Source organism: Christiangramia portivictoriae DSM 23547, assembly GCF_000423045.1.
GTDB classification, from domain to species: domain Bacteria; phylum Bacteroidota; class Bacteroidia; order Flavobacteriales; family Flavobacteriaceae; genus Christiangramia; species Christiangramia portivictoriae.
Map to the genome: position 1 here is coordinate 413,426 of NZ_KE383971.1, position 115,343 is coordinate 528,768.

Annotated in this window: 108 protein-coding genes and 1 other RNA gene (2 of these 109 running past the window's edge); 60 read left to right on the forward strand and 49 right to left on the reverse strand. The window is 40.6% G+C overall.

The genetic code is table 11. The features are described from left to right. Window positions 1–1,004, reverse strand: partial view of an ATP-dependent DNA helicase RecG gene (gene recG, locus G529_RS0110345; protein WP_026915452.1) — the 5' portion only. The gene continues 1,096 nt to the left of window position 1, outside the view; the window shows 1,004 of its 2,100 coding nt (coding positions 1–1,004); the start codon lies at window positions 1,002–1,004; its stop codon lies beyond the left edge, outside the window. A gap of 126 nt (window positions 1,005–1,130) precedes the next feature. On the opposite strand from recG, the gene G529_RS0110350 reads away from it, so the two are divergent. From G529_RS0110350 to G529_RS0110360, 3 genes are read left to right on the forward strand one after another with little or no spacing between them, the layout of a single operon-like run. Continuing rightward, the gene (locus tag G529_RS0110350; protein WP_026915453.1) at window positions 1,131–3,245 is read left to right on the forward strand and encodes a M1 family metallopeptidase; all 2,115 of its coding nucleotides are present in this window, start codon (window positions 1,131–1,133) and stop codon (window positions 3,243–3,245) included. Window position 3,246: 1 nt separating this feature from the next. After that, window positions 3,247–4,149, forward strand: a complete 903-nt coding sequence (locus tag G529_RS0110355; RefSeq protein WP_026915454.1) for a patatin-like phospholipase family protein — start codon at window positions 3,247–3,249, stop codon at window positions 4,147–4,149. Further along, entirely contained in the window at window positions 4,149–5,072 is a 924-nt protein-coding gene (locus tag G529_RS0110360) for a patatin-like phospholipase family protein (RefSeq protein WP_026915455.1), read from the forward strand. Before G529_RS0110355 ends, G529_RS0110360 begins: the two co-directional genes overlap by 1 nt. On the opposite strand, the gene G529_RS0110365 is transcribed toward G529_RS0110360, so the two are convergent. Genes G529_RS0110365 through G529_RS0110380 form a run of 4 tightly spaced genes read right to left on the reverse strand, consistent with a single transcriptional unit; the run spans window position 5,056 to window position 8,999 of the window. Next, complete coding sequence (locus tag G529_RS0110365) at window positions 5,056–5,577, reverse strand: DUF7935 family protein (protein ID WP_026915456.1); 522 nt, start codon at window positions 5,575–5,577, stop codon at window positions 5,056–5,058. The genes G529_RS0110360 and G529_RS0110365 overlap by 17 nt on opposite strands. Window positions 5,578–5,582: 5 nt before the next feature. Beyond that, window positions 5,583–7,178: an FMN-binding glutamate synthase family protein gene (locus tag G529_RS0110370; RefSeq protein ID WP_026915457.1), complete on the reverse strand. Its 1,596-nt coding sequence runs from the start codon at window positions 7,176–7,178 to the stop codon at window positions 5,583–5,585. Then, window positions 7,178–8,452: an amidohydrolase gene (locus tag G529_RS0110375; RefSeq protein ID WP_026915458.1), complete on the reverse strand. Its 1,275-nt coding sequence runs from the start codon at window positions 8,450–8,452 to the stop codon at window positions 7,178–7,180. Before G529_RS0110375 ends, G529_RS0110370 begins: the two co-directional genes overlap by 1 nt. A gap of 10 nt (window positions 8,453–8,462) precedes the next feature. Continuing rightward, window positions 8,463–8,999, reverse strand: coding sequence for a DsrE family protein (locus G529_RS0110380; protein WP_026915459.1), 537 nt, complete (start codon window positions 8,997–8,999; stop codon window positions 8,463–8,465). 153 nt (window positions 9,000–9,152) lie between these two features. Between G529_RS0110380 and G529_RS0110385 the strand changes: the two genes are divergently transcribed. From G529_RS0110385 to G529_RS0110400, 4 genes are all read left to right on the forward strand, one after another. Next, the gene (locus tag G529_RS0110385) at window positions 9,153–11,474 is read left to right on the forward strand and encodes an ATP-dependent helicase (RefSeq protein ID WP_026915460.1); all 2,322 of its coding nucleotides are present in this window, start codon (window positions 9,153–9,155) and stop codon (window positions 11,472–11,474) included. 235 nt (window positions 11,475–11,709) lie between these two features. Continuing rightward, window positions 11,710–11,922 (forward strand): hypervirulence associated TUDOR domain-containing protein, encoded by a 213-nt coding sequence (locus tag G529_RS0110390; RefSeq protein WP_026915461.1) that lies wholly within the window; start codon window positions 11,710–11,712, stop codon window positions 11,920–11,922. 54 nt (window positions 11,923–11,976) lie between these two features. Next, window positions 11,977–12,597: an L-threonylcarbamoyladenylate synthase gene (locus tag G529_RS0110395; protein ID WP_026915462.1), complete on the forward strand. Its 621-nt coding sequence runs from the start codon at window positions 11,977–11,979 to the stop codon at window positions 12,595–12,597. 99 nt (window positions 12,598–12,696) lie between these two features. Beyond that, entirely contained in the window at window positions 12,697–13,533 is an 837-nt protein-coding gene (locus tag G529_RS0110400) for an alpha/beta fold hydrolase (RefSeq protein ID WP_026915463.1), read from the forward strand. A gap of 42 nt (window positions 13,534–13,575) precedes the next feature. On the opposite strand, the gene G529_RS0110405 is transcribed toward G529_RS0110400, so the two are convergent. The 4 genes from G529_RS0110405 to G529_RS0110420 all read right to left on the reverse strand — a co-directional run bounded on the left by G529_RS0110405 (window position 13,576) and on the right by G529_RS0110420 (window position 17,135). Beyond that, entirely contained in the window at window positions 13,576–14,628 is a 1,053-nt protein-coding gene (locus G529_RS0110405) for a hypothetical protein (RefSeq protein WP_157514608.1), read from the reverse strand. 126 nt (window positions 14,629–14,754) lie between these two features. Then, window positions 14,755–15,600, reverse strand: a complete 846-nt coding sequence (locus G529_RS0110410; RefSeq protein WP_026915465.1) for an OmpA/MotB family protein — start codon at window positions 15,598–15,600, stop codon at window positions 14,755–14,757. Window positions 15,601–15,690: 90 nt separating this feature from the next. Beyond that, complete coding sequence (locus G529_RS0110415; protein WP_026915466.1) at window positions 15,691–16,689, reverse strand: glycosyltransferase family 2 protein; 999 nt, start codon at window positions 16,687–16,689, stop codon at window positions 15,691–15,693. Further along, entirely contained in the window at window positions 16,686–17,135 is a 450-nt protein-coding gene (locus G529_RS0110420; RefSeq protein ID WP_026915467.1) for a type I restriction enzyme HsdR N-terminal domain-containing protein, read from the reverse strand. Before G529_RS0110420 ends, G529_RS0110415 begins: the two co-directional genes overlap by 4 nt. Window positions 17,136–17,218: 83 nt before the next feature. Here G529_RS0110420 and holA point away from each other — a divergent pair, with 83 nt between their 5' ends. The 8 genes from holA to G529_RS0110465 all read left to right on the forward strand — a co-directional run bounded on the left by holA (window position 17,219) and on the right by G529_RS0110465 (window position 24,892). Beyond that, window positions 17,219–18,223 (forward strand): DNA polymerase III subunit delta, encoded by a 1,005-nt coding sequence (gene holA / locus G529_RS0110430; protein WP_026915468.1) that lies wholly within the window; start codon window positions 17,219–17,221, stop codon window positions 18,221–18,223. Next, window positions 18,224–19,126, forward strand: a complete 903-nt coding sequence (menA, locus tag G529_RS0110435; protein ID WP_026915469.1) for a 1,4-dihydroxy-2-naphthoate octaprenyltransferase — start codon at window positions 18,224–18,226, stop codon at window positions 19,124–19,126. An 87-nt stretch (window positions 19,127–19,213) separates the two neighbouring features. Then, a complete protein-coding gene (locus G529_RS0110440) occupies window positions 19,214–19,894 on the forward strand; it encodes a metal-dependent hydrolase (protein ID WP_026915470.1) in 681 nt (226 codons plus the stop codon). Between the two features lie 2 nt (window positions 19,895–19,896). Continuing rightward, window positions 19,897–20,931 carry an o-succinylbenzoate synthase gene (locus G529_RS0110445; protein ID WP_026915471.1) on the forward strand — a complete coding sequence of 345 codons (1,035 nt, stop codon included), beginning with the start codon at window positions 19,897–19,899 and terminating at the stop codon, window positions 20,929–20,931. A gap of 7 nt (window positions 20,932–20,938) precedes the next feature. After that, on the forward strand, window positions 20,939–21,853 hold the full coding sequence (locus tag G529_RS0110450; RefSeq protein WP_026915472.1) for a CPBP family intramembrane glutamic endopeptidase: 915 nt from the start codon (window positions 20,939–20,941) through the stop codon (window positions 21,851–21,853). 69 nt (window positions 21,854–21,922) lie between these two features. Beyond that, a complete protein-coding gene (locus tag G529_RS0110455) occupies window positions 21,923–23,017 on the forward strand; it encodes an AMP-binding protein (RefSeq protein WP_026915473.1) in 1,095 nt (364 codons plus the stop codon). Beyond that, window positions 23,018–23,548, forward strand: a complete 531-nt coding sequence (locus tag G529_RS0110460; RefSeq protein WP_051201412.1) for a CIA30 family protein — start codon at window positions 23,018–23,020, stop codon at window positions 23,546–23,548. A gap of 24 nt (window positions 23,549–23,572) precedes the next feature. After that, complete coding sequence (locus tag G529_RS0110465; RefSeq protein WP_026915475.1) at window positions 23,573–24,892, forward strand: M24 family metallopeptidase; 1,320 nt, start codon at window positions 23,573–23,575, stop codon at window positions 24,890–24,892. A gap of 27 nt (window positions 24,893–24,919) precedes the next feature. Here G529_RS0110465 and G529_RS0110470 read toward each other — a convergent pair whose 3' ends face one another. From G529_RS0110470 to G529_RS0110480, 3 genes are read right to left on the reverse strand one after another with little or no spacing between them, the layout of a single operon-like run. Then, complete coding sequence (locus G529_RS0110470) at window positions 24,920–26,569, reverse strand: M1 family metallopeptidase (protein WP_026915476.1); 1,650 nt, start codon at window positions 26,567–26,569, stop codon at window positions 24,920–24,922. Then, window positions 26,559–27,431 (reverse strand): hypothetical protein, encoded by an 873-nt coding sequence (locus tag G529_RS0110475; protein ID WP_026915477.1) that lies wholly within the window; start codon window positions 27,429–27,431, stop codon window positions 26,559–26,561. The genes G529_RS0110470 and G529_RS0110475 overlap by 11 nt, the downstream gene beginning before the upstream one ends. A gap of 5 nt (window positions 27,432–27,436) precedes the next feature. Next, a complete protein-coding gene (locus tag G529_RS0110480; protein WP_026915478.1) occupies window positions 27,437–29,065 on the reverse strand; it encodes an acyl-CoA carboxylase subunit beta in 1,629 nt (542 codons plus the stop codon). A gap of 181 nt (window positions 29,066–29,246) precedes the next feature. Here G529_RS0110480 and G529_RS16710 point away from each other — a divergent pair, with 181 nt between their 5' ends. The 3 genes from G529_RS16710 to ettA all read left to right on the forward strand — a co-directional run bounded on the left by G529_RS16710 (window position 29,247) and on the right by ettA (window position 31,658). Then, entirely contained in the window at window positions 29,247–29,426 is a 180-nt protein-coding gene (locus G529_RS16710) for a CAL67264 family membrane protein (protein ID WP_084509772.1), read from the forward strand. A gap of 1 nt (window position 29,427) precedes the next feature. Continuing rightward, on the forward strand, window positions 29,428–29,904 hold the full coding sequence (locus tag G529_RS0110490) for a DinB family protein (RefSeq protein ID WP_026915479.1): 477 nt from the start codon (window positions 29,428–29,430) through the stop codon (window positions 29,902–29,904). A gap of 62 nt (window positions 29,905–29,966) precedes the next feature. Then, a complete protein-coding gene (gene ettA, locus G529_RS0110495) occupies window positions 29,967–31,658 on the forward strand; it encodes an energy-dependent translational throttle protein EttA (RefSeq protein WP_026915480.1) in 1,692 nt (563 codons plus the stop codon). Window positions 31,659–31,735: 77 nt separating this feature from the next. Here ettA and G529_RS0110500 read toward each other — a convergent pair whose 3' ends face one another. Together G529_RS0110500 and G529_RS0110505 are read right to left on the reverse strand one after the other, a co-directional pair. Further along, on the reverse strand, window positions 31,736–31,972 hold the full coding sequence (locus G529_RS0110500) for a DUF1456 family protein (RefSeq protein WP_026915481.1): 237 nt from the start codon (window positions 31,970–31,972) through the stop codon (window positions 31,736–31,738). Window positions 31,973–31,974: 2 nt separating this feature from the next. Continuing rightward, window positions 31,975–33,267, reverse strand: coding sequence for a DUF2254 domain-containing protein (locus G529_RS0110505; protein ID WP_026915482.1), 1,293 nt, complete (start codon window positions 33,265–33,267; stop codon window positions 31,975–31,977). Between the two features lie 195 nt (window positions 33,268–33,462). Between G529_RS0110505 and G529_RS0110510 the strand changes: the two genes are divergently transcribed. Then, on the forward strand, window positions 33,463–33,906 hold the full coding sequence (locus tag G529_RS0110510; RefSeq protein WP_026915483.1) for an Hsp20/alpha crystallin family protein: 444 nt from the start codon (window positions 33,463–33,465) through the stop codon (window positions 33,904–33,906). 53 nt (window positions 33,907–33,959) lie between these two features. Here G529_RS0110510 and G529_RS0110515 read toward each other — a convergent pair whose 3' ends face one another. From G529_RS0110515 to G529_RS0110540, 6 genes are all read right to left on the reverse strand, one after another. After that, window positions 33,960–35,180 (reverse strand): hypothetical protein, encoded by a 1,221-nt coding sequence (locus tag G529_RS0110515; RefSeq protein WP_026915484.1) that lies wholly within the window; start codon window positions 35,178–35,180, stop codon window positions 33,960–33,962. A 91-nt stretch (window positions 35,181–35,271) separates the two neighbouring features. Next, complete coding sequence (gene uvrB, locus G529_RS0110520) at window positions 35,272–37,275, reverse strand: excinuclease ABC subunit UvrB (RefSeq protein WP_026915485.1); 2,004 nt, start codon at window positions 37,273–37,275, stop codon at window positions 35,272–35,274. A 70-nt stretch (window positions 37,276–37,345) separates the two neighbouring features. Beyond that, complete coding sequence (locus G529_RS0110525) at window positions 37,346–38,950, reverse strand: T9SS type B sorting domain-containing protein (RefSeq protein WP_026915486.1); 1,605 nt, start codon at window positions 38,948–38,950, stop codon at window positions 37,346–37,348. Between the two features lies 1 nt (window position 38,951). Next, complete coding sequence (locus G529_RS0110530; protein ID WP_026915487.1) at window positions 38,952–41,708, reverse strand: T9SS type B sorting domain-containing protein; 2,757 nt, start codon at window positions 41,706–41,708, stop codon at window positions 38,952–38,954. Window positions 41,709–41,733: 25 nt separating this feature from the next. Further along, window positions 41,734–42,570 carry an ABC transporter permease gene (locus G529_RS0110535; RefSeq protein ID WP_026915488.1) on the reverse strand — a complete coding sequence of 279 codons (837 nt, stop codon included), beginning with the start codon at window positions 42,568–42,570 and terminating at the stop codon, window positions 41,734–41,736. Next, window positions 42,570–43,475, reverse strand: a complete 906-nt coding sequence (locus G529_RS0110540; protein WP_026915489.1) for an ABC transporter ATP-binding protein — start codon at window positions 43,473–43,475, stop codon at window positions 42,570–42,572. Before G529_RS0110540 ends, G529_RS0110535 begins: the two co-directional genes overlap by 1 nt. A gap of 94 nt (window positions 43,476–43,569) precedes the next feature. Here G529_RS0110540 and G529_RS0110545 point away from each other — a divergent pair, with 94 nt between their 5' ends. Continuing rightward, window positions 43,570–44,634, forward strand: coding sequence for a hypothetical protein (locus G529_RS0110545; RefSeq protein WP_026915490.1), 1,065 nt, complete (start codon window positions 43,570–43,572; stop codon window positions 44,632–44,634). A 42-nt stretch (window positions 44,635–44,676) separates the two neighbouring features. On the opposite strand, the gene G529_RS0110550 is transcribed toward G529_RS0110545, so the two are convergent. Genes G529_RS0110550 through G529_RS0110575 form a run of 6 tightly spaced genes read right to left on the reverse strand, consistent with a single transcriptional unit; the run spans window position 44,677 to window position 50,484 of the window. Then, window positions 44,677–45,735 (reverse strand): nucleoid-associated protein, encoded by a 1,059-nt coding sequence (locus G529_RS0110550; RefSeq protein WP_026915491.1) that lies wholly within the window; start codon window positions 45,733–45,735, stop codon window positions 44,677–44,679. Window positions 45,736–45,787: 52 nt separating this feature from the next. Then, the gene (locus G529_RS0110555; RefSeq protein ID WP_026915492.1) at window positions 45,788–46,306 is read right to left on the reverse strand and encodes an IS1096 element passenger TnpR family protein; all 519 of its coding nucleotides are present in this window, start codon (window positions 46,304–46,306) and stop codon (window positions 45,788–45,790) included. Window positions 46,307–46,331: 25 nt separating this feature from the next. Then, entirely contained in the window at window positions 46,332–47,357 is a 1,026-nt protein-coding gene (locus tag G529_RS0110560) for a COX15/CtaA family protein (protein ID WP_026915493.1), read from the reverse strand. Window positions 47,358–47,376: 19 nt separating this feature from the next. Further along, window positions 47,377–48,813 carry a CCA tRNA nucleotidyltransferase gene (locus G529_RS0110565; protein WP_026915494.1) on the reverse strand — a complete coding sequence of 479 codons (1,437 nt, stop codon included), beginning with the start codon at window positions 48,811–48,813 and terminating at the stop codon, window positions 47,377–47,379. A 2-nt stretch (window positions 48,814–48,815) separates the two neighbouring features. Continuing rightward, complete coding sequence (locus tag G529_RS0110570) at window positions 48,816–49,385, reverse strand: L-threonylcarbamoyladenylate synthase (protein WP_026915495.1); 570 nt, start codon at window positions 49,383–49,385, stop codon at window positions 48,816–48,818. Then, on the reverse strand, window positions 49,360–50,484 hold the full coding sequence (locus tag G529_RS0110575; protein ID WP_026915496.1) for a glycosyltransferase family 4 protein: 1,125 nt from the start codon (window positions 50,482–50,484) through the stop codon (window positions 49,360–49,362). The genes G529_RS0110570 and G529_RS0110575 overlap by 26 nt, the downstream gene beginning before the upstream one ends. Window positions 50,485–50,575: 91 nt before the next feature. Here G529_RS0110575 and G529_RS0110580 point away from each other — a divergent pair, with 91 nt between their 5' ends. From G529_RS0110580 to G529_RS0110595, 4 genes are read left to right on the forward strand one after another with little or no spacing between them, the layout of a single operon-like run. Continuing rightward, window positions 50,576–51,697 carry a glycosyltransferase family 4 protein gene (locus tag G529_RS0110580; protein ID WP_026915497.1) on the forward strand — a complete coding sequence of 374 codons (1,122 nt, stop codon included), beginning with the start codon at window positions 50,576–50,578 and terminating at the stop codon, window positions 51,695–51,697. Further along, window positions 51,694–52,491, forward strand: coding sequence for a glycosyltransferase family 2 protein (locus tag G529_RS0110585; RefSeq protein WP_026915498.1), 798 nt, complete (start codon window positions 51,694–51,696; stop codon window positions 52,489–52,491). Before G529_RS0110580 ends, G529_RS0110585 begins: the two co-directional genes overlap by 4 nt. After that, on the forward strand, window positions 52,488–53,243 hold the full coding sequence (locus G529_RS0110590) for a lipopolysaccharide kinase InaA family protein (RefSeq protein WP_026915499.1): 756 nt from the start codon (window positions 52,488–52,490) through the stop codon (window positions 53,241–53,243). Before G529_RS0110585 ends, G529_RS0110590 begins: the two co-directional genes overlap by 4 nt. Then, window positions 53,240–54,067 carry a glycosyltransferase family 2 protein gene (locus G529_RS0110595; protein WP_026915500.1) on the forward strand — a complete coding sequence of 276 codons (828 nt, stop codon included), beginning with the start codon at window positions 53,240–53,242 and terminating at the stop codon, window positions 54,065–54,067. The genes G529_RS0110590 and G529_RS0110595 overlap by 4 nt, the downstream gene beginning before the upstream one ends. On the opposite strand, the gene G529_RS0110600 is transcribed toward G529_RS0110595, so the two are convergent. Further along, the gene (locus tag G529_RS0110600; protein WP_026915501.1) at window positions 54,058–55,074 is read right to left on the reverse strand and encodes a glycosyltransferase family 9 protein; all 1,017 of its coding nucleotides are present in this window, start codon (window positions 55,072–55,074) and stop codon (window positions 54,058–54,060) included. The two genes, G529_RS0110595 and G529_RS0110600, sit on opposite strands and share 10 nt — an antisense overlap. Before the next feature lie 8 nt (window positions 55,075–55,082). Continuing rightward, entirely contained in the window at window positions 55,083–55,898 is an 816-nt protein-coding gene (locus G529_RS0110605) for a 2,3,4,5-tetrahydropyridine-2,6-dicarboxylate N-succinyltransferase (RefSeq protein ID WP_026915502.1), read from the reverse strand. 86 nt (window positions 55,899–55,984) lie between these two features. On the opposite strand from G529_RS0110605, the gene ruvX reads away from it, so the two are divergent. From ruvX to G529_RS0110620, 3 genes are read left to right on the forward strand one after another with little or no spacing between them, the layout of a single operon-like run. After that, window positions 55,985–56,392 carry a Holliday junction resolvase RuvX gene (ruvX, locus tag G529_RS0110610; RefSeq protein ID WP_026915503.1) on the forward strand — a complete coding sequence of 136 codons (408 nt, stop codon included), beginning with the start codon at window positions 55,985–55,987 and terminating at the stop codon, window positions 56,390–56,392. Window positions 56,393–56,435: 43 nt separating this feature from the next. Beyond that, window positions 56,436–57,026: a peptide deformylase gene (gene def, locus G529_RS0110615; RefSeq protein WP_026915504.1), complete on the forward strand. Its 591-nt coding sequence runs from the start codon at window positions 56,436–56,438 to the stop codon at window positions 57,024–57,026. A gap of 57 nt (window positions 57,027–57,083) precedes the next feature. Continuing rightward, the gene (locus G529_RS0110620; protein WP_026915505.1) at window positions 57,084–57,509 is read left to right on the forward strand and encodes a DUF5606 family protein; all 426 of its coding nucleotides are present in this window, start codon (window positions 57,084–57,086) and stop codon (window positions 57,507–57,509) included. 94 nt (window positions 57,510–57,603) lie between these two features. Here the strand turns inward: G529_RS0110620 and G529_RS0110625 are convergent, their stop codons facing one another. Both G529_RS0110625 and smpB read right to left on the reverse strand, forming a co-directional pair. Then, the gene (locus tag G529_RS0110625) at window positions 57,604–60,069 is read right to left on the reverse strand and encodes a DUF5686 and carboxypeptidase regulatory-like domain-containing protein (protein WP_026915506.1); all 2,466 of its coding nucleotides are present in this window, start codon (window positions 60,067–60,069) and stop codon (window positions 57,604–57,606) included. A gap of 45 nt (window positions 60,070–60,114) precedes the next feature. Then, complete coding sequence (gene smpB, locus G529_RS0110630) at window positions 60,115–60,570, reverse strand: SsrA-binding protein SmpB (RefSeq protein WP_026915507.1); 456 nt, start codon at window positions 60,568–60,570, stop codon at window positions 60,115–60,117. Window positions 60,571–60,679: 109 nt separating this feature from the next. Between smpB and G529_RS0110635 the strand changes: the two genes are divergently transcribed. Continuing rightward, window positions 60,680–61,432, forward strand: a complete 753-nt coding sequence (locus tag G529_RS0110635) for a DUF6503 family protein (RefSeq protein WP_026915508.1) — start codon at window positions 60,680–60,682, stop codon at window positions 61,430–61,432. Here G529_RS0110635 and G529_RS0110640 read toward each other — a convergent pair. Continuing rightward, a complete protein-coding gene (locus G529_RS0110640) occupies window positions 61,425–61,943 on the reverse strand; it encodes a SixA phosphatase family protein (RefSeq protein ID WP_026915509.1) in 519 nt (172 codons plus the stop codon). The genes G529_RS0110635 and G529_RS0110640 overlap by 8 nt on opposite strands. Before the next feature lie 24 nt (window positions 61,944–61,967). Then, window positions 61,968–63,065 carry an esterase-like activity of phytase family protein gene (locus tag G529_RS0110645; RefSeq protein ID WP_035695920.1) on the reverse strand — a complete coding sequence of 366 codons (1,098 nt, stop codon included), beginning with the start codon at window positions 63,063–63,065 and terminating at the stop codon, window positions 61,968–61,970. A gap of 114 nt (window positions 63,066–63,179) precedes the next feature. On the opposite strand from G529_RS0110645, the gene G529_RS0110650 reads away from it, so the two are divergent. Further along, complete coding sequence (locus G529_RS0110650; RefSeq protein ID WP_026915511.1) at window positions 63,180–63,365, forward strand: CsbD family protein; 186 nt, start codon at window positions 63,180–63,182, stop codon at window positions 63,363–63,365. A 48-nt stretch (window positions 63,366–63,413) separates the two neighbouring features. On the opposite strand, the gene clpB is transcribed toward G529_RS0110650, so the two are convergent. Then, a complete protein-coding gene (gene clpB, locus G529_RS0110655; RefSeq protein ID WP_026915512.1) occupies window positions 63,414–66,020 on the reverse strand; it encodes an ATP-dependent chaperone ClpB in 2,607 nt (868 codons plus the stop codon). Window positions 66,021–66,189: 169 nt separating this feature from the next. On the opposite strand from clpB, the gene ytxJ reads away from it, so the two are divergent. Then, window positions 66,190–66,585 (forward strand): bacillithiol system redox-active protein YtxJ, encoded by a 396-nt coding sequence (gene ytxJ, locus G529_RS0110660; RefSeq protein ID WP_026915513.1) that lies wholly within the window; start codon window positions 66,190–66,192, stop codon window positions 66,583–66,585. A gap of 74 nt (window positions 66,586–66,659) precedes the next feature. Here ytxJ and fahA read toward each other — a convergent pair whose 3' ends face one another. Continuing rightward, a complete protein-coding gene (gene fahA, locus G529_RS0110665) occupies window positions 66,660–67,949 on the reverse strand; it encodes a fumarylacetoacetase (RefSeq protein WP_026915514.1) in 1,290 nt (429 codons plus the stop codon). A gap of 110 nt (window positions 67,950–68,059) precedes the next feature. Between fahA and glyA the strand changes: the two genes are divergently transcribed. Beyond that, complete coding sequence (gene glyA / locus G529_RS0110670; RefSeq protein ID WP_026915515.1) at window positions 68,060–69,334, forward strand: serine hydroxymethyltransferase; 1,275 nt, start codon at window positions 68,060–68,062, stop codon at window positions 69,332–69,334. A 52-nt stretch (window positions 69,335–69,386) separates the two neighbouring features. Here the strand turns inward: glyA and G529_RS0110675 are convergent, their stop codons facing one another. The 3 genes from G529_RS0110675 to G529_RS0110685 all read right to left on the reverse strand — a co-directional run bounded on the left by G529_RS0110675 (window position 69,387) and on the right by G529_RS0110685 (window position 71,325). Next, window positions 69,387–69,749 (reverse strand): DoxX family protein, encoded by a 363-nt coding sequence (locus tag G529_RS0110675; RefSeq protein ID WP_026915516.1) that lies wholly within the window; start codon window positions 69,747–69,749, stop codon window positions 69,387–69,389. 110 nt (window positions 69,750–69,859) lie between these two features. Beyond that, window positions 69,860–70,261: an acyl-CoA thioesterase gene (locus G529_RS0110680; protein ID WP_026915517.1), complete on the reverse strand. Its 402-nt coding sequence runs from the start codon at window positions 70,259–70,261 to the stop codon at window positions 69,860–69,862. Further along, entirely contained in the window at window positions 70,261–71,325 is a 1,065-nt protein-coding gene (locus tag G529_RS0110685) for a glutaminyl-peptide cyclotransferase (RefSeq protein WP_026915518.1), read from the reverse strand. Before G529_RS0110685 ends, G529_RS0110680 begins: the two co-directional genes overlap by 1 nt. An 87-nt stretch (window positions 71,326–71,412) precedes the next feature. Between G529_RS0110685 and ffs the strand changes: the two genes are divergently transcribed. The 3 genes from ffs to fsa all read left to right on the forward strand — a co-directional run bounded on the left by ffs (window position 71,413) and on the right by fsa (window position 73,082). Further along, window positions 71,413–71,511, forward strand: an RNA gene (gene ffs / locus G529_RS16420) — signal recognition particle sRNA small type. A 44-nt stretch (window positions 71,512–71,555) separates the two neighbouring features. Then, window positions 71,556–72,377, forward strand: coding sequence for an SDR family oxidoreductase (locus G529_RS0110690; protein WP_026915519.1), 822 nt, complete (start codon window positions 71,556–71,558; stop codon window positions 72,375–72,377). Between the two features lie 48 nt (window positions 72,378–72,425). Further along, on the forward strand, window positions 72,426–73,082 hold the full coding sequence (fsa, locus tag G529_RS0110695; RefSeq protein ID WP_026915520.1) for a fructose-6-phosphate aldolase: 657 nt from the start codon (window positions 72,426–72,428) through the stop codon (window positions 73,080–73,082). A gap of 44 nt (window positions 73,083–73,126) precedes the next feature. Here fsa and G529_RS0110700 read toward each other — a convergent pair whose 3' ends face one another. Beyond that, window positions 73,127–74,539 carry a hypothetical protein gene (locus tag G529_RS0110700; protein ID WP_026915521.1) on the reverse strand — a complete coding sequence of 471 codons (1,413 nt, stop codon included), beginning with the start codon at window positions 74,537–74,539 and terminating at the stop codon, window positions 73,127–73,129. 167 nt (window positions 74,540–74,706) lie between these two features. On the opposite strand from G529_RS0110700, the gene G529_RS0110705 reads away from it, so the two are divergent. Further along, window positions 74,707–76,332 carry an ABC-F family ATP-binding cassette domain-containing protein gene (locus G529_RS0110705; protein ID WP_026915522.1) on the forward strand — a complete coding sequence of 542 codons (1,626 nt, stop codon included), beginning with the start codon at window positions 74,707–74,709 and terminating at the stop codon, window positions 76,330–76,332. A gap of 70 nt (window positions 76,333–76,402) precedes the next feature. On the opposite strand, the gene G529_RS0110710 is transcribed toward G529_RS0110705, so the two are convergent. Further along, on the reverse strand, window positions 76,403–78,760 hold the full coding sequence (locus tag G529_RS0110710) for a TonB-dependent receptor (RefSeq protein WP_026915523.1): 2,358 nt from the start codon (window positions 78,758–78,760) through the stop codon (window positions 76,403–76,405). 293 nt (window positions 78,761–79,053) lie between these two features. On the opposite strand from G529_RS0110710, the gene G529_RS0110715 reads away from it, so the two are divergent. After that, window positions 79,054–79,416, forward strand: a complete 363-nt coding sequence (locus G529_RS0110715) for a CoA-binding protein (RefSeq protein ID WP_026915524.1) — start codon at window positions 79,054–79,056, stop codon at window positions 79,414–79,416. On the opposite strand, the gene G529_RS0110720 is transcribed toward G529_RS0110715, so the two are convergent. Then, a complete protein-coding gene (locus G529_RS0110720; protein ID WP_026915525.1) occupies window positions 79,393–80,832 on the reverse strand; it encodes a sodium:solute symporter in 1,440 nt (479 codons plus the stop codon). The two genes, G529_RS0110715 and G529_RS0110720, sit on opposite strands and share 24 nt — an antisense overlap. A gap of 77 nt (window positions 80,833–80,909) precedes the next feature. Here G529_RS0110720 and recR point away from each other — a divergent pair, with 77 nt between their 5' ends. Beyond that, the gene (recR, locus tag G529_RS0110725; protein WP_026915526.1) at window positions 80,910–81,527 is read left to right on the forward strand and encodes a recombination mediator RecR; all 618 of its coding nucleotides are present in this window, start codon (window positions 80,910–80,912) and stop codon (window positions 81,525–81,527) included. Between the two features lie 216 nt (window positions 81,528–81,743). Continuing rightward, a complete protein-coding gene (locus G529_RS0110730) occupies window positions 81,744–83,069 on the forward strand; it encodes a dihydrolipoamide acetyltransferase family protein (RefSeq protein WP_026915527.1) in 1,326 nt (441 codons plus the stop codon). A 140-nt stretch (window positions 83,070–83,209) separates the two neighbouring features. Here the strand turns inward: G529_RS0110730 and G529_RS15750 are convergent, their stop codons facing one another. Next, window positions 83,210–83,536 (reverse strand): BLUF domain-containing protein, encoded by a 327-nt coding sequence (locus tag G529_RS15750; protein WP_051201413.1) that lies wholly within the window; start codon window positions 83,534–83,536, stop codon window positions 83,210–83,212. Between the two features lie 170 nt (window positions 83,537–83,706). Here G529_RS15750 and G529_RS0110740 point away from each other — a divergent pair, with 170 nt between their 5' ends. The 15 genes from G529_RS0110740 to G529_RS0110810 all read left to right on the forward strand — a co-directional run bounded on the left by G529_RS0110740 (window position 83,707) and on the right by G529_RS0110810 (window position 94,771). Beyond that, window positions 83,707–84,483 (forward strand): 3'-5' exonuclease, encoded by a 777-nt coding sequence (locus G529_RS0110740; protein ID WP_026915528.1) that lies wholly within the window; start codon window positions 83,707–83,709, stop codon window positions 84,481–84,483. Further along, window positions 84,484–85,434, forward strand: a complete 951-nt coding sequence (locus tag G529_RS0110745) for a carboxypeptidase-like regulatory domain-containing protein (RefSeq protein WP_026915529.1) — start codon at window positions 84,484–84,486, stop codon at window positions 85,432–85,434. 1 nt (window position 85,435) lies between these two features. Next, a complete protein-coding gene (locus G529_RS0110750) occupies window positions 85,436–86,317 on the forward strand; it encodes a carboxypeptidase-like regulatory domain-containing protein (RefSeq protein WP_026915530.1) in 882 nt (293 codons plus the stop codon). A 1-nt stretch (window position 86,318) separates the two neighbouring features. Further along, a complete protein-coding gene (locus tag G529_RS0110755; RefSeq protein WP_026915531.1) occupies window positions 86,319–86,933 on the forward strand; it encodes a fumarylacetoacetate hydrolase family protein in 615 nt (204 codons plus the stop codon). Window positions 86,934–86,938: 5 nt separating this feature from the next. After that, window positions 86,939–87,280, forward strand: coding sequence for an Hpt domain-containing protein (locus tag G529_RS0110760; protein WP_026915532.1), 342 nt, complete (start codon window positions 86,939–86,941; stop codon window positions 87,278–87,280). Next, a complete protein-coding gene (locus tag G529_RS0110765) occupies window positions 87,277–88,536 on the forward strand; it encodes a competence/damage-inducible protein A (protein WP_026915533.1) in 1,260 nt (419 codons plus the stop codon). The genes G529_RS0110760 and G529_RS0110765 overlap by 4 nt, the downstream gene beginning before the upstream one ends. Before the next feature lie 228 nt (window positions 88,537–88,764). Next, on the forward strand, window positions 88,765–89,004 hold the full coding sequence (gene rpmB, locus G529_RS0110770) for a 50S ribosomal protein L28 (protein ID WP_026915534.1): 240 nt from the start codon (window positions 88,765–88,767) through the stop codon (window positions 89,002–89,004). A gap of 29 nt (window positions 89,005–89,033) precedes the next feature. Next, window positions 89,034–89,216 carry a 50S ribosomal protein L33 gene (gene rpmG, locus G529_RS0110775; protein WP_013070733.1) on the forward strand — a complete coding sequence of 61 codons (183 nt, stop codon included), beginning with the start codon at window positions 89,034–89,036 and terminating at the stop codon, window positions 89,214–89,216. Between the two features lie 7 nt (window positions 89,217–89,223). Next, window positions 89,224–89,373 (forward strand): DUF4295 domain-containing protein, encoded by a 150-nt coding sequence (locus G529_RS16425; RefSeq protein WP_084509775.1) that lies wholly within the window; start codon window positions 89,224–89,226, stop codon window positions 89,371–89,373. Between the two features lie 138 nt (window positions 89,374–89,511). Beyond that, a complete protein-coding gene (gene ftsY, locus G529_RS0110785) occupies window positions 89,512–90,465 on the forward strand; it encodes a signal recognition particle-docking protein FtsY (protein ID WP_026915535.1) in 954 nt (317 codons plus the stop codon). Further along, the gene (locus G529_RS0110790; RefSeq protein WP_026915536.1) at window positions 90,465–92,099 is read left to right on the forward strand and encodes an amidase family protein; all 1,635 of its coding nucleotides are present in this window, start codon (window positions 90,465–90,467) and stop codon (window positions 92,097–92,099) included. The genes ftsY and G529_RS0110790 overlap by 1 nt, the downstream gene beginning before the upstream one ends. Further along, window positions 92,092–92,379: a hypothetical protein gene (locus tag G529_RS15755; protein ID WP_051201414.1), complete on the forward strand. Its 288-nt coding sequence runs from the start codon at window positions 92,092–92,094 to the stop codon at window positions 92,377–92,379. Before G529_RS0110790 ends, G529_RS15755 begins: the two co-directional genes overlap by 8 nt. 190 nt (window positions 92,380–92,569) lie before the next feature. Continuing rightward, window positions 92,570–93,922 carry a 30S ribosomal protein S12 methylthiotransferase RimO gene (gene rimO, locus G529_RS0110800; protein ID WP_026915537.1) on the forward strand — a complete coding sequence of 451 codons (1,353 nt, stop codon included), beginning with the start codon at window positions 92,570–92,572 and terminating at the stop codon, window positions 93,920–93,922. A gap of 16 nt (window positions 93,923–93,938) precedes the next feature. Next, window positions 93,939–94,352 (forward strand): hypothetical protein, encoded by a 414-nt coding sequence (locus G529_RS0110805; RefSeq protein WP_157514615.1) that lies wholly within the window; start codon window positions 93,939–93,941, stop codon window positions 94,350–94,352. Continuing rightward, the gene (locus G529_RS0110810; protein WP_026915539.1) at window positions 94,352–94,771 is read left to right on the forward strand and encodes a hypothetical protein; all 420 of its coding nucleotides are present in this window, start codon (window positions 94,352–94,354) and stop codon (window positions 94,769–94,771) included. The genes G529_RS0110805 and G529_RS0110810 overlap by 1 nt, the downstream gene beginning before the upstream one ends. 251 nt (window positions 94,772–95,022) lie before the next feature. Here the strand turns inward: G529_RS0110810 and G529_RS0110815 are convergent, their stop codons facing one another. Both G529_RS0110815 and G529_RS0110820 read right to left on the reverse strand, forming a co-directional pair. Beyond that, entirely contained in the window at window positions 95,023–97,845 is a 2,823-nt protein-coding gene (locus G529_RS0110815) for a M16 family metallopeptidase (RefSeq protein WP_035696046.1), read from the reverse strand. Between the two features lies 1 nt (window position 97,846). Next, complete coding sequence (locus G529_RS0110820; RefSeq protein WP_422678729.1) at window positions 97,847–100,333, reverse strand: M14 family metallopeptidase; 2,487 nt, start codon at window positions 100,331–100,333, stop codon at window positions 97,847–97,849. Window positions 100,334–100,535: 202 nt separating this feature from the next. Between G529_RS0110820 and bshC the strand changes: the two genes are divergently transcribed. After that, on the forward strand, window positions 100,536–102,152 hold the full coding sequence (gene bshC, locus G529_RS0110825) for a bacillithiol biosynthesis cysteine-adding enzyme BshC (protein WP_026915542.1): 1,617 nt from the start codon (window positions 100,536–100,538) through the stop codon (window positions 102,150–102,152). Between the two features lies 1 nt (window position 102,153). Next, a complete protein-coding gene (locus G529_RS0110830; RefSeq protein WP_026915543.1) occupies window positions 102,154–103,518 on the forward strand; it encodes a pyridoxal phosphate-dependent decarboxylase family protein in 1,365 nt (454 codons plus the stop codon). Between the two features lie 3 nt (window positions 103,519–103,521). Here G529_RS0110830 and G529_RS0110835 read toward each other — a convergent pair whose 3' ends face one another. After that, a complete protein-coding gene (locus G529_RS0110835) occupies window positions 103,522–104,247 on the reverse strand; it encodes an SIMPL domain-containing protein (protein WP_035695925.1) in 726 nt (241 codons plus the stop codon). Window positions 104,248–104,333: 86 nt separating this feature from the next. Between G529_RS0110835 and guaA the strand changes: the two genes are divergently transcribed. From guaA to G529_RS0110855, 4 genes are read left to right on the forward strand one after another with little or no spacing between them, the layout of a single operon-like run. Continuing rightward, window positions 104,334–105,863 carry a glutamine-hydrolyzing GMP synthase gene (gene guaA / locus G529_RS0110840; protein ID WP_026915545.1) on the forward strand — a complete coding sequence of 510 codons (1,530 nt, stop codon included), beginning with the start codon at window positions 104,334–104,336 and terminating at the stop codon, window positions 105,861–105,863. A 21-nt stretch (window positions 105,864–105,884) separates the two neighbouring features. After that, complete coding sequence (locus tag G529_RS0110845; protein WP_026915546.1) at window positions 105,885–107,900, forward strand: LysM peptidoglycan-binding domain-containing protein; 2,016 nt, start codon at window positions 105,885–105,887, stop codon at window positions 107,898–107,900. Beyond that, window positions 107,890–108,291, forward strand: a complete 402-nt coding sequence (locus G529_RS0110850; RefSeq protein WP_026915547.1) for an OsmC family protein — start codon at window positions 107,890–107,892, stop codon at window positions 108,289–108,291. Before G529_RS0110845 ends, G529_RS0110850 begins: the two co-directional genes overlap by 11 nt. Then, window positions 108,288–108,830 (forward strand): DUF922 domain-containing protein, encoded by a 543-nt coding sequence (locus G529_RS0110855; RefSeq protein WP_026915548.1) that lies wholly within the window; start codon window positions 108,288–108,290, stop codon window positions 108,828–108,830. Before G529_RS0110850 ends, G529_RS0110855 begins: the two co-directional genes overlap by 4 nt. On the opposite strand, the gene G529_RS0110860 is transcribed toward G529_RS0110855, so the two are convergent. From G529_RS0110860 to G529_RS0110875, 4 genes are all read right to left on the reverse strand, one after another. Then, window positions 108,827–109,777, reverse strand: a complete 951-nt coding sequence (locus tag G529_RS0110860) for an NAD(P)H-dependent flavin oxidoreductase (RefSeq protein ID WP_035695929.1) — start codon at window positions 109,775–109,777, stop codon at window positions 108,827–108,829. The genes G529_RS0110855 and G529_RS0110860 overlap by 4 nt on opposite strands. Then, window positions 109,777–111,354 carry a S8 family serine peptidase gene (locus G529_RS0110865; RefSeq protein ID WP_026915550.1) on the reverse strand — a complete coding sequence of 526 codons (1,578 nt, stop codon included), beginning with the start codon at window positions 111,352–111,354 and terminating at the stop codon, window positions 109,777–109,779. Before G529_RS0110865 ends, G529_RS0110860 begins: the two co-directional genes overlap by 1 nt. A gap of 24 nt (window positions 111,355–111,378) precedes the next feature. Then, on the reverse strand, window positions 111,379–112,566 hold the full coding sequence (gene mnmA, locus G529_RS0110870) for a tRNA 2-thiouridine(34) synthase MnmA (RefSeq protein ID WP_026915551.1): 1,188 nt from the start codon (window positions 112,564–112,566) through the stop codon (window positions 111,379–111,381). 111 nt (window positions 112,567–112,677) lie between these two features. Beyond that, the gene (locus tag G529_RS0110875; RefSeq protein ID WP_035695933.1) at window positions 112,678–113,070 is read right to left on the reverse strand and encodes a lipocalin family protein; all 393 of its coding nucleotides are present in this window, start codon (window positions 113,068–113,070) and stop codon (window positions 112,678–112,680) included. Between the two features lie 187 nt (window positions 113,071–113,257). Between G529_RS0110875 and G529_RS0110880 the strand changes: the two genes are divergently transcribed. Further along, window positions 113,258–114,268 carry a fasciclin domain-containing protein gene (locus tag G529_RS0110880; protein ID WP_026915553.1) on the forward strand — a complete coding sequence of 337 codons (1,011 nt, stop codon included), beginning with the start codon at window positions 113,258–113,260 and terminating at the stop codon, window positions 114,266–114,268. 59 nt (window positions 114,269–114,327) lie between these two features. On the opposite strand, the gene yidC is transcribed toward G529_RS0110880, so the two are convergent. Then, on the reverse strand, window positions 114,328–115,343 hold the 3' portion of the coding sequence (yidC, locus tag G529_RS0110885; RefSeq protein ID WP_026915554.1) for a membrane protein insertase YidC. The gene runs 838 nt beyond the window's last position; only the last 1,016 of its 1,854 coding nucleotides appear in the window; the start codon falls outside the window, past its right edge — the gene reads right to left on this strand; it ends in the stop codon at window positions 114,328–114,330.

Consider the following 115,343-nt stretch of genomic DNA (forward strand, 5'->3'; position numbering starts at 1 on the left):
TGCTGAATGGAAAGAATTTCTGTAGGAGCCATCAAACATGCCTGGAATCCATTATCGAGAGCAAGCAGCATGGACATGAGGGCGACAATGGTTTTACCCGATCCTACATCACCCTGTAAGAGTCTGTTCATCTGGGCACCGCTACCCATATCACTACGAATTTCCTTAACCACACGTTTTTGTGCATTGGTAAGTTCGAAAGGCAAATGATTGCTGTAAAAATCGTTGAAAATGTGACCTACTTTGTCAAAATTGAAACCTTTGATTTTTTGCTTATGCATAAGGTTTCTGCGAAGCAATTGCAGTTGCACATAAAAAAGCTCTTCAAACTTCAGTCTGAACTGCGCTTTTGCCAGCAATTCCTGGTTCTTCGGAAAATGAATATTGAAGAGTGATTCTGCTTTTCCCAGAAGTTTTAGTTCTTCCAGTAATCCTGGATTCAGACTTTCAGAAAATTTCATCCCGGTTTGCTGCAGAACCTCCTGCATCAATTTCATGATCACTCTGTTGGTAACACCTTTCTTCTGAAGCAATTCCGTAGAAGGATATACCGGTTGCATAGCTACTCTTAAATTCCGTTTATAATCTGATACCAGTTCAAGTTCAGGGTGTGGCATGCTGAACATGCCGCTGTAAAAATTCGTTTTTCCGAAGATAACGTAAGGCGTATTCAATTTGATATTTTCCCTTATCCATTTGTGCCCTCTGAACCAGACCAGCTCCATTCTCCCGGTATCATCAACAAAATCGGCTACCAGTCGCTTACCTTTCTTCTGTTCGACCATTTTAAGATGGACAATCTTGCCAACGATCTGTACTTCCGAAGAATTTTGCTGCAATTGTGCGACCTTATAGAAACCTGTCTTATCGATATAGCGATTGGGGAAAAAATTGATAAGGTCTCGATAGGTGCTGATATTGAGTTCCTTCTTGAGAAGATCGGCCCGATTGGGGCCAACTCCTTTAAGATACTCAATGGGCGTTTGCAGCAGGTTCTGGATCATAAAAACGAAGATATTAAATAGGTTTGATTTACATGGGCGAGGGTATGGAAACTCGTTTTAATCTTTAGAAATATCTGATAACAGCGTCAATTTTTCGTAATTTGCAATCGATATTTTTTATTCTGAATGCGATATTTAGCTGCTCTTTTTTTCATCCTGAATCTTTCCATCATCCACGCTCAGAAGATTCGCGATCATCAGATCGAACGATTTGATTTCCATAAAGTGGACGCCCATCTTAAAATTGATCCAACTCAAAAAAAGGTGGAGGGAAGCGTAGTTTATTCCCTGGAGGTCCTTTATCCTGATGACAGCCTGTTTATAAACGGGAAAAACATGCAATTCAGGAATGTTCGAATAGATGGCAAAAACCCTGAATTTTCAGTAGATGTGGAAGGAATTTATATTTTACATGACTTTAAGGTCGATGATCGTATAACCTTGTCCCTTGACTATGAAGTAACTCCAGGCAAAGCTGTTTATTTCATCAATTGGGACGAATCTGTTGCGAGCGAAGAAATAAAGCAGGTCTGGACGCAGGGCCAGGGAAAATACACATCCAGCTGGCTGCCAAGTGTGGATGATATGAATGAGAAAGCAGAATTCGATCTTAGTTTCGAATTTCCTGCCGGTTATGAACTTATCGCCAATGGAGAACAGATTGGAAATGAAATTATAAACGATTCCGTTAGACTCTGGAAATTCAATATGGAAAAACCTATGAGTTCTTACTTGGTTGGCTTCGCGGCGGGTAAGTATCGATCTGTGAACAGTACAACGAATACCGGAGTAGAGATCAGGAATTATTATCTGCCCGAGGATTCTTTGCGCGTAGAGCCTAGCTTCAGACATTCCAAAAGGATCATGGAATTTTTAGAGAAAGAGATTGGTGTCGATTATCCATGGCGAAATTATAAGCAGATTCCCGTTAAAGATTTTCTGTATGCAGGAATGGAGAATACAGGAACCACCATTTTTTCTGAATCTCTTATGGTGGACTCTATTGGCTACCATGATCAAAATTATGTGAATGTAAATGCGCACGAGCTGGCTCATCAATGGTTTGGTAACCTGGTAACCGAGAAAAGCGGAAAGCATCACTGGCTTCATGAAGGTTTCGCGACTTATTATGCCTTGTTAGCTGAAAAAGATATTTTTGGTGAGGACTATTTTTACTGGAAGCTATACCAGTCGGCTGAGGTTTTAAAGGAGTTAAGCGATTCCGGAAAAGGACAGAAATTATTATCGTCAACCGGAAGTTCCAGTACTTATTATCAAAAAGGAGCCTGGGCATTACATATTCTAAGACAGAAAGTTGGTGAGGAAGCATTTAGAAAGGGATTGAAAAATTACCTGGAGACTTATGCTTTCCAGAACGTTGAAACCGATAACTTTCTTGCTGAAATGGAATTGGCTTCCGGCATGGACCTTACTCAATATAAAGCAGACTGGCTGGAACAATCTGCTTTCAAGGCCAACCAATCACTAAACGCTTTAAAGGAATCTGAATTTATAAAATCGTATCTCGAACTTGCAGCATTGCGGGAAACTCCGCTTCAAACAAAGCATGAATATCTGGATAAAATCCTGGACTTCCCTGTAAATGATTATTTAGGGCAGGAGGTAGTGTATCAACTCGCGGGAGAAAATTCAGAAGAAGCCATAAACCTGTACAAAAAAGCATTTGCATCGAACAATCTGTACGTGAGACAGGCAGTCGCTACCAGCATGCAAACAATTCTGCCGCAATTGCAAGCAAGTTTCGAAAGCCTGCTGCAAGATGAATCTTATCTCACCGTCGAAAAGGCCTTGTTTAAGCTATGGGAAAGATTTCCGAAGAAAAAAGCAGATTATCTTAAGAAAACCAGGAATATTGACGGATTTTATAATAAGAACGTTCGTATGCTCTGGCTAACCTTAAGCCTGGTCAGCGCCGAATTTGAGCCGGAAAAAACCTCTGAATATTTTGAGGAATTATCAGGTTACACCAACCCCTCAAATCCTTTTGAAGTGCGGGAAAATGCTTTTGGATATTTATACCAATTAGGAGCTTTTAATGAAGCAAGTTTAGAGAGTCTTTTGATGGCAACAGCTCATCATGCTTACCGGTTCAGGGATTTCGCGAGACAATTGCTGGATGAATTGATCGCCAATGAGGAATATCGGGAAAAGTTGATGTCATTGGCTTCAAACCTTGATGAGCAGTACACTAGATATTTAAATTCTAAAACTTCCAGTTAAGATGAGAGCACTCGTAATTTCAGGAGGAGGAAGCAAAGGAGCTTTTGCCGGTGGAGTTGCGCAATATCTAATCCAGGAGCTGGGACGCGATTACGAGCTATTCATAGGCACTTCTACGGGAAGCTTGCTTCTTTCCCATATGGCACTGCATAAGGCAGATAAGGTGAAAAAGGCTTTTACAAGCGTGAATCAATCCAGCATTTTCAGTAGCAGGCCTTTCCTGATCAAAAAAAAGCACGGGCAGGAAACCATCACGATCAATCACTTCAATGTTATTCTGAATTTTTTAAAAGGAAGGAAGACGTTCGGCGATAGTCTGAATCTTAAAACCCTGCTTCAGAAGACATTTACAAAGGAAGAATTCAGGCAACTGAAGGATAGCAACAAAGAAATTGTAGTAACGGTCTCCAATCTTTCTCTGAATGAGGTGGAGTATAAAAGCATTAGGGACTATGACTACGAGGCGTTCATAGACTGGATCTGGATTTCCTGCAATTACACGCCTTTTATGAGCCTGGTTACCAAAAATGGTTGTGAATATGCCGATGGTGGTCTGGGAAGTATGGTGCCCATAGAAGAAGCGATCAAGCGTGGTGCTACAGAAGTGGATGCGATCATCCTGCAAACGGAAGTGACTTATTTTAACAGGATGCCATCAAAGAATGTGTTTTCGCTCATTACCAATCTGTTCGCTTTTATGCTGGACAGGATCGAAACTCAAAATATACGGATCGGGAAATTTTCTGCGGCGAATAAGAACTGCATTCTCAATTTTTATTATACTCCAAGCGTTCTAACCACGAATTCTCTTATTTTTGATAAAAAGAAAATGCAGGAATGGTGGGAGAGTGGCTACGAATTTGCCAAATACAGAAACGAAGAAATTAACGAAATTCAACCTTAATGCGTGCACTGGTCATATCTGGAGGAGGAAGTAAAGGCGCCTTTGCCGGCGGAGTTGCCCAACATCTAATTCAGGAACAAAAGAAAAGGTATGATCTTTTTTTAGGTACCAGTACAGGGAGTTTGCTTATCCCACACCTTGCGGCTGGCAATATCCAGAAGGTTTATGATATCTACACCAACGTAACCCAAAGAAAGATCTTCAGTGTAAATCCATTTGTGGTCAAAAAGAAAGATGGCCGGGAATATGTAACGATCAATTACCTCAATACGGTCTGGCAATTCATTCGGCAACGCCGAACTTTCGGGGAAAGTAAAGCGCTGAGAAGAAGCATCCGGAAAAATTTTTCTCAGCAGGATTTTAATGAGCTCAAGTCCAATATCAAAGACGTGGTGGTTACCGTATCCAACCTTTCCAAGAACAGGGTAGAATATAAATCCATACACGATTTCGAGTACGATGATTTTTGTGACTGGATCTGGATAAGCTGCAATTACATCCCATTCATGAGTCTCGCCACCAAAGACGGATTTGAGTACGCCGATGGCGGCCTGGGATGCGTGGTTCCCATTAGAGAGGCTATCAAAAGAGGTGCTACTGAAGTGGATGCCATTATCCTCGAAGCTGAAAATATGGAATACAATAAAATCCTAGGAAAAAATCCATTTTCATTGATGGTAAATCTATTCGGATTTTTACTGGACCAGGTTGAATATCATGATATCGTCGAGGGAAAACTAGCGGCAATGAATAAAAAAGTAAAGCTGAATATTTATTACACTCCTACCAAGCTAACCGAAAATTCACTTGTTTTCAATAAAAAAGATATGACCGACTGGTGGCAGCAGGGATTTGAATATGCGGAGAAAAAAGAGATGGAACGCAAAGCGGCCAAATCTTCCTGGTTCAAGCTAGGTTTCTAACTTCCTGTTTGATAAAACCTAAAGCAGCCTCGGTAGGTGCCTGTTTTTCCATCATGGTTTCCAGGATAATTTTTCTCAGGTCATCTGGGTTTACAACGCCTTCTTTTTCAGAAGCATTTCTTATCATACTAATTGTCGCGTTTTTTGAAGTTCTAATATAATCCCAGCATTCGTTGCTCACATAGATTTGTTGAGCGAGATTATGCTCGAATTCCTGCTCGATATTGGCAATCAATAAGCTGGTATAAGACGGAACATCCTCAGTAACAGGTTCTACGCGAAATAAAAGTTTTCCAGGGGATATTCTTTCCAGGAATAATGTGAGTCTTTCATACGCCTGTAATCGAATGGGTAATGAAGTCTTCTGTTTTTCTCTCAGCAATAAAAATCTTCTTCGATTTTCTTCATTGCTGGAATAAGTGTGAAAAAAGTAAAAACTTACCAGACCTACAATTGCGGCGGGTAGTAGCGCATAGATCAATTGCAAAGCATCAAATTCATTCATAAGTATTAGTGTATTGCCTTTTCTGTTTTCTGAAGTGATTTGAGATCAAGATTACCACCTAAATGAGGACAGCTTACCAGATCCTGTACAGACTGGAAATTTACTTTATCCTTGGTATATCCAAAAGTAGATTCTAAAGTATTTGACAAATTTTTATCACTCAGATTGATCTCAATATCATTGGTAGTAAATTGTGCCGGATGCTCATGACCACAGGCATGGGTGATCTGCAGCAGCTCTTTTCTGAATTTCACAAAATAGAAATTGGTGCGCATGGATTTATCTGCAATATCAATACCTCTTTGCAGCCATTTGTTCTGGGTTGCAATTCCGGTAGGGCAGGTATTGGTATGACAGCTTTGTGCCTGTATACAGCCAATACTCATCATCGCTTCCCTACCAACATTGATACAATCTGCACCCAGTGCAAATGCCATCGCGGCTTTTGCCGGGAATCCTAGTTTCCCAGCCGCTACAAATACGACCCTGTCGGTAAGTTCATATTCCTGAAAGATTTTATAAACATCACTGAAACCGTAGATCCATGGCACTGAAACGTGATCGGCAAAACTAGGTGGTGCAGCACCGGTTCCGCCTTCGCCACCGTCAATACTTATAAAGTCAGGTCCGTGGTTTTTAGATTTCATGATTTTTGCAAGGGTATGCCAGTCGGCGAGATTACCAATCGCTGCTTTTATTCCTACAGGTAGTCCGGTAGCGGCCGCCATCTCTTCAATAAAATCCACCATTCCATCGAGGTCATCGAAAGCGGAATGATATGCTGGGGAAAGTACATCTTTTCCCATGGGAACTCCGCGAATTTCAGAAATTTCCTGGGAAATCTTTTTCGCTGGAAGTACACCTCCTTTTCCGGGTTTTGCACCCTGAGATAACTTAAGTTCGATAGCTCGAACCTGCGGATTCTCCTGTACCAGTTTGACCAGCCTGGACATATCGAAGTTCCCATGCTCGTCCCTGGTTCCAAAATATCCGGTTCCTATCTGGAAAACAACATCAGCTCCTTTTTTATGATAAGGAGACAACCCGCCTTCTCCAGTATTGTGGTATGCTCCGGCAAGTTTACAGCCTTCATTCAAAGATTCTATGGCCTTTGCAGAAAGTGAACCATAGCTCATAGCCGACACGTTAATAATCGAGGCCGGTCTGAATGGTCGTTTCCGCTTGTTATAAGTTCCCATTGCCTTGGCACAGGGTATCAATCCTGAGTTTTTCTCATTTGGATGTCCAGCTGGTAACTTATAAGGGAGAATAGCATTTTTTACGAAAATATAATGAGATGAATACATATCCTGGTCTGTACCAAAACCCTCATAATTATTTTCGTTTTTTGCTGAAGCATAGATCCAGCTTCGTTCGCGCCGGTTAAATGGCAACTCCTCCCTGTTATTAGCAACCAGATACTGTCGTATTTCCGGTCCAATGCTTTCCAGGAAGTAACGTAAGTGTCCAACCACCGGGAAATTATGTTTGATGGTATGTTTCCGGTTGAACAGTACATCATTGATCGCGATGAGCACTAATACGAATAGAATCCATCCCCACCATGGAATAGATGATATAAAGCTTAAAAACTGGTCCATTAGGAATTGCTTAAAAAGTCAAGAGTTAATTGTGTCATGGTTTTTACGCCAAGTAAAAGTCCGCTTTCATCAATAAAAAAGTCCGGAGTATGATGTCTTGTAGGTTCTCCATCTTCAGGCATTCCACCTAAAAAGAAGTAGAATCCCGGAACTTTCTCCTGAAAAAACGAAAAATCCTCTCCACCGGTAGTTGCTTTCATCAAATTGACATTCTCCTTTCCTGCAACATTTTCAAGAGTAGGAAGCATTTGTTGCGTAAGAGCCACATCATTAAATGTGATCGCAGTATTATTCTGAATGTCGATCGTGGCAGAACCACCGTATGCCTTAGCAATTGCCGGTACAAGTTCACGCATTCTGGATAAGATCACTTTCTTGTTTTCAGGATCCAGGGTTCTAACGGTTCCAATAAGTTCGGCGGTTTCAGGAATAATGTTGAAACGCACACCGCTCGTGATCTTTCCAACCGTGATCACAGAAGCCGACTCCGTTAGATCTGCATTTCTACTTATGATCGTTTGCAGGCCGTCAATGATCTTGGCAGAGATGAGTATTGGATCCACGCCACTCCATGGAGCAGAGCCATGCGCCTGTTTACCTTGAACATTGATCACAAATCTTTCAACGGCGGCCATGGTGCCTTCAGGTTTATATTTAATCGTGCCTACTGGAGTAGCAGCGTTAATATGCAAACCAAAAATAGCATCTACTGCAGGATTCTCAAGAACACCTTCCTTGATCATCAGTGAAGCTCCACCTTCTTCCCCCGGTGGTGGTCCTTCTTCCGCAGGTTGAAAAATAAATTTAACGCTGCCATGAATCTTGTCTTTGTGTTTGGAAAGAATTTCTGCCACACCCATTAGAATTGCCGTATGTGTATCGTGACCACAGGCATGCATTACCCCGGTTTGGGTGCCTAAAAATTCGGTAGTTTTAGTCGATTTAAATTCCAGATCATTTTTTTCTGTAACTGGGAGCGCATCGATGTCTGCTCGAAGCGCCAGGGTTTTACCGGGTTTGTCACCTTTTAAAATTCCTACAACACCGGTTTTTGCAATTCCGGTGCTGGTTTCGATACCTAAAGAATCCAGGTGTGCTGCGATCTTTTTAGCGGTTTCAAATTCGCGATTGGATAATTCAGGATTTTGGTGGAGGTCTCTACGCCACTCGATCACCCGTTCTTCTATATTCTGAAATTCATTTTCTGGAATATTCTGCTGCGCCTGAAGACCAAGTGTTGTGAGAAAAATGCCAAGAGTAATTATATATCTCATGTTAGAAAGTTTAGAATTTGATCAATTGATAATCATTTGCCTGAAGCTGTACCAGTGCCGTCATGGCGGAAAGCGCATATTTAACGTCTTTATGAACATCTTCAGGTTTTAAGTTATGATAAGCTGCACTTTGCCCGCAAAGGATAAGTTCCACACCCGCATTGGCCAGGGCTGTTAAAAGGGGAGTATTTGGATTGTTTTTAGTATCAGGATAAGCCTTTGTATATGAGAAGTCATCAAGAACATCTTTGGTTGCCGATCCATGGAAGACGAGAGCTATATGTATATTTTCAGGATCTACTCCGGCTTTTTCGTGCATATTCAAAAACCGGGCGGCGGTTTCTGCCAGTTTATTTACTTCAGAAGGATTAAAATTTCTGTCGATATCAAAAACCACTTTGTATACGAGACTGGTATCAACTTCAAATTTCGCGTGAGGAACTGCGACAGTTTTGCCAAAATCGGCTATAACATTTCCAGTTTCAAATTGCTGGCTGAAAGATAAATTTACCAGAAGGATGCTCAATAGCGTGATCAATTTCTTCATGTATGTGCGACGAAATAAAGTTGAGTTTTTAAAGATATTAAAATATCGTGCAATGCTTCAGAAGACTTCCTTAATGTTTAAAAATCGCATCGATACGGGTTTAGTTTTTTGAGCATTTTGGTTACCTTTCAGCATTAATAAAATGGAGAAGATTTGGAAGCTTACTTAGCTGAATTAAATGATGCACAAAGGGCCCCGGTGCTGCAGAAAGACGGCCCAATGATCGTGATCGCCGGTGCGGGATCTGGTAAAACCAGGGTATTAACCTACCGGATCGCTTACCTGATGAACCAGGGAGTGGATGCGTTCAATATACTATCACTAACCTTTACGAACAAAGCGGCGCGAGAAATGAAACAGCGTATCGCCAAAATCGTAGGTAACAGTGAGGCGAAGAATCTATGGATGGGGACCTTCCATTCTGTTTTTGCCAAAATGCTGAGGTTTGAGGCAGATAAGCTGGGATATCCTTCCAATTTCACCATTTACGATACCCAGGATTCGCATTCGGTTATACGAGCGATCATCAAGGATATGCGTCTCGACAAGGATGTTTATAAGTACAAGCAGGTCTACAACCGGATTTCTTCTTATAAAAACAGTCTGATTACGGTAAAGGCCTATTTCCAGAACCCGGAATTGCAGGAAGCTGATGCCATGTCCAAAAAACCACGACTGGGTGAAATTTATAAAGAGTACGTAGATCGTTGTTTCAAAGCTGGAGCAATGGATTTTGATGATCTTCTATTGAAGACGAACGAACTTTTAAACAGGTTTCCAGATGTACTGCATAAATACCAGAGTAGATTTAAATACATTCTGGTGGATGAGTACCAGGATACGAACCATTCTCAGTATTTGATCGTTAGAGCACTTTCAGATAAATTTCAGAACATTTGTGTGGTAGGTGATGATGCCCAGAGTATTTATGCCTTTCGTGGAGCCAATATCAATAATATTCTGAACTTCCAGAAGGATTATGACAATGTGCAAATGTATAGACTGGAGCAGAATTACAGGTCTACCAGGAATATTGTTCATGCTGCCAATTCCATCATCGATAAAAACAAGACAAAGCTTGATAAGATCGTATGGACTGCGAATGACGATGGACCTAAAATCGTTGTAAACAGGTTGCTTACAGATGGTGAAGAGGGTCGTTATGTGGCCAGTTCTATTTTTGAAAATAAAATGCAGCACCAGCTCAATAACGGTGATTTTGCGATCTTATATAGAACGAATGCTCAGAGTAGGGCAATGGAAGACGCACTGCGGAAAAGGGATATCCCTTACAGGATTTATGGCGGACTTTCATTCTACCAGCGAAAAGAGATCAAGGATGTCCTATCCTATCTAAGACTTATTCTTAATCACAAGGATGAGGAAGCTTTGAAAAGAGTGATCAATTATCCTGCACGGGGAATTGGTCAAACCACTATGGACCGACTTTCTGTAACGGCCAACGAGCATAACAGATCAATTTTTGAAGTTATCCAGAACCTGGACAAACTGGATCTCAAGATCAACCGTGGTACGCAAACAAAACTGGAGAATTTTGTGAATATGATCCAGAGTTTTGCGATCTCCAACGAGACCATGGATGCTTTCCAGATTGCTGAAATGGTGACCAAAAAAACTGGACTTGTTCAGGAACTCAAAAAAGATGGTACTCCTGAAGGAATTGCCAGAATTGAAAATATCGAAGAACTACTGAACGGGATCAGGGATTTTGTGGAAGGACAGCGGGAAATTGCAGATGCGACCGGCTCATTATCAGAATTTCTGGAGGACGTGGCACTGGCTACAGACCTGGATAATGATACTGGTGACGATGATCGTGTAGCATTAATGACCATTCACCTGGCAAAAGGTCTCGAATTTCCATACGTTTATATTGTAGGAATGGAAGAAGATCTCTTCCCATCAGGAATGAGTATGAATACGAGAAGCGAACTTGAGGAAGAGCGCAGGTTATTCTATGTTGCCATTACCAGAGCTGAAAAACAGGCGTATCTTACCTACACGCTTTCCAGGTATCGCTGGGGTAAACTTGTAGATGCAGAGCCCAGCAGGTTCATTGAGGAAATTGATGAGCAGTATCTTGAAACTCTTGTGCCGCAAGACGATTATAAATACAAGCCATTAATAGATACCGATATTTTCGGGGATGCGGTAGATAAAAGTAAATTACGGCAAACTAAACCCAGAACAGGAACTCCTCCTCCAGCTCATAAACCTTCAGAAGAACAACTGCGAAAATTACGCAAACTAAGGCCAGCTGCGAAAGAACCAGAGAAAGCGATGAATACCCTGGACCTTTCCGCAGGGAATGAAGTGGAACATATGCGCTTCGGAAAAGGGAAGGTTTTGAAACTCGAAGGTGTTGGACAGGATCGTAAAGCAGAAATCGATTTTGAACAGGGAGGTATCAAAAAATTACTTCTGCGTTTTGCCAAGCTGAAAATTCTTTCCTAAAAATATTAGGATTAATGTTTTAAATACATATATTAGCTATGAGTCGTAAGAATCCCTACGTTTTTATAGCTCGAAAAACCAAATAAAAAACAACGTTTTTATAGAGACCTGATTTGAGGTCTCTTTTTTTATGCCCTTCGCCCAGATACGTTAATCTTCTTCTAAAACACTGTTAGCAATTTATTTAAATTTCCATGGAACGCTAATCTATGTTCTATATTGAAAGAAAAAAGTTATGATCAAAGAAGGAAGTAAAGTAAAATGGGAATGGGGAAATGGAACTGCTGAAGGAAAAGTAAAAAGTACATTTACCAAAAAAGTCACCCGCACAATCGATGGAAATGAAGTAACCCGGGAAGGCGAAGAGGGTAACAAAGCTTTGTATATCGAGCAGGAAGACGGCAGTAATGTGCTCAAACTCGAAAGCGAAGTTAAAAAGGCAGACTAAGGCCTTAGATTTCTCCGGAATATCTTAATTTTAAGAAGATCAAAATATTTAAATATGGCTGAGCTTCTAAGAATTTACGATGAAAATCCCGCACCTAAGCACATTAATAAGGTAGTAGAAGTACTGAAAAAAGGAGGTCTTATCATTTATCCCACCGATACTATTTATGGACTTGGTTGTGATATTACCAACAACAGTGCATTAGAAAAGATTGCCAGGATCAAAAACGTAAAACTTGAAAAAGCTAATTTTTCCTTCGTTTGCGAAGATCTTAGCAATCTTTCTGATTATGTGAAACAAATTGATACTGCTACCTTCAAAATTCTCAAGAGATGTTTGCCAGGCCCGTATACATTTATTCTCCCGGGTGGAAACAATCTTCCCAGTGTTTTTAAAAAGAAGAAAACTGTAGGTATCAGGGTTCCTGATAATACGATTTGTCAGGCTATTGTCAAAGCCCTTGGAAACCCCATCATTTCAACTTCTATTCGTGATGAAGATGAGGTTCTTGAATATAGTACAGACCCGGAATTAATTCGTGAAAAATGGGATAATCTGGTGGATCTTGTTATTGATGGGGGTTACGGGGATAACGTTGCCTCTACAGTGATCGACCTAACAACCCCGGAGCCCGAGGTAATTCGGGAAGGAAAAGGCTCTCTGGAGATTATGTAATTTTATGAATTGGCGCCCAATCTAGTTAATTCACTATTAAAGGGGCATTAGTGTTCTTCAAATTTAAGCAGAGTTAGTAACTTAATGAAAAAATAGGTTATGAGTAAATTAGAGACTACAACGAAGGTCAACGGGCAACCCGTTAATTTATATTATGAAGACTATGGAGAAGGTAAACCTGTCATATTGATTCATGGCTGGCCATTAAGTCACCGAATGTGGGAATACCAAATTGAGACCATTGTTGAAGCAGGTTTTAGGTGTATTGCTTATGACCGCAGAGGATTTGGTGACAGCGACAAGCCGTGGACAGGCTACGATTATGATACTCTTGCAAGTGATTTAAATGATCTCATCACTAAGCTGGATCTTACAGAGGCAACTATTGTTGGTTTTTCTATGGGCGGGGGAGAAGTTGCGCGTTATATCGCAAACTATGGGACTGCCAAATTAAGCAAAGCAGCATTAATCTCTGCGGTGCCACCATTTATGCTAAAGACCGACGATAACCCTGATGGGCTGGAAGAAGAAACTTTTGAAGGATTTAAAAAGAGTCTGCGTAAAGATCGTCCCGGCTTCCTTTCAGAATTTGGAGATCAATTCCTGAATTTCGAAGATAACTCAGATCGCATTAGTGAGGATATGGCACATTACTACTGGTCTATTGGTTGCCAGGCGTCACCAAATGCTACGATCGAGTGTGTGGATTCTTTCGGAAAAACTGATTTTAGAGAGGATCTCAAAAAATTTGACATCCCAACACTGGTGGTTCACGGTACAGCAGATAAGGTAGTGCCCATTGAAATGTCTGGACAGAAAAGCGCGGAAATGATCGCCAACAGTGAATTCCACGAGGTGGTAGATGCTCCACATGGTTTGATACTTACCCATACGACAGAATATAACAGGCTGCTAGTAGATTTTCTTAGTAAGTAAATTGAAGAATAAAACTTAAAAGCTCTCGAAAGAGGGCTTTTTTTATAAGCTCTCCAGAAATGCTTTATGGATCGCTGCTGCAGATTGAGGCTTGCCTTTCGATTTCTCAGATTCTGCCAGCTCAGCACCGTTTCGCGCAGCTTGCAACCTTTGAGCAGGTGTTCCATGATGACCGGGACTATCAATCAGGCAATCTCCAGAATTAAAACTCATTTCAAAAAAAGAATCGATACGCTTCCAGTTATATGTCGCTCCTTTTTTGTGAACGAGAAAATAAGCTGCTGCAAAATCTGCTTCTAATTCTTTTAAAAGTTCGGGATTCCTGGATTCGAAATAATCTCCTTCCCAGACATGCTGAAACTCAAATTGTGCCTGGTGCCACCACTCGTGTGCAAGTAGTCCGCTAAAAGCTATCTCTCCGGGGACTCCCGACTGTTCCAGTAATTCCAGAATACCATCGCTTATGACCATCAGTCCATTGGAGCTGGTGAATGCTTCCAGGGCGAAAAAATGGTTTTCCGGGATCTGTTCACTTGATTCAGAATAATTGAGAATATGCCGAGCTTTCATTTCAGCTTCTTTTGCATTGCGAACACTGCGATCAAAACTTTCGATCATATCTGCCAGATATCGAAAATCTTGCAGAGTTGCGGTATGCTGTCCATTCAAATAAATCTGCCGGTCAAGCTCCCAGAATTTCTTAAGTTCCCGTAATCGTTTTTTTGCCAGTTGATTGAATTGTCCATCGATACCGTAATAGTTTGGTCCGATATAATGAGTAACATATTTGTGATGAAGATCACGTAAGTAAAAAGCCAGCTGTAGATCAAAAGTTGGATCCTGTATAAGCATCTCAAAATTCTTCTTTAAAACTTCCTGGAAAGCTGTCATTTCACAGGTAGTAGTTTTAGCGATTGACGCTTCAGTTGCTGTTTTGAAATAGGCAGAGCTCAGGCTCATCTCCTCAATTTCAATTTCAGCAGAAGTATGGCGAACCGATGGTGGTAGCGTTTCAATAGGATCTGATGAGCAGGATACCTGAAGCAGGTACAACATTAGAAGAAGTATTCCGCTACTAATTTTGATTGTTTTCATAATTAGTGATTTTACGAGTAGGGAATACTACTAATTTAGTATAAATTATTGAAGATCAGAAGTTAATGCTATTAAATAAAAAAAGCCCCTGCAGTGCAGAGGCTTTTGTGTGATGAAGTTTTTTTCTTATTTACCCTGAGAAGTTGCTTTCTCCATTCCATCTTCGATCATACTGTAAAACTGATCAAGTTTAGGAAGAACAACAATTCTTGTTCTACGGTTTTTAGCACGACCTTCAGCAGTTTCATTACTTGCGATTGGCACATAGTAAGATCTACCTGCAGCAGTCATACGCGCTGGCTCAACACCAAATTCGTCCTGAAGAACACGTACTACAGAAGTTGCACGTTTTACACTTAGATCCCAGTTGTCCTCGAACATAGAGGTGCTGATAGCTTTATCATCTGTATGACCTTCAACCATGAATTCGATGTTTGGCTTATTGTTTACAACCGTAGCTACTTTTCCAAGAACTTCTTTCGCACGGGATGTTACGTTGTAACGACCGCTATCAAAAAGTAACTTGTCTGAAATAGATACGTAAACCACACCTTTCTCTACGTTGATCTCGATATCCTCATCATTAAGGTTACCAAGAGCACCTTTAAGACTTGTTACAAGAGCAAGAGTTACAGAATCTTTCTTGTTCATTGCATCCTGCATAGAACGAATGGCAAGGTCCTTTTCTTTGATGCTTTCCAGAGAACGCTCCATGTTCTCAGCTTCTTTCTTAGAAAGAGTAGCTAAGTTCCCTACGTTATTCAATAACGCAGCGTTTGTATTATTTAAAGTTGCAACCTGGCTATTTAGACGCTCTTTCTCATCAAGACAGGAGTTTAATTTTACTGTAGCAGTATTTAATTGATCCTGAGTTTCACGTTGTTTTGTTTCAAGTTCATTGTATTTTTTCTGTGAAACACATGAAGATAGCAAAAGGGCCGCAGTAGCCGACATTAGCATGATTTTTTTCATAACTAGTTTCTTAAAATTTAAATTGTTAGAGGGCCAAAAATATCAAAAAAATAGCAAGGTGGAAAGCTATTTTAACATTTCCTTTTTATATTATTTTTCAAGTTCACTAAAGCGCGCCTTTTTCAGTATAAAATGTTGATACACAATAGAACGCAAATTATAATATTGATCAATTTTGAATTCATCCGGACGCTTTTTTCTCATCTTGTTAAATGAGGAGTAGAAGCTGCCATGAGCTTTCAAAACTGCTGTAAAATGATCCGGTTTTCCATCGCTTAAAAACTTCAGAGCAGCAACTCCGTCAAGGATCATTCTGCCAAATATAATTGGCAACAGATCCCTGGATCTGAGGTTTTTCAGCAGTAAAAAAAGACCGTTTCTAAAATTATAATAGGTTTTCTTGGGATCCATACTGGAAAGGGTCGCTCCACCTACGTGATAAACGACAGAATCTGCAGCATATTTTATTCTATATCCCATATTCTGAATTCGCCAGCAAAGATCTATTTCTTCCTGATGAGCAAAGAAATCCTCGTCCAGCCCTCCAGCTTCCTGGTAAACAGAATTTCTTATGGCAAGGCATGCACCAGACGCCCAGAATATTTCAGCATTGTTGTCGTACTGTCCCGAATCCTCTTCCGTGGTTTGAAAAATTCTTCCCCGACAGTAAGGATATCCAAATTGATCAAGATAACCACCGGCAGCACCGGCATATTCAAAATGGTCTTTCCTTTTGTAATCCAGAATCTTAGGTTGAATGGCCGCCACTTCAGCTTCCTTCTGAAAAATTTCCACAATAGGAGCAAGCCAGCTGCTGGTCACTTCCACATCGCTGTTCAGTAAAACTATGATTTCTTCGGAAACCTGCTTCAGAGCTTCGTTGTATCCACCGGCATAACCATTATTCGATGTATTCTGAATAACTTGAACCTGAGGAAAATTTCTCTTTAAGAACTTCACCGAATCATCTGAAGAATGATTATCTGCTACGTAGACCTTTGCATCTTCAGAATAAAGCAATATGGAAGGGAGGAACTTCTCCAGCAAATCTTTTCCATTCCAGTTCAGGATCACTACAGCTGTATTCATGCTCGTTGATATTCCGGTAATTCAGTTAAAAAAATATAAGTTTGCTTTTCGTAATCCATCTGGCAAAAATAATGTTCCAGTCCGTTGGTCACCATTAAATAATTGGCTTTTAAACTAAGATTATATCTGGCGATCTGGTCGAAGGTATCTTGGGTGATCTTGATTTTTGGAGCTTTGCATTCCACGATAATATGGATATTGCCTTCCGGCTCGAACACCACGACATCATACCTTTTGGTAAGACCAGCGATCTTTAATTGTTTTTCAACATTGATAAGGCTTAGCGGGTAATTTTTTTCCTTTTCCAAAAATTTTACCGTGTGCTGGCGAACCCATTCTTCAGGTGTAAGGATGATAAACTTTTTCCGTAGATCGTCAAAAACAGCTACTTTATTTTGATTATTTTTGAACCGAAATGAGTAGGATGGAAAATTCAGCTTTTGCATTTTTCAAAAGTAATGAAGATTATCCAGTGATAAAATATCACCTTCAGTTTTCCAGCAATTCATAAATCGCCGTAAACTCCTCTATGGACGAAGCCAGAAAAATTGTAAACGACATTAAGCAGGGTGATATCAAACCTATCTATTTCCTGATGGGTGAGGAAACCTTTTATATCGACGGAATTTCAAACTATATCGCAGACAATCTTCTGTCCGAAGATGAAAAAGGCTTCAATCAAATGACTCTCTACGGAAGAGATACAAGTATCGAGGAGATCGTGAGCAATGCCAAACGGTATCCAATGATGGCCGAAAGGCAGGTAATCATCGTAAAAGAAGCACAGGATCTTTCCAGAACGATCGAAAAACTGGCAGATTACGCTGAAAATCCTCAGCCTACCACAGTTCTGGTCATGTGCTATAAATATAAAAAGATCGATAAGCGCCGGAAACTGCATAAAACCATCTCGAAATCAGGTCTTATCTTTGAAAGTAAGCGACTGTATGAAAACCAGGTAGGAGACTGGATCATGAAGACCATGAAAGGTCGGGGGTATTCGATTGCACCCAAAGCCTCTCAAATGCTCGTTGAATTCCTGGGAACAGATCTCGGGAAGATCGATAATGAACTTCAAAAGCTTCAGCTTATCTGCAAAAAGGAAACGCTTATTAGTCCGGAGATCATCGAAGAAAATATCGGGATTAGCAAAGATTTCAACAATTTTGAATTGCGTAAAGCGATAGGAGAAAGAGATACTTTGAAAGCACATCGCATAATCAACTATTTTGCTCAGAACCCCAAGGACAATCCACTGGTAGTGACCATAAGCCTGTTGTTTTCTTATTTTTCCCAAATCCTGCAATATCACGGGCTCAAGGATAAATCCAAGGGAGCGGTTTCCAAACAATTAAAGATTAGTCCTTATTTTGTAGGTGATTACATCACAGCAGCAAGAAATTTTCCCATGAAAAAAGTAAGCAGGGTCATTAGCGATCTGCATGAAACCGATGTGAAAAGTAAAGGTGTAGGCGCTGCAAATGTATCGCAGGGAGATCTGCTTAAAGAACTACTTGTAAAAATCTTGAACTAAATGAATAAATTTTCAACCTGGGTTGGTGCGGCAAGGCTGAGAACACTTCCATTATCCATTTCAGGAATTATTGTAGGAAGTAGTATCGCTGCACAACAAGGCCGGTTCAATCTGGCAATTTTTAGTCTCGCCCTGGGAACTACCCTGGGATTACAGATCCTTTCAAACTTTGCGAACGATTACGGTGATGGGGTAAAGGGAACCGATAACGAGGATCGTATAGGGCCCATTCGCGCCCTACAGAGCGGGATCATTACTCAGAAAGAAATGTTGCGTGCCATGATCGTTACGGCAATTGCAACTTTTATACTGGCAGTATTACTAATCTATGCTTCTTTCGAAGATGAGAACTGGATCGCTGCCCTGGTTTTTTTAATCCTGGGAATCGGGGCTATCGTCGCTGCCATCAAATACACCGTGGGAAATTCGGCTTATGGTTACCGGGGAAGAGGTGATATTTTCGTTTTTATATTCTTTGGACTGGTCGCCGTCTACGGTAGTTATTTTTTATATACTCATGACCATAATCTCGTAAGCTTTTTACCGGCGATTGCCATAGGTTTTTTGAGTGTGGCAGTTCTAAATCTCAATAATCTCAGGGATCGAATCTCAGATGCGAAAGCTGGAAAGAATACACTGGTGGTAAAGTTAGGCGAGCGAAAAGCCAAGAATTACCATTTTCTGCTTATCATTGGAGCGTTATTTTTTATGTTGATCTATTCTGCAATGGTCTCCAGGGAACTGGACGATATTATGTATGTGGTGGGTTTTATTCCTTTAATCTTTCATTTAATGCGCGTTGATAAGAACGAAAATCCTAAAGACCTGGATCCGGAACTAAAGATCGTTGCCCTTTCCACCTTTGCAATTTCTATCCTGTTTGCGATAGGCCTGGTGATTTAATTCACAAGTTTAACAAAACTATATATCCAGCCACTTAGCCGAGTTTGGTTGAATTCCTATTTTTATGTAAACCGAAAAACTTGTTTGATGAAAGTTACATTTTACGGGCAGAACTCGCTCGCTCTCGAGATTGGAAATAAGCATATTATCGTAGATCCTTTTATTACAGGAAACGATCTTTCCAAGGATAAAGTGGATATCAATGATTTAAAGGCAGACTATATTCTACTAACGCACGCTCACGAAGATCATGTTCTGGATGCGGAAGCGATTGCGAAAAATACCGGTGCGACCATTGTAAGCAATTACGAGATCGCTAATCATTATGGTGACAAAGGCTTCGAGGTACATCCCATGAATCATGGCGGAAGCTGGGATTTTGACTTCGGAAGAGTAAAATATGTAAATGCTTTGCATACCAGTTCATTTCCTGATGGCAAATACGGCGGTCAACCCGGCGGTTTTGTGATCGAAACTGATGGCGGAAATATTTATATCGCCGGTGATACAGCTTTGACGCTTGATATGAAATTGATTCCTATGCGTACCAAAATTGACCTTGCCGTGCTGCCAATTGGAGATAATTTTACCATGGGTGTGGACGATGCAATTTTGGCCAGTGATTTTATTGAATGTGATCGCATCCTGGGATGTCACTATGATACCTTTGGTTACATAGAGATCGATCACGATCTTGCCAAAAAGAAATTTGCCAATAAGGGCAAGGAGCTTTTACTCCTGGAAATTGGTGAATCTGTTGAATTATAAACATGAAAGCTTCTTACAAACGATACCTTTTAAACTTTAAACGCCCCAGTGGAACTTCCCGGGGCGTTCTTACTGAAAAAGAGACCTGGTTTCTGAAGATCGAGGATAAAGAAAGTGTTGGCGTAGGTGAATGCGGAATCCTTCGATCTTTAAGCTATGATGATCGTCCAGGTTACGAGGATAAGCTGCAGTGGGTTTGTAACAATATTAATCTGGGAAAAGAAATGTTGTGGGAGGAACTGCGGGAGTTCCCAAGTATTCAGTTTGGAGTGGAAATGGCCTTTCAAAGCCTGGCATCCAGAACTCCTTTTGAACTATTTCCTTCAGAATTTACGCGAGGCAAGGACCAGATCGCCATCAACGGACTCATATGGATGGGTGATAAGGAGTTCATGAAAGAACAGATTTCAGAAAAGATCGAGCAGGGCTTTCGCTGTATTAAGCTGAAAATTGGCGCGATAGATTTTGAAACTGAAATTGCATTACTGAAATCTATCCGGAAGAATTTTTCCGCAGAAACCATGGAGCTGAGAGTCGATGCCAATGGAGCATTTCATCCAGCCGAAGCATTGAAAAAATTAGAGCGGCTCTCTAAATTCGACCTTCATAGCATTGAACAGCCTATCAAACAGGGTCAAATTACAGAAATGACGCATTTATGCGCCAACACACCGGTTCCAATTGCCCTGGATGAGGAATTGATAGGAGTTACAGATGTAACAGAAAAGGCAAAACTGATACAAACTATACAACCGCAGTATGCCATTTTTAAGCCGAGTTTGATTGGTGGAATAAAAGGTACCCGGGAATGGATGGATATCTGTGAAGCTAACCAGGTGCAATGGTGGATTACCAGCGCGTTGGAGAGCAATGTTGGGCTCAATGCGATCGCGCAGTGGACTTACACTTTGGATACAGATCTTCCGCAAGGACTGGGAACGGGTGGTTTGTATACGAATAATTTTACCAGTCCTTTGCTGGTGCAGGATGGTAAGATTCAATATGATCCCAAGTTAAGCTGGGATTTTAAATTTTAAGAAAACTATGTTTATAGCGCAGGCGTTCAAATACGAACATTCTTTCTGGAGATATCTGGTGATTCCGATACTGTTTTTTGGCCTGATGGCTCTCAATTATGTAGCGGTAGAAATGCTGGATCTGGACGTGAATGAAATGATGCGACAGCAAATCGAAAGTAAAGGTTCCAACCGCGTACTATTTGAAAACCTGTTATCATTTCTCGTCTTTCTAGCTGGATTACTCTTATGGGTAAAGTATGTCCATAAACAACCAATCAAAACATTAACCACCAGTCGAAACAAAGTGGACTGGAGTAGGTTCTGGTTTGCCTTCGCACTGGTTGCCGTGTTCAATATTGGTATTACGGTACTGGACTATTATTCGAATCCGCAGGATTATGTGCTGAATTTTCAATGGGAACCCTTCTTATATCTTGTGTTGATCTCAGTTTTTCTGATTCCTATCCAAACGAGTTTTGAAGAATATTTTTTCCGGGGCTATTTGATGCAGGGGATAGGAGTACTGGCTAGAAACAGGTGGATTCCCCTGGTACTTACGTCTGTTATTTTTGGTGGCTTACATTATTTTAATCCTGAAGTGACCAAACTGGGCAATATTATTATGATCTACTATATTGGAACAGGTTTTATGCTTGGGATCATGACCCTGATGGATGAAGGTATGGAGCTTGCCCTAGGGTTTCATGCTGCGAACAATCTAATCACAGCTTTGCTGGTCACTGCCGACTGGACCGCATTTCAAACCAATTCTATTTTAAAAGATGTTTCAGAACCTTCCGCCGGGTGGGACGTACTCATCCCTGTTCTGGTCATCTATCCCATCTTTCTGTTCATATTTGCCAGGAAGTACAAGTGGAATAACTGGTCTGAAAAGCTCTTCGGAAGGGTGGAAAAACCTGAAAATGTAACAATTACTTAGGATTTTGAAGAAATTAATTGCAAATTCTTAACTTTAAGTAATTGGTGAATGTCCAACTTAGCTTGAAGTATGAATAATAATTACAAGATTCCTGAAACTCACCCTGACTTTAGGTTGAACAAACGGCACTTCACGAATGCCGAATTGAAACATATCGCTTACAGTTACATCAAGGAAGGAGAACCATTCGAACAACAAATTGGTAATTTTCTTCTGGACTGGTTAAAAACAACAGATTATATCGAAGTGCATACTTCAGGTTCTACCGGAAAGCCTAAGAAAATCAGGCTTACCAAGGAGCATATGATCAACTCTGCACTGGCAACCTCAAAATTCTTTAAACTTCCCAATCATACGAAAGCATTATTATGCCTGCCTGTAGACTATATCGCAGGGAAGATGATGTTGGTAAGGGCCATGTTTTTAGGTTGGGATCTCGATTCGGTTCCACCGTCTTCAAGTCCATTCGATCAATTGTACAAGGTTTATGATTTTTCAGCAATGACGCCGTTCCAGCTGGACAACTCGATAGGTAGGCTACACCTGGTCAAAAAGCTGATCATTGGTGGAGGAGCAGTTTCACCGAGATTGCGAAAAATGCTGGTAGACCTGGATACGAGAATTTACGAAACCTATGGGATGACCGAAACCTGTAGTCATATTGCCGCAAAACGTTTGAATCCAAAAAAGAAAAAAGCATCAAAAGCTTTTAAATTACTTCCAAATGTGAGTATCGCCAAAGATGATCGTGATTGCCTGGTGATTAAAGCTCCTAAGGTACTGGACGAGGAAATTGTGACGAATGATGTGGTGGAAATCATCACCTATAAAAAATTTATCTGGAAAGGCCGGTATGATAATGTAATCAATTCCGGAGGGATCAAGATCTTTCCTGAAGAGATCGAACGGAAGATCAATAAAAAGCTGGATCATCGATTTTTTATCACCTCCATGCCAGATGATGCATTGGGTGAGAAAGTAGTAATGTTCGTGGAAGATGATTTTTCCGAAGAAAGATTAGCGGAACTTAAGGAAATTATTCAAAAAATGAAATCTCTGGGGAAATATGAAAAGCCACGAAAGATTTACCTGGTGGCCAAATTCGAGGAAACTCCCAACGGGAAGATTCACCGTGAAAACACCGCTAAAAGTAAAGTCTCCTAGATGATTAGAACAATTCTTATCATTTTAATCCTGTGCCATTTGAACGAACTACAGCTTTACGATTTCAATGAAAATACGTCGATCAACAACTGGGTGATCGTGGAAGATCGTGTTATGGGTGGAAGGTCCAGCGCATCCATCAAATTAACCGGAGAAGGTCACGCCAATTTCAGCGGGTTTGTATCGCTTGAGAATAATGGAGGTTTCGCTTCGGCACGGTATCGTTTGAATGTAGAAGGAGTACAGCGTTACTCGAAAGTGGTGATAAGATTAAAAGGTGATAGGAAAAACTATCAATTCAGGCTCAAAAATCAATTAAGTGATCGCCACTCCTACATAAAGGAGTTTGCTACCAGTGGAGAATGGCAGAAAATTGAACTGAATCTTTCAGATATGTATCCTGGTTTTCGTGGCAGAACTCTGGATATCCCAAACTGGGATCACGATAGAATACAGGAAATTAGTTTTCTTATTGGTAATAAAACCAACGAAGAATTCAGTTTATTAATTGATTATATTCGACTCAAATAAACCCGTCCTCATTATTTTTTACATATGCGTAACATACTAGGTTTTTTATTTTGTCTGCTTTCTTTGAGTACTCATGCCCAGATTCTTTCAGAAAAAGATCGTGCTTCGGTACGCGATGAGATTTTGGCGGAGCGATTTGATAAACTTCTGCCTGATTTGATGGATCGTGCTGAAATTGATATGTGGGTAGTTATTTCAAGAGAATATAACGAAGATCCCGTGATGAAAACCATGCTGCCTTCAACCTGGCTTAACGCGAGACGAAGAACCATGCTGGTATTTGCGAAAAATGGGGATACCATAGAAAAACTAGCGGTCGCGCGTTACAATATTGGCGATGCCATCAAGTCTGCATGGGACAAGGAAAAGCAACCCGACCAATGGAAGGCGCTGGCCGACATTATTAGCTCAAGAGATCCTGAAAAAATTGGGATCAATATTTCTGAAAATTATGGTCTTGCAGACGGACTTGTAAAAACCGATTACGAGGAGTTTCTTAAAAACTTACCTGAAAACTATCATTCGAGATTGATCTCTGCGGAAGAGTTGGCCGTAGGATGGATAGAAACCCGAACCCTCAAAGAAATGCTCATATTTAGCTCTCTCGTGGAGCTTACCCACGATGTCATTGAAGAGGCTTTTAGCACTAAAGTGATCGAACCTGGAGTAACTACCACAGATGATGTGGTCTGGTGGTTACGACAAAAGGTGACCGACCTGGGACTGGAAACCTGGTTTCATCCAACGGTTGATATTCAGCGAAATAATGAGGCACTGGTGGATCACATTACCGCATTCTCAGATGAAAATGGCAGCGATATCATCCTGAAAGGGGATCTCCTTCATTGCGATTTCGGAATTTCTTATTTGGGTTTGAATACAGACTGCCAGCAAATGGCTTATGTACTTAAGGATACCGAAACTGAAGCTCCGGAATTTTTACAGGAAGCCCTGGCCAAAGGAAACAGGTTGCAGGATATTTTAACTGAAAATTTTAGAACCGGTAGAACCGGAAACGAAATTCTCGCTGCAAGTCTTAAAAAAGCAAAAGCTGAAGGTTTAAAGCCTTCCATATATACACACCCACTTGGACTTTACGGTCATTCTGCAGGTTCTACCATTGGAATGTGGGATCAACAGGGCGGAGTTCCCGGGAGCGGTGATTATCCACTTTATGAGGACACAGCCTACGCCATCGAGTTAAATACTGAAGTAAATATTCCAGAATGGAACAAGGATATAAGGATCATGCTGGAAGAAGCTGGTTTCTGGGGGAAAGAAGGTTTTCGATATGTGAATAAGAGACAGACATCTTTAATATTGATTGATCTCTCTACGGAATAAAAAAAAAGCAGCTTTTCAGCTGCTTTTTTATGACTTGATTTTTTCCAATGCAATATAAAATTCCAGGTCATTTAACAGGATTTCATCCAGTTCTTCACCAGTTTCAAAACGTTGCCATTCTGAAGTGGCATCGAGTCTTAACTCTTCCTCATCTATTAATAGATCTACTGGCATATTGAAATTGGCAACATCTGCTTTCCATCGATACTGGAAGTGATCATCGCCCTGTTTTAATTGTAAAACAGGCAATGCCGAATGTCTCAGATATTGATCGAAAACCGGTTTTAAATCTACTTTGGTAGCTTTATCGAAAAAGGCCTCTGTATCTTCTGTATTGATAGTTTTATGCCTGTAAGTGCTGGTATAGTCACGCAGGGTGTTCCACCAAAGTTCATCGTCATTATAAATACTCCTGATCATATTCAGAAGATTCGCACCTTTAAAATACATATCTCCGGAACCTTCAGCATTCACTCCGTAATCTCCTATGATAGTGCTATTATTGCTAATACCTCTTCTGGTCCCTTTTAAATATTCCTGAGCTTTTTCTTTGCCCCAGCGGCATTCTACATAAATAGCTTCAGTATAGCTGGTAAAACCTTCTTGGATCCACATATCTGCAATATCTTTTGCGGTGATGCTATTTCCATACCACTCGTGACCAGATTCGTGAATGATGATATAATCCCAAAGAAGTCCGATTCCGGTTCCGGAAAGATCATTTCCAAGGTAACCTTTCATATACTCATTCCCATAAGCCACAGCCGACTGATGTTCCATTCCTAAATAAGGAGTTTCTACCAGCTTAAATCCATCCTCTTCAAAAGGATATGGGCCCATTTTTTCATAGAAACAAGCCATCATATCCTGAACCTCTTCGAATTGTTTTTTTGCTTTCTCGAGGTTGTAAGGCAGGACATAATAATCAAGATCAAGATCTTTAAATTTATCTGAGAAATGAGTGTAATTCCCGATATTGATCATGATGTTGTAATTATTAATGGGACTTTTTACGGCCCACTTCCATTTCGTGTATCCATCTTTTAACTCTTCTTTCCCTAAAAATCTTCCGTTGGAGACATTCATGAGTCCGTTTGGTACCGCGATATCGATTTGGGCAGCATCTGGTTCATCGCTTTGATGATCTTTATTGGGATACCAGAGACTAGCGCCGGTTCCCTGTACTGCCACTCCCACCCATGGGTTTCCGTCTTCATCGGTATCCCAGACAAAACCTCCATCCCAGGGTGCGTTCTTGGCAACAATAGGATTTCCGTGGTAATAGAATTTAATAGAGTCTGATAGTCCCTCTTCCAGTGCTTCTTTAAAATTTATGAAAACGGCGTTGTGCTTACGGGTATATTCCAGTTTTGTATGTTGATGCTTAATAGAATCTATCTGCATATTTTCAAACAGGTCCAGTTGCATCACAGGTAAGGTCCCAAGGACTTTGAAATGAATGGTATTGCTTCCCGCGATTGATCGTGCGTCTGGATTCACTTTAAGATCCAGGTGATATTTGGTAACATCGTAATTGGATCTTTCCGGTCGTAAGGAACCCCTTAAAGTATCAGCTTCAGTATAAGTAGTATGATTTGAGCCAACAACCTGCGCCTCCAGGTTCATTGATAATAGAAAGGTGACCAGCAAGCCAACAAATAATAATTTATTCTGCATGTATAACAAATAATTGAGCATTAGGATCCTCTTCCAGTTTCTCCTGCATGCTGTTGGTTAATTCGGTAAAACTTTTTAGCGACTGTCCTTTACAGACTCCATAAGAATAATGGTATTTCAATAATTCCAGATCCTCGTCACTCAGTCTTCTATAAGAATTACAGGCAGATAATATGCTGGAGCAATCAAGTTCCTTACTTGAAGAGAAGTAGCCAAGTGATTTGAAGAAATGATATTTCAGCAGGTTTTCTTTTAGAAGATTATTGGTAACCACCGCAGTATTCACTTTTAATGAAGCTTTATAGATCTGGCTTTTGCCATTCCAGCTAACGTAATAACCACTCTTATTACCAATCCTGGGTTCGTGTTCAATCTTGTGATCTTCGTTAACATAATAGACAACATAATTGCTTTTCTCCCGAATAAAATTCCGACTAATTTTGAGGGAGTCAACCTCGCTGGATAGTTTTTCTGCAAAATTCATAAGAAATTTTGCATCGTCTTCAGGCACACTTTTATCAAAGTAAATACGAATTTCATCTTTCCAGTAACGCATGAATCTCGATGAATCTACCTTGTTTTCTATATTGTAAGCTACCGCTTTGTATCTGTCCAAGAAAACCGAATCTTTAGGTTCGTAGCGAACCCGCTTCTTACCGCGAAAAGGATCATAATCCATTGGCACCTGGACCATGGAGTCGCCGTTTATGTAACGAACATCCACAGTATCAGGAATAGATTTGAACTGCGAGAGATATACTGTTTTAGGAATATATTTCCTGGAACGTCTCAGGCCTATCGTATCCTGTGCATATCCCTGGCTGGACATTATCATTACCAGAAGTAGTATTATTTTCTTCATAGAAATCAGGTTTGGATGACTCCCATATTGAAATCTTTTTCAATCGGGGCGTGGTCTGCGGCTTCAATTCCCATCGAGATCCATTTTCTGGTATCTTTCGGTTCTATCACTGCATCTGTCCAAAGTCTGGCTGCAGCGTAATAGGCTGAAGTCTGCTCGTCATATTTCGCTTTAAGTTTTTCAAAAACTTCTTTTTCTTTCGCTTCATCTACTTTTTCTCCTTTCTTGGCCATGGAAGCGGTTTCGATTTGTGCCAGTACTTTTGCAGCCTGAGTTCCTCCCATTACCGCAAGTTCTGCACTTGGCCAGGCAGCGATCAGCCTTGGGTCGTAAGCTTTACCGCACATCGCGTAATTTCCTGCTCCGTAGGAATTTCCAAGAATGATGGTGAATTTTGGTACTACAGAGTTACTTACAGCATTAACCATTTTTGCTCCATCTTTTATGATCCCGCCATGTTCACTCTTACTTCCTACCATAAAACCGGTCACATCCTGTAGAAAGACCAGAGGAATTTTCTTTTGATTACAGTTGGCAATAAAACGTGTCGCCTTATCTGCAGAATCTGAGTAGATGACTCCTCCAAACTGCATTTCTCCTTTTTTTGTTTTTACGATCTTACGCTGATTGGCTACGATTCCTACCGCCCAGCCATCTATTCGCGCATAACAGGTAAGAATGGTTTGTCCATAACCTTCTTTATATTCTTCAAATTCAGAATTGTCAACCAGTCTTTCAATGATCTTACGCATATCGTATTGATCACTTCTTTTCTTCGGAAGAATTCCGTAGATCTCATCTGGATCTTCTTTAGGCTTTACAGGTTTTTTGTGACTGAAGCCGGCTCTGTCAAAATCCCCGATCTTATCCATGATATTCTGGATCTTGGTAAGGGCATCCTTATCATCCTTGGCTTGGTAATCTGTTACTCCGCTAATTTCAGAATGAGTTGTAGCGCCGCCAAGCGTCTCGTTATCGATACTTTCTCCTATGGCGGCTTTTACAAGATAACTTCCGGCAAGAAAGATACTTCCTGTTTTTTCTACGATAATTGCCTCATCACTCATGATTGGAAGATAAGCTCCACCAGCTACACAGCTACCCATTACGGCAGCGATCTGGGTAATTCCCATGCTGCTCATAACCGCGTTGTTCCTAAAGATCCTTCCGAAGTGCTCTTTATCCGGAAATATTTCATCCTGCATAGGCAGAAAAACTCCTGCACTGTCTACCAGATAAATAATAGGTAGTCGGTTTTCGATAGCGATCTCCTGAGCCCTGAGATTCTTTTTTCCTGTAATGGGGAACCATGCACCGGCTTTTACCGTGGCATCATTTGCCACCACAATACATTGCTTTCCTGAAACATGCCCGATCTTCACCACAACACCGCCACCAGGACAGCCACCGTGTTCTTCGTACATTCCTTCTCCGGCAAATGCTCCAATTTCTATCGCTTTCTCAGCATCATCAAGCAAGAAATTGATACGCTCTCTCGCGGTCATTTTCCCTTTTTCATGATGTTTTTCTATTCTTTTTTCTCCACCACCTAATTTTACCTTGGCAAGTTTCTGTCTTAAAGTGGAAACCAGTAACTTGTTATGATCTTCATTCTTATTGAAGTTGATATCCATTATTTTGAATTTATTACAAGAATTTGATTATTTTAATGTGATTAATTCGAAATTAATCTATTTTCTGAATAATTTTTAAGAATTCTCATTCAGAAACGGCTTATGGCTAAAATACAAAAAGACAGCAATTCTTTAGATCAATTGCGTTATTTATAGTTAAACTCACATTAAAATCGCATCTATGGCAATGAATAAAAACACCATTTTCGCCTGGGCCTCTTTTCTTACATTTTTGGTAGGTACAGCTTTGGTATTATTAGGAGTATTGAAATATAAAGAATACGCCATTGGCTTTTCGGTTACCGGCATAGGATTTTTCTTCATTTCATGGGTATTCAATGCTTTAAAAGGTAGAATCTAGTATGAATACAAGTGCTATTAAGAACCAGATCGCCGCGCATCTGGATGGAGGCGAGGCGTTTCTTCCCGTTCAGAATTTGATAGATACGATCCCTTTTAACAAAACAGGTATACGACCGCATAATTTGCCTTACTCTTTATACGAACTATTTTATCATATCGTATTCGCACAAAAGGATATTCTGGATTATTGTGTCGAGAAGAATTATTCCGCTGCCAACTGGCCAGATGACTACTGGCCTGAAATGCACAAACCACAAAACGAACAGGAATGGGATGACCTGAAGACTCAGTTCCTTCAGGACCGGGAGTGTTTAAGAAACTTTATTACTTCCGAAGAAAATGCGCTTGATGACCTGGTCCTGAATTCTAGTGAACATAAGATCATACGTCAGGTTTTGCTGGTTATCGAACATAATGCCTATCATACCGGTCAATTAGTTTTAGTATCCAGATTATTGGAAATTTATGATAATTGATTTCTCTGAAAATTTCAGGATATTTGCACTCGCAATCATTTGAAAATTAATTACACAAAAATATGTCAGACGATAAAAAAGTGATCTTTTCGATGTCTGGTGTGACCAAAACCTTTCCGAAGGCAAACACACCGGTATTGAAAAATATCTATTTAAGTTTCTTTTATGGCGCCAAGATCGGGATCCTTGGTCTTAACGGCTCGGGTAAATCTACCTTGATGAATATCATTGCCGGGAAGGACACAAACTTCCAGGGTGATGTGGTCTTCTCGCCTAACTATACGGTGGGAATGCTGGAACAGGAACCAGAACTTGATGATGAGAAAACGGTCCTGGAAGTAGTAAAAGAGGGTGCTGCTGAAACGGTAGCCATTCTTGATGAATACAACAAGATCAATGATATGTTCGGCCTGCCGGAAGTTTATGAGGATGCAGATAAGATGCAGAAACTTATGGACAAGCAGGCAGAACTTCAAGACAAGATCGATGGCAGTAATGCCTGGGAACTGGATACGAAGCTGGAAATTGCGATGGACGCTTTAAGAACTCCGGAGCCAGATAAAAAGATCGGCGTGCTTTCAGGAGGGGAAAGAAGAAGAGTTGCGTTATGCAGATTGCTGCTTCAGGAACCAGATGTTCTTTTGCTTGATGAGCCTACTAACCACCTTGATGCAGAATCGGTACACTGGCTGGAGCATCACCTGCAACAATATAAAGGAACAGTGATCGCGGTAACCCACGACAGGTATTTCCTGGATAATGTAGCTGGATGGATCCTTGAACTGGACAGGGGAGAGGGTATCCCATGGAAAGGAAACTATTCTTCCTGGCTGGATCAAAAATCTAAACGACTTGCGCAGGAGCAGAAACAAGCGAGTAAAAGACAGAAAACCCTGGAGCGAGAGCTGGAATGGTCAAGAATGAGTCCGAAAGGAAGACAGTCCAAGCAAAAGGCGAGATTAAAGAATTACGATAAACTTCTTAGTCAGGACCAGAAGCAAATGGACGAAAAGCTGGAGATCTACATTCCAAACGGACCTCGACTAGGTACAAATGTGATCGAGGCTGAGGGTGTTAGCAAAGCTTTTGGGGATAAACTTCTTTATGAGGATTTGAACTTCCAGTTGCCACAAGCGGGAATTGTTGGGATCATTGGACCAAACGGTGCAGGTAAGACCACGATCTTTAAAATGATCATGGGGGAAGAAACTCCGGATAAGGGATCATTCAAAGTTGGTGAAACTGCCCAGATCGCTTATGTGGATCAAAGCCACTCCAATATAGATCCTGAAAAGACCATCTGGCAAAACTTTAGTGATGAACAGGAATTGATCATGATGGGTGGTCGCCAGGTGAATTCGCGAGCTTATTTAAGCAGGTTTAACTTTAGCGGTAGCGAACAGAATAAGAAAGTAAACATGCTTTCTGGTGGAGAGCGAAACAGGTTGCACCTGGCCATGACCTTAAAAGAAGAAGGAAACGTTCTGCTTCTGGATGAGCCTACGAACGACCTGGATGTAAACACGCTTCGTGCTCTGGAAGAAGGCCTGGATAATTTTGCTGGATGTGCTGTAGTGATTTCTCACGACCGTTGGTTCCTGGACAGAATCTGTACACATATTTTAGCATTCGAAGGAGATTCACAGGTGTATTTTTTTGAAGGTAGCTTCTCAGATTATGAAGAGAACAAGAAAAAACGATTGGGCGGGGATTTGATGCCTAAACGTATCAAATACAAAAAACTGACTCGTTAAGAAATAGTTTTTTATAAATAAAAGAGGAGTTGAAACTTGTTTCAACTCCTCTTTTTAATTGTGTGTAATGTCTATTGCTACTTTTTCTGCGGCATTGGTCCGCGTAAATAGATAATTAGGCCATCCAGGAAATTTCTAAGAAACTGGTCTCCACACTCCATGTATTTCTCATGGTCTTCTCTTCTGAAGATCGCGCCCAGTTCACTTTTACTCACCTTGAAATCTACGAGTTCACAGATTTTTACGATATCATCGTTCGTAAGTTTGTGGGCTACTCTTAATTTTTTAAAAATATCATTATTTGTTAGCGGCATGCTTAAGTTGTTTCTAGATTAAATCGTTTGACCAGTTTCTCAATTGTCTTAATATCCACCTCGTTATCGATCGAGTTTTTGGCATCTATCAAAAGATTCTCTGCCTCTTTTCTAAGGCATTGCGAATATTCATCTTTATGTTTTACCTGCTTTTCAAGATAATAAAACATGAGAAGTAACTTTTGCACCAAAGTTATATCATGTTTACAATATGTGCGAATAGAGGCCATAATATTATACAAAAGATCTTCAAAATCAATGGTAGTCAATTTGATAAAAGCTTCCTTATCCCTGAAAATATAGCTGGTGTCTCTTTTTTGCATTCTCAACGCCAGTAATTCCGTTAAATAATCGATGCCATTAATAGCCGTTCCAGGATCATTGATCCCGGGAGACATAGCTTTCACAATAATTTCTGTAATTTGTTTAAATGCAAGGGTGTAATTGTCTGCCACCAGTTCTTCCCTGGAAAAGTTGAAGTTGGACAGGATCATTTTAGCAACATCTTCATCTACTTCTTTACTTACTTTAAATAATGGGATTCCGCTGAGTACAAAAATCCCTTTGATAGGGAGTATATGAATCTTAACATCATGTTCTTTACAAATATCAACTAAGTTGGTGAAAGAGATATTTTGAAGATATCCACTCTGTTCACTATGATAATCTGTCCAGTCATCTGTCTTCGGAAATTCAACCTCCTTGAACTTTTGTTTGTCTACTAGCTCCTGCAATCTGTCTTTAGCTTCCTGGAAAATGTTCTGAAGGATATTGCTTATCTGAATACTTTGTGAAATGTTGTGAATAAAGTAAATGAATGCATAGATACTAATGACCGTCAGGATAATTCCCATCAAAACGGCCAGAGCTGGAATTTGATTTTTTTCCACATCCGGCTGAATGGAAAACAGGATGAAGATGCAGTATAAAATTGTACATAGATAGATCCCTAAAATTACCTGGTGCCTTCGGTCACTTATAAGTCCCGGAAGCAGCCTCGGTGAAAAGTTGCTACTAGCCTGACTCAACAGCAACATTACCATGGAAAAACTGAAGACAACCACAGAGATCAAACCTGAAATGAGTGAACTCAGGATAGTCATCGCCGTCTCCCCGTTGTCAATCACAAGCTGTGGCACATATTCAATTAAATACTTGGAAATACCTCTGTTTTCAAGGTATAAGAGGAAAAAGGCAAAATTGAAACCAAAAAATGCCAGTAGTGTAGGGTAAAACGCAATTTTACTCTCAATAATATTAAAGAAAGAGAGACTGCGATTGTAGAGTTGTTTCATATGATAGTAGTTGCTCTTAAAATTACGTAAACAGCCCCGATCTGAAAGTTTTTAATATTTATTTAGTTATTTAAGACAAAATGACACCTTTTTAATCAGAATACGCGTCAAAAAGACATGTTTTTTCATGTGGTACTGGTATTGTTATACTCATTCCGAAGTTTAAAATAAGTATTAATAAAAACATATATAGTTATGAGTCTAATTAAAAGAAATGAAACAGGTTGGTTGCCATCAGTAATTGATGATATGTTCAAAAACGACTGGTTAGGAGGCACCTCAAATGTAAACAGTATTGGAACCAGTATTCCGGCGGTTAATATTAAAGAAACAGAAGACAATTTCTCTGTTGAAGTTGCTGCTCCGGGCAAAACAAAAGAAGATTTCAATATTGAACTGGACAATGATGTACTTACCATTTCCTCAGATTCTAAAAAGGAAGTAGAGAAAACAGAAGACCAGGGAAGATTTACAAGAAGAGAGTTTAGCTACAGCAATTTTAGAAGAGCATTTAGCCTTCCAGATTCTGTAGACAGTAGCAAGATTTCTGCAACTTATAAAAACGGTGTTCTGGAAATTTCGCTTCCAAAGAAAGAAGAAGCAAAGGTACAGGCTAAACGTTTGATCGATATTTCGTAACCAAAGATAGTTTGATTAGTTAAGGATGAAGAGCGCTCTACGGAGCGCTTTTTTTATTGACTTAAAAGTATCCACCTGTTACCTGCACTTTGTATGGTAAATATCTGTCCAGACTTGATACTGGTTATTTTAGAATTTGTTTTGGGATCAAACAGATCATCTCCTCCGGTAAATTGAAAAAGTTTTTCAGCATTTCCGGGCCAGTTAATGAGACGTATTATCCGTCCTTTGTTTGGCGCAGAAGCGGGAATAATCAAGCCGGTTACCTGGTTGTTTATTCTCAGAGTTCCTACTTCATCGCCTATGGCATATTCTGCTGCGGCACTGGTGGTTGAGCTGTAATTCTCGAAGCCAGCATTTGTCCAGCTTACCTGTCCGTTTGAATTCATAGACATGACCTGTCCTTCACTACCGCGATTCATAGGTAGAACATATTCGGTTTCCGGGCTGTTTCCTATTCCTACACGACCATTAAAATATCCGGCAAAAACGTTGCTGTTCGCGTCACCAGTAGCGACGCTGTAAATCCCGAAAATATTCCCAACTCCCTGGATCGATCCAATTTCAGAATAGATACCGTAATTATTACTTCTCGCTCCAAAAGTTCTCCCTACGCGATTGTATATTCCATAGATATCGTTCGTACCGGTATTCTGGTAAGTTTCATTGAAGATCCCGTAATGAATGCCAAGACCAACACCTCCAACATTATTCTTGATTCCGTATTTGTTCCCGTTGGTTGCACTTCGATTGTCGCTTAAGATTCCATAAGTGGTAAGATTATCTGTAGCAGAATTGGCGTTATCCACTTCCAGGCCCTTTTTGAGTCCGGTATCCTTTCCAGGCGCAATAGCTATTTGCAACCTGCTGGATAACTGGTCTGTACCTATACCCATACTGCCATCGCGAAAAATGGGATCGGTGATATTATTTGGAGAACTAGAGGTTCCGGTTTTGTAAAAATTGGCCGTATTCGTCTCCGCAGCGATCGCTTTCCACTTTTTTTCAGTGGCATTCCAGAAATAAAAGCCTTCCGGAAAACCGCTAACGCTGTTGCTTAAAAATACGAGCATTCCATGCTGATCTTCCGTAGGAATTTTGACCGGGAATCTTTGGATTCTCGGGATGAGAATGCCATCAATGCCAGCAGGATCGGTAGCGCTGGTAGCTACTATATCCAATTGTGCTTTAGGTTCAGAAGTGCCGATTCCAACCTGTGCCTGAAGCTTGGGCATCACAAAGCCCAATAAAATAAGGCAAATTAATTTTTTCATGAACAAACAGTTTAGTTTGCCATAGAAGTTATTCTAGTGATGATTTGGGCGTCTAAATATAGACGAATAATCGATACTACGACTATATATTTTATTCGCTAACGTTAATTTTTTCCTGAAGGATTTTGATCTCATCACGGAGCTTTGCAGCCTGCATAAAATCAAGTTCCTTGGCGGCAGTTTCCATAGCTTTTCGCTTTTCCCGCACTTTCTTTTCCATCTCTGGTTTGGAAAGATATTCAGCTTCAGCTTCCGCAGCTTTTAGTTCGGTATGTTCTTCATCACCATAAATATCTAGCTTTTGCTTTACCAGGGCACTGTCAAACTTCTTGTTAAGTTTGGTAGGAGTGATATTGTGTTTTGTATTATAAGCGATCTGTTTCTGTCGGCGATATTCCGTCTGGTCAATGGTTTTCTGCATGCTATCCGTGATCTTATCTGCATACAAAATGGCTCTTCCATCAGGATGTCGCGCGGCTCTACCAATGGTTTGAGTAAGAGAACGGTTGTTCCTAAGGAATCCTTCCTTATCGGCATCAATGATTGCCACCAATGAAACCTCAGGAAGGTCAAGGCCTTCACGCAGCAGGTTTACACCTATAAGTACGTCAAAGATCCCGCGTCGAAGATCCTGCATGATCTCCACACGTTCCAGCGTATCTACATCAGAATGTATATAACGACATCGCACATCGATACGCGTTAAATATTTTGCAAGCTCTTCTGCCATCCTCTTGGTTAAGGTAGTCACCAAAGTCCTTTCATCTCTTTCCACCCGAACATGGATCTCTTCAATAAGATCATCGATCTGGTTCAAGCTAGGTCGAACTTCCACAATTGGATCCAGTAAACCAGTGGGCCTAATGACCTGTTCCACGTAAACTCCCTCACTTTTCTGAAGCTCATAATCGGCTGGAGTGGCACTTACATAGATCACCTGGTTCTGCAGCGCTTCAAATTCCTCGAACTTCAAGGGCCTGTTGTCCATCGCCGCCGGGAGTCGGAATCCGTAATCTACAAGGGTCTCTTTTCTGGAGCGGTCGCCACCATACATGGCGTGTACCTGTGGGATGGTAACATGACTTTCATCCACTACCATCAAATAATCGTCAGGAAAATAATCCAGCAAACAGAATGGTCTTGTCCCGGGCAAACGACCATCGAGGTAACGGGAATAGTTCTCAATACCAGAACAATATCCAAGTTCTCTGATCATTTCAAGATCAAAATTTGTTCGCTCATCCAGTCTTTTCGCTTCCAGGGTTTTACCAATATCAGAGAAATAATCAACCTGTTTTACAAGATCATCCTGAATCTGGTGGATCGCTCCTTTTAAAACATCTGGTGAAGTCACGAACATGTTAGCAGGATAAATATTCAGGCGTTGATATTTCTCGATCACATCATTGGTTCCGGGATCAAAAGCTTCGATCTCTTCAATCTCATCTCCAAAAAAATGTATTCTGAAAGCATTATCGGCATAACTTGGAAAAACATCCACCGTATCGCCTTTAATTCTGAAATTTCCATGCGAAAATTCAGCTTCTGTCCTTGAATAGAGTGACTGGACCAAACTATGCAGAAATTTGGTTCTGCTAATTTCCATGTCACGTTCTATGGAAACGACGTTCTTTTTAAATTCTACCGGGTTTCCAATACCATATAAACATGAAACTGAAGCAATCACGATCACATCACGTCTTCCGCTTAAAAGGGAAGAGGTAGTGCTTAATCGCAGTTTTTCGATCTCTTCATTGATGGAAAGGTCTTTTTCTATATAGGTTCCGGAAGTAGGAATAAAAGCTTCCGGCTGGTAGTAATCATAATAACTTACAAAATACTCCACGGCATTTTCCGGGAAGAACTGCTTGAACTCGGAGTATAACTGCGCCGCAAGCGTTTTGTTGTGGGCCAGTACCAGTGTTGGTTTTTGAACCTCTTCGATCACATTTGCAACCGTAAAGGTTTTACCAGAACCGGTGACACCCAGCAGAGTTTGGAACTGTTCATTTTTATTGATCCCTCCAACGAGCTGTTTAATCGCATTGGGCTGATCTCCTGTAGGTTTATAATCAGATTTTATATCAAATTTCATGAGGCAGTCTTCCTTTTTCCTGACCCGACGAAATTAAACAATTACAGCGCTTTATTCAAGTTTTTGGCATTTACCTAACAAGTGAGAAATGACCTTTAAATTCCTGGCCAGTTTGCAACGAGACCTGAAACCAGTAGTCATCTGCGGGCATAGCCTTGCCTTCAAAACTACCATCCCAGCCTCTGTCTGCCGCAGTTAGACTGGCGATCAATTTTCCATATCGATCAAAGATGCTAATCTTGTTTGAGGCAGCTGTTTCGCCGGCGATGCCTTTCAGCTGCCAGTAATCATTGATCCCATCCTGATTGGGCGTAAAAAAATTATCGTATCCAATGATGGCGATTTGTGTCCTGATGATCGCACATTGATTCAGATCGCGGATATAGAGATCCTGAAAACCAGAAGTCACATTTTCAAAAGATGTACTCGTTTGATAAGGACCACTTTCATTGCCTATTGAATATTCAAAGGCTTCAGCATTGGGAAAGTCAATTTCTATGGTATTCTGATTGGAGTTGATAGCGGGCTGAACCAGCGAAAATGCGTCAACATTAGGAGGTTCATTAAGGATGAGATCGATCTGGGTAATATTAAAACAGTCTGGATTCCCTCTTTCTGAAGTTCTTGCATAAAGGCTTTCAGCTCCTGCTGAAGTGTATAAACTAGAAACAGGGTTTGAGTTCGCCCGGGCAGCATTTTCCGAAGTAAAAAAACTAATATCGTGAGCTCCAGGGATACCGTTTAGAATTTCGTTGTTTAAATCGCTTAATTCGTAGTCTTCAAGTTGATCCTTATCCAGATCACACTGCTCTAGTTCCAGATTCTGGGTAACCAATGGACCATCATTGATCGTTAGCGTAAAATCTGTAATTTTGGAACAACCGGTAAGATCATTTTCAATTCGCGCAAAGATCGACCTGCTTGGGACCGTACTGGTGTAATTTGCACCGAGAGGATTTATACCATCTGTAGCATCAGCGATGGTTTCGTGGTAGGTAAGGGTCGTATTATTCTGATAATTGATCAAAGGGGTGTTCTGACTAAGATCGAAATCTGCAACGCCATTAGCGTTACAGGTTTCCAGATCCATACCTTGATTAAATTCCGGACCATCCGGGAAAGGAAAGCCGCCGGTAGTAGCAGTACCTGTCCATTCAAGTTCAAACGGACTATTTCCTATAGGTCTGTCTATTACGATAAAGTAGGTTTCACCGGGTTGTACATCGAGATTTGCCACGAAGCTATCTCCATCTGCCCCAGGTCCTTCACTTGTTTCAGTTGTCCTGGCATTTAATCCTGTGAAATTGGAAGCCAGACCAGCAGCATTCGGATTCGTGGTGGAACATCGAATTGCATTTCCAAGATTGCCACAGGTAGCATTTGGTCCAAAAATAAAGAAATCGTAATCTACATTGATATCATTACTGGTAGGCTTTAAATTGAAGCCCAGCGAGCCGGCTTTGGTAATTTCGATCTCGAGCCAAAGAGAGTTGTTTTCCTGGCTGGAGCAGTTATTAGTGCCATTTAGCTCCTGTGTACCTATACCATCTGCGTTGGAAGAAATTCTTCCATCACCACAAATTTTTATCGCGCCACTACAATCACTTGCAGGATTCTGCGCGTGAGCAATCGAAGAGATGAAGAATAAGATTAAAAGAGTTCTAATAATTCTCATGTTATTCTCTAATTAGTGAGAAATGTCCTTTAAACGTTTTGCCATTCTCAAGCTTTACTTCAAACCAGTAATCATCGGCTGGCATAGGTTTACCATTAAATTCGCCATCCCAGCCTTTGGATTCTTTCGGAATTACTGACAGGATTTTACCATAGCGGTCGAAAATGACCATTTTCTCAAACCTGAATCCAGGTTCAGAAATGTCGTATGGTTTCCACAGATCGTTGGAACCATCGTTATTTGGAGTGAAAAAAGGCGGGTGACCATATAAATACACCAGCATTTCACCTGTGGCGCAACCCCTGCTGTTCCTTACATAAACAGTGTGCTGGCCACCGGGTACACTTCGAAAAACCGGGTTGGATTGGTAAGGACCGTTGATATCGTCAAGAGCATAGACTGTATTCTCAACTTCTGAATTTGTGTATATGGTTAGATCATTCTCGTTACCATTATTAACAATCCCAATTTCAGAAATTTGAGGAGCTTCATATTTTTCAATATTGAAATCGATAGATCTGCGACAGCCGGATTCCCTCAATGTAAGCTGCAGAGAATAGATGCCAGCATCATTCACTTCGATAGTTTTGCCGGTTTCTCCTGTGCTCCATAAATAAGTAAATGCATCGGGATTCGCAAGGTCCAGATCCTCACCGAGCGTCAATGGAAAATCTGCTGCACAGCCATCCAGTCGTAAGAGCGATTGAACTGCCGGGAAGCTGATCATTTCCAGTTCAATACTTCCAAACCCATAGCAAATATTGTCTGCATCTGCACGAATGTAGAGAGTTTTTGGAGTAGTAATATACTCAGCCGGCAGGGCATTGGATCCCAGAATCGCATCATCTTCGGAAGCATGAAAGCTCAAGTGAACATTAGCACTTAATCCTAGATCTATTCTGGCGTTTGCCGCAATAGTGGCGAGGTCATATGCAGCGGTTCCATCTCCAAGGTCACAACCGTTTGCTGAGTCGAGGGTCAGATCGACGCTTTCGGTTGTTTGTAGTCTAAAGCTTCCAATGTCGTAACAATCACTTCCGAAGCCACTTATCTTTACAAAGATCTGCTCGTTTGGAATAGTGTTTCGGTAGATGTCATCAAGGGTGAGTTCGTTATTCACATCAGAAATGGCATCTGCCTCACTTCCGTAGAAATAAAGCTGAATCCCCGATTGACCCTCTGATAACTCTTCTTTGGCAAGCTGAAGATTAAAAGTCGCAATTCCGTCGGTTGGATCTGAATCCTGAACATCACACTGTTTAAGAACAAATCCTGAAGGCACTTCGGGAATTTCAAAGATGGTCACCTCTTCGCAAACCGGGTCTTGAGGAATCCCATTAATAATCCCAGTAAGGCTTACTGTATAGGTTCCGGCAGCATTGTAGGTATGAGATGGCGAAGCTGCCGTTGAGGTGGCTCCGTCACCAAATTCCCATAGAAACGAATCGTATTTTGCAGCATCCTCAGCGGTAAACTCTGTAACCTGTCCCAGGCAACTATTTTCATATTCAAAATTGCTGTTGAAAAGTGACTGTACGAAGGGTGGCAGCCCAAGCCTCACCACTTTCGGAGAAATATCCAGGCTGTTATGCCGGTAATCCACATCTGCAGCATTTTCTTCAGGATTATGGATTACAGACAACAGGTTCCACCTCACAAAGCCACCATCGGTAGAATAGCCAGCACGATATATTTTGCCATTAGGAGCCAGTTGTAATGCTCCTGCTACATTTCTGGAGGAATTGATCAATGTGGCTGAACCAGCAATATCGGTAGCTTCAAGATCGAATTGATACAGTTCGCCGTTTTGAAGGACGTCTTCTGTATTATAATTATTTGAGGTCGCGTAAAGTTTGGAGGATTCCGGCGAAAATTCAACCCCGTAGGGATAGGCATTGGCAAGAAGCAGTTTTTCATTGCTCACGCGCCCGTTAAGATCATTAAAGTCATAAAGGAAGACCTTGCCCGTTTTTTTGGCGCCTCCGGAACGTGGACTCCCTATGCTGGTTCCACTATAGGCCGCAGCCATAAATTTTCCATCTGGTGAGATCTTCAGATATCCAGGTGCAGTAACATTAAGATCCTGTTCGTTGATCCTGGGAGGAAAATTGTTATTGATCGTGGAAACAACCGGGCTCGTGTTCACGCCTGCAGCACTTACTCTAAAGGAATAGAACTTGTTGGTAAATTGTGTAACCACCCAGTACGATACACAATCTCCTGCGATCACCGCGGAAATCTTTTCAGAACTTTTAAATTCCTTTTCCAGGGGATCTGAAGGGTCATAAGTTACCAGATGAGTGTTTTTCGTGCTTAAAACAATACCGCCATCACCATTGTCCATGCTCATGTCCACTTCTGAAAAATGAACACCTTCTATAGGGTCATTGGTCACCCTGAAATAATCTGGTTTATCTACAGTGAAAATATAGTAAAAGCCGGGGTTGGCAGGTTTAGGTATAATGATCGCCGATTGCGTGCTGGAAACATTTCCTTTTAAATCATTTCCATTAAGCATGACCTCATGATTGCGGTTGTAAACCGTCGAACCATCAGTATAAAAAAGCAGATTTCCATTCCTGTCTGAAATGCTTGCGGAACCTTCGACCGTGTTCAGGACTCCGTTCGTAAGAGGGACGGCCTCACCCGAAGTAAACGATAATCCGGCTCCCACACCAAAATACCAGTTTGCTGCTTCCTGCTGGCTGTAAATGAAAGTAGGTAGCAGAAATAGAGCAAGGATCACTTTCAATTTCATACTAACGTAAAGCTATAAAATAAGTCTATAAATCACGTTTTTTAAGTAGAAATAATGAGAGATAAACGAAAATGAAAACCCATGCGATCACAATCAGCAACTGGTACCAGTGAATACCATAATCCTTGTCCAGTTCTCCGCCAATCTGGTTGGCTGCAGCCTGTACCGCGTTTAACCTTGAAAATGGTTCTACCACAAGATTACTCATTGCTTCCAGAGGAAAGAACTGCATGATGTTCGTCGCAATATCGGTTCCCTTAAAAACCTTAAAGTTCAGTACTCCATACAATATACTTTCAAAAATTGCCCATACCACCAGGAATCCCAGTGCAAATGCAGATCGTTTAATGAGAATTCCAAGAAACATACAAAAGGCAAAAAAACCGGTAAGTTTAATAAAGTACGCCAGAATATATTCCAGGTCTGAAAAAACAATGGAGATTTCAGTAAAATCTGAAAACGAATAACCAAGAATGAGCGTGACAATAAACAGGAAGATCGTGGAAATTCCGGAAAACACCAGCACGGTTAGGAACTTGGAAAGAATGAATTCTTTTTTACTCAAGCCATCGATAAGATTCTGTTTGATCGTGCGATTACTGTATTCGTTAGACATCATGGAAACAATAACGATCGCCAGAAAGATCTTCAGCAATGCGGCTATATAAGAATTAAAGTGCCAGATGTATGGAAAGTTGAATATTCCCTGGTCTGCAACCCTAAACTGTATCTGGCCTATATTAAATTCAATGGAAGCGATAAGGGCGATGAAGGTGATGAGGATAAAATAGGTGATAATAAGGATCCTTGCAGACCTGCTGTACCGTAATTTGTTGTATTCTATTTCGAGTAAACGTAACATTATGCTTCGGCGGTTTGATTGGTTAATTGAAGGAATTGTTCTTCCAGGCTTTCTTTGCGTTTGATAAGGAAGGATAAGGATAAACCATGTTCAAATAAGTATCGGTTAATATCTTCGGCTTCCATTGGCTCTTCCAGAAACGCTGTCAACATCCCTTCTTTATCGGTTATTTTGCCAATCTTAGGATGTTTTTCCAGCAATTCCTGAAGTCTGTTCATGTTGATGGCTTTCAGTTCAAAGAAACCATGGCTGCTTACGATCTCATCCACGGGGCCGCTATATAATTTCACTCCTTTTCGGATAATCACCACATGGGAACAGACCTTTTCTACCTCGTCCAGCAAGTGAGAAGCCAGTAAAATCGTGGTTCCGCCAGAGGCGATCTTTCTAATGATCTCTCTTATCTGGTGAATTCCCTGAGGATCAAGTCCGTTGGTAGGTTCGTCCAATATTAAAATCTCAGGATCGTTAAGAAGAGCCGAAGCGATCGCCAGACGTTGTTTCATTCCCAGAGAGAAAGTTTTGAATTTACTGTCTTTTCTATCCAGTAGACCAACTATCTCCAGTTTTTCCTCGACCTTAGCCTTGTTAGTGCCTTTGATCTTACAAACCAGCGCCAGGTTCTGTGCCGCCGTCATGTATGGGTAAAAATTTGGATGTTCGATGATGGCTCCTACCTTCTTTAAGGCATCATGGGTAGAAGTGTTGCCATCGAACCAGCGAAATTCGCCAGAGGTTTTGTTCACAACATTCAGGACCATGCCTAAAGTCGTGGATTTACCACTCCCATTGGGGCCAAGAATACCGTAAACATTCCCTTTTTCAATGCTGAAACTCAAGTTGTTTACGGCGGTCATGCCACCAAACTTTTTAGTGAGATTATTTAATGTAAGTATTGTTTCCAAGATTGATGAATTGTTTGATATGTGTTGACGAAGTTAGACTTTTGTTACAAATTTTGGCAGATTAAGCTTATTTTTGAGCAAAACGAGGGATTTTATGGAAGAAAAACTGATGTCACAAAAGAAGCCGGCGTTCCCCGTGAACGATCGCTTTAACCGATATCTTCAGAAATACAATCGCAATACCAAAATTCCAGTTTTTTATGATGACCTCCTTAGATTTTCAGGCTCGGTGGTCGTCTATGATCAACATGATGAAGATACATTCTGGGTGCGTTGTTATTATCCTGAATTTGAGCGTGTAGAAATAGACAATAGCCTTAAAAAGGTCTATACCATTCTACACTCAGATGGGAGCGACGATTCTCTGAATTATCTTAATGTGGATGCGATCGATTATTGCACCTTCGGAAATTCGAAACCTTTCAGGATAAAAGTGCGAAATATCCTGAATGACAGTTTCACGTATTTCTACGTTAAGAAAGCCGATGCTTCCAGGCTCTATGGTCTGGAATTCGAACATCTTCTTTCTCCGCACAGGATCAATTTTCTGGTTTATAAGGATACTTTAATTGAAGAGCATATAGCGGGAATACCAGGAGACGTTTTTATTGAAGATCATTTGCCAAAATGCGATCTCCGGGCACAAACCCAGATCGCGAAGCAATTCGTGAAATTTAATGAACGCTGTACGGTTCGCCTTTTAGGTGATATGAGATCTTATAATTACGTGGTCATTCCAACGCATGATTTTGACCATGTGGAATACCAGATTCGTGCGATAGATTTTGACCAGCAGTGTTTTGAAGGGAATTTAAAAGTGTATCGTCCCCAGTTTTTTAAAGAGAACTTCTTGATGGTGCAGCTGGTTTCAGATAAACTGGAAAACTCGTCCATTGAGCAATACAGGAAGGAGGAACGTTCTTTGCTGGCCAAGCGAATGATCAATACCCAAAGCAGGTACAAAGAGCTTATTCGATGCATGATCAACGACCATGTTTCTACCAAAGACAATGTGAAGCAACTTAGGAATGAGTTATATAGCTTCTCAAAAGATATGAAATTCAAACGCGCCAGTACCATGGGGCAGATCCTGAGGACTGCGCTGGATTTCGTCAAGAGAAATTATGAAAATGTCAATACGCAGCGAATGCTGGATTAAAAAAAAAGCGGTGAATCATTCACCGCATTTTTTTTTATTATACTATTTCTTTTCCTCCTTGTTGAAGTAAACTAGATAATAATACATCTGCTTATCTTCATCCCACCCTTTTTCCACGAATTTTTCAGCAGATTCGGCGCTTACAAAATCCATTTTGATCTGGATATTAGTGTCTAGGGTAATTACATTTTTGATCTTCTTTCGCGCATCGGTCACTGCTTTGTTCGCGATTGGAAAGTTGGTAAGATCCTCAACTTTGTATTTTGGAGCTTTTTCAGTTTTATAATTCTGGAATTCAGGAATCAGATCTGGATTGTCGATGACAGAATTTATATAATTCGACTCTTCAAAATCATCATTCTTGGCAAAATAATCCATGCTTCTGTTCATGAACATGACTTCCTGTTTTTTGTCTTCCGCAGGCAACACTACATCCTTGGCGAAATTCTTCGCGAAGTTGAGGTAGTTTTTGGTGAAGTAATTCTCATCTGCCAGCACATCAACTCCCAGGAAATTCTCCAGCCAGTATTTGGTATCATAGCGATTGGAATCTATTGAAAGTATCTTGTATCCTTCTGCCTGGTTGCTATTGAAGATGATCGCACCTTTATCAAGTTTCTGTAAATTTACTCCCTGCTGCACTACCATTTCGAGATTGCTCTGGCTTTGTTCAAACTGCAGGAAATCATGTTTTAACTCAGATTTGAAAATACCAATTGCGGGAACTTTAATATTGTCCAGTTGCATTCCTTCAAAATATACCACGTACACTTCACCGCTTTTAATATGCGGATGCGTAGATTGCTCATAAAGCAAAGTCGCTATCTTCTTGGAATATTCGTGCGTATTATAAGGATCGTCAAAAATCTTGTTTGACAGATTGTAAAGTTCATTGAACTCCACATCGGTCTCATGATGAAAGCGATAATATGATTCTTCTTTTTCGCGGAATGGTTTCAGGAAATATTCCTTGATAAGAGGTTTGATCTCATCATCAAGTTTAAAGGTAGAAGCAGACAAAAAGATGTTCTCTCCGCGATTCTTATTTCCAACCCTGTGAATAGATAGCGATTCTATCTGCGCATTAAAAAGATTGATCATATAGTTCTGAAGTTATTGTAAATTAAAGGTTGATCTTATGAAGTAGAATTTCTTAATTCCAGTTCTCATCGAAATCAAAATCATCGTAGCCATCGGTTCCGTAGCCATCATCAAAGTCATCATGATCTGGAGAACCATCTTCATTTTCACCAGTAAACTCTTTTTCCGGAGCATCATCTGGGATCTGTCCATGAACATACATCAGGTTTGGATAGTCGGTGCCTTCCTCAGCTTCTGCGATCTGGGCCAGTTCCACGAAGAACGTCCACATCTTTAGAAAATCATATACATAGATCAATTTAGTTTCCTTTTCTGAAAGGACGCTATCCAGTGCAGTTTCGTTCATAAGTCGAATAGAGGTGTCGTTCCCACTCATATCGAACTGGTGAATCTCCTCGCCCTGATTCCATTTCTCATCACTTATAAAAAAGGAAGCCATCTCACTTCCGTCAAATCCAAAAGATTGTACGATAGTGTTATGCAGGTCTTCCAGGGTGCTATTATGCAACATTTCGATGTCTCTGAAGACATCTTCCTGAGCATCTAATATTACACGAAATCTATATATCATATCTCAAAAAAATTGGAGGGCAAAGTTACGTTTTTTTAATCTTTCCAGGCGCATAAATAGTCTCCATTAACAGGTAGAACTGAACCCCGAAAAGAATGGAGGCTATCACCAGATGCAGCGGCTGTGAAAGGAATGGAAAGTCAAAATTGTACATGGCGACTCCGGTAGCGACTTCCAGTAAAATAAAGGCCATTACCCAGTTTACCCTGGACTGGAATAACTTATTCCTGTGGTTTTTCCACCATAGTAAAACGTTGATTAGTAGTACGAGGATAGAGAATGATCTGTGCACATAGAAAGTAAGATCTGGGTTTGCCAGCCATAATTCCTGCGCATTATAACCAAGATTTCTCACCTGTTCATCGACAAATTGTCGAACCTGAGTTCCTAAAACAACCTGAATAAGCGTTAGGATTACTGCGAAGATGAGCAGATTTTGAAAACTTTTGGATTTAAATTTATTTGAGCTGTGTTCCCGACTGATGTAAAGCAGGTATAACAATACCGCGACGATCACCAGTGCCATGACCATATGAATAGTGATCTTGGCCGGAGCCAGTACCGAATATACTACGGTAGCTCCAAGCCAGGCCTGAAATCCCATCATAAGAACACTTAGCCAGGATAAAATGGTGATCCTTTTACTTTTTCTGAATTTACCTATAGATAAGAAGGCCATGATCAGGACAGCAAATCCTGCCAGGGCTCCCACAAGGCGATTGATATATTCAACCCAGGTATGAGTTGGATTAAAAATGGCATAATCGTGCTTTTCATAATCTTCCCAGTCCTCTGCATTATAAGTTGCAGTAGAAGTGAAATCTGAAGCAGCGACCTTTAAAGTTTCGTCTACGATGATCACCTGTCCTTCTTCGTAAGTTCTGTTTGGCTGGAATTTAATTTCTGAAACTTCAGTGGGAGGAATGTAGTATCCAAAGCATTTTGGCCAGTCAGGACATCCCATACCAGAGCCGGTCATTCTTACCACCGCTCCGGCAACGATTACGAGATACACCAGTATTAACGAGATTTTGACCCAATTTCGATACATAGCATTATTTGTTTAAAGCCTAACTTTTTTCAGCAACACTTAACCCAAGTTTTTCACCCATTTTCAGCATAAAATCCCTGGCAGCATCATGCTCATTAGGGATGTCGCCTTCCAGAATCGCTTCCTTGATCGCATCTTTTATTTGACCAACTTCACGACTGGGAGTGATGCCGAAAGTGCTCATGATCTCTTCACCACTTACTGGAGGCTGGAAATTCCTTACATGATCGCGTTCTTCTACTTCCTCCATCTTCTGTCTTACCAGTTGAAAGTTGTTGTGATATTTTCTGAAGCGTTTAGGGTTTTTAGTAGTAATATCTGCCTCACATAAAGTCATAAGATCTTCAATATGATCCCCGGCATCAAAAATAAGTCGGCGTACGGCAGAGTCGGTCACATGATCATCTGCCACAGCAATAGGTCTGGAACTCATTAGAACCATTTTCTGTACGAACTTCATTTTCTCATTCAGGGGAAGGCGCAACCTTTTAAATAATTTGAACACCATTTTCGCACCTACAAACTCATGACCGTGAAAGGTCCATCCAATTTTTTTATGGAACTTTTTTGTCGGCGCCTTACCAATATCGTGCAGTAAAGCCGCCCAACGCAACCAGAGATCATCGGTATTTCTGGATATATTATCAACCACCTCCAGGGTATGCCAGAAATTGTCCTTATGCGTTTGTCCTTCAACTTCATCGATGCCCTGTAGAGCGGTAAGCTCTGGAAGGATCTTCGCTAGCAAGCCGGTCTTGAACAATAAAGCCAGGCCTTTTGAAGGTTGATCACTCAATAAGATTTTATGGAGCTCATCCATGATGCGCTCTTTGGAAATGATCTTGATTCTCTTGTTATTTCTTTTTATTGCCGAAAGTGATTCTGCTTCGATCATAAAATTTAACTGCGAAGCAAATCTAATGGCCCGGTACATTCGAAGCGGATCATCTGAATACGTGATATCAGGATCCAGAGGGGTTCTTATGACCTTGTCCTGAAGATCCTGGTAACCATTAAAAGGATCGAGCAGGTCTCCAAACCCATTTTCATTCAGCTTTAAAGCCAGTGCGTTAATGGTAAAATCACGCCTGTTTTGGTCATCCTCCAGGGTTCCGTTTTCCACGATAGGTTTGCGACTATCCTTACGGTAACTCTCTTTTCTCGCACCCACGAATTCGATCTCCATATCATTGGCTCGAAGCATCGCGGTTCCAAAATTCTGAAATACCTGAACTTTCGGTTTATGGGGTAGTAGATCTGATACCTTTCTGGCAAGTTCTATACCGCTGCCAACGGCGACAATATCAATATCCTTAGGCTCCCCGCGTTCCAGAATATGATCACGTACAAACCCACCAATCACATAGGCTTCGACTTCCAGTTCATCTGCGGCCCGGGAAATAACAGAAAAAATTTTATGATGTAAAGCTTTGCTGTAATTATGGTATTTCGGCATCTTTATTTGCGTATCACACTCACCTGCCCATTGTTACTCAACTTGATAATTGCTGATGGTTTAGGCGATTTTTTTGAACGCTGCAAATTTACTACATAGTCCACACCTTTTAAAATTTGAGGTGTAATTTGATCAAAGGATTGTGGTGTAGGTTGACCGCTAATGTTTGCTGAAGTGGAAACCAGAGGTCGTTTTAGTTTTTTAATAAGGTCTGAGCAAAAAGTATCCCTAACTACACGAATTCCAAGGGAATCATCTTCGCTTACAAGATTTTCTGCAATATGCACGGGTTTATCGTAAATAATGGTAGTGGGTTTTTTGGCATATTTCAGAATATCGTAGGCAGTTTCCGGCACATCTTCCACATACTGCTCCAGCATTTTGAAATTTGAAACCAGGCAAATAAGTGCTTTTGACTCTTCACGCTTTTTAAGCTGAAAAATTTTATCGACGGCATTTGCATTGGTGGCATCACAACCTATTCCCCAAACTGTATCGGTAGGATAAAGTATGATCCCTCCTTTTTTTAAGACATCGATGCAATTTCTAACTTCCTGTTCCATTTTTTCCATAAAGCACTTCTTTATATTGAGCCATTGTGCTGGCCGCCATTCTTTCAGTTGTATAATTTTCCAGGAGTTGCTGGTATGAGATATTTGTGAACTTCTGTTGCAACGACCTGTCCTGGGACAAAAGTACTAATTTATTGGCCAGGCTCGCCCCGTCATGTGGCCGACTTAGCAAACCATTTATTCCATTTTCGATAATTTCAGGAATTCCGCCAACTTCTGTGGCGATCACCGGGACCTTATAATAGAAGCTTTCATAAATAAACTGCGGAATGCCTTCACTTTGAGAGGTCATCAGGGAAATATCAAATTGAGGAATAAGTGCCGAGGCATCGGGTATAAATCCTGTAAACAGGCAGTATTTTTCCAGACCCTTGTCCTTTATTTTTTGCAGGTAGTTTGCCGTACGATCGGTCTTGCTGCCAATAAGAATAAAATAAAATTGAGTGTATCCAAGTTTGTTTACCATATGGTCTATAGTACTAATCCAGGTTTCCAGATTCTTTGCCCTGATATGGTTGGCAATGGTGCCAACAAGTAGTGCATCTTCTGAAATCTGGTAAATCTTGCGCAAATCAACTTCAGGCTTTAGCTGTTTCGGTACCCTGGTTCCATGATAAACCGTCACAAGTTTGGAGGAATCTGTAACTCTTTCCGAAGTGATCTGGCGGGTGATATCAGAGACACAAAGAATTTTTTTTATCTGTTCATGGTTGTATTTATAAAGGGTTCGTTTGCGGTCCTTAATAGGAAAAGATGTTTTTTTACTCAAGATATATAGTGGCAATTTTTTTGAAAGATAAGTCGCCATGATCGAAAGTGTAAGTGCGGTAGTATCGTGAATATGAACGAGGTCGATCTGGTGTTTTTTGCAAAGGGCTATGATTTTCCAGACGAATCTAAGGTCGAATTTGGTGAAAAGCGGGGAACTATAAACCTCTATGTTTTCCAGCTGCAAACGATTGAATAGATCTGACCCTTTACGGCAAAGAACCACGTGTGTTGCTGAATCCATTTCCTGGCATAGATTCAGTAAATGATTTTCTCCACCTCCCCATCGGCTGGCGGCAGAAACATGCAGTATCCTGGGTTTGTTACTCAAGTTGGCGAAGTTAACAACAACAAACTTAAAAAGAATGATAATTTTGGCCTTAAGCAGCAATAATTATCTTTGCGCTAAACGTTCAAGATAAATGACGGTATTACATGTTTCGGGGGCCAGATCATGGGGAGGTAATGAGCAGCAGCTCATGTATCTAATGGATGAGCTTCCGGGCTTTCAGGTGAATCAAAAGCTATTCTGTTTTGAGAATACACGATTGGAAGCAGAAGCATCTAAGAAGGATGTAGAAATCTTATCTATGCCTTATTGCAAGCCTTATTCTTCAGAATACAGAAATAGGCTAAACCAGATCGTTCAGGAACACAGCATTGATATCATTCATCTGCACACCAGCGATGCCGTTACCGGATATGTAGTTACAGATCTTCTGAAAAATTTAAAGACCAGAACGTTATTCGCTCGTAAAGGCATTAGAGGTAAGAAAACAAGTCTGCTTAGCAAATACAAGTATAATTACCGGAATATTGATACCATTCTATGTATTTCGGAGTATGTGAAAACTCACTTCGGAAAGATCCTGACCGAGCGAAACAAAGAAAAACTAGTCGTTGTTTATAATGGAATCAAAGTACAGGACTCCAGGCCTCAGCCAGATTTTCAGCTAAGAGAAAAATACGGGATACCAAACGAGTTTTTTCTTCTTGGTAGTATCGCCAATCATACTGCCGCAAAAGATCTGGGTGTGCTGATAGAAACCATGAATAAGATCGTTCATGAGCATGGTATCAAAGATATCCGACTCATCCAGATGGGTGATTTTTCGAAACTTACTCCGGGTTTTAAATCATTGATCGCTGAAAAGAAGCTGGAAGAATATATCATCATGACCGACTTTCAAAAGAACGCCTTTTCATTTTTACCGCAATTTGATACGTTCGTGGTCACTTCAGAAAGGGAAGGAGGACCTTCATCGTTAGTAGAAGCGCTTTACTACAAAGCACCGATCGTAAGTACCAGGGTTGGAGTGGTGGATGAGGTGATCGAAGATGGTGTAAATGAGTTCTCAGTGCCTATCAAAAATCCTGGATCCCTGGCGGAAAAGATCCTTGAAATCAAAAGCAGACCAGAGTTAAAAAAGCAATTTACAGACAGATCTTACGAGATATTTCTTCAGAAGTTTACAGCAAAACGTTACGGGGAGGCTACCTTTGCGGTCTACGAGAACATGATGCAAAAAGAATTACATCGATGAAAACAGCCTTGCTTGTTTCAACATACAACTGGCCAGAAGCCCTGTCGCTTGTTTTTCTAAGTCTTGAAAACCAGTCGGTTTTCCCAGATGAGGTGCTTATTGCAGACGATGGTTCTACGGAAGAAACCACAAAACTGATCGCCGATTTTAAAGCGAAGACGAAGCTTGATATACATCATTTCTGGCATGAAGACAAAGGTTTCAGAAGATCTGAAGCTTTAAATAAAACCATTGCAGGCAGTACCTCAGATTACATCATACAAATTGATGGAGATTGTATCATGCATCGTGATTTCATCAAAGATCATCTTGCTATTGCCGAGAAGAATGTATTTCTTTTTGGTTCCAGGGTGACTATTACCAAAGATTTTAAGCCAAAAGTTTTCAGTAACAAGATCATCGATTTTAATTTTTTAAGTGCTGGTATCAAAAAAAGAGGACGCACGATCAGGATCCCGTATTTAAGGAACAGGAATGTGAAGAGTCCTGATTTCAGCAATAAAGTGCGTGGTTGCAATCTATCATTCTGGAGAGAGGATTTTATAAAGGTAAATGGATACAACGAAGATATCTCTGGCTGGGGAAGAGAGGATTCTGAACTTGTACTTAGGATGCTGAATGCGGGTATTCAGGGCAAAAGACTGAAATATGGAGGAATTATTTATCATATTTACCATCCTGAAGCTTCCAAAGATCAACTAGGGAGCAATAATGAAATTCAGCAGGCAACGATAAGTCAGAAAAAGCAAAGCTGCGAGAACGGAGTTTCTAAATATTTAACATCTTCTGAATGAAAGCTGTTTTTTCAAATAATTATCTGGAACAATCCGGTTTCGTAAAGCAATGCATCGAAAACTTTGATTCAAAAGGAAAAATTCTGGCGGAAGGGCGTAATGAAATCAGAATTTTTGAAAATGATGCTGAGCAATACAATATTAAATCTTTCAGAATCCCGAATACGGTAAATAAGATTGCCTACAGATTTTTCAGAAAGTCCAAGGCTCAGCGTTCTTTTGAATATGCAAGTATTCTGGAAAAAAAAGGAATTGGCACCCCGGCGCCGGTGGCATATTTCGAAAATCCTTCCTCTGTTTTTTTTCGGGAGAGCTTTTATGTTTGCAGGCATTTGCAGGCACATCTTACTTTCAGGGAACTGGTAACCGATCTTGATTTTCCAGATCACGAAAATATCCTGAGAGCTTTTACCAGGTTCACTTATGAGCTGCATCAAAAGAATATTCAATTCCTGGATCATTCGCCAGGCAATACGCTCATTGTTAAGACTGGATCAACCTACGAATTCTTCCTGGTGGATTTAAATAGGATGAACTTTAAAGAACTGAATTTCGAGGAAAGAATGCAGAATTTCTCGCGTTTAACTCCCAAACGGATCATGGTAAAGATCATGGCCAATGAGTATGCCGGGTTCATAAACAAATCTGAAGAGGAAGTTTTTGAAAAAATGTGGTTCTATACGGAGCAGTTTCAACATAAATTTCAAAGAAAAAAGGCACTAAAGAAAAAAATAAAATTCTGGAAGCGATGAGGAAACCTGAATTGTCTGTGATTATTAGCACTTATAATGCACCAAAGTGGCTGGAGAAAACCTTATATGGATTTAAGATCCAGAGTTTCCGAGACTTTGAGATCGTCATTGCAGATGATGGATCGGGCCAGGAAACGCGTGACCTGATCGATCAATTTTCAGCAGAGACAGAAATTCCCGTGGTGCATGTATGGCATGAGGATAATGGCTTCCAGAAGTCACAGATCCTGAACAAGGCGATCCTTCAATGCTCTTCAGAATATATCGTCATGACAGATGGAGATTGTATTCCAAGGAAAGATTTTATTAAGGTTCATCATGATCGTCGTGAACCAGGTCATTTTCTTTCCGGCGGCTATTTTATGTTGCCTATGGATATTTCAGAAAAGATAAGTAAAGAAGATATCGAGTTGCAATGCTGTTTCGAGAAAGCCTGGCTGAAGGAAAACGGACTCAAATCTGTTATCAAAACCATGAAGCTTACTTCTCAAGGTCGCAAAGCCGAACTACTGAATAAAATAACACCAACGAGTCCTACCTGGAATGGTCACAACGCCAGTGGCTGGAAAAGTGATATTCTGAAGGTGAATGGTTTCGATGAACGCATGCAATATGGCGGTCAGGACAGGGAACTGGGCGAACGGCTTGTCAATTCGGGTATTACAGGCAAACAAATTCGCTACTCGGCAATTTGCGTACACCTGGATCATCCACGCGGTTACAAGACACAGGAATCCATCGATTATAACAGAAGTATCCGCAAGAATACTCGGGATTCAAGATCTGTTTTCACAAAATTCGGGATCAACAAAGATCAATCGTAAACGTCTACAAAATCTTTCAGTTTCTTCTGGAATAGTTGAGGTTGGAATGCCGCGTAGTCGTTTTTTTCCGGATGATAGTCGTGAAGATGAACGCTGTAATTCCTGTCACCTTCAAAACTCGACCAGGCTTCCTTGGTAATTTGCGGTGAAAAGATCGCAAAGGTTGGAATGGCGAGCGCTTTCGCCATATTTATGGCGCCACCCTCATTTCCAATAAGTGCCGTGCACTGTGAAGATAAGGCTAAAAATTCCCTCAGGCTTTTTCCAAAAATTTCAGGTCTGGACATTTTCCTGGCTTCTTCTGAAAGTAAATTTACGATCCTGTCTACCTGTGGTTTTTGTGCAGGGATATAGTTGTATAATAATGTGCAGTCTTTTTTAGAAGCGATGAAATTCAAAACTTCGGCCATAAAGTTTTCAGGATAGGTCTTGTGCTCACTACTACCCAAAACAGAAATCATGTATACAGGTTTACTCATATCAACTTTCCGCGATGATAAGTAGTTCTTTGCCCAATTGATTTCTTCTGAATTCAGGTAAATTTTGGGTTTTAAGAAAGTTAGGTTTTTTAAACCTAAGGGCTGCAACAATTTTAACCTGTTCTCAATAGCAAGGCCGGCAGTTGTTCGGGCAGTTTTCTCATTTTTAAAAACATGGTCGAAAACTGGTTTTGTATACCACTTTTTTAGACCAATCTTCTTATTCGCTCCGGTTAAAAAGCTAATAAATGCAGAATATGGTTTTGAATAGGCATCGATCACGATGTCGTAATCATTTGCTTTGAGCTTGCGACCCAATGTGATCAAGCCTGGAAGACCCTTGTGTTCTTCAGGTTCGAAGATGATAAAGTTTGAAATATCCGGATGGTTCTCAACCACGGGAATTGTATGACTGTAAATTAGATAATCAAGCTGAGCGTTTGTATATTCCTTCCGAAGTGCCTCAAATAAGATTGAGGACGTAAGTACGTCCCCAATCATTTTCATCTGTATTACAAGTATCTTCAAATCTGAATTTATACCGCTACATTATATTCACGAAGTGCATCATTCAATGATGTTTTCTTATTCGTGGATTCCTTTCGTTTCCCAATGATTAGGGCACAGGGAACCTGGTATTCACCTGCAGGGAATTTTTTGGTATAACTTCCAGGGATCACTACAGATCTTGCCGGAACATAACCTTTAAATTCTTTTGGTTCATCGCCGGTTACATCGATGATCTTGGTGGATGCTGTGAGCACTACATTAGCACCGAGTACCGCCTCTTTCTCTACACGAATTCCTTCCACCACAATGCTTCGGGATCCAAGAAATGCATTGTCTTCGATAATCACCGGTGCAGCCTGAAGTGGTTCCAGAACTCCGCCAATACCAACACCACCACTTAAATGAACATTTTTACCAATTTGAGCACAGCTTCCAACGGTCGCCCAGGTATCAACCATGGTTCCTTCATCCACGTAGGATCCAATATTTACGTAACTAGGCATTAGGATAACGCCAGATGAGATATAAGCTCCATGTCTTGCGACAGCGTTTGGAACCACTCTAATTCCTTTTTCCTTATATCCTTTTTTGAGTGGCATTTTATCATGATATTCAAAAATACCGGCTTCAAGGGTTTCCATTTGCTGGATTGGGAAATAAAGTACGACAGCTTTTTTCACCCATTCATTCACCTGCCAGCCATCTGTTACCGGTTCAGCTGTTCTAAGTTCTCCCTTGTCCAGTAGGTCGATCACCTTACGGATAGCATCTGTAGTTTCAGTATCTTTTAGAAGGTCACGGTTTTCCCATGCCTTTTCAATTGTAGCTTTCAACTGGTCCATTTTCTATTTTTTTTCAAATATAACAGCTATCAGTCAATATTTATGGACAAACCAATATAAACCTTACCTTTGCTTAAATTTTGAAGATGGGCAGAATTTTAGCGCTTGATTATGGGACTAAACGAACGGGAGTCGCCGTTACAGATGAATTGAAAATGATCGCATCTGGTCTTAAAACGGTAGAAACCTCAGAGCTGCTTAATTTTCTAAAAACCTATTTCCAGGAAGAGAATGTTGAGAGAGTTCTGGTTGGTGAACCAAAGCGTATGAACGATATGCATTCTGAAAGTGAAGTGCATATACAGGAGTTCCTGAAGAAATTTGCTGAAAGTTTTCCGGAAATGCCTCTTGAGCGGGTTGACGAACGATTTACCAGTAAGATGGCGGTGCAAACCATGATCGATAGCGGATTGAAAAAGAAGAAGCGAAGAGACAAAGCGCTTGTAGACGAAATTAGCGCCACGATCATCCTGCAAACCTGGCTTTATAAATAAAACAATGACGGTTTTACGCGAGTGAAGTCGAAAAATATATAGAATGATATTACCAATTGTAGCTTACGGAGATCCCGTTCTAAAGAAAAAAGCTAAGGATATTGATAAGGATTATCCAAAGCTGGATACTCTAATCGATAACATGTGGGACACCATGTATAACGCTTATGGTGTTGGACTTGCGGCTCCGCAGGTGGGGCTGCCAGTTCGCATATTTATGATCGATCCTGCTCCTTTTGCTGAGGATGATGACCTGAGTGATGCGGAGAAAGAAGAACTTAAAGATCTACGAAAAGTTTTTATCAACCCCGTGATTACTGAAGAAAGCGGAGAAGAATGGGCGTTTAGCGAAGGCTGCCTGAGTATTCCAGATGTGCGCGAGGATGTTTTTCGTCAACCAGATATTACCATTGAGTATTTTGATGAAAACTGGGAAAAGCATACTGAAACCTATAGCGGACTTGCAGCCAGGGTCATTCAGCACGAGTATGATCATATTGAAGGCGTGTTGTTTACAGATAAGCTTTCAAGTTTAAAGAAAAGATTGATTAAGAGTAAATTAGGCAATATCTCTAAGGGGAAGATCAACGTAGATTACAAAATGCGTTTTCCGAATGCGAAAAAAGCCCGCTAAAGACTTTGATAATTAAGTCTGGGACTTGATATTTGCCAACCTAAATTTAAAAAGACTATGGGATTAGATAAAATTCTTGCTATTTCGGGAAAACCGGGACTTTATGAGCTTACCGCGCAAACCAGAGGAGGCTTTGTTGCTAAATCTATGTTAGACGGAAAAAAGATCGCCGTAAACATGCGTCACAATGTAAGTATTCTAAGCGAGATCGCAATCTATACCTACACAGAAGAGATTCCGTTAGGTGAGGTTTTTCAGAAGATAAGTGAAAAGGAAAATGGTGAAAAGACCATCAGCCACAAAGTCTCTAAAAATGAACTGGAAGCCTTCTTTTCTGAAATTCTTCCAGATTATGATGAAGATCGCGTATACGCCAGTGATATGAAAAAGATCATCCAGTGGTATAATCTTTTAGTGGAAAACGGAATAACCAGCTTTACGAAAGAAAATAAAGCTGAAAAGAATACAGACGAAGAGGAATAATTTTTTCTGAGTCAAAAAAAGGGCTGAAATCATCGATCTCAGCCCTTTTTTTGTCCCAAAAACTTCTGAAGTTTTAGTTCCCAGATATTTCAGTCTAGAACTTCAAACCAAAAATAAAAGCGCTATCTCGCTGACCGTTAAAATCTGAAATTACGTAGTCCAGTCTTAAGAAATGGTATTTTCCGAAGCCTATGTTATCGAGGCCTACGGAATATTCAGAATAAGGAGCCCGGTTATCTGTCGTCAATCTATGAGCGCCGAGGATAAGGTTGTAATTCAACTTATTGAGAAGTGGTATTTTGCCCAGGAACCAGCCCTGGAAATCGTGTTCCGCATGAAATTCAGCATAATTCTCATTGGTGCTGAAGTTATAGTAAGGCATCAGGTTAAAAGCTCCCACATAACTCCCAAAGCCAATCCGCGTCTGGTTTGCATTGAAATGCTGGTAATCTACGAGGCTAATGCCTTCTGCATTGCTAAACAGTCCGCCCCGGGCCAGGTACTCAAAAGTTCCTTTATTGCCAATTTTCACACTTTGTGCTACCCTGGCTTTAAACTGGTGGTAATTGAACTTCTGGTCGCTTGCGCCAAATCCGCTTTCCCATGATATATTCAACCTGGGAAATTTGTTCTCATAAACATTATATCTGCCATTAGGATAGCTCATATATTTCTGACCAAAGCGTATTCCAAAATCCAGTCTTGATTTAAGGAGATGATGATCTTCGAATAAACTCGTTCCAAAATTATCTGGTTGCAAGGGATTGTTGGAAGTGTATTCCCGATCTTCCCAATCTATGATCACGTGGTCTGTGGAATTTGTAAGCGCCGATCGATCTTCCCAGCCCAGTTCGCCAAAAATTCTTAAACCAGGAAACAGATCCCTGCTGTATGCCGCCCTGGCAAAGCTTCTCTCGAATAGCTTCATATAATTTCTTTCGAAGAATATGGTCGTAATACTATTCAAAAGGAGAGATATTGGTTCGTTCTCGTTGATTTGCGCGCTTTCCACACCTCCGGAAAGTCTCAGAAAATCCTTGCTGTAATTATTGAACCTTTTTTCAAAGCCTCCATTTAGTCGCAATCTGTCTTCACTAAGCCCATAATCGATATCTGAAAAAACTCTCCAGTAATTTTCCTGATCTTCGCCGGTACGCTGCGTGTAATTCACTGTAATATCGGTATTCCAGCCCTGCACCGTATTAAAACCGATTCCAGAAACCGGAGCGCTGATACTAAAAGACCTGTTCTTCCAGCTATTTCTATAGCTATAACCAAAAAGTACATCGGTAATACCAAACTGGTTTCTCTCAGTATCTACAGAATCCTGGTATTTTTTGGTACTTCGAACTTCCTGGATGCTGTCTTTCCTGACATAGTCATTAATTTCTTCGGAAGTAAGAGGTACAGGACGTACTTTTTCCCAGAATACTGAATCCTTTTCATTCGCATTCTGCGCATAGCTTAAGATCTCTTTTCCGAAGCTGTTCTTAGAGAAACCCGGATTAAAGTCATAATCGCTGTAAACTGCTGTAAATCTACCATTCCCTCCAAAACCGAAGATCTTAAAACTAAAATCAACGCTTTGAGAAATTTGTATGAACAGTTTGTTTTCTTCAGAATATTTGAAATTCTGTTTAAAAACTATTTCTTCGATAGGTGCAACCTGTATGGCGGTACCGGTTGTGGTGAGATCAACCCCGTAAATTTGCCACAGATCTTCAACGATATAGACAAAACCCGAAAATACACGGTCCTGTTTACGCTTTGGAGTAACCTCGATCTTATTGATAAGATTACCACGATCATCGAAAAAAGTACCGGCCAGTTTGTAACCATAATAGTTAAATCCATAATCTGCCAGCGGAGAAACCATTTCGCTGTTTAAATTGATGGTATTGTCGTAAAAGGAATAATAGGCCTCCTGTGCAGAATTGAGACTAAAACCATTATCATCGCCAGAAACCTTTGATGCTATAATATTTTCCTTGAAGTTATCTGGTTTCTGGAAAGCGATCTTGGAAATGGTTTCACTTAAATAAACGATCCCGCTTCGTGTGGAATCGAGTCCGCCAACCAGATCCCCGATTTCCTGGCCCATGATTTTCTCAGGCGCATTTTCAATTCTCCATAACCCCCGGGAATAAAAATCGGCCGTAAAACTTTCCAGTCGGTTCGAATTCTGTTTCCGGTTTTCGATCGCCAGTCGCATGATCCTGTTTGCAGGATTCTCATCATTTTGTATAGTTACCTCATCCAGGCTGGTGCTTTCTGAGCTTAGCTGAACTTTCAGTTCGTAGGGAAACCCGGTGATATTAATCTTCTTCTTGAGAGTCTTAAAGCCCAGGTACTGGAATACGATCACGTACTCTCCAGTCTCCTTCAGTTTAAGTTCATACAGTCCTTCATCGTTGGAAGTAGTACCATAATTGCCAGATTCGGTATAGATATTTACATAGGGAAGTGGTTCATTTTCTTCCGAAGAAATTTTACCGGTAATTTGGGCAGACAGGCTGGAAAATGCCAGAAACAGGCAGAATCCAAGTAAATTTTTTAGCATGAGGTAGTTTTCAGATGCTAAATAAACGCAAAAAGTCGCAGTAAATTACCTGTAGTCCTTCTGAATTCGATCCAGGCGTCTTTTGTTGTCACGATCTTTAATGGTATCACGCTTGTCATAAAGCTTTTTACCTTTGGCCAGGGCAATCTGTATTTTGGCTAATCCACGATCGTTGATGAACATTTTTAGAGGTATGATAGTCAACCCCGAATTGGTCACTTCTTTTTCCAGTTTTCGCAACTCTCTCTTTTGCAATAAAAGTTTACGTTCACTTTTTGGGTTATGGTTAAAGTGGCTGGCGTGAGAATATTCCTCTACATGCATATTGATCACGAATAGCTCGTGATTGTTGAATTCACAGAAACTTTCAGCAATGCTCGCCTTTCCTTCACGAATGGCCTTGATCTCTGTACCCGCGAGTTTGATGCCAGCGGTATACTTGTCAAGAAATTCATAATTGAACTTCGCTTTTCGATTCTTGATATTTACAGAATTCTTCATAGGTCACAAAAATACAAGCTTTCAGCTAAAAACATCCTAAAGCAATTTTAAATTTAGCGGGGAAGAAGCTTGTCAAAGTTTATTATTTTTGCGAGCTTAAAATTCTACTATGAAACGTTTGCTTACAGCTATCATGTCTTTACTTCTAATTGGCTGTGCACAGAAAGAAGATACCCTAACCGCAGATGAGATCATTCAGAACGCGATCGAAAGAGCTGGTGGTGAATTATATGAAATGGCAGAGATCGACTATACTTTTAGGGATAGAGCCTATAAAAGTTATAGAAATGGCGGTAGATTTAGCTACACACGAATCATGACCGATTCTTTAGGGAATAGAATAAAAGATGTGCTGGATAACGATGGCCTTACCCGAAAGGTAAATGATTCCAATGTGGCCATCCAGGATTCTTTGGTGCTGCCCATTGGAAATTCTATTAACTCGGTCAACTATTTTGTGCATTTACCGTACGGACTTATGGCTGATGCCGCCAACCGGGAATTAGTAGGAAAAGATACCATCGCCGGTAGGGAATATTATGAAATCAAGGTAACGTTTTCTGAAAATGGAGGAGGTACAGATCATGAGGATGAATACCTGTACTGGATCGATACTCAGAATTTTGAAGTAGACTACCTGGCCTATAATTTCGAGGTTAATGATGGCGGAGTAAGATTTCGAAAAGCCTTTAACCACCGGGTAATTAAGGGAATCAGCTTTGTGGATTACGAGAATTATGAATATAAGGACAAGGAAGTTCAGTTAACCAAACTGGATAGTCTTTACCAGGAGCGGGAACTGGATCTTCTCTCTATCATAGAAACAAAAAATGTTCGCGTTAAACTGGATAGTATCAATTGATATAAAGCACCTGATCCATAATTTTACCGGGAAGCACCTGTACAATAAAAAGTGCACCGTTTTGCTTATCGTCAATATCTGCATACTTCTTCTCGCCAAGAATTGCATTTACGAATTGCGGGGTCGTATTGCTATGTCCAACAACCAGAACGGTTTTTCCGGCAGTTCGTTTCTTAAACTGCTTGTCAAAACCATTTCCCGCCTCATAATTCTCAATAGAAAGGCCTTTTTCGCGGGCAACTGGAGCAGCCGTTTGCAAAGTGCGTTTATAGTTTGTGCTTAAAACCATGTCCAGAGGTACTTCTTTCAAAACTTCAGCCCAGTTTTGTGCTCTTTTTAAGCCTGCTGCGGTAAGGTCTGGATCTTTTTCAGATTGATCGCTGCGATCCTTTTCAGCGTGTCTTATGAAGTAATATGTAGTTGGTTTCTGAACGGTATTATTTTGAATATTTTCTTCGGAAGAGATTCCAAAAAGAAGAATGAATGGTAACAGTACTTTGAATATCGACATCGTTGAAATTTTTAGGTTCGAAATTTACTCTGAAATATTGATCTCCATGAGGATAAATTGATTTAACTGCCTCACGAATGAATTGAAATTATTGTCGGCAACCAGGATCAGGCTGCGGTTTCCATTTTCCAGTTCCGGTCCAAAGCACATTCCTTCAATATTATCCACGATTCCATCGGTAAGTTTATCATCAACAGATTTAAAATTGAAGATAAGTTTTTTAACTGCTTTTTTATAGTTGGCCTTTCGAAGCGATTTCTCGTTGAGTGTATTGGTCGCGTGGGTCGCATCTACATCAAATATCTTGACCGTGTTGCCGTGTGAACCGTAACCGGCGGAGTAGGAGCGTTCCATGACCAGAAAACGATCTTCAGCGTATTCCAGAATTTCGGTAATCCCATTAAGGGCGAAATAATTAATAGGGAGCTTGGCGATTCCATCGAGAGGATATGCAAACTGCGAAATTGCCTCACCGGTTTCAGTATCAAACCTGGTGATCCTGGTATGGGAACGCGAAGGGAAGATCTTTGGCCTGGAAGCATCTTTTTCCAGTGGCAATTCAGTCGCCACCCAAATGCCAGCATCGTCAATGCTTTTGGAGATACCTTCGAAAACTCCGTTATTTCGAGGTTTCTGATCACCTGTAGCTTTAAAAAATGCAGGGATGCTATAAGATCGTAGTATTTCACCCTGCTCATCTGCCACATAAATTCCAGGATCTTTCCTATCTGCGATCAAACCTTCGCTCACTATCGTAAACTGTTTAGATGCTGGATCAAAGCGCAGACCTTCCAGGTCTAATGTTGTATTCGAAAACTTGCCAGACCTGTTCATTCTTATAAGATTGGTAATCTCGATATTTTTGATCTCAGACCCATTTATCTCGATATTGGCTTCGTAAATTCTTGGGGCAGAAGCCTGGTCGCTCACCAGGTAGAATTTTCCATTAGCGTAATCAATTCCTGATAGTCCACCCACTTGAGTGTTTTGAAATTCAAAGTTCTCATCAAGAACGAATTCATCCAAATATTTTAGACTTACCTGGTCATTCTGTATCCTTGAAGTTACACCGCAACCACTAAGAATGATTATTAAAAAGAGAGAAAACAGTCGAAGTTTCATAGCAAATTTTGAAGAGATCAAAAATAACAAATCCTTAAGACAAAAATAGGACTTCCTTGGGATGCTAAGGCCTATGCTATAAATACATTTATGTATTAACCAAAATCAACAGTTATGAATGAGGATCAAAGAGAAGGAAAGTGGAAGCAGATCAAAGGACAGTTCAAACAGAAGTATGGTGATCTAACCGATGATGATACTACTTATGCTGAAGGAAAGTTTGATGAGATGTTAGGTCGCATGCAGGAAAAGACCGGAAAATCCAAGCAGGAATTGAAGAATGAAATTGATAAGTGGTAGATTGAATAGTTGAAGAAAAAAAGGCGGTAGAAATACCGCCTTTTTTGTTTATTCATTTTCTGAAAGTTCTTGCTGGTTTCTAAACACCAGTTCTTCATCAAATTCATCCAGTAGAATGATACTGTCTGTACTTACGTCTCCGGAAAGCATTTCCTTGGAGAGTTTGTTAAGCACCTCTCTCTGTACCACTCGTTTGACCGGACGCGCTCCAAACTGTGGGTCAAAACCTTTGTCTGCCAGATAATTTAGTGCCTCGTCGGTAGCATCCAAAACGATATGTTGTTTCGCTAGCATTTTCTTCACACCTTTCAATTGCAGGTTTACGATCTGCCTGATGTCCTTTCTGGTAAGCGGACTAAACATCACGATATCATCGATTCTGTTAAGGAATTCTGGTCTTACCGTTTGCTTAAGTAAACCTAGTACATCCACTTTCGCGGATTCCATGGCTGCATCCACATCCTTGATCGCTTCAAATCTCTCCTGAATGATCTGGCTTCCCATATTGGAAGTCATCACAATAATGGTGTTCTTGAAATCTGCAACACGACCTTTATTATCTGTAAGTCTTCCTTCATCAAGAACCTGAAGTAGAATATTGAAAGTGTCTGGATGGGCTTTTTCGATTTCATCGAGCAGGACTACAGAATAAGGTTTTCTTCGTACTGCCTCGGTAAGTTGTCCACCTTCATCATATCCTACATACCCCGGAGGTGCACCTACTAATCTACTAACCGAATGTCTTTCCTGGTATTCGCTCATATCTATCCTGGTCATCGCAGCTTCATCGTCAAACAGATACTCTGCCAGAGCCTTGGCCAGCTCTGTTTTACCAACACCGGTGGTTCCCAGGAACAGGAATGATCCAATAGGCCTGTTTTGATCCTGAAGTCCGGCTCGACTACGCCTTACCGCGTCACTTACGGCGATGATGGCCTCATCCTGTCCAACTACACGCTTGTGAAGATCATCTTCCAGTCTAAGTAATTTTTCTCTATCGCTTTGTAGCATTTTGGTCACAGGAATTCCCGTCCATTTTGCAACAACTTCAGCGATATCCTCATTGGTAACTTCTTCCTGAATTAAAGATTTTTCATTCTGGTTCTCAGCAACATCATGCTGGAGTTTCTCAAGTTTCTCCTGAGCCTCCTTGATCTTTCCATAACGAATCTCGGCAACTTTACCATAATCACCATCGCGTTCAGCTTTTTCAGCCTCAAGCCTGAAGTTTTCTATGTCAGACTTCAGACTTTGAATATTGTCCACGACATCTTTTTCACTCATCCAACGGGCATGAAGATCATTTCTTTCTTCCTTAAGGTTTGCAAGATCTGCTCTTAAAGTTTTAAGCTTTACCTCATCTTTTTCTCGTTTGATGGCCTCGATCTCTATCTCCAGCTGCATGATCTTTCTGTCCAGTACGTCAAGTTCTTCTGGCTTCGAATTGATCTCCATGCGCAACTTGGAAGCTGCTTCGTCCATCAGGTCAATGGCCTTATCTGGTAGAAACCTGTTCGTGATATAACGTTGAGATAGTTCCACTGCAGCAATGATCGCTTCGTCTTTGATTCTTACTTTGTGGTGGGTTTCATATTTTTCCTTGATCCCACGCAAAATGGAAATGGCACTTTCAATGTCTGGCTCTTCAACGTATACCTTTTGAAATCTTCGTTCCAGCGCTTTGTCTTTCTCGAAGTATTTCTGGTATTCATCGAGAGTAGTTGCACCAATGGCTCTTAACTCACCTCTAGCAAGAGCTGGTTTTAAAATGTTTGCAGCATCCATAGCGCCCTGTCCACCACCGGCACCAACCAGTGTATGAATTTCATCAATAAACAGTACAATATTACCGTCGCTGGAAGTGACTTCCTTGATAACAGCCTTCAATCGCTCTTCAAACTCTCCTTTGTACTTGGCGCCTGCGATAAGTGCTCCCATATCCAAAGAATAGATCAACTTGTCTTTTAGGTTCTCAGGTACGTCACCATCAACGATACGATGGGCAAGCCCTTCGGCAATAGCTGTTTTACCCGTTCCTGGTTCTCCAACGAGCATTGGATTGTTTTTAGTTCTTCGGGAAAGGATCTGTAAAATTCTACGAATTTCCTCATCTCGTCCAATTACTGGATCCAGTTTACCTTCCTCTGCAAACTTGTTGAGGTTCCTGGCGTATTTATCCAGTGAATTATAAGTTTCTTCAGCACTTTGTGAAGTGACCTTGTCGCCTTGTCTTAGTTCAGCGATGGCAGCTTTCAAACCTTTCTCGGTTGCTCCCTGGTCTTTCAGCATTTGAGCAACTTTACTGGAAGATTTAAAGATGGCAAGTATAAGATGTTCAATGGACACGTATTCGTCTTTCATCTTCTTCGCAATGCTGGAAGCTTCATTAACTGTTTTTCCTGCATCCCTGGAGAGCATGATATCTCCACCGCTTACCTTCGGAAAGCTTTCCAGGCTTTTATCCAGGATCTGCCCGAACAGAGAGACATTGATATTAAGTTTTTTCAATAAAAAAGGCGTTACATTTTCATCGACCATTGTGATCGCTTTAAAAATGTGTTCGTTTTCTATTTGCTGGTGGTCCATTTCCTGAGCAAGCTGTTGCGCCTGCTGGATAGCCTCTTGTGATTTTATAGTGAAATTATTAAAGTTCATTTTGATTGTTTTTTCCAGGTAAGTCAATGAATATACCAAAGCAAAAAACCGACATTAAGGCAGTTTTAATTGAAGCATTAGCGACAAAAAGGCAGTTTCTCGTCTTTAAAATTAACCTCATTTTGATTCGATTACATGTATATAGATATATTTTTGTAAAAAAGACAATATGGGATTATTCGATAAAGTATTTGGTGGAGATAAAGATACTTCTAATAAGAAAGATAAAGTTGTGCCCTGGATTCCTTTTACTGAAATTTCTCAGCTAATTGAGCTAGAAGGTTTATCGGAATCTAAAACTGTAGCTGTGTTTAAGCATTCTACTACCTGTGGTATAAGCAGAATGGTATTGAGAAACTTTGAAGCGGAATATGAAGAGCAATTGGATGATACAGTAGCTTTGTATTTTCTGGATTTAAAAACACACCGGGATATTTCCAATGGAATCGCAGAAAAATTTTCTGTCAGGCATGAGAGTCCGCAGCTGGTGGTATTGAAGAATAGGGAGGTAGTGCATCACTCTTCTCACCAGGACATTTCAGCAGATAATTTAAAAGCGCTTTAATAAATAGCATTTATCCTCAAATTAAAAAAGCCCGAAGATTTCTCTTCGGGCTTTATATTTAATAAAAACTAATCTTATTTTTTCTTCGGTTCGTAAACCGGCAACAGTTTGGTTCGAACCTCACCAAAACCAATTCTGGATGTTTCATTCTGGCAGAATCCTCGCATGATCACAGTATCATGATCTTCAATGAATTTACGTTCTGATCCATCTTTTAGTTTGATAGGTTTACTACCACTCCAGGAAAGTTCCAGCATTGAGCCGAATGAGTCTTCAGAAGCTCCTGAAATTGTTCCGGAAGCCATCATATCTCCAGAATTTACCGGGCATCCATTCACTGTATGATGCGCCAGTTGCTGACTCATATTCCAGTAAAGATATTTGAAGTTGGATTTAGAAAGTGTATTTTCCTCACCACCTTCAGGTTGCAGGGAAACTTCCAGATTAATATCGAAGCTCTTCTCTCCTGAGTATTTCAAGTATGGTAATAATTCTTTTTCAGGCTCCGGGCTAGCCGTTCTAAACGGTTCCAAAGCATCCATTGTGACAATCCATGGCGAAATTGAAGATGCAAAGTTCTTTGCCAAAAACGGTCCTAGTGGGACATATTCCCATTTCTGGATATCTCTTGCGCTCCAGTCATTGAAAAGAACCATTCCAAATATATAATCTTCAGCTTCATCAACCGGGATTGGTTCGCCCAGGTGATTTGCATCTGTAGTAATAAAAGCCATCTCCAGTTCAAAATCCACACGCTGGGAAGGACCAAAAACAGGTTCATCACTATCAGCTGGTTTTGTTTGTCCCTGAGGTCTGTGTACAGGAATTTCCGAAGGAATAATAGAAGAACTTCTTCCATGATATCCTACAGGAATATGCAACCAGTTTGGAAGCAATGCGTTGTCTGGATCACGAAACATGGTACCTATATTAGTAGCATGCTCTTTGGAGCTGTAAAAATCGGTATAATCGCCAACCTGTACAGGCATCTGCATTTCAATTTCGTCCAGTGTAAAAAGTACCGTGTTTCTATGGTCCTGGTTGTCTTTCAGCTTCGTATTCTTTGCATCGAAAATATCAGCAATTCGGTTTCTAACCAGTCTCCAGGTTTTTTTCCCGTCAGAAATAAAGTCATTAAGGGTATCCTGTAAGAATATATCGTCTGTCAACGGTATACCTTCAAAATATCCCAATTGGTGTAGGGCACCAAGGTCTATAGCGTAATCACCAATTCTGGTTCCAATGGTGATAATGTCATCACGTGTAAGGAACACTCCAAACGGAATATTTTGTATAGGGAAATCGGTATCGCCAGGAATATCCAACCAGGTTTTTCTATTTGGATCATTAGCGGTAATTGACATAAAAAATGTTGGTTTTTTGTTAAAATCTAGTTGTCTCAAATATATTATTTTCCTGTAATTAACCGAATGTATTTCTTACTTTTACCGAATATTTAACTTAAAAATTTGTGATGCAAAAAGACACCCAGATATTTGATTTAATTGCGCAGGAAAAGGATCGCCAGTTGAATGGTTTGGAACTAATTGCGAGTGAAAATTTTGTGAGTGATGCCGTGCTGGAAGCAGCAGGTTCTGTACTTACAAATAAGTATGCTGAAGGCTATCCGGGAAAGAGATATTATGGTGGCTGTGAGATCGTAGATCAGGTAGAGCAACTTGCTATCGACAGATTAAAAGAATTGTTCAATGCTGAATATGCCAATGTGCAACCTCATTCTGGTTCACAGGCAAATACAGCAGTGTTTCATGCCTGTTTGAAACCCGGAGATAAATTTCTTGGTTTTGATCTTTCACATGGTGGGCATCTAACGCATGGTTCTCCAGTGAATTTTTCCGGGAAATTATATGATCCGGTATTTTACGGGGTTGACAAGGAGACTGGCCTGATCGATTATGACGCAGTCGCTGAGATCGCGAAAAAGGAGAAGCCAAAGATGATCATAGCAGGAGCATCTGCATACAGTCGTGAAATTGATTATAAAAGGTTCAGGGAAATAGCAGATAGCGTTGATGCGATATTGCTTGCAGACATTGCGCACCCGGCAGGTTTAATCGCCAAAGGTCTAATCTCAGATCCTATAGAGCACTGTCACATTGTTACTTCAACGACCCATAAAACCCTTCGTGGACCTCGTGGAGGAATCATTATGATGGGCAAGGATTTTGATAATCCTTTTGGAGAAAAGCTTAAAAACGGTAATCTGAAAAAAATGTCGGCTTTATTGAATTCGGGAATTTTTCCAGGCAACCAGGGAGGGCCATTAGAACATATTATTGCCGCTAAAGCAGTTGCCTTTGGAGAAGCCTTAACAGATGAATTTCTGCATTATACCGTTCAGGTAAAGAAAAATGCTAAGAAACTTGCCCAGGCATTCGTAGACAAGGATTACCAGGTAATTTCTGGAGGAACAGATAATCATATGATGCTAATCGACCTTCGCAACAAGGGGGTGAGTGGAAAAGAAGCTGAGGAAGCGCTTGGTAAGGCAGATATTACTGTGAATAAGAATATGGTGCCTTTTGATGATAAGTCACCGTTTGTAACTTCGGGAATTCGAATTGGAACTCCGGCAGTCACCACGCGAGGTCTTTTAGAGCAGGATATGCTTGAGATCGTTGAGTTGATCGACAGGGTTATTTCCAACATCGACAATGATGAGGAATTAGCTAAAGTGAAAAGCGAAGTGAACGGCATGATGAAAGATCTTCCGCTTTTTAAAATGTAAGATTTTTATAAACTTAAAAAATAAAGCCATTCGAAAGAATGGCTTTTTTAGTTTACAGTAAATATATCGCGATACACATGAGTAGCACGATGATCGCCGGTATATTTTTACTTAAAGGATCGCTTATCTTCAAATGCATGACAATAGCACCAAGCATCATGACCGCCAGACCTATTGCTGCAGGGTCTACCAGGTATTCCAGCCAGATTCCTGCTAACAATGCAACTGCTAGGGCTACTTTGATAAAGCCTACGATATATACCATCACCTCGGGTAAACCGTAAGCCTGAAATTCCTCTTTCATATTTCCGGCATCCCCACCTCTGTAACTGGTTTTGCTATTAAAACGAAGTAGCCAGACATTGAGAATTCCCAGTCCAACGATCACCTGTAGTATAATCTTTACGATCTCCATAATATTATTTTTCAGCAATATAGAGATGTTTATGTGCAAACAGAAAAGATTAAACAAAGTTTAAGAAGGAATGATCTTAATTGATAAGAAAATTAACCTTTTTTCAGGATTTATTGGAAAATTTGCTTTAGCTCTTCAGAAATGCGCTGAGGTTTCTTTGTTTTCTGATCTAGCAGGCACCAGGTGGTTTTCGCTTTCGCCAGCAGTTTTCCGGAAATTTTATTTTTGATGACCACTTCCCGAACTGATGTAACATGTGTCGTATCAATAATCCTTGTTTCCAGCAGTATTTCCTCCTTGAGAAGAGCTTCCATTTTGTAATCGATCTCGTGCCGTACTACAACCCATGCCACACCTTTCTTCTGATCTTCGGTAGCTCTGGATTCCCAGTGCTCCTGCGCGACATCCTGAATCCACTGCACATAACGCACATTGTTGACATGTTCCTGATCGTCTAAATCATCTTCGGAAACAGTAATGTGTTTTTGGTATACTTCAGAAGTAACAGCCATTATTTCTCCACAATTTTGACTTCGAACATGGTGTCCCATTTCTTGCCGGTTACATAAAGTTTTCCAGTCGCAGCATGATAGGCGATCCCATTGAGTACATCATTATTTGGATCCAGAGAATCTTTATTGCCCAGTTTATCCTGAAGTCCTTTAAAATTTATGATTCCTTCAATCGCTCCATTTTCGGGGTTGATCATCGCGACACTAGGAAATTGATAGGTATTTGCATAGATAAGCCCGTCTACCCATTCAAGTTCATTAAATTTTGATTTAATGGCCGTGTTGGTAGTTGGCTGGATAAAACTTTTTTCGGCGAGGGTTTCGGGATCGAGGATCCAGATCTTTTCAGAGCCATCACTTTTGTAGATCTTTTCCCCGTTATTACAAAGTCCCCATCCTTCTTTACTGGAATTGTAGGCAAATGTGCCTTGCCTTTCGAAGGTGTTTGGATCATAGATAAATCCCTGACCTTCCTGCCAGGTTAATAGCAACAACCTATCATCTAATATGGTGATTCCTTCAGCGAAATATTCATCTTCCAGGCTTATCTCTTTGTAGACTTCACCAGTTTCTAATTCGGTTTTACGCAATTTTGATTTCCCGTATTGTCCAACGCTTTCGTATAAGGTGTCGTTATGAAATTCCAATCCCTGTGTATAGGCATCGGTTTGATGCGGGTACGTGTTTACGATCTCATAAGTATAAACCTTGGGTGCCCTGGCGCTCATGATTTTTAGTGATTTCTGGAGAGTGTCCCGGGTCGAGTCATAATACACCACGGCCGTAAGATTCTGGTTTCCCAGCAAAACCAAACTTAGATCTACTTCCAGCTCTGAGGTTTTTCCAGAGGCCAGACGCTTATCACCTATAAAATAGGCCACAGAATCATATTTCTTGTTTTCCTTACTGGATATACTGGCTTTCAGAACTTCGTTCTGGCTGAATTGTTTCTTCTTTTCTGTAATATTCAGAGAAAAATCAGATTTTTTATTTCCATTATTGCTTCCGCAGGAAAAAATAAATATGCTTAAAATAAAGAGTAACAGGAAGTTAATTTTTTTCATGTCTAAATAGGCTTGAATGCTGAGCTAAATTAACCAATTCAGGATAAAAAAAGCTTGCGAAAACTTACAAAGATTGTATATTTGCACCGGCAAGTCCCACACAACCAGCTCCTGCTGAATCCCCCAGGGCGGGAACGCAGCAAGGGTAGGCGGTCGTAGCGGTGTGATGTGGGTCGCTTGCCATTTTTTGTTTCTACAAATTCCTAAAATTTATTGCATATTTGTGCGGTATGAAAAAGGGAGATTCTTCAGAAAAGATCGTACTTATCACCGGCGCTTCCTCAGGAATTGGTAAGTCTATTGCAAATTATCTTAGTCGGTACAATTTTAAAGTTTATGGTACTTCACGTTCACCTCAACAAGCTGCAGGTGAAAAATTCACATTTTTACAGTTAGATGTAACTAGGGAAGACACCATTAAACTGGCTGTTGAAGATATTATCGCCAGGGAAGGAAGGCTGGATATTTTAATCAACAATGCAGGGGTGGGCATTACCGGTCCTTTGGAAGAAACTCCGGAAGAAGAGATCAGGAAGGCTTTCGAGACCAATTATTATGGTCCGCTTCGTATGATCAAAAACGTACTTCCATATATGCGTGATCGCCAGTCTGGCCTCATCATAAATGTAACCAGCATCGCCGGTTATATGGGTTTACCTTATCGGGGAATTTATTCTGCAACCAAAGGCGCTCTGGAGATCACGGCCGAGGCGTATCGCATGGAAATTGCGCAATTTGGAATTCGCATGACCAATGTCGCACCCGGAGATTTCGCGACCAATATTGCTTCTGGAAGATACCATGCTCCGGTATTGCCGAATTCGCCTTATAAAAAAGTATATGGTGATACTCTCCAACTCATGAATGAACACGTTAGTGCCGGGCAGGATCCAGAACTAATGGCAAAAGCAATTTTGAAAATCATTCATTCTCCAGAACCAAAAGTTCATTATCGGGTTGGTGAAATGCTGCAGAAAGTTTCTATCAAACTTAAGGCCTTACTTCCAGACAAAATGTATGAGAAGATGCTTATGAAGCATTATAAATTGTAATTTTGAAAAGCTTTTAAAGTTAAACAACACAATTAATTCTATATAACTATGAAATTTTTTATTGATACAGCAAATCTGGATCAAATCAAAGAAGCACAGGCTCTGGGTGTACTGGATGGAGTAACGACCAATCCTTCACTTATGGCTAAAGAAGGTATCACCGGGAAGGACAATATCATAGATCATTACAAAAAGATCTGTGAGCTTGTGGATGGCGATGTGAGTGCCGAAGTAATTTCAACCGATCTTGATGGAATGATCAGGGAAGGGGAGGAGTTGGCAAAACTTCACGACCAGATCGTAGTAAAGATCCCAATGATCAAAGAGGGCGTAAAAGCTCTGAAATATTTTAGCGACCAGGGTATCAAAACTAATTGTACTCTTGTGTTTTCGGCTGGACAGGCACTATTGGCGGCTAAAGCGGGAGCAACATATGTCTCTCCATTTATTGGCAGACTTGATGATATTTCTACAGATGGTTTAAATCTTATCGCAGAAATCAGACTTATTTACGATAATTATGGATTCGAAACTCAGATACTCGCAGCTTCTGTAAGACATACCATGCATGTGCTGGAATGTGCGAAGATTGGTGCAGATGTAATGACAGGACCTATTTCTTCCATCGAAGGATTGCTTAAGCATCCACTTACAGATATTGGACTGGAAAAATTCCTGGCAGATTACAAAAAGGGGAATCAATAAGATTTTATTAAATAGTATACAAGGCTGCCGAAAGGTGGCCTTTTTTATTGAGCAATAAATTTCTCGAGTTCTTCTTCAAAATCGGTATTCCCGAACTGGATATCGCCTTTTACAATGATGGCATCATTATTCACGAAGAATAGTTTATTCAAATACCTGCGATAAGAGTCTCTGCTAATCTTTCGGCGGGCTATCTGGTATTCAAAAGATTTATCGTACCCAAAGGTTTCCAGAGTTCTAAGCCATTCTTCCCGGTCGTTTATGTCTACATTCACGCCTATAAAGTCTACCTGGGGATATTTTTTTCTTAAGGTTTTGATGATGTTATGCTGCCAGCGATGATGTGCCGGAGCATACAGTGACCAGGCGTAAGTTACCGTAGGTCTTTTGATGATTTCACCGTAGGTCATTTCCTGTCCAGCCGTATTCATTGCCCATAGATCTGCAAGTGACTGACCGTTCAAATACACTTTCTGAATTCGAGCCAGTTCCTGGGCGTCTTTAAGATGAGTATATTCAATATTTTTGAGTAATCGCAATAGAGAATCGATTCTGCTGGCTTTTTCAGCATTTACGATCGCCTGGGTGGCCAGTCGGTCCAGAAACTCATTCTTCAGTGATTCAATATTAGAAAGTGAATCGATCAGGATAATTCTTCTTTCAATGTTCTTATAGGAATTGATGTTATAGCAATCCTTATGCTCATTATGAGTTTTCGTGCAGTATTCTATCGCTTTGGATCTTAAGTAATCATCAATAAAGTTCGTGTACACGTAGTAATCCTGTAGTTCACGATTATTAAAATCTATCTCATTTCGATAATTGTTGAAGTCTTTTGGAAACTGGTCTATAAAGTCCTTACGGTATTTATTGATCAAAAAAGTATAACGTTCCCGAAGGTCAAAATATTCATAGTCGATACTTGCCCTGGCGATCTCCATAAATTCTTCGGAAAATTCTCTGTCCTCAGAAAGTATATTCAGTTTATCGATTCTCTGCTGCCTGATAGAGTCGGTAATACGGGCGAATTCTGAAGGTGCAATTTTATAATACGTAAGAATGAGCTCATTGTTCAGCTCATTTTTCAAAAACATATCCAGCAGGAAGTTGCTCTTTTCAGAACCACTACCGCTAAAATTTAAGGATTCATCGAAAGAAAGTGTATTGAGGTAAATGAGAACGCTGTCACCGGGCTCCATGTACATGATCTGACTTTCCGGAGGATGGTTAAAGGTATAAATTCCAGCTTCCAGTTTTTGATAATTCTTCCCGAACTGATTTTTGGCATCCAGAAACAAAGTATCAATGATCTCATTTTCTTTCGAGATCACTACAAAGTCAGTTTCCGGATTATTGATCTGACCGCCGAGATAGATGGTATCATTCTCTTTGGAGTCGCCTGTGCATCCACTGATTATAAGAGCGTAACAAAGTGAAAGAAAATAACAGTATTTCATTCTGGGTATTGGTATGAAGCTTTTCGGTCGCTCCATTTTTTAACAAATATATTCTGTGCACTAGCGGAGCCGTGTTAAGTGTGCGTTAAAACGCATTTTTCAAACGTTAATCTTTCTTAGTAAGCTTGATAATAGCTACTTTTGCAAAAAATTAATTTTTATAGTTTATGCTTTCAGTATCAAACCTTTCTGTACAGTTTGGAAAAAGAGTTTTGTTTGACGAGGTGAATACTACTTTCACCCAGGGAAACTGTTACGGGATCATTGGTGCCAACGGTGCCGGTAAATCTACTTTCCTAAAGATATTATCTGGTAAATCTGAACCTACTTCAGGTCACGTTCATCTGGAGCCAGGAAAGAGAATGTCTGTTCTGGAGCAGGATCACAATGTATATGATGATTACCCGGTTCTGGAAACGGTTATGCGTGGTAATAAACCGCTTTTCGCCGTGAAGACCGAAATGGACGCTTTATATGCAGATTATTCTGATGAAAATGCAGACAGAATTGGCGAATTGCAGGTTTCTTTTGAAGAAATGGATGGATGGAACGCTGAAAGTAATGCGGCTTCCATGTTATCAAACCTGGGGATCAAGACAGATATGCATTATGCTCAAATGAAGGATCTTGATGGTACACAAAAGGTACGCGTGCTATTAGCACAGGCGCTTTTTGGAAGTCCGGATGTTTTGATCATGGATGAGCCTACCAACGACCTGGATTATGAAACGATCACCTGGCTGGAAAATTTTCTCGCCAACTATGATAATACAGTAATCGTGGTTTCTCACGACCGTCACTTCCTGGATTCGGTATGTACGCACATCTCTGATATTGACTTCGGAAAAATCAATCATTTTTCTGGAAACTATACCTTCTGGTACGAGTCTTCCCAGCTTGCTGCAAGACAAAGAGCACAACAGAATAAAAAATCTGAAGAAAAGAAGAAGGAACTTCAGGAGTTTATCCAGCGATTTTCAGCCAATGTCGCAAAAAGTAAGCAGGCGACTTCCAGAAAGAAAATGATCGACAAGCTAAATATTGATGAGATCAAACCATCTAGTAGAAGATATCCTGCGATCATTTTCGAAAGAGAGCGTGAGGCCGGAGATCAGATACTTAATATTGAAGGTTTAGAGGCTAGTCTTGAAGGAGAAACTCTTTTTAAGAATATCAATATTAACCTTGCCAAAGGAGATAAAGTAGTAGTCTATTCTAAAGATTCCAGAGCTACCACCGCATTTTATGAGATCATTAATGGGAAGCAGGACGCAGTATCAGGGAAATTCCAGTGGGGTGTAACCACTTCACAAAGCTACTTGCCGGCAGATAATTCTGAATATTTTGAGTCTGATCTAACATTGGTAGACTGGTTGAGACAATGGGTAAAAACCGAAGAAGAACGTGAAGAGGTGTACATACGTGGATTCCTTGGTAAAATGCTTTTCAGTGGAGAAGAGGCACTAAAAACCTGTAAGGTTCTTTCCGGAGGGGAAAAGGTGAGATGTATGTTGAGCAGAATGATGATGATAAGAGCAAATGTTCTTATGCTTGATGAGCCAACGAACCACCTTGACCTTGAATCCATTACTGCTTTTAACAATTCATTAAAAAACTTCAAGGGAACTGTGTTGTTCACAACGCATGATCATGAGTTCGCCCAGACTGTGGCAAATCGAGTGATCGAGCTTACACCAGGTGGAGTGATTGACAGATACCTGAGCTTTGATGAATATATGAGCGATAAAAACATCAAGGAACAACGAGAAAAAATGTATGCAGCGAAAGGCTGATAAAAATTGAATAATAAGAAAAAAAGCCTGAAGACATTCTTCAGGCTTTTTTGTTCAGGCTAATTCAAATTTAAAACATACCGCCACCGTCATTATCCTTATCACGGTCCTTACGTTGCAGACTACGGTTCTTAGCGCCTCCAAACCTATAAGAAAATCCAAGGTAGACCGTTTGCGTTTCGCCTTTAAAACGTCCTACCTGATCAAATGGTCTTCCGGCAAGGATGTTGAATTCCTGGGTGTCGAATACATCATTGAAGTTCAGGCTTAACGTAGCGCGATTGTCGGCAAGAAAGCTATACCGCGCCCCAAGATTCATGAAATACATATGGTCCACATCGTATTGCAGGGATTTCATCCTGCTTCGGTAAAAGCCAAAGGCAGAAAAGGAAAGAGCTTCACTAGCCTTGAAATTATGACTGGTTCGTATAGTAAAGGCTGTATTGTCGATTTCCCTAAATTCAGTGCCTACGAGTCCGCTAAAAGTTTGTCCGTATAGTTCAAAACCAGAATTGGTGCTCCACCATTTAGTGAACTTATAGTTACTGGAGAGTTCCAGACCATACATGTCTGCATCTCCGGAATTTTGAAAGGTAAGAAACAGCGAACCAGGTTCATTATCCAGTTCAGTGAAGATCTGGTTAATTTCTTCTACCGTTCTTCTAAAGAAAATTCCTGCGCTAAGACTACCTTTACGTTCAAATTTGCGAGTATAATTTAATTCGAAAGAGTTGGTAAATTGTGGATCGAGCTCAGGATTCCCGGCAACGATAAGTCTTGGAGACGATACTTCCCGAATTGGATTGATCTGGCTAAATCCAGGTCTGTCCACTCTTCTGCTGTAACTAAGATTATAGGAATTCCTCTCATCTGGAGTGTAATTTAAAAAACCAGTAGGGTAGACGGTAAGATAATCATCTTCATAAACACGTTCTCCCTGGAAATCTGCCGTAACCTGGTAACTTTCCAGTCTGACTCCCAGCTGGTAGCTCCACTTTTCAAAATTCTGTCCGAACGTCGAATATAAACTCAGGATATCACGATCATAGATATAGTCGGCATTTGTAAACTGAGGGTTGGTGGTATTGTAGTCATTTTCAGTTTTTAATAATCTGGCTTCTGCACCAAGTTCCAGGCTTGAATTGTCGTTTATGGGATTGGTATAGTCAATATTGGAGATGAAATTTCTGCGGTTTTCAAAAACCCTGTCGGTATAAGGAACTAACTGAAGATCATTTTCAGCGAACTCGATCTCTGCATTTTCATCCCCCGAATAGTCGTTGTAATCTGCTTCGAGCTGGATGTTATGACCATCTTTTTCAAATTTGTGATCGTACAGGAAGTTATAACTGGCATTCGTATTGTCATAATTCACATCCAGAAACTGCTGAAAATTTCTCTCTGCATTATTAAAATCGGTAAAAGTCAGAGCGCCTAGTGGTCCGCCATCATATATGTTCTGGTTGGTATAAATGCTGAATGTGTTATTGTCGTCCAGGTAAAAGTCAACACCAATTTTGTATAAATAGGAATTATTTCGGTTGTCGACTTCAAATTCCTGAAGACTTTCAGATTCGGGAAGAAAGATCGTGCCGCCATTTTCGCGATCTCCGAAATTACTTCCCAGATTTCCGAAGAAATTGAATTTACCTTTACGATAATTCATATCCAACGACCCATTGAAACGCAGGTTTTCACCATAGGTAAGCCCGGTATTCAAGTTGCCATTAAGACCATCATTGGCGTTCTTGTGCAGTACAATATTAATAATACCACTCATACCTTCAGGATTATATTTAGCCGAAGGATTGGTGATAAGCTCGATGCTTTTAATGGAGGTCGATGGAATTTGCTTCAAGAGTTGTGCAGGATCCATGTTGGTAGGTTTGCCATCTACCAGGATACGCACATTAGAATTTCCGCGAAGGGAAATATTTCCATCCTGGTCTACATTTACAGATGGGATGTTCACCATTATTTCTGAAGCACTTGCGCCGGTAGTCATAAGATCCTTGCCTATATTGATGACCTTGCGATCCACGCGCTGTTCAATAGTAGTCCTTTCAGCCACCACGAGAGTTTCATCGAGCATCGCCACGTCAGGTTCCAGGTATAGGATTCCAAGGTCAATATTCGTTCTTTTTTTCTCTATGTTTATTTCTCTGCGGAAGGTCTTGTAGCCTATGAACTGAACTTTCAATTCATAATTCCCAGACTTCAGATTTTCCACGATAAAGCTGCCATCCTCAGCTGAAGTAATACCGGTGACAAGTTCACCTTCAGAATTATTGATGATGATGGTGGCATAGGGAATTGCTTCTTTAAGTTCAGCATCCAGGATCGTTCCTGAAATATTCCCGCTGGGATCGGTGTTAGCGGTTAAAATTGAAAAGTAGCTTACGAATAACCATAGCAATAACTGTTTCATTTTTTGATTGATTAGATGATTAATAATACATATTACCTTGCAATACATAATAGATGACACCATGTTCTGCAAAATGTGATGATTCTACCTATAAGACGACCGGGAAATCCAATTGTTACAGAATTCGATAAAATAACCCGCGCTCCTCTATAAAGAAGAACGCAGGTTCGTGATATCATGTTCATTAACACTAACCATCAAAATTAAATCGATGATATCACCAATGCCGGTCCTCATATGAAAGACTGTTTTAATGAATGATTGTTACAGTAAATTTTACTTACTTTACCATTATGAAGAAGAAAACACTGGTTCTTGGTGCATCCCTTAAGCCCAACAGGTACTCCTATCTGGCCATTAACAGGCTTGTAAGATTTAAACAGCCCACCGTAGCGATCGGGCTTAGAGAGGGAACAGTAGATGGGGTAAGCATCCATACAGAAATGATGGACTTTGAAGATATTGATACCGTTACTTTGTATCTCAATGCTAAAAGGCAGGAACAGTATTACGATTATATCATTTCACTGAGTCCAAAAAGAGTGATCTTCAATCCCGGGACAGAAAATCCTGTGTTTTATTCACTACTTCGGAAGAATAATATTTACTTTGAAAATGCCTGTACGCTGGTGCTACTTTCTTCTCAGCAATACTAGTCCCAGGAAAGTTAAAAACCCATTGAGGATAAGGATAAAGAATCCAAATTCGAATCCTAACCAGGCAAGGCTGTTGATGCTAATTACGTAAGAAAGCACCGGAGCCAGAATGGCGATTACCGGTACCAGTTTATCTTTTACCTGCCAACTGGTAAATAGTCCGAATGCATAAAGACCGAGTAGCGGCCCGTAGGTATAACCGGCGAACTGAAATAATTTATTGATAACACTTTTGTCTGCGATCGCATATTTAAAAAGGAGCATGACCAGGATGAGTAGTATGGAGATCGCAATATGAATCTGCTTTCTAATCCTGATCTGTTTTTTCTCATCATACTTTTTCTCTATGTCCAGAATATCGATACTAAAGGAGGTGGTTAGACTGGTTAGCGCACTATCTGCACTGGAGTACGCAGCGGCGATAAGTCCCAGGACAAAGAACACCGCCACCGCAAAACCAAGATCACCGCTGGCTGCAATGGCCGGGAACAATTCATCTTTCGTTTCAGTGATCCCGTTAAGATCGGCGTAATCTGTAAGCAGCACTCCAAGAGCCAGGAATAAGAAGTTTACGAACACCAGAACAATGGTAAACCAGAACATGTTTTTTTGCGCATCTTTTAGGCTTCTGCAGGTAAGGTTTTTCTGCATCATATCCTGATCAAGGCCAGTCATCACGATTGCGATGAACGCCCCGGAAAGAAATTGTTTCACAAAGTGATCTTTGCTTTTCCAATCCTCAAAAAAGAAGATCTGGGAATGTTCACTTTCAGCTAAATAATTCATGAGATTCGCTACAGAGAATCCGAGATCTTCAGAAATAAAATAGATCGTAATCCCCAATGCAAGAAGCATAAAGAAAGTTTGCAGCGTATCTGTCCACACGATGGTCTTAATTCCACTTTTAAAAGTATAGAGCCAAATAAGCAGGATGGTGATAGATACTGTAATGTAGTATGGAACACCTAACGCATCAAATACGATAAGTTGTAGCACATTGGCCACCAGGAATAATCTAAAACTTGCACCAACCACCCGGCTAAGCAAGAAGAACGAAGCTCCGGTCTTATAGGAAGCATTTCCAAAACGTGTATCCAGATAGGTGTAGATGGAAGTAAGATTTAGTTTATAGTAGAGCGGGAGCAACACCTGTCCGATAACCGCATATCCCAGGGTATATCCCAGCACAACCTGGAAATAACTAAAGGAGTCGGTTTCCACGGTTCCAGGAATGGATATAAACGTGATCCCGCTTAGGGAGGCACCAATCATCCCAAAAGCGACCAGGTACCAGGGAGCCTGCTTGTTCGCTTTAAAAAATTCAGCATTACTGCCTCCTCTTCCAGTAAAATAGGAGATAAGAATAAGTACTGCGAAATAGGCTGCGATGAGTAGAAGTACCTGGTATGGTTGCATAATCTTACTTTAAAGCGGGCAATTTACAAATTAACGTGAAGCTAATTTCATGCAGTAAAAAAATCATAAATTCGCATATGGATTTTTCTTCAAAATTACTGGAACAGGCAGTAGACGAAATGTCTCAGTTGCCGGGAATTGGAAAGCGCACAGCGCTAAGACTGGTGCTTCATTTGCTCAAACAACCGGGAGAGCAGACCGGCAGGTTGTCGAAAGCCCTCTTAGATCTTCGCGAGAATATCAAACTTTGCCGCAATTGCTTTAATATTAGTGATACCGAACTTTGTGAGATTTGTGCAAATCCTAATCGAATTTCAGAGATCGTATGTGTGGTGGAAGATATTCGCGACGTGATGGCTATAGAAAACACCGGACAGTATCGGGGTCATTATCATGTGCTGGGAGGTAAGATAAGTCCCATGGACGGTATCGGCCCTTCGCAGCTAACGATCAAAGCCCTTATAGAAAAAGTAAAGGAAGGGAAGATCGAAGAGATCATATTTGCCTTGAGCAGCACGCTGGAAGGTGATACAACTAATTTTTATATTTTCAAGCAACTGGAAGGAACCAGTATCAAAACCTCTACGATCGCCAGGGGAATTTCAGTAGGAGATGAGCTGGAATACGCAGATGAGGTGACCTTAGGAAGAAGTATTACCAACCGGATTCCTTTTGAGAACAGCCTGAAAAGCTAGTAACTGTACAGAAACTAAAATTTACAGGTAGCTAAAATTATCCGAAACTTTTTCAATTCCGTCGTTGAAATTGTAATTTTAGCGGGAGTTTGAATGAATCACTTGTTTGAAAGAATATCAGTATAATTCAATTTTATTGATTTTTTAATATTTAATAAGTGTTAATTTGATTAAATTCGCAACCTGAATAATAAAAATCGCATCTGATTTAACGATATGGCAAAATTTGAATTGAAATTACCTAAAATGGGTGAAAGTGTTGCTGAAGCAACCATTACAAGCTGGCTCAAGGAAGTTGGAGATACTATTGAAATGGATGAGCCGGTACTTGAGATCGCTACAGACAAAGTTGATAGTGAGGTTCCTTCAGAAGTAGACGGTACCCTTGTGGAAAAACTTTTCGAAGCTGATGATGTGGTAAAAGTAGGCCAGGTGATCGCTATTATTGAAACCGATGGTGATGAAGATGTGGCTTCCGAAGAAAAAGAAGAGGAAGAACCTGCTGAAGCGGCAGAGGTTTCCAAGACCGTGGAAACTGCCAAAGAAACTGCTTCCGCAGAAAGCAGTGAAGATTATTCAGATTCTGATAAATTTTATTCTCCACTCGTTAAGAATATTGCAAAGGAAGAGGGGATCTCACTTACTGAGCTTGACGCTATCGATGGAACCGGAAAGGATTCGAGAGTAACTAAAAATGATATTTTAGAATACGTAGAGAACAGGAAAAAAGGAGGAAATGCTGCATCGGCTGCGTCAACACCAAAAGCAGTTGAATCCAAAGCTACTGAGAACAAGATTTCCAGCTCACCAGAACCTGTGGTTAGCGGTGAGGATGAAATCGTGGAAATGAGCAGAATGGGTAAGATGATCGCTCATCATATGGTGGATAGTGTTCAAAAATCTGCACATGTACAGTCCTTTATCGAGGTAGATGTTACCAATATCTGGAACTGGAGAAATAAGCATAAAAATGAGTTCCAAAAGAAAGAAGGAGAGAAACTAACATTTACTCCAATCTTTATGGAAGCTGTGGCAAAGGCGATACGTGATTTCCCTTTGATCAATATCTCTGTAAATGAGGATGCTACCAAGATTATCAAGAAGAAAAATATAAACCTTGGAATGGCGGCGGCCCTTCCCGATGGAAATCTAATTGTTCCGGTTATAAAGAATGCCGACAGGCTTAACCTTGTGGGAATGGCGAAAGCTGTAAATGACCTCGCGAATCGTGCGAGACAAAACAAATTGAAGCCTGATGATATACAGGGTGGTACTTATACCGTGACCAACGTAGGTACGTTTGGAAGTATTATGGGTACTCCTATCATCAATCAGCCGCAAGTTGGAATCCTGGCACTTGGTGCAATTCGTAAAATGCCAGCTGTTATTGAAACTCCTGATGGTGATTTTATTGGAATCCGATACAAGATGATCCTTTCTCATAGTTATGATCACCGTGTAGTGAATGGCGCTCTTGGAGGGCAGTTCGTACAGCGTGTGGCGCAATACCTGGAAGGTTTTGACAAGGATCGTGAGATCTAGAACTATATAATACTATGGAAAAAGCTGCAAAGAAGAAACTTTGCAGCTTTTTTATTATAGGTTGTTTAGAAAGGAATTAAGCAACTGCAAAGCGGGATGCTGAGCGTCAGTACTTTCACTTACTAATAGATCCTTCTTGTTCAGGTCCCTGTATCCCAGGATCTCTTCTGCTTTGTCTGCATCCACTTTGTGATAGGCCATGGACCAGTTGCTGAACTGGCGATCTTCCAGTCTGAAGAAATTTCTATAACCGATCGATGTCTCGGGTCTGTCCTGATCTTTTCGTAAAGATCGTCAACCGTAGCATCTTCCCCTTCAAGGTACTGGATAAAAAGTCCCTGGTAAGAAATCAATAATCCTGTGACTTCGATGCTGGAATTATTTTTTCTGCTTTTCTGAAGCAATGATTCCATATCTGATTCCTTTAGAATATGGGATTGCTGACTTATATAAGAGATATATTTCAACTTTATTCTGTTATGCAGGTTTTCAAATATATAAAATCAAATTAATTAAGGATTTCTGGAAGATGAACTTATGCATTGGCTCTATACAGCATGAGTGCTTCTGAAATCCCCCGAGCGATGGAGAAACAGCTTATAATTATAGTATATTTGCCTGAAATAATACATTTCTCATGGAGCTGAAGCTTACCAGGCCAATTTGTTTTTTTGATCTAGAAACTACAGGAACCAACATTTCCAAAGATCGTATTGTGGAAATGGCTGTTCTTAAAGTCTACCCAAACGGGAATAAAGAGAGTTATACCTGGCTGGTAAATCCAGAATGTGAAATTCCCAAGGAGGTCATTGCCATTCATGGCATCGATAATGAAAAAGTGGCTAATGAGCCAACTTTTCAGCAACTGGCGACGAAAGTACACGATCTAATCAAAGGATGTGATCTTGCCGGTTACAATTCCAATAGATTCGATATTCCACTACTGGCGGAGGAATTACTTCGCGCCGGTATTGATTTTGAAATGAAAAATGTCGTAGCTGTAGACGTTCAAACGATATTTCATAAGAAAGAACAGCGAACCTTGTCTGCTGCATATCAGTTTTACTGCGGTAAGGAGCTGGAAGGAGCCCACGGGGCAGAGGCCGATACTGAGGCTACTTACGAAGTGCTCAAATCGCAACTGGACCGCTATGACGATCTTGAAAATGATATGAAATGGCTGGCAGATTTCAGCTCCCGAAAAAAATTCGCCGATTTTGCCGGATTTATAAGTTTCGATAAAAAAGGAAGAGAAGTATTCTCTTTTGGCAAATACCGTGGTAAACTGGTAGAACAGGTGCTTGAAGATGAACCTGGCTATTTTGGCTGGATGCAAAATGCAGACTTTCCTTTGTATACCAAAAAAGTACTTACTGCAATCAAATTGAGAAAACTTAATACAAAATTATCCTGATTGAAAGGTTCTGCTCTGTTTCTGATCCTCGTTTTTTTTGCTTTTCAATGTCTGGCACAAAATTCCAGAATATCGGGAAGAGTAATCGACAGAACCACAAATAAGGCTTTGCCTTACGTTCATATCATGTTTCAGGATTATAAACTTGGAACCAGTACAGATGAACAGGGAATGTTCGCTTTCAATATTGCAGACAGCCTAAAAGGAGAATTGCTCATTTTTACCCATGTTGGTTACGAGAGGGAATTACTAAAAATTTCTGATCTTGAAACACAGCGATTGGTGCTCATGGATGCGCTTACAGAAGGTCTGGGAGAAGTCATGATCGTACCTGTCAATAAGAATAGGTCTTTTACTTACAGGCCAGACTGGCGCTACGAAACGGTTGGTATTGGAAACATGAATGCAGCATTGTATCCTTCCACAATCGCACGCTATTACCCAAAACCTGATAAGTTTGAGAAAACTGCATTTCTGGAAGAGATCACCGTCTACTTTTACGCTACGGAAGAGCAAAAAGGTTTAGAACCCAAATTTCGAATACATTTCTACGATGTGGATGAAAATGGACTGCCCGGTAAAGATATGACTCAGGACATCATTGTCACCAAACCAACAGGCAAAAACAGGCTTGATGTTGCATTACTTGACCGAAAAATTCAGGTTCCTGAGGAAGGTTTTTATATAGGTTTGGAACACCTGTTTATTACAGAAAATCAGTATTTCGAAGTCAAGGACTACTATATCAACAATGAGCTCGTAGCAGAAGATTACCGGAATAAACGTTATGGACCTGTGTACAAAGGTGTCTTCGCACCCGAAGAATCCAATTTTAAAGTATACTTTTTCGAACCCGGAGGATGGGTGGATATCAGAACCTGGAACATCACCTATAACGACAGGAAAGGCAAATATGTAATGCCGGAATTCAAGGTTAAAATCACCGATTAGTATGAACAGGGTTTACGGTCTTATCATTCTGTTGATAATTACAATCTCCTCTAATGCCCAGACCAGGATGATCGAGGGAGTGGTGGCCGATTCTGTGACCAGGGAGCCTTTGGTGTATGCGAATATTTATGTGCTAAATACAAGTATAGGAACGACCAGCGATGAACAAGGTTATTTTCAGCTTAGAGAACCGGCGATAGATCAAAAGTTACGTTTTGGTTATGTTGGTTACGACTACAAAGATATTACATTCAAGAAGCAGAAACTGGATACGATCTATCTTTCGCCTAACAATGAAGAGCTGAAGGAGGTTGTTTTGCAAGTGCCCACTGGTGAAAAACGCCTGAGAATAAAGGCTTCCAAATCTGGACAAAAGCTGGGTATTTCAAATTCCGGTAATGATGAAGGTGCCCGCATATTCCTGCGATATTTTGCTAAGCCTGAAAAATTTCAGAATGAGGAAGCTTATTTAAATTCCGCAGAATTTTTTCTATTTAAAGGTATAGGTAGTATTAATCGCGATTATATTTTCCGGGTTCGCATTATGAGTATCACCAGCGATGGTGAGCCCGGTTATGATCTCATAGATAATATCATTTTACAGGGGAAACCCGGCTCAAAAATTAAAACAGATTTCAGGCAGGAACAAATTCGTATTCCCAGGGAAGGCTTCCTGATAGGAGTGGAAGGATTGCAGATCGATCAGAATTATACAGGAACCACCCGGCTGGTTCTTGAAAATGGCGATCTCCAGGATGTTAAAAGATATGGCCCCACCTTTAAAGCAGTGGAATCCAGGGATCCTGTGTATTATCTAAGTCGGGGAGAATGGAAGAAATTAAATATGCCTGTGCCGGCAATGAACCTTATAATCACTAATTAGTATGAAAATTATTTGTGTAGGCAGAAATTATACAGATCATATTTCAGAATTGAAAAATGAGAGACCAGAGGAACCGGTTCTGTTTCAGAAGCCGGATACTTCAATATTATTAAAAAAGCAGCCATTCTTTATTCCAGATTTTTCCAATGATATTCATTATGAAGTCGAGGTACTGGTGAAAATCAGGAAAATAGGAAAACACATCCAGGAGAAATTTGCACATAAATATTATGATGAAGTGGGTCTTGGAATCGATTTCACCGCCAGAGATCTTCAGAATAAACTAAAAGAAAAAGGACTGCCCTGGGAGAAATCCAAGGCATTTGATGGTGCAGCTGTAATTTCAGACAAATGGCTGAGCAAAAAGGATCTACCTGCGATGGATGATCTAAAATTCAGGCTCGAAAAAAATGACGAGATCGTGCAATCTTCCACTACGGCACACATGCTTTGGAAAATTGATGAATTAATTGCTTATATTTCGTCGTATTTCACCCTTAAAATTGGTGATATCATCTTTACTGGAACACCTGCAGGAGTAGGAAAAGTCGGAACAAACGACCAGTTAGCAGGTTACCTGGAAGAGCAACAAATGTTTTCTATCAAAGTAAAATAATATAAATGAGTAATTATAATCTTGACGACGTTCAGGAAATGGCTGGCGGCGATGAAGAATTTTTGTTAGTAGTAGTCCAGACATTTCTTGAGGAAATTCCACCAGACGTTGCTGCGATGAATGAAGCTATTGATAATGATAACCCTTCACTGGCTTACCAGTATGCTCATAAAATGAAACCAAACCTGCAAATGTTTGGCTTGAACCTTATGGAACAGATCAAGGTTATCGAAGCCTGGTCGAAACATGGGCAACGAAAAGACGAAGTGCCGCAAGCTGCAGAAACCATTACTAAAAAAGTTACAGTTGCTTCAGAAGCGCTAAGAAAAGATTTTAACCTGGGATGAAAGCTGAAATCGTAACCATTGGCGATGAGATTCTCATTGGGCAGATCGTGGATACGAATTCTGTATATATTTCTAAACAGCTAAATAAGATTGGCGTAAGTGTTCACCAGATCACCTCCATACAGGACGATCGCGAGCATATACTGCAGACCTTAAAGGAGGCCTCTTCCCGGGCTGATATTATCATTATTACGGGAGGATTAGGTCCCACCAAAGATGATATCACCAAAAAATGTCTTTGCGAATTTTTTGATGATCATCTGGTAAAGAACGAAAAAGTCCTGCGGCACATAGAGGAGCTTTTCGAGAAATATATCGATACGCCAATTTCAGATCTTAACCGGGAGCAGGCTATGTTACCGTCTAAGGCTATTGCTCTGCATAATGAGTATGGAACCGCCGCGGGAATGTGGTTCAGACAGGGAGATCAGGTCTTTATTTCCATGCCTGGTGTTCCCTATGAAATGCGCGGACTCATGGAGCATGAGATCATCCCTAGAATACAATCTGAGTTTTCAAGGCCAGTCATTTTACATAAGACAGTCATTACTCTTGGATTGGGAGAAAGTGCGATCGCTGAGCGTATCGAAAGCTGGGAGGATGCGTTACCCGATCATATCAAGCTGGCTTATCTGCCTAATCTTGGGAGGGTAAGACTTAGGCTGAGCGCAAGAGGTACAGATCATAAGGAACTGGAAGACGCCATTGAGGAACAGATCAATGAATTGCGAAAGATCATTGGAGAAATTATGTATGGTTTTGAAGATGATGATCCAGTAGAAATTGTTATTGCCAGGCTGCTTGAAAGAAATAACTGGACGCTATCCACTGCTGAAAGTTGTACTGGCGGTCAACTTGCGTCCAGGTTTACAGAAGCGCCAGGTTCCTCAAAGACTTTTAAGGGAAGCCTGGTTTGTTACGCCACCCAGTCAAAGATTGACTTGCTCGACGTCCCGGAGCAGTTGATAAAAGAGAAATCTGTGGTTAGCGCTGAAGTTGCCAAAGCTATGGCAGAAGGCGCCAGAAAGAAGTTTAAAACAGATTTTGCCTTGTCTACCACCGGTAATGCGGGACCTGAAAAAGGAGACAGCGATGCAGAGGTTGGTACCGTATTTATAGGCCTGGCTACTCCGCAAGAAACCCATTCCTTCGAATTTTTGTTTAGTAATCACCGTGAAAAGGTAATTGGTAAAACAGTGAATAAAAGCCTGCAAATTTTACTGGAACAAGCGCTAAAACTTCAGTCTAGAGATTGACACTCAATCCGGTATCTTAAACATTTTTTAAAATTTGGTATTTGATCCTTTGATCATTATCATTAAAAATATGTATTTTTGCAACCGCTCAGGCTTGTTGACGGTACTTAACGGGGATTTGTAAGAGATATTTTCGACGTAAAATATTTTTTTTCATTTTGTTGTCTGTTAGGTAAAAAAATCGTTAATTTGCAGCCTGTTTTGAAATAACGAGAAAAGTATAGAGCAATGTCAAGAGTTTGTGAACTTACCGGGAAAAAAGCAATGGTTGGGAATAATGTTTCTCACGCCATGAACAAGACTAAACGTAAATTTAACGCGAATCTGGTTAAAAAACGTTTTTTCCTTCCTGAAGAAGACAGATGGATCACCCTTAAAGTGTGTACATCTGCATTAAAAGATATCAATAAAAAAGGCATTTCTGCCGTAATTAAGGAAGCTAAAGCAAAAGGGTTTCTTCAGAAATAATCCCAAGCAGCACCTAAAAATATTTCACAATGGCAAAGAAAGGTAACAGAGTTCAGGTAATTCTAGAATGTACAGAGCACAAAGCATCTGGGCAACCAGGTACTTCAAGATATATTACTACAAAAAATAAGAAGAATACACCGGATAGAATGGAGTTGAAGAAATTCAACCCTATTCTTAAGAAAATGACGGTTCATAAAGAAATTAAATAATTGAGTCATGGCAAAGAAATCAGTAGCATCTATTCAAACAGGATCTAAAAGATTAACCAAAGCGATAAAAATGGTTAAATCTGAGAAAACCGGTGCCTACACTTTTGTAGAACAAATCATGGCTCCGGAAGACGTTAACGACTTCTTGAAGAAGTAATATCGTTCACAAACGATTTTAAATAATCATAAAAAGCCGTCCTGGATTTATTCTGGACGGCTTTTTCTTTTTATGTATCTTTATTGCCGTAAAAAAGGAGCTTAATACCTTCATTTACCTAATAACCTGCCAGAAAAAATGAGTTTATTTAAAAAGATATTTTCTAAAGAGAAAAAGGAAAACCTTGATAAGGGACTGGAAAAATCCAAAGCCAGTTTTTTTGATAAAATGAGCAAGGCAGTTGCCGGAAAGACCAAAGTTGATGAAGAGGTTTTGGATGATCTGGAAAACGTCCTTGTTAGTAGTGATGTGGGTGTTGCCACCACCATCAAGATCATCAATAGAATCGAAGAGCGCGTAGCCCGGGATAAATACCTTGGCACTGACGAGCTGAACAAAATCTTAAGGGAAGAGATCGCAGCATTACTTTCTGAAACCAATAAAGGAGAAGCTTCAGACATTAGCCTTCCTGAAGGGAAAAAGCCATATGTGATTATGGTGGTTGGTGTAAATGGTGTTGGGAAAACCACCACAATCGGCAAACTTGCCAATCAATTCAAGAGTAGAGGTAAAAAGGTTGTACTTGGTGCAGCAGATACTTTTCGTGCCGCTGCCATAGACCAGTTACAAATCTGGGCAGATCGTACAGATGTTCCTATCATCAAGCAGAAAATGGGAAGTGATCCTGCTTCCGTTGCTTTTGATACGGTGCAAAGTGCTGTGAAGCTAGGTGCAGATGTGGTTCTTATCGACACAGCCGGTAGGTTGCACAACAAAGTGAACCTGATGAAGGAGCTTACCAAGATCAAACGAGTGATGCAAAAAACCATTCCAGAGGCACCTCATGAGGTGATGCTTGTATTAGATGGGTCTACCGGGCAAAATGCTTTCGAGCAGGCTAAACAGTTTACCGCAGCTACAGAAGTAACCTCACTAGCCGTGACCAAACTGGATGGTACCGCAAAGGGTGGTGTGGTAATTGGGATTAGTGACCAATTCCAGATTCCTGTTAAATATATAGGGGTAGGCGAGAGAGTGGAGGATTTGCAGGTTTTCAATAAATATGAATTTGTAGACTCATTCTTTAAATAATGAAACGACTATTTCTTCTTTTTGTACTGGGAACTTTACTAATTTCCTGTAAAAATGATCCTAAAAATTCTGAAGCAGTTCAAACTTCTGAAGACTCTACTTCGGTTTCTTCGGAAGAGCGGGAATTTAAAGTTCTGGATTCAGAATATATTACAGCAGACAGTTTGTGGCTGCCATTTCAGAATGATCTGGACGAGTTTTCTTCCGAAGTATACGAAGAAGTAAAAGCTTTGGTATTCGAAAAGTCTATCCCGGAAATCCAGGAATCCATCGCCTCAGGAAGACTTACTTATGAAGAACTATCCCTGTTTTATTTAACCAGAATCAGGGAATATGACCGCGAGAACATGCTTTCTCTCAATTCGGTGATCGCATTAAATCCTGAGCTTATAGCTGAAGCACGGAAAAAAGATGAGCAATTGAAGAAATCAACCAATAATCATCCTATTTACGGGATTCCGGTACTGCTGAAGGATAATATCAATACCCTGGCGATGCCTACCACCGCAGGTGCCGAAGCCCTGAAGGATAACCGAACCGAAGATGCTTTTATCGTACAACAGCTAAAGAAGAACGGTGCTCTAATTCTGGGAAAGGCGAATCTTAGTGAATGGGCCTATTTCTTTTGTGGGGAATGTCCAAGTGGATATTCGGCAGTTGGAGGACAAACTCTGAATCCTTATGGTAGAAAAATTCATGATACCGGCGGATCAAGTTCTGGAAGTGGAGTGGCAGTAGCCGCGAATCTTGCTCCCGTAGCAGTAGGATCTGAAACTTCCGGTTCTATCTTATCACCATCAAGTTCAAATTCTATTGTGGGATTAAAGCCAACGATTGGTTTGCTAAGTCGCGGCGGGATCATACCCATTTCAAGTACCTTAGATACTCCTGGTCCTATGACCAGATCTGTGATCGATAACGCTATCCTGCTTTCTGCGATGACCGGTGTCGATTCAGAGGATCCTGCTTCTTCCGCAGCTCAACAACCTTCCAATCTCTATAAGAATCTAAAAAATTCAAGTCTCAAAGGAAAACGATTTGGTGTGATCAAAAGTTTACAGTCAGATTCTTTGTATACGCGAGCAGTAGCCGATCTTAAAAAAGCTGGTGCAACCATCATTGAATATGATGCAGAGGAAATTGATCTTCCAAATTTCCTGAGATTGCTGAACCTGGACATGCAAAAAGATCTTCCGGAATATTTTCAGAAGTATGGAGGAGACGTTGATTTCCAGGACGTTCAGGATGTGGTGGACTATAATGCTTTAGATTCAGTAAAAAGAGCTCCTTACGGACAAGCTTTGTTTCTGGGAATCTTAAAAGATTCAGCCAGTACTGAAGAATTTGCAGCGATCAAGGATACTTTAAAAATCAACGGTACGCGATTTCTGAGCAAACCAATGGAAGAGCATCAACTGGATGCGATCATTTCTATCAACAATTACCACGCTGGCTATGCGGCAGTTGCGCAATATCCTGCCATAACGGTTCCTATGGGCTACACTAAAGAAAATCAACCTATGGGTCTAACCTTTATTAGTAAGCCTTTTACCGAGAAGCAATTGCTGGAATTCGCATTCGCCTTCGAAAAGACTTCGAAACGTAGAAAAACACCAAAGGATTATAATGAGTGAAAAAGCAGACAGATACCTGGTCCTGATATCTAAAATCATCTTTTTTTATAGCATCTTTTTTGTAGTGATGAAAGTTATTTCGATGTTTCAGGGAGCATGGGTCATACCAAATTTGATTCTGGCACTACCGTATTTAATCTTTGGTATAGTAGGAGGTTTCATGGTCAAGTATAATAAATATAACTGGCTGTACGTAATTGCAGGGGTAATTTTGATAAGCATCGTTCGCTATTACGAAGTGGAGTGGATGCTTCAGCTCAAGGAGCATTTTTCCAACTAATTTTTACATTTCCTTTCCTGTTTGTATCAATTCAGAAAGTTTAGTCGCGTATGTGCGACCTATGGAAGCCTGAATGAATTCCATTTAGTTTATTCAGCTTAAAATTAGGTGTATAAATTTTACACCTTATCTTTGCACCCGCTTAGATTTTAGGATTCACCAATCTTAAGCATTTAGAAAGCAATATATTATGAGGACGAAATCGCTTAAAAAGAATAGGATTAATGTAGTAACTCTGGGTTGTAGCAAGAACGTGTATGATTCAGAAGTTTTGATGGGGCAGCTGCAGGCGAATGATAAAGATGTGGTTCATGAAGGCGAGGGTAATATCGTGGTGATCAATACCTGTGGTTTTATTGATAACGCGAAGGAACAATCAGTTAATACAATTCTGGAATTTGTTGAGAAAAAGCAGGAAGGTGCTGTAGATAAGGTATTTGTAACTGGTTGTTTAAGTGAACGTTACAAGCCAGATCTTCAGAAGGAAATTCCAGATGTGGACCAGTATTTTGGAACTACTGAACTGCCAGGATTACTATCAGCTCTGGAAGCCGATTATAAGCATGAACTGATAGGTGAGCGTCTAACAACTACGCCAAAAAATTACGCATATCTCAAGATTGCTGAAGGTTGTGACAGGCCATGTTCATTTTGCGCTATTCCATTAATGCGTGGCGGGCATAAGTCGACTCCAATCGAAAACCTGGTGATAGAGGCAGAGAAACTGGCCGCTAATGGCGTAAAAGAACTTATTCTAATTGCACAGGATCTTACGTATTACGGTCTTGATTTATATAAGAAAAGAAATCTGGCTGAATTGCTGGAAAACCTTGTAAAGGTAGAAGGTATTGAGTGGATTCGATTGCATTATGCTTTTCCAACTGGTTTCCCAATGGATGTTCTGGAGGTGATGAAAAGAGAGCCGAAGGTTTGCAATTATCTTGACATTCCTTTACAGCATATTAATGATGATCTTCTGAAGTCCATGCGACGTGGAACCACTCATGAAAAAACCACTAATTTGCTTAAAAAGTTCAGAGCAACTCTACCGGAAATGGCCATAAGAACTACACTTATTGTTGGTTATCCCGGTGAAACTGAAGCAAACTTCCAGGAATTGAAGGAATGGGTTCAGGAAATGCGTTTTGAAAGACTTGGTTGTTTTACTTATTCTCATGAGGAAAATACGCACGCCTTTAATCTGGTAGATGATGTGCCACAGGAAGTAAAGCAGGAACGTGCGAATGAGATCATGGAAATTCAATCTCAAATCTCCTGGGAATTGAACCAGCAAAAGATCGGCAAGGTTTTCAAGGTGATCATAGACCGAAAAGAAGGAAATTATTTCGTAGGAAGGACCGAGGCAGATTCTCCAGATGTCGATAACGAGGTATTGATCGATGCTACTTCAGTGTATCTAAAAACAGGTGATTTTTACGATGTTGAAATAACCGATGCTGCCGACTTTGACCTGTACGCGAAACCTATCAACGTAAAAACCAACAAGCCTGTTCGCAAAGAACTTAAGATTCGTACGGTTTAATCAAAACCACCTTATTTTGAATAGAATAGAGAAAAGTCCGCATTTTCTTAGAGGAAACATGCCATATGTACTTGGCGGTTTCTATGTCCTGATGGGTGTTATTGCCTATTTCATTATAGGTGATGCCTTTTATCTATCATACCTGATTATAGGTATCGTGGCTGCTGGTATAGGATATTTCCGAAGAGAACATAGAAAGGAGTTTATTAAATGGAACAGTAAGAAGATCGTGCTACAGGACCAGATTAATGGAAAGAAATCATATTCATGGACGGCGGTAGATGATTTTATCATTAGTGAAGAAAACCTGCTCATCAAATCTGGTGCTGCAGATGGTGTTTATTTCGAAATTAGAGAATTTTCACAAACCGATATTGCCAAACTGAGATCTGCCTACCCTGAATTCGCCAATCTAAAACACTCCGCTTAATGCATCGTATCACCAGAAAACTAAGTTTCTTCAGACGAAATCAGTTTGTATTATTTGGTGTTTTCTGGATATTGATGAGCACATTCTACCTGCTTTCGCAAATATTATCAGAGGAAGACAGTACTTTCAATTATTTTATGAGTTTTGGATATCTCATCATTGGCTTGCTTTATTTCTATCAGAACCACCGTTATGGACAGAAAAAAGGTGAATATATAGAGTGGAATGATACTGTTCTAAATTACCAGCAAAATTTCGGAAAGTTTCATTCTTACAAGATCAGTAGCCTGATCAACACTACAGTTACAAAGAACAATTTTATTATCAAAGCTCAAAATGCCCAGGGCACCATGGCGTCACTTAAAGGTTATTCTGAAGAAGATATCGCCCGACTTAAAGAAAGGTTTAATAAAGACTAGTCCGTTTCTAAACAATTTGGGCACTTCCTCATTTGGTATTGCCAGGCTGAATTTTGGGTTCTATTCCACAGCAGTTGGAAGAAAATTTTGATAAAATTCAATCTGTATATTATTTCTGCGTAGCGAAATTATTGATGCAAAACATAAAACTGTTTCGAAGTAGCTACAAGCTTGAGACCTCAGTTGAATCTGAACATAAAAAAAGCAGGAACTTTTGTTCCTGCTTTTACCAAAAATAGCTTTATTCTATACTATTCACTCTCGTTGAGTAATACTGGATCACCATATCCAAGATCCTTTAATTTGTCTAACTGTGTTTCAGCATCACCAACGATCAAGAAGTACATTTTTTCAGGGTTGATGTATTTCCTGGCAAGTTCCTGGATATCCATAACCGTCATTTCCTCTACCTGCTGCTGTTGCTCTGCTACATAATCGTCATTATAACCATAATCATTAATTTCTTTAAGCATATTTAGTTTTGCACCCAGGGTTTCAAATTTTCTGGTGCTGCTTTTAGTCATAAAACTTTTGGTAACTTCCAGGTCATCCTGAGTAAAAGTATCGGCATAATCCTTTAGAATGTCCCGAACCAGTTCGGTAGCTTCATAGGTAATATTGGATCGAACCCCGCTGGAAATTAGAAATGGCCCGATATAGGATTTATCCTCAAACCTTGAACGAATTCCATAGGTGTAACCTTTTCCTTCTCGAAGTTCCTGGGTAAGCCTGGAAGCGAAACTTCCACCACCTAGTCTGTAATTCATCACTTCTGCTGCATAAAAATCCTTATCACTGGCACTTAAAGCTGGAGCACCAAATGCAAGAACCGACTGTTTTGCTCCCGGAACATCGTAAAAATACACCTGAGATTTTCCTGGTGCCTGGAATTCCGGAATTTCAGGGAAGTCTACAGTTTTTGGAGGCCATGAAGCTGAAATTGCTTTTAAAGAATTTTCTGCTTCTTCAAGATTAAGATCTCCTACCACAAGATAGGTCGCATTTAGAGGTGAAAGATTTTCAGAATAATAAGCTTTAAGATCATTTAAGGAAATATTCTCCACACTTTCGATAGTTCCCAGTTCATTCATTGACAGGATACTATTTTCGCCATATACCAGTTTTCGAAATTCGTTGGCAGCGATATTGTTAGGATCTCCCTGCTGTTGTCGTATCCTGCTGAGGGTTTGCTGTTTGATAAGTTCAAATTCCGATTCATCCCAGCGCGGTTGCAGCAGCATCTCGTCTACAAGTTTCATCGTCTCGGCATAATTTTTAGCCAGAGTATTTCCTGAAATACTAATTTTTTCTTCTGAAGAACTTACATAAATACGCGCGCCCAGAAGTTCTATCGCTTCCTCCAGTTCAGCCGGAGTTTTTTTAGCGGTTCCACGATTCATCAGGTTAGCCAGGAGATTTGCTACTCCCGCTTTTTCCTTTGTTTCCAGTAGTTGTCCGCTTTTGATCTCCAGACTAAACTGTACGAGTGGTACTTCCTTGTTGGTAATACCCATAACTTCTAGTCCGCTGGGCATCGTTGTTTTCCAGATCTCAGGAATTTCCAGTTCAGGTTTCGATGAATACGGAGGTTCAATGCTTCGGTCAAAACTGGAGGCTGTTTTTGGATAATCTACTGCCTGCTTTGCGTCAAAATCTTCTTCAGCTCCTTCTACAATTTTTTCTTCTACGACTTCCGCTTTTTCTGAATTTTCCAAAGCCAGTTCCAGTTGATCCTTCGGAACAAAACTGGAAGCGACATAGTGTTGATCTTTGATATATTTTCTGAAGACTCTCATGACATCTTCAGAAGAAACCGCCAGTAATTTTTCGATCTCTTTATTAATGAAGTTTGGGTCATTCGCGAAGATATCATACTGTGCCAGCTGAAATCCTTTGCCAAGAACACTGGATATGGAATTGTAAAAGTTGGTTTCAAGCCCGGCTTTAATTCTCTTAAGATCTTTCTGCGGAATACCATTCCTGTCAAATTCAGCCAGTCCTTCCTGGATCACCGCCTGTACAGAATCGAGGTCTTTCCCGTCGTAGGCTCTCACCTGAAGCATCAACTGCCCGGAAAGTTCAGAAGTATAATTAAACATGCTTACATTACCGGAAAGTTTCGCATCCTCGACAATCTTCTTGTACAATGGAGCATTTTTACCATCAGCCAGATAGCTCGTCAATATCTCCAATGCAAAGCTGTCGGGATGATAAGAGTAAACCGATGGCCAGGCCATGGTAAGCTCTGGAAGTTTCGCGAAATTATCTTCGTGATATACTTTTCTGGTCTTATTAAGACTTATAAGTTGCTTTTCCTGTTCTGCGATCTTTTGCCCTTTAGGAATTTCATCAAAATATTTATGCACCCATTCTTTCGCCTGGGCTTTATCAAAATCTCCGGCGATGGTAAGAGTTACATTATTAGGTGTGTACCACTTATTATAAAAATCCTTTACGTCCTGCAAGGTTGCATTCTGAAGATCTTCAAGACTTCCAATCACCTGCCAGTTATAAGGATGATCTTTAGGATACAGATTTTTATCAATCACATAATAAGTATGGCCATAAGGGCGATTGTCCACTCCCTGGCGTTTTTCATTTTTAACTACCTGTTTTTCCTTGGCAAGAACCGGTTCTGTAACCGTATTGATAAAGTAGCCAAGTTTATCGGCTTCTGCCCAGATCATTTTTTCCAAAGCATCTTTGGGAACCGTCTGGAAATAATTGGTGCGATCCCGACTGGTGGAACCATTAGCTCCACTGCCGCCAATACGTGCAGATAGCTTGTCCAGTCCGCCCTTGCCAAGGTTTTCAGATTCGAGGAAGAGCAGGTGTTCGAATAAATGTGCAAATCCTGTTCTCCCTTCTTTTTCCCGGGCACTACCCACGTGTGCGGTAAGCGCCACGGCCACGACAGGATCAGATTTATCTTCGTGCAGGATGACTTTTAAACCATTCTCAAGAGTGAAAGTTTCAAAATCTACCGAAAATTGATTGTTGATTTCCTGGGCCAATGCAATGTTACTGGCGAACAGGAAAAAGCATAAAGCAGAAAAAAGTTGTGTTGTTTTCATTTTAATAATCATATCCTCTGTTATTTGTTAGGAATAGTGCATTGGTAAAAAATAATTTTCCATTCTCCCAGAAAGCTCTGAATAATGGGTTGTCAACCATATAAATAATGCTGCCTCGACCTATATTTTCTTCGCCGAAAATAAGGGAATTTTCCAGCTTTTTCTGAGCTTCGCTTCCGGCAAATCCAGAAACTACTGCAGGTTGCTGAATATACGCCACGTTGTACCCTGAATCCAGCAGTTCATAACTTTCACCGCTCAGTTTTAAGCTGAAATAAGTATCGTCATATCCAAAGGCCATTGGGTGCGTAGAATCTACCGAAGTTTCTACGATACTGCCGGTTATCATATTTTTCACATATTCTCGTTCTCTTTGGGCGTAAGGAATAAGCTTCTCCTCAGTTGTTACTGAATCCTTTTTACTTTCTTTAGCTTTGATCCCGAAATTATCCTTTCCTTTAAATGCGGAGATTGCATCCCCGATAGCGATAAGTTTCCCACCCCCACGAATCCAGTTTTCGAGCATTTTGAGACGACGCTCATCCAGGTAGCTGGAATAATATCCCGAGGGCATTACCAGGACATTTAAATTATCGAGTACACTGGCAGAAAGACTGGTTGCTTCCACTGGAATCACCGGGTACTTTAGATCCTGTTCGAAAAAGTACCAGATTTCACCAAAATTAAGCGAAGAAACCTGTTCTCCTCTCAATAGGCCAATTTTCTGCTTATTGATGATTTTAATGTTTCCAGAACCAAAATCGGGACCCTTATCCGCAAATCCTGTAGTAGTTCCTACAAGTTCTCTCTTCATATCATTAGCGATCTGTACTACTTTTTGCTGAAAATCTTCAATTTTTGCATTATCACTTTTGGAAATGATCAGACTGCCGGCTTCGAAATCTTTCCCGGAATTACGAAATTCTTGCTCACTAAAACGAACTTTAATATCATTCCTAACGAGCTCAGCCAGGAATCTGGCATCGTCCATACTATTCCATTTCGATAGAAAAGCCGTAGTGTTCACATCGGCGGTATTTTCCCTGAATGCTTCGGCTTTGTTCGAATTGCCATCGATGATCTTAGAACTGGCGACGGTCTCCAGGCCATAAGCATAAGGCAGGCTCCAGGCAGTAATATCATAGGTTAAAGAGTCAACAAGTTTAGCCCTTGGCTCGAATAAGACTTTGATCATCTTTGATTTGGGCTGATTGGCAGAGACCAGTAAAGTTGATTCAGATGTTTCCAGGTTGCCGTTTTTTGAATTTTGATAAGAAAATCCTTTTATAGTACCAGGCTTGCCATAACTATAATCAATCTCGTGCCTGTCCAGGAGCTTAGTTAAAGCAGCGATCTTGTCCTTTTCACCGTTCAGGGCGTAGGTTTTATATTCTGAATCTCCTTCCGCGAAAAAATCTTTGAATTCTGAAACCAGCTCTGCAGCATTTTCAGAAGCCATTTCCACGGTAGAAATTCCGGTAGTAAAATGATGTTCAATTCGATCTTTTAAGGTTAGAATATAACCTTCATCGGTCTGAATGCCCAGGCCTGCGCGACCATGACCCGCCTGCTCGTAGGTCATCCCAATCGCACCCATATAGGTTGGATAGGTGTCCCCGTAACTCGGGTACAGCAGGTCAAATTGCTCGCCTGTAAAATATAACCAGCCATTATCATCAAAATATTTCGCATGATTTTTTCCAATTCTTGTCTGGAAATCTCGCTGAAAGTCGGTAATAATCTCGTGAAAAGGTTCAGCTGCAGGGGCGAAATAATAGGGATCGTTGATGCCCTGCTCGTGAAAATCCACATGGATATGTGGCATCCATTGATTGTAAACCTTAAGTCGTTGTCTGGTTTCCACCTGTGTAGCCCAGGCCCAGTCACGGTTTAGATCGAAGAGATAATGATTGGGTCTTCCTCCCGGCCATGGTTCATCATGTTCAGCAGAAAACTGATTCGTATCATAAGGTGTTGCCTTTACCTGGTTGTACCAGTTCGCATACCGGTCACGGCCATCGGGATTTACACAGGGATCTAAAATCACGACTGTGTTTTCCAGTAGCTCCTGCTTCCCGGTTACCAGTTCATACAAGGTTTTCATAGCAGCCTCGGTACTGGAAGCTTCATTCCCATGCACATTATAACTTAGCCAGACGATCGCATTTTCAGAAGTTCCAGTCGCATTGGATAGCCCGGCACTCGCAAAATGTTGCTGTTGGATAGACTGCAGGTTCTGCATGTTTTCTTCCGAAGAAATAATGGCGTAAGTAAGTGGTCTGCGTTCATGGGTAAGTCCATAACGTTCATACTTAACCAGCGCAGATTTTTCAGCTACATATTTAAAATAGTTCACGACATCTGCGTGCCTGCTAAATTGAGATCCTAACTCGTAACCAAGAAATTGTGACGGACTCTGAATTTCCTGTCCATAAAAGGAGGTTGAAATGCTAACTAAAAAGACAATGAGGAATCTTATTTTCAAAATTTTCGATTTTCAAAAGTGAATGCTTTCAAAATTAAGAAAAAAGAGTACATATCTGGTATCTCAGGGCATTCGCAATATTTGCGATTGTACGTAATCTGTTTTTTGGCGTGTTAAGAGAATTGTAAACATTTAGTATGCGACAGGCATCGATTTAGTTTCCTTCCTAAAAGGTTTTATCTTTACGACAATTATAAACAGGTTGATGTCTACAGATTATATAGCTTATCCCGAAACCAATTATTTCACTCCGCTGATCCTGGATTATCTTTTAGAAAAGGAAAGTCTTGGTCATTTATATCATCGCTTTCCTAAAATTGAAAATTTCATGGAACAGATCGATGAAAAATCAGAGTCCTATGATGATTCGATTCGTAAAGACCTGGTGGAGGTTTTAAACGAGCAGTATTCTAATCTTAAAATTTCTGAAGAGACTGCCAGGAACATCGATCTCCTAAGTTCGAACAAAACTTTTACGGTGGTTACCGGGCATCAGTTAAATCTATTTACCGGCCCGTTATATTTTCTTTATAAGATAGTTTCCACCATAAACCTAAGCAGAAAACTCAAGGCAACATATCCAGAACAGGATTTTGTACCGGTATACTGGATGGCTACCGAAGATCACGACTTTGAAGAGATCAATTTCTTTAATCTCCACGGAAAAAAGTTCAAATGGAATAATGCTGAAAAGCGGGCAGGAGCCACCGCAGTTGGGAAACTTTCTACGGAAGGGCTTGAAGAGGTTTTTAAGTTGTTTTCTGCTGAAATTGGCGCAGGAACCAATGCTGAAGATTTAAAGGATATGTTTCAAAAGGCATATCTCGAGCATGATCATCTTACCGATGCCACGCGCTTCCTGGCGAACAGGTTATTTGGGAGAGAAGGTCTCGTAATTATGGCCGCCGGAGATGCCCGATTGAAAAAGCATTTTTCAAGCCATATTAAAAATGAATTGTTAAGCGGCTCTTCCTCGAAAGAATCGCAGGAAGCCATCAATTCCTTGGCAGAACTGGACTATAAGGTGCAGGTAAATCCACGGGACATCAATTTATTTTATCTCAACGAAGAGATCAGGGAGCGTATCATTAAAAAAGATGACCGGTTTTTTGTTCATGAGACCGAGATTAGCTGGAGTAAAGAGCAAATTCTTGCAGAAGTCGATGCACATCCTGAACGTTTTAGTCCCAATGTCATGATGCGACCACTTTATCAGGAAGTATTGCTTCCAAATCTTTGTTATATAGGTGGCGGAGGTGAACTGGCTTACTGGTTGCAGCTAAAAAATTATTTTGATGCTGAAAATGTGACTTTTCCCATGCTCTTACTTCGGAATTCGGCGCTTTTGCAATCTGCGAAACAGGATGGAAAACGCAGAAGACTTGATATTTCACTAAAGGAACTATTTTTAAAACAGCATGAGCTAATCAACCGCAAGGTTCGAAAAATAAGCAATATCGACATTGATTTTTCTCAACAGAAAGAGCACCTGATCCAGCAATTCCAAAAAATGTACGAGCTGGCTGAAAAAACCGATCAATCTTTTATTGGAGCGGTAAAAGCACAGGAAGTAAAACAACTTAAAGGTCTGGACAATCTTGAAAACCGACTTCTTCGTGCGCAAAAAAGAAAATTAAAGGACGAGGTAGAGCGAATCGCAGCACTACAGAACGAATTATTCCCAAACAGAAGCCTTCAGGAGCGGCAAACCAATTTTTCTGAGTACTACGACGAATACGGTCCCGAACTAATTGAGCGGCTTCTTGAAGAATTAGATCCTTTAGACGCAAATTTTAAAATTATCACCTTTGGAGAAAAATAGAATGCATACCATAGATATGGATCTGGTGGAAATGACGCTGGATGTTATGAAGTATGCCATCGATCGAATTTCTAATGTAACGCCAGAACTTGGTGCACCAAAAAAAGAAGAAGAACTTCTGAAACTTGTAGGGGAAACCATTACTCCTGAAGGTATTGGAGGTGAAAGTGCATTCCAGCTTTTTAAAGATGTACTGGTTAAGGCTACCGTGCCCATAGATCATCCCAGGCATCTTGCATTTGTTCCTGCTGCACCCACCAGGGCGGCCATCATGTTTGACCTGGTAACATCAGCTTCCAGTATTCACGGTTCGTACTGGATGGAAGGAGCCGGCGGAATTTTTTGTGAAAACCAGGCGATGAAATGGCTGGTAAGCTTAACCGGACTTCCCGAAACTGCTTTTGGGGTATTTACAAGTGGCGGAACTGCGGCAAATCTTTCAGCCTTAGTGACAGCGAGGGAAGAGTGGAGAGAACAGAAGCCGGAGCATGCAAGAGACAGGGCACTTTTGATCACTTCAACAGGTGCACATTCTTCGATTAAATCCATGGCAAAAGTAATGGATGCAGATGTTCACCTGGTAAATTCAGAAGAAGAATTTCTATCCGGGTCTGCACTTCAGAAGGTATTAGACGATCTAAGCGAGAAGGACAGAAACAGATTATTTGCGGTGGTAGCGACTGGTGGAACCACCAATGCAGGGATCATTGATGATCTTGAGGGAGTAGCGAACATTTGTGCCAGGGAAAATATCTGGTTCCACGTAGATGGGGCTTATGGGGGTGGTGCACTGGTGGCAGATTCTGTACGGCATTTATTTATCGGAATCGAGCAGGCCGACAGTATTACTATTGATCCTCATAAATGGCTGTTTTCACCTTATGATTGTGGCGCGGTGATCTACAAGAATCTTGAACTGGCGAAAAAGGCCCATTCCCAGAAAGGAGCATACCTTGAAATTTTTAAAGACGAAGGGGCACAGGGCTTCAATCCCGCAGATTACCAGATACAGTTAACCCGTAGGCTACGCGGGATGCCATTATGGTTCTCACTGGCCATGCATGGAACTAACAAATACAAAGAGGCTATTGAAAGAGGTATTGAACTGGCCAACATTGCTGCTTCTAAAGTGGAACAGAATGATCTACTTGAACTGGTAAGACCGGCAAGTTTGTCTGTTGTCTTATTTAAACGAAAAGGATGGTCTGCGGAAGATTACCGCGACTGGACCTACAGGAATCATAATTCGGGATTTGCACTGGTGACGCCATCTCTGTGGAAAGATGAAAGCGTAGTGAGATTCTGTTTCATTAATCCTGATACTACAGAGGATGATATAGACCAGATATTAGCCACACTAGATTAGCATTTAATCAATTTCATATTCAAGCCGCATTGTTATCGATGCGGTTTTGTTTTTATCTGCCGTGTTATAGGCACCGCTCCAGCTAAAATCTTCACCGCTGTTCTGGCCTGTGATCTGGAAAACACCCATACTGGCACTTTTAAGGTCTCCCAGATTTTCTCCACTGTTTGCCGCGATTTTTTCAGCGCGTAACCTGGCATCCTCTGTAGCTTTAGAGATCATTTCAATTTTTAGATCGGCCATTTTTGTATAGTAATAGCGGGGAGGTGAGGAGTTGAACTGAACCCCTTTGTTAAGCAACTCCGTGATTTCACGGGACACATTTTCAATAAGTTCTACATTGTTGCTCTCAATTTTGACCGGTTGGGTGAGTTCGTACCCCTTAAAAATACTTCCTATATAGTTGCCATTCTGATATTGATTTTCCTGTTGCTCCCTGGTTTGAACCGAATTAAAGACAATATTTTCATCTTTAATGCCTTTGCCAATGAGATAGGATCTTACAACATTTTTATCCTGTTCGAGCTGATTGTAGGCGACTTCCAGGTTCGGAGAATTTCTGCTGAATCTTCCTTCCCATACAATAAGGTCTGAAACAAAGTTTTCGCTACCCGAGCCGGTTACAGAAATGACACCATCGGGATTGGCTCTCGAAACGTAGGCATCACCCAGGAAATAGGCTGCAGCCATGATGGCAACGGCGAAAATGATGGCGCTTAGATATTTCATGATTATAGATGTTTTGATCCATTTTAAATATAGAAATTTTCCAACTTACGTTGCTTCCTTTTTTGCCTAAATTCCTATTTTTGCGCATGCAAAACAACGTACTCATCCTAGACTTTGGTTCGCAGTATACACAACTTATCGCAAGGCGTGTTAGGGAACTGAACATTTATTGCGAGATCTATCCATACTCGAAAATTCCAGAAGATTTATCAGGTTTTAAAGCGGTTATCCTTTCAGGAAGTCCGTTTTCTGTTAGAGCAGAAGATGCTCCGCACCCAGATCTTTCAAAGATAAGAGGTAAATTGCCTGTGCTGGCCGTTTGCTATGGTGCTCAATATCTAGCCCACTTTTTCGGTGGAAAAGTTGAACCTTCAGATACCAGGGAATATGGTAGAGCGAATCTTTCGGTGATCAAGGATGCAGAGTTGTTATTTGAAGATATTAAAGAGAATTCGCAGGTATGGATGAGTCACAGTGATTCTATTATAAACCTTCCTGAAAATGCGGTAAGACTGGCGAGTACTTCAGATGTGCTGAATGCGGCTTACAGAATTGAAGGTGAGGATACGTATGCGATCCAGTTTCATCCGGAAGTTTATCATTCTACAGATGGAAAGCAGTTGCTGGAAAATTTCCTGGTAAAAATTGCGGGAACTGAGCAAAGCTGGACGCCCGGGGCTTTCGTAGATCTAACGGTTTCAGAATTACAGGAAAAAATTGGAGATGACAAGGTAGTTTTGGGTCTTAGCGGAGGTGTGGATTCTACGGTTGCAGCTGTTCTATTGCACCAGGCAATTGGTAAAAACCTCTATTGTATATTCGTAAATAATGGTCTTCTTCGAAAGAATGAATTCGAAAGTGTACTGGACCAGTACAAGGATATGGGGCTTAATGTCAAAGGAGTGGATGCTTCGGCACGATTTCTGGATGCGTTGAAAGGTCTTTCAGATCCTGAAGAGAAAAGAAAAGCGATCGGGAATACTTTTATTGAAGTTTTTGATGACGAAGCTCACGATATCAAGGATGTTGTATACCTGGCGCAGGGAACTATCTATCCAGATGTGATCGAGTCGGTTTCAGTGAATGGACCTTCGGTAACGATCAAGTCCCATCATAATGTGGGAGGTTTACCTGATTTCATGAAGCTGAAGGTGGTGGAGCCGCTAAGAATGCTGTTTAAAGACGAAGTAAGAAGAGTAGGAAAGGAACTTGGGATCGATAAAGTATTGTTGGGAAGACACCCATTTCCAGGACCGGGACTGGCGATTAGGATACTTGGTGATATAACGGCAGAAAAAGTGCGAATACTTCAGGAAGTAGATCATATCTTTATACAGGGATTACGGGACTGGATGTTATACGACAAAGTGTGGCAGGCCGGAGCGATCTTGCTGCCAGTACAGTCGGTCGGAGTGATGGGTGATGAGAGAACATATGAGCAGGTAGTGGCCTTAAGGGCAGTGGAGTCCACAGATGGAATGACTGCAGACTGGGTGAATTTGCCTTACGAGTTCCTGCAGAAGACCTCAAATACAATAATTAACCGGGTAAAGGGCGTTAATAGAGTAGTTTATGACATTAGCTCCAAACCACCCGCAACTATAGAGTGGGAATAACATCTCAAAAAAGATAAAAGAATGAAGTACCTATTTGTGTTATGTTTCCTTTTCCAGGTGATTAGTATGTCTGCAAATGCACAGTCATACAAATATCATACGGTGAAAAAAGGTGAAACGGTGTTCAGTATTTCTCAGTCCTATAGTATCGACGAGGAGGATATCTACAAATACAACCCGGAAGCTAAGAACGGAATAGGGATCGATGAAAAGCTGGTTATTCCAATTTCTGAAAATAAAACTGAAGTGTCTAGTAATACAGAAACTTCAGCTACTCCTGTATCTTTTAAAGAACACCAGGTAAAGAAAAAGGAAACACTGTATAGTCTTTCAAAAGAATACGGCGTTAGTATCGATCATATTAAAAGGTATAATAAGCAGTTATACTCCAAGGAACTTCAGATAGGAGAAACCATTCAAATTCCTGTTGGCAGTATCCCTGCGGAAAATGTGGTAGTAAACAATTCACCAGCCTCTTCCAATCAGTCAGAAAAACCGGTAGTAGAAAGACCTGTTAATACTAATCGTTCTGGCAATCCTCAAAACTTTAAGACCAGAGAACATATTGTGCTTCCGCAGGAAACAAAATACGGGATTGCAAGAAAATATGGGATGACGCTGAAGGAGCTGGACGAGATGAATCCAAAAATAGAAATCTTACAGCCCGGAATGATGATTCGTGTTGGCACTGCAGTTCTGGATGAGGAACCGGTGATTATTACCGATGATCGCTTTCGATTTTACGAAGTGAAGCCACAGGAAACTCTTTATAGATTATCTAAAAAGTTCCAGGTGTCCCAGGATTCATTGATCAGGTTAAATCCTGCGTTGACAGAAGGGTTGAAATTTGGAATGGTGCTTAAAGTTCCTAAAAAGGATGGAAATTTTGAAGAGGAGGATGCGAGCTACACTGGCATGGGATCAGAGTCCCAATCTAAGGTAGACCTAAAATCTTTTATCAATAATCGTGATACCAAGGAAATCGCGCTTATGTTGCCATTCCATTTGGATAAGGTTGATGCCGATTCTATTCCTACTTATCGCAATGCTATTCTTAATGAAAGGGTGATACGTATTTCTCTTGATTTCCATAGTGGAGTGCTTATGGCTGTGGAGAAAGCAAAAAGTTTGGGGATTTCCACCAATTTAAAGGTGTATGATACCAGGAGAAGTACCGGGGAAGTTTCCAATATTTTGAGAACGAATAATTTCGATAATGTCGATGCGGTGATTGGTCCCCTAATTCAGGATGTTACAGAAACTGTCGCGGGAGCACTGGAGAACAAAAATATTCCTGTGATCAATCCTCTTAGCAATCGCAGTATGAAGGGCTACGGAAACCTATTCCAGTCCCGACCAAGTGAAGAGTTTTTAAGATCTAAAATGGTGGACTACATCGCCAGAAATGCCAGTGGAAAAAATGTTATCGTCGTTGCCGATTCAAAGTCTAACGCGATCAAAAATGAGCTAATGAGCGCGGTACCTTCAGCGAGAACAGTGAACCCTTCAGATAATTTTGTTTCCGAAGCAAAACTGGCAGAAGTAATGTCTTCAGGGGAAAACTGGGTGATACTGGAGTCTGAAAATATGAACCTTATAAGTAGTGTTGCTGCCGCTTTGAACAGATTGACGAGAAATAATAGGATCACGCTGCTTACTACCAATAAGAACAATGGTTACGAAAGTGATGTGATCTCCAATAATCATCTTGGAAAACTTAGACTTCATTACCCTTCAGTAGACAAGGAATTTGATACCCAGCAGGTTGATGAGTTCGTAAAAGAATATTCAAAAAAGTTCAAAGTACAGCCTAATCAGTATGCCGTTCGTGGTTATGATCTTACAATGGATGTTTTACTGAGATTGGCTTCTGCGGAAGATCTATACGAAAGCTTTGAAAAATATCCTGGTTATACTGAATATTACGAAAGCAAATTTCATTATTTGATGAAGCCTGAAGGTGGGTATACCAATGATGCGATCTATATTTTGAATCTGAATGAAGACCTAACTATTACGGAAGCAAATGACCTCTAAAGTTACATATCAAGGAAATTTAAGAACAGAAGCTGAACATTTGCAAAGTAGATCAAAAATGATCACCGATGCGCCTGTGGACAATCATGGAAAAGGGGAAGCTTTTTCACCAACAGATACCGTAGCAACCGCACTTGCTTCCTGCATGCTTACCATTATGGGAATTAAGGCCAATGATCATCAAATGCAAATTGATGGTACTACCGCTGAGGTTACCAAGGTGATGACCGATAAGCCACGAAGGATCTCGAAAATTGAGGTTCATATTTCAATAAAAGGTAGTTTCGATGAGAAGCAGAAGAAAATCCTGGAGAACGCGGCACTTACCTGCCCGGTGTATCACAGTTTACATGCAGATATCGAAAAGCCTGTAACCTTTACCTATTCGTGAAAAAACTCTTTTTTGCGTTTTTTCTCTGCGGAATGATCCTTAATGGATATTCACAGGATAAAAGAAAAATTGAATGGGCAGAGAAAGTACGACTCAGCTGGCAGGATTTTCAGGGAACGCCAGATGAAAACATAGATTTTTCAGCCAATACCAATTCAGGAATGAGCTATTTCTGGAATTATAGTACAAGTACCGGAAAGCCGGAGCTTACACATGAAGTAAAAAGTAATTTCTATCCAGATCTAAGCTGGGTCAAGGAAGTAAATAATCCTGAATATTTACTGGCCCACGAACAATTGCATTTTGATATTACTGAATTACATGTCAGAAAACTTCGAAAACGCCTTACTGAATATAAAGTTGGCAGAAGCGTAAGACAGGATCTGAAAAAGCTTTACAAAAAAACGGAAGCAGAACGAGTTGCCATGCAAAATAGATTTGATAAGGAGACTTCCCACAGCCAGATTAAGGAAGCCGAACTGCGCTGGAGACAATTAATCGCTTCAAGATTAGCCGAGTACGAAGACTATACTCGTTAAAAATTCTGAGCTGCGATTTTAGTAGCTTCAAATTCAGCAATCATTTCTTCCACGATTTCTGCGGCTGGTTTGATCTCATTGATCAATCCCGAAATCTGGCCTATTTCAAGTTCACCTTCTTCCAAATCTCCTTCATACATTCCTTTTTTGGCCCTGGCCCTTCCCAGTAATGCGGTAAGATCTTCCTTACTTGGGGATTTAGTATAAAGTTCCTGAACGTCCTCAAAAAACTTGTTCTTCAGTAATCGAACCGGCGCAAGCTCCTTCAGGGTAAGGACGGTATCTCCTTCCTGGGCTTTTACAACCATTTCCTTAAAATTCTGATGTGAACTTGCTTCAGGTGTTGCTACAAACCTGCTACCAACCTGTACGGCATCAGCCCCGAGGACCATGGCGGCAAGCATTCCTTTTCCATTCCCGATTCCTCCAGCAGCTATAAGCGGAATATCGATCTTTTCACGAACCATAGGGATCAACGTAAAAGTCGTAGTCTCATCCCGACCATTATGTCCACCTGCTTCAAAGCCCTCGGCTACGATCGCATCTACACCAGCTTCCTGTGATTTAACAGCAAACTTTACACTGCTTACCACATGCACGACTTTAATTCCACGACTTTGCAGGTGAGAGGTCCAGGTTTTGGGATTTCCGGCAGAGGTAAATACGATTTCCACTTGCTCTTCGATAATAATATCCATGATTTTATCAATATCAGGATAGAGCATGGGGACATTCACTCCAAAAGGTTTAGTGGTAGCTTTCTTACATTTCTGGATGTGTTCTTTTAATATATCCGGGTACATCGAGCCTGCCCCAATAATTCCAAGTCCGCCCGCATTTGATACTGCACTGGCTAACTTCCAGCCGCTTGCCCAGATCATTCCCGCCTGGATCAATGGATATTCAATATTGAAAAGTTCAGTGATTCTATTCTGCTTAAAACTCATTATTTTTTGATGATAAGAAATTTTTCAATCGTACTTTCAGATTCAAACATAGCAATATAAACACCACGAGAAAAGGCTGAGAGATCAATTTCTGAAGAAACGCTCTTTTCACTTCGAATCATGATGCCTGCTGTATTAAAAATGTGAATATCGTATCTGTCCTCCGGCCCGGCAAATTTTAAAATATCTTCTACAGGGTTTTGGTATAGAACTAATTCCGAAGCATCAGGTATCATAGCGTTTCCGCTGGTAGAAAAATCAGGAATACCATGACCCAGAAGGTTATTAGGAGAATTACTGAGATGCCCCAGCTCTTTGATCAATTCCATTACTTCAAAATTATTCCATTCCCGGTTCAACTCCCAGAAGCAGGCTATGGCTCCAGCAATGATTGGACTGGAGAATGAGGTGCCATTAACACCCACGAGCATATTTTGTTCGTTGATGGCTGCGACTTCGATCGCCTGGGCAACCACCTCAGGTTTAATTCTACCATCTGCGCTGGGTCCGGTAGAACTGAATATAGCATAATTGCCAGCAGGATCCACGCCGCCAACCGCGAGTACATTGGCATCTGCCGGAGCACCTATAATTTTAAAATTATCTTCATTTCCACGATTTCCTGCAGAGGTGACCACCAGCATTCCCTTTTCCATAGCCATGGTAGCTCCTTTGGAAATGAAACTCGTCTGCCCGTCCATGTCCTGCGGGGTATAACTGTATGCGGGATTGTCGTACTGCGTGTAACCGAGTGAGGTATTAATGATATCCACACCCAGGCTATCAGCTCTCTCAGCTGCTTCAACCCAATAGGCTTCTTCAACCGGTGTTTCGGTGGCGGCAACTTCAGTAACAAATAGATAGTAGGAGGCATCGGGCGCTGTACCCACAAATACATTCTCGCTATAGCCTGCCATAGTTGAAAGTACCAGCGTACCATGATTGTTCAGGGTGCTTTCAGAAACATTGGTGGAACGATTAGTAAAATCATAGCCTCCCAGTAATTTGCCGTTATTTCTCAACTTCTGAAAACTGCTTAGAGAATGCACATTTGGAAAACCGGAATCCATTACGGCGATGATCATCCCATTTCCTGTATGATCCTGCTGATGTAAATTTTGTAGGTTCAGCATGCTTACCTGGTTAGAAGTAGCGGCGTAATTGAAGTCTATTTCTGTTTCGAGCTTATTTTCATATTTCTGAGGAAGGTTTTGTTGCCTGCTCGAAATATCCTGCATGAACTGAACACGATCAACAAAAGCAAGATTTTGGAGATCTTCAATAGCATTGCGTTCGCCAATCACGTAAACAGAGTTGAACCATTTAGATTTGACCTTGACATCAAAGCCGCTTCGGGTTTTCAGATCCCTTATGAAAGGTTCGTGGACTGGAACGTCCCTGCTGTCTATAGCTGTTCCTCTTAGAAGTTTACGTTCATAAGCTCTTTCAGAAAAAAGATCCTGAGGCGTTTCCAGAGCTGCGGCTGCATCTGGTTTTTCAGTAAAATAAACCAGTGCGTGCTCCTGTGCAAACGTGCAGGTGGAAGCAAAAATAATAAGTAGTAAGATTTTCTTCATAGCGAACTGCCGGCAGGCAGTAAGTTACGAAATTACGCCAGAACCCAGCAGTTCATCTTTGCTATACCAGGCAACGAACTGACCCTCAGTAATGGAAGCCTGTGGTACATCAAAAACAACATACATTCCGTTGCCAGTTTGATGCAGTGTCGCATCCTGTAAAGGCTGACGGTAGCGAATTCGTGCTTTGATCTTCATTTCTTCTCCATTTTTGATAGCCAGGTCTTTTCGAACCCAGTGTACTTCATCATTGGAAATGAACAGAGCCTGTCTGTAGATCCCGGGATGGTTCTTGCCCTGTCCCGTATAAATCACGTTTTCGTTCACATCGGTATCGATGACAAATAAAGGTTCAGGAGTACCGCCAACGGCCAGACCTTTCCGCTGTCCTTTGGTAAAGTAATGTGCTCCCTGATGGTTGCCTACCACCTTGCCCTGATCTTTACTGTATTTATATTTTTTGGATAGGAACTGCAGTTCTTCTTTTTTAGACGAAAAGCTTAGTTCTTCCTCTTCGTAGATGGCATCTTCTGAAGATACTTCAATGATTACTCCTTCCTTTGGCTTTAATTTTTGCTGAAGAAAATCCGGTAGTCTTACTTTCCCTATAAAACATAGTCCCTGAGAATCTTTTTTATCTGCCGTTACCAAATCCTGTTCGGAAGCGATCCTTCTTACTTCAGATTTCTGAAGCTCTCCAATAGGGAAGAGGGTCTTTGCAAGTTGTTCCTGGGTTAACTGACAAAGAAAATAAGACTGATCCTTATTGGAGTCCATCCCAGACATGAGCTGGTAGATGATTTCACCATCTTTTTCAAATTCAGATTTCCGACAATAGTGACCGGTAGCTACATAGTCTGCACCCAGAGACAGGGCGATCTTCATAAAGACATCGAACTTGATCTCACGATTACAGAGCACATCTGGGTTGGGAGTTCTTCCTTTCTCATATTCGTTGAACATATAGTCTACGATACGCTCCTTGTATTGTTCGCTAAGGTCTACGGTTTGAAATGGAATGCCTAATTTTTCTGCGACCAGCATCGCATCATTACTGTCATCCAGCCATGGGCATTCATCAGAAATGGTCACCGTATCATCATGCCAGTTCTTCATAAAAAGACCAATAACCTCGTAACCCTGCTTTTGCAATAAATATGCTGAAACACTGGAGTCTACACCTCCAGACAACCCAACCACTACTTTCTTCATAGGAATCTTCACTTTTCTTCAACTCATATAAGAGTCGGATAAGAAGCCGCAAAATTACGAAATAAAAAAGGGTAGCGAAAGCTACCCTTTTCAATAAAATTTTTGCAATAATTATTTTTCAAAAGTAAGTGAGGAAGTGGGTATATCATTTGGGGTGAACGTAAAGCGATCACCATTAAATGATACAGTTCCGGTTAGTTCTCCAAATCCCGGTACCGTGAAGGTATACTGTGAGCCAGAGGAATTACTCCAGTCTCCGCTTGAAGATTCAGATTCACATTCTCCAGCAGCATTTGTGAAAAATTCTGAATTGGCAGTATTATCGGCCATAAAGCTAAGATATGATTGGCTGGTACATTCATTAATCGAAAAATTTGGAACATTGTTGGCTTCAACCAGGAACCAGGTTCCCAGAATGGAAGCATCATTTTCCTGAACATCATCGTCATCACTACAGGAGATGAGTACACCTGTAAACAGCAATAGTAATAAAATCTTCTTCATAAATAGGTATTTAAGTTTTTCCAAATATAAACAAAGTTTTGTGGATCCCTTTAAAAGATAAATTTAGTAAAACTCTGAAGATCAGGAAATAAAATGTTTAATGAAATTTAACAAACATTAAACAGAATAATGAGGAATTGAGATGTAGATTTATGTGATCAAAAATTTTAACTAAAATTCAAATGACATGAAATCTATTTTACAAAACTCAAAATTCAGTATTCTGCTGTTTGCTATCTGCTTTAGTTTTACAGCGTGTGATGAGGATGACGACTTTATGGTCGCCGATGATCTAATGGAAACTCCAGATCCTACAGATGATGTTGTAGAATCAAACACCATCGCAGATTTTGTGGTTGCCAACGAAAATTATTCTTCACTATTGGCAGCCTTGGAAGCGACCGGATTGACTTCTACATTTGCCGGGGACGATGTTTACACCGTTTTTGCTCCAGATAATGATGCGTTTGATGCGTTTCTTGATGAAAATGGCTTTGACGCTTTGGAAGATGTGCCCACAGATGTACTTACCCAGGTGCTATTAAATCACGTACAAATGGGAGAAATCATGGCTGCAGATCTATCTACCGGATATATAGAAAGTATGTCTACAGCCGGACCGGATGGTGAAAACCTAAGTACGTATATCAATACTGAAAATGGGGTGGTTATTAATGGAGTTAGTACTGTTGAAACTGCAGATGTTGAAGTGGATAACGGTGTGATCCATGCTGTAAGCGATGTAATTGGATTGCCTAATGTGGTAACTTTTGCACTTGCAGATCCAACTTTTAATACCTTAGTTGCTGCATTGACCAGAGAAGATTCTTACACTTTTGTATCCACTCTACAGACAGCAGATTCGCCTGCACCTTTTACTGTTTTTGCTCCTACAAACTCAGCTTTCGGAGATCTTTTGGCTGAACTTGAACTTGAGGAACTTGAAGATCTGGATGCTAATACGCTGGCTACTGTGCTTAGCTATCATGTTTTAATAGATATGAATGTAACTTCAGATGAATTGGAAGACGGCATTGTAGTAACATCGCTGCAGGGTGAAGATTTCACTATTAATCTTGGTGATGCAGCAACCATTACTGATGCAAATGGAAGAACCTCCACGATCATTGCTACAGATGTTCAGGCTACAAATGGAGTGATCCATGCCATCGATACCGTTATTTTACCTACACTATAAAAGATGTTCAAAGCAAAAAAAAAAGCCTCCGCGTTTGCGGAGGCTTTTTTTTGTTGATATTACTTGCCTTTCTGTTTCTTCTGTTGTTCTTCTGCCTGTTCCATCATTTCCTGGAACTTTCTTGTAAACCTGTTCTGTTTTTTAGGTTTTTTCTTATTCTCCTGGATCTTCGCATGAATTTTATCTTCATCTACGATCACATACTTAATCACTAACATGATCCCGATCGTGATCAGGTTAGAAGTAAAATAATAAAGAGAAAGACCACTCGCATAGTTATTAAAGAATACCAGCATGAATAATGGTGACAGGTACATAAGGAACTTCATATTAGGCATTCCTGGTTGTTGATTTGCCTGCATGCTTTGTCCGGTCGTCATCATCATATAAATAAAGATGGCTACGGAAGCAAGTATTGGGAATAAACTCACATGGTCTCCATAGAACGGAATGTGGAATGGTAACTCAGCGATCACATCGTAGCTGGAAAGATCATCTGCCCAAAGGAAGCTTTTCTGTCTAAGCTGAAATGCACTTGGAAAGAACTGAAATAATGCATAGAAAACAGGGATTTGCATAAGCGCCGGTAAGCAACCACTCATAGGACTGGCACCCGCTTTACTATAAAGCTTCATCGTTTCCTGTTGCTTTTTCATCGCATTATCCTTGTACTTCTCATTCAGCTCATTGATCTCTGGTCTTAAGATTTTCATCTTGGCCTGAGATAAATAAGATTTGTAAGTTACCGGAGAAAGTACAATTCTCACCACGATGGTCATGGCAATAATCGCCAGACCGTAGCTTGGAAGAACGCCTCCTAAAAATGCAAAGAATGGAATGAATAGATATTTGTTGATCCATCCAAAGATTCCCCAACCTAGCGGTATAATCTCATCCAGGTTTCTATCATAGTCATTCAGAATTTTGTAATCTGAAGGTCCATAATACCAGTTCATATTGTAGTTAAGCTCACCGGCCTTTAATTCCAAAGGAATACTGGAAGCAAAGGTCTTTGTATAAACAGTATCGATCTCTTCATCTTCTACCAAATTCTCTACTTCAAAACTTGCCGTTC

What these genes read in the sequence shown, in the direction of transcription:
- G529_RS0110350 (WP_026915453.1), top strand. Translation starts at nt 1,131, where the DNA reads ATGCGATATTTAGCTGCTCTTTTTTTCATCCTGAATCTTTCCATCATC.
- G529_RS0110355 (WP_026915454.1), top strand. Translation starts at nt 3,247, where the DNA reads ATGAGAGCACTCGTAATTTCAGGAGGAGGAAGCAAAGGAGCTTTTGCC.
- G529_RS0110360 (WP_026915455.1), top strand. Translation starts at nt 4,149, where the DNA reads ATGCGTGCACTGGTCATATCTGGAGGAGGAAGTAAAGGCGCCTTTGCC.
- G529_RS0110365 (WP_026915456.1), bottom strand. Translation starts at nt 5,577, where the DNA reads ATGAATGAATTTGATGCTTTGCAATTGATCTATGCGCTACTACCCGCC.
- G529_RS0110370 (WP_026915457.1), bottom strand. Translation starts at nt 7,178, where the DNA reads ATGGACCAGTTTTTAAGCTTTATATCATCTATTCCATGGTGGGGATGG.
- G529_RS0110375 (WP_026915458.1), bottom strand. Translation starts at nt 8,452, where the DNA reads ATGAGATATATAATTACTCTTGGCATTTTTCTCACAACACTTGGTCTT.
- G529_RS0110380 (WP_026915459.1), bottom strand. Translation starts at nt 8,999, where the DNA reads ATGAAGAAATTGATCACGCTATTGAGCATCCTTCTGGTAAATTTATCT.
- G529_RS0110390 (WP_026915461.1), top strand. Translation starts at nt 11,710, where the DNA reads ATGATCAAAGAAGGAAGTAAAGTAAAATGGGAATGGGGAAATGGAACT.
- G529_RS0110395 (WP_026915462.1), top strand. Translation starts at nt 11,977, where the DNA reads ATGGCTGAGCTTCTAAGAATTTACGATGAAAATCCCGCACCTAAGCAC.
- G529_RS0110400 (WP_026915463.1), top strand. Translation starts at nt 12,697, where the DNA reads ATGAGTAAATTAGAGACTACAACGAAGGTCAACGGGCAACCCGTTAAT.
- G529_RS0110405 (WP_157514608.1), bottom strand. Translation starts at nt 14,628, where the DNA reads ATGAAAACAATCAAAATTAGTAGCGGAATACTTCTTCTAATGTTGTAC.
- G529_RS0110410 (WP_026915465.1), bottom strand. Translation starts at nt 15,600, where the DNA reads ATGAAAAAAATCATGCTAATGTCGGCTACTGCGGCCCTTTTGCTATCT.
- G529_RS0110415 (WP_026915466.1), bottom strand. Translation starts at nt 16,689, where the DNA reads ATGAATACAGCTGTAGTGATCCTGAACTGGAATGGAAAAGATTTGCTG.
- G529_RS0110420 (WP_026915467.1), bottom strand. Translation starts at nt 17,135, where the DNA reads ATGCAAAAGCTGAATTTTCCATCCTACTCATTTCGGTTCAAAAATAAT.
- holA (WP_026915468.1), top strand. Translation starts at nt 17,219, where the DNA reads ATGGACGAAGCCAGAAAAATTGTAAACGACATTAAGCAGGGTGATATC.
- menA (WP_026915469.1), top strand. Translation starts at nt 18,224, where the DNA reads ATGAATAAATTTTCAACCTGGGTTGGTGCGGCAAGGCTGAGAACACTT.
- G529_RS0110440 (WP_026915470.1), top strand. Translation starts at nt 19,214, where the DNA reads ATGAAAGTTACATTTTACGGGCAGAACTCGCTCGCTCTCGAGATTGGA.
- G529_RS0110445 (WP_026915471.1), top strand. Translation starts at nt 19,897, where the DNA reads ATGAAAGCTTCTTACAAACGATACCTTTTAAACTTTAAACGCCCCAGT.
- G529_RS0110450 (WP_026915472.1), top strand. Translation starts at nt 20,939, where the DNA reads ATGTTTATAGCGCAGGCGTTCAAATACGAACATTCTTTCTGGAGATAT.
- G529_RS0110455 (WP_026915473.1), top strand. Translation starts at nt 21,923, where the DNA reads ATGAATAATAATTACAAGATTCCTGAAACTCACCCTGACTTTAGGTTG.
- G529_RS0110460 (WP_051201412.1), top strand. Translation starts at nt 23,018, where the DNA reads ATGATTAGAACAATTCTTATCATTTTAATCCTGTGCCATTTGAACGAA.
- G529_RS0110465 (WP_026915475.1), top strand. Translation starts at nt 23,573, where the DNA reads ATGCGTAACATACTAGGTTTTTTATTTTGTCTGCTTTCTTTGAGTACT.
- G529_RS0110470 (WP_026915476.1), bottom strand. Translation starts at nt 26,569, where the DNA reads ATGCAGAATAAATTATTATTTGTTGGCTTGCTGGTCACCTTTCTATTA.
- G529_RS0110475 (WP_026915477.1), bottom strand. Translation starts at nt 27,431, where the DNA reads ATGAAGAAAATAATACTACTTCTGGTAATGATAATGTCCAGCCAGGGA.
- G529_RS0110480 (WP_026915478.1), bottom strand. Translation starts at nt 29,065, where the DNA reads ATGGATATCAACTTCAATAAGAATGAAGATCATAACAAGTTACTGGTT.
- G529_RS16710 (WP_084509772.1), top strand. Translation starts at nt 29,247, where the DNA reads ATGGCAATGAATAAAAACACCATTTTCGCCTGGGCCTCTTTTCTTACA.
- G529_RS0110490 (WP_026915479.1), top strand. Translation starts at nt 29,428, where the DNA reads ATGAATACAAGTGCTATTAAGAACCAGATCGCCGCGCATCTGGATGGA.
- ettA (WP_026915480.1), top strand. Translation starts at nt 29,967, where the DNA reads ATGTCAGACGATAAAAAAGTGATCTTTTCGATGTCTGGTGTGACCAAA.
- G529_RS0110500 (WP_026915481.1), bottom strand. Translation starts at nt 31,972, where the DNA reads ATGCCGCTAACAAATAATGATATTTTTAAAAAATTAAGAGTAGCCCAC.
- G529_RS0110505 (WP_026915482.1), bottom strand. Translation starts at nt 33,267, where the DNA reads ATGAAACAACTCTACAATCGCAGTCTCTCTTTCTTTAATATTATTGAG.
- G529_RS0110510 (WP_026915483.1), top strand. Translation starts at nt 33,463, where the DNA reads ATGAGTCTAATTAAAAGAAATGAAACAGGTTGGTTGCCATCAGTAATT.
- G529_RS0110515 (WP_026915484.1), bottom strand. Translation starts at nt 35,180, where the DNA reads ATGAAAAAATTAATTTGCCTTATTTTATTGGGCTTTGTGATGCCCAAG.
- uvrB (WP_026915485.1), bottom strand. Translation starts at nt 37,275, where the DNA reads ATGAAATTTGATATAAAATCTGATTATAAACCTACAGGAGATCAGCCC.
- G529_RS0110525 (WP_026915486.1), bottom strand. Translation starts at nt 38,950, where the DNA reads ATGAGAATTATTAGAACTCTTTTAATCTTATTCTTCATCTCTTCGATT.
- G529_RS0110530 (WP_026915487.1), bottom strand. Translation starts at nt 41,708, where the DNA reads ATGAAATTGAAAGTGATCCTTGCTCTATTTCTGCTACCTACTTTCATT.
- G529_RS0110535 (WP_026915488.1), bottom strand. Translation starts at nt 42,570, where the DNA reads ATGTTACGTTTACTCGAAATAGAATACAACAAATTACGGTACAGCAGG.
- G529_RS0110545 (WP_026915490.1), top strand. Translation starts at nt 43,570, where the DNA reads ATGGAAGAAAAACTGATGTCACAAAAGAAGCCGGCGTTCCCCGTGAAC.
- G529_RS0110550 (WP_026915491.1), bottom strand. Translation starts at nt 45,735, where the DNA reads ATGATCAATCTTTTTAATGCGCAGATAGAATCGCTATCTATTCACAGG.
- G529_RS0110555 (WP_026915492.1), bottom strand. Translation starts at nt 46,306, where the DNA reads ATGATATATAGATTTCGTGTAATATTAGATGCTCAGGAAGATGTCTTC.
- G529_RS0110560 (WP_026915493.1), bottom strand. Translation starts at nt 47,357, where the DNA reads ATGTATCGAAATTGGGTCAAAATCTCGTTAATACTGGTGTATCTCGTA.
- G529_RS0110565 (WP_026915494.1), bottom strand. Translation starts at nt 48,813, where the DNA reads ATGCCGAAATACCATAATTACAGCAAAGCTTTACATCATAAAATTTTT.
- G529_RS0110570 (WP_026915495.1), bottom strand. Translation starts at nt 49,385, where the DNA reads ATGGAAAAAATGGAACAGGAAGTTAGAAATTGCATCGATGTCTTAAAA.
- G529_RS0110580 (WP_026915497.1), top strand. Translation starts at nt 50,576, where the DNA reads ATGACGGTATTACATGTTTCGGGGGCCAGATCATGGGGAGGTAATGAG.
- G529_RS0110585 (WP_026915498.1), top strand. Translation starts at nt 51,694, where the DNA reads ATGAAAACAGCCTTGCTTGTTTCAACATACAACTGGCCAGAAGCCCTG.
- G529_RS0110590 (WP_026915499.1), top strand. Translation starts at nt 52,488, where the DNA reads ATGAAAGCTGTTTTTTCAAATAATTATCTGGAACAATCCGGTTTCGTA.
- G529_RS0110595 (WP_026915500.1), top strand. Translation starts at nt 53,240, where the DNA reads ATGAGGAAACCTGAATTGTCTGTGATTATTAGCACTTATAATGCACCA.
- G529_RS0110605 (WP_026915502.1), bottom strand. Translation starts at nt 55,898, where the DNA reads ATGGACCAGTTGAAAGCTACAATTGAAAAGGCATGGGAAAACCGTGAC.
- ruvX (WP_026915503.1), top strand. Translation starts at nt 55,985, where the DNA reads ATGGGCAGAATTTTAGCGCTTGATTATGGGACTAAACGAACGGGAGTC.
- def (WP_026915504.1), top strand. Translation starts at nt 56,436, where the DNA reads ATGATATTACCAATTGTAGCTTACGGAGATCCCGTTCTAAAGAAAAAA.
- G529_RS0110620 (WP_026915505.1), top strand. Translation starts at nt 57,084, where the DNA reads ATGGGATTAGATAAAATTCTTGCTATTTCGGGAAAACCGGGACTTTAT.
- G529_RS0110625 (WP_026915506.1), bottom strand. Translation starts at nt 60,069, where the DNA reads ATGCTAAAAAATTTACTTGGATTCTGCCTGTTTCTGGCATTTTCCAGC.
- smpB (WP_026915507.1), bottom strand. Translation starts at nt 60,570, where the DNA reads ATGAAGAATTCTGTAAATATCAAGAATCGAAAAGCGAAGTTCAATTAT.
- G529_RS0110635 (WP_026915508.1), top strand. Translation starts at nt 60,680, where the DNA reads ATGAAACGTTTGCTTACAGCTATCATGTCTTTACTTCTAATTGGCTGT.
- G529_RS0110640 (WP_026915509.1), bottom strand. Translation starts at nt 61,943, where the DNA reads ATGTCGATATTCAAAGTACTGTTACCATTCATTCTTCTTTTTGGAATC.
- G529_RS0110645 (WP_035695920.1), bottom strand. Translation starts at nt 63,065, where the DNA reads ATGAAACTTCGACTGTTTTCTCTCTTTTTAATAATCATTCTTAGTGGT.
- G529_RS0110650 (WP_026915511.1), top strand. Translation starts at nt 63,180, where the DNA reads ATGAATGAGGATCAAAGAGAAGGAAAGTGGAAGCAGATCAAAGGACAG.
- clpB (WP_026915512.1), bottom strand. Translation starts at nt 66,020, where the DNA reads ATGAACTTTAATAATTTCACTATAAAATCACAAGAGGCTATCCAGCAG.
- ytxJ (WP_026915513.1), top strand. Translation starts at nt 66,190, where the DNA reads ATGGGATTATTCGATAAAGTATTTGGTGGAGATAAAGATACTTCTAAT.
- fahA (WP_026915514.1), bottom strand. Translation starts at nt 67,949, where the DNA reads ATGTCAATTACCGCTAATGATCCAAATAGAAAAACCTGGTTGGATATT.
- glyA (WP_026915515.1), top strand. Translation starts at nt 68,060, where the DNA reads ATGCAAAAAGACACCCAGATATTTGATTTAATTGCGCAGGAAAAGGAT.
- G529_RS0110675 (WP_026915516.1), bottom strand. Translation starts at nt 69,749, where the DNA reads ATGGAGATCGTAAAGATTATACTACAGGTGATCGTTGGACTGGGAATT.
- G529_RS0110680 (WP_026915517.1), bottom strand. Translation starts at nt 70,261, where the DNA reads ATGGCTGTTACTTCTGAAGTATACCAAAAACACATTACTGTTTCCGAA.
- G529_RS0110685 (WP_026915518.1), bottom strand. Translation starts at nt 71,325, where the DNA reads ATGAAAAAAATTAACTTCCTGTTACTCTTTATTTTAAGCATATTTATT.
- G529_RS0110690 (WP_026915519.1), top strand. Translation starts at nt 71,556, where the DNA reads ATGAAAAAGGGAGATTCTTCAGAAAAGATCGTACTTATCACCGGCGCT.
- fsa (WP_026915520.1), top strand. Translation starts at nt 72,426, where the DNA reads ATGAAATTTTTTATTGATACAGCAAATCTGGATCAAATCAAAGAAGCA.
- G529_RS0110700 (WP_026915521.1), bottom strand. Translation starts at nt 74,539, where the DNA reads ATGAAATACTGTTATTTTCTTTCACTTTGTTACGCTCTTATAATCAGT.
- G529_RS0110705 (WP_026915522.1), top strand. Translation starts at nt 74,707, where the DNA reads ATGCTTTCAGTATCAAACCTTTCTGTACAGTTTGGAAAAAGAGTTTTG.
- G529_RS0110710 (WP_026915523.1), bottom strand. Translation starts at nt 78,760, where the DNA reads ATGAAACAGTTATTGCTATGGTTATTCGTAAGCTACTTTTCAATTTTA.
- G529_RS0110715 (WP_026915524.1), top strand. Translation starts at nt 79,054, where the DNA reads ATGAAGAAGAAAACACTGGTTCTTGGTGCATCCCTTAAGCCCAACAGG.
- G529_RS0110720 (WP_026915525.1), bottom strand. Translation starts at nt 80,832, where the DNA reads ATGCAACCATACCAGGTACTTCTACTCATCGCAGCCTATTTCGCAGTA.
- recR (WP_026915526.1), top strand. Translation starts at nt 80,910, where the DNA reads ATGGATTTTTCTTCAAAATTACTGGAACAGGCAGTAGACGAAATGTCT.
- G529_RS0110730 (WP_026915527.1), top strand. Translation starts at nt 81,744, where the DNA reads ATGGCAAAATTTGAATTGAAATTACCTAAAATGGGTGAAAGTGTTGCT.
- G529_RS0110740 (WP_026915528.1), top strand. Translation starts at nt 83,707, where the DNA reads ATGGAGCTGAAGCTTACCAGGCCAATTTGTTTTTTTGATCTAGAAACT.
- G529_RS0110750 (WP_026915530.1), top strand. Translation starts at nt 85,436, where the DNA reads ATGAACAGGGTTTACGGTCTTATCATTCTGTTGATAATTACAATCTCC.
- G529_RS0110755 (WP_026915531.1), top strand. Translation starts at nt 86,319, where the DNA reads ATGAAAATTATTTGTGTAGGCAGAAATTATACAGATCATATTTCAGAA.
- G529_RS0110760 (WP_026915532.1), top strand. Translation starts at nt 86,939, where the DNA reads ATGAGTAATTATAATCTTGACGACGTTCAGGAAATGGCTGGCGGCGAT.
- G529_RS0110765 (WP_026915533.1), top strand. Translation starts at nt 87,277, where the DNA reads ATGAAAGCTGAAATCGTAACCATTGGCGATGAGATTCTCATTGGGCAG.
- rpmB (WP_026915534.1), top strand. Translation starts at nt 88,765, where the DNA reads ATGTCAAGAGTTTGTGAACTTACCGGGAAAAAAGCAATGGTTGGGAAT.
- rpmG (WP_013070733.1), top strand. Translation starts at nt 89,034, where the DNA reads ATGGCAAAGAAAGGTAACAGAGTTCAGGTAATTCTAGAATGTACAGAG.
- G529_RS16425 (WP_084509775.1), top strand. Translation starts at nt 89,224, where the DNA reads ATGGCAAAGAAATCAGTAGCATCTATTCAAACAGGATCTAAAAGATTA.
- ftsY (WP_026915535.1), top strand. Translation starts at nt 89,512, where the DNA reads ATGAGTTTATTTAAAAAGATATTTTCTAAAGAGAAAAAGGAAAACCTT.
- G529_RS0110790 (WP_026915536.1), top strand. Translation starts at nt 90,465, where the DNA reads ATGAAACGACTATTTCTTCTTTTTGTACTGGGAACTTTACTAATTTCC.
- G529_RS15755 (WP_051201414.1), top strand. Translation starts at nt 92,092, where the DNA reads ATGAGTGAAAAAGCAGACAGATACCTGGTCCTGATATCTAAAATCATC.
- rimO (WP_026915537.1), top strand. Translation starts at nt 92,570, where the DNA reads ATGAGGACGAAATCGCTTAAAAAGAATAGGATTAATGTAGTAACTCTG.
- G529_RS0110810 (WP_026915539.1), top strand. Translation starts at nt 94,352, where the DNA reads ATGCATCGTATCACCAGAAAACTAAGTTTCTTCAGACGAAATCAGTTT.
- G529_RS0110815 (WP_035696046.1), bottom strand. Translation starts at nt 97,845, where the DNA reads ATGAAAACAACACAACTTTTTTCTGCTTTATGCTTTTTCCTGTTCGCC.
- bshC (WP_026915542.1), top strand. Translation starts at nt 100,536, where the DNA reads ATGTCTACAGATTATATAGCTTATCCCGAAACCAATTATTTCACTCCG.
- G529_RS0110830 (WP_026915543.1), top strand. Translation starts at nt 102,154, where the DNA reads ATGCATACCATAGATATGGATCTGGTGGAAATGACGCTGGATGTTATG.
- G529_RS0110835 (WP_035695925.1), bottom strand. Translation starts at nt 104,247, where the DNA reads ATGAAATATCTAAGCGCCATCATTTTCGCCGTTGCCATCATGGCTGCA.
- guaA (WP_026915545.1), top strand. Translation starts at nt 104,334, where the DNA reads ATGCAAAACAACGTACTCATCCTAGACTTTGGTTCGCAGTATACACAA.
- G529_RS0110845 (WP_026915546.1), top strand. Translation starts at nt 105,885, where the DNA reads ATGAAGTACCTATTTGTGTTATGTTTCCTTTTCCAGGTGATTAGTATG.
- G529_RS0110850 (WP_026915547.1), top strand. Translation starts at nt 107,890, where the DNA reads ATGACCTCTAAAGTTACATATCAAGGAAATTTAAGAACAGAAGCTGAA.
- G529_RS0110860 (WP_035695929.1), bottom strand. Translation starts at nt 109,777, where the DNA reads ATGAGTTTTAAGCAGAATAGAATCACTGAACTTTTCAATATTGAATAT.
- G529_RS0110865 (WP_026915550.1), bottom strand. Translation starts at nt 111,354, where the DNA reads ATGAAGAAAATCTTACTACTTATTATTTTTGCTTCCACCTGCACGTTT.
- mnmA (WP_026915551.1), bottom strand. Translation starts at nt 112,566, where the DNA reads ATGAAGAAAGTAGTGGTTGGGTTGTCTGGAGGTGTAGACTCCAGTGTT.
- G529_RS0110875 (WP_035695933.1), bottom strand. Translation starts at nt 113,070, where the DNA reads ATGAAGAAGATTTTATTACTATTGCTGTTTACAGGTGTACTCATCTCC.
- G529_RS0110880 (WP_026915553.1), top strand. Translation starts at nt 113,258, where the DNA reads ATGAAATCTATTTTACAAAACTCAAAATTCAGTATTCTGCTGTTTGCT.